This is a genomic window from Streptomyces sp. WAC07094, assembly GCF_036320405.1.
GTDB lineage: Bacteria > Actinomycetota > Actinomycetes > Streptomycetales > Streptomycetaceae > Streptomyces > Streptomyces lannensis.
In genome coordinates this window covers 2460193-2575535 of the sequence record NZ_JAVMJZ010000001.1, presented here as the reverse complement: position 1 = coordinate 2575535, position 115343 = coordinate 2460193, and the positions used below count along the sequence as shown (strand labels likewise).

The following is a 115343-nucleotide window of genomic DNA, read 5'->3' as shown; positions in this document are numbered from 1 at the left end:
TCGGAGGCGTCTCGTACGGCACCGGCACCGGCCGCAGCAAGAAGGAGGCGGAGCAGCAGGCCGCGGAGTCGGCCTGGCGCTCCATCCGCACGGCCGCGGACGAGCGGGCCAAGGCGGAGGCCGAGGCGAAGGAGTCCCCCGACGGGGGCCCCGGCACTGCTTCGGCCCCGGCGGGCGATCCGGCCACAGCCTGAATCCTTCATCTTCACGGACCCCGCCCGGCGCATCCGCCGGGCGGGGTCCGCGTCGTAGGGCGGCTGGTTCACCGCTGTCGGTACGGCCGGCCGGAGCCCGCCGGAGGCCCGTGATCACGAGGTACCCTGCGGACGTCGTCCCTGTCCACCCTTCCGGAGGAACCGTGCCCGAGCTGCCCGAGGTCGAGGTCGTGCGGCGAGGCCTGGAGCGCTGGGTCGCCCACCGGACCGTCGCCGACGTGGACGTGCTGCACCCGCGCGCCGTGCGCCGGCACATCGCGGGCGGCGAGGACTTCGCGCACCGGCTGAAGGGACAGCTCCTCGGCACACCGAGCCGGCGCGGCAAGTACCTCTGGATCCCGGTGGAGACCACCGGCACCGCGATCCTGGCCCATCTCGGAATGAGCGGTCAGCTCCTTGTCCAGCCGCAGGAGGCCGCGCAGGAGAAGCACCTGCGCGTCCGCCTCCGCTTCGACGACGTCGTCGGCACCGAGCTGCGTTTTGTCGACCAGCGGACGTTCGGCGGTCTCTCACTGCACGACACCGGCGCCGACGGGCTGCCCGACGTCATCGCGCACATCGCCCGCGACCCCCTCGACCCGCTCTTCGACGACGAGGCCTTCCACGGGGCGCTGCGCCGCAAGCGCACGACCATCAAGCGGGCCCTGCTCGACCAGTCGCTGATCAGCGGCGTCGGCAATATCTACGCGGACGAGGCGCTGTGGCGCGCCCGCGTCCACTACGAGCGCCCCACCGCGAACTTCACCCGGCCGCGCACCGCCGAACTCCTCGGCCATGTACGGGACGTGATGAACGCCGCGCTCGCCGTGGGCGGCACGAGCTTCGACAGTCTCTATGTCAACGTCAACGGGGAGTCGGGCTACTTCGACCGGTCGCTGGACGCCTACGGCCGGGAGGGCGAGCCCTGCCGGCGCTGCACCACACCGATGCGCCGCCGCCCCTGGATGAACCGCTCCAGCTATTTCTGCCCCACCTGCCAGCGGACGCCGAGGGCCGTGCTGTAGCCGCGACGCCGTGGGATGAGCGTGCCGTGCACCGCGCCGCCGACCTGATCCGAACGACGGACCCTTAGCCGTCCCGCTTCTCGTCGTACCGGTGACGGGCGGCGAGCACCTCGTCCATGTGCCCCTCCAGGGAGCGGATGAGGGCCAGCAGACGCTCGGCGACCTCGTGGCCGAGCGGCGTGAGTTCGTAGTCGACGCGTGGCGGGTTCGTGGGCCGGGCCTCGCGGTGCACGAGGCCGTCGCGCTCCAGCGCGTGCAGGGTCTGGGACAGCATCTTCTCGCTGACCCCGTCGACCCGCCGCCTCAGCTCGTTGAACCGGAGCGAGCCCTCGTGCAGGGCTCCGAGCGTCAGTGCCCCCCAGCGGCCCGTGACGTGTTCCAGCGTGCCCCGTGACGGGCACGTCTTGGAGAAGACGTCGTACGGGAGGTCCCGCTCCTGCGCCGTGGTCATGCCCGCAGCGTACGCCACCACGACACTAACCGACAGAGTGCGCTAACCAAGGGACAGTGCACAGGGTGGGGTCACACCGGATGCCGTCGAGCGGCACCCTGCCCCGGACCGCAGTGGATCGCGACCTCTCGGAGGGAGAACCCACGACTGACGGCCCGGTCACGTCCCAGGACGGAACTCAGCCGACTGATCTGCGGGGTTCTCAGTAACCGAAGTCCTGCGTCCACCAAGGGCCGCCGTCCCCGAAGTGCACTCCCACGCCCAGCGTCTGGAAGTCGCAGTTCAGTATGTTCGCCCGGTGGCCGGGGCTGTTCATCCAGGCGACCATCACGTCCTGCGCGGTCGCCTGGCCGCGGGCTATGTTCTCGCCGCCCAGGTCGGTTATGCCGAGCGCCGCGGCGCGGTCCCAGGGGTCCTGGCCGCTGGGGTCGGTGTGGTCGAAGAAGCCCTGCGCCGCCATGGCCTCGCTGAACCCCTCCGCCAGCTTCTTCAGCGGGCCGTTCGGGGTCACCGGGCTGCAGCCCACCTTGGCGCGCTCGTCGTTGACCAGCTTGAGGACCGCGACCGCGGCCGCTCCCTCGGCGGTCACCTTCGCCGGAGGCGTGGTCTGCGGCTCGGTCGTCTCCTGCTGCACCGGAGGCGCGGCCGTCGCCGTCTTCGTCGCGGTCGGAGCCGGTGCCTTCGAGGGCTCCTCGGCCGGCGCCGAGGGGGCGGCCGAGGTGGACGGAGGCGGCGTGGTCGGCGCGGCCGCGCGGTCGTCGTCGCGGCTCGTGGAGGTGGACCCGCGGTCGTCGGCGCTGCCGCTCGTGCCGCCCTGCTCGGTCGCGAAGCCGGACGGAGCGGCGCCCCCCGCCTGCGGGCCACCGGCGTCCCCGCTCACGGTGAACTGCTTGGCGCCCGGCAGCACCCCGGCGGCGACCGCCACGGTACCGAGCGCGACGGCCGCGGAGACTCCCAGCAGACCCGTGCGCACCGGGGTCGCGGCCTTCTTCCTGCGGTGCGAGCGGGTCGCGAGCCGATCCGCTTCCAGCACCGCGGCGAAGCCGTACAGGTTCTCCGGCCCGTAATCCTCCGTGGAGATCTGGTGCTTCTGCGTGACTTCGGTGGCGCGGCCCCCCGTGGCGGCGCGTCCGGCGGCGGAGCGTCGGTGGCGTCCCATCTGCTGGCCTTCCTGGTCTTGCGGTCAGCGCAACTCACTCGATCGAGTGAGTTTCACATGAGCTTCATATGGATGGGGACGCTACCGCATGGCGCAAGGGGAGGAAGTGCCCACAGTGACATTGGCCGGTTAGCGTGCACCCATGAACGACGAAGCGCGGCTTGTGGCATGGGTGCGCGGACGTGTCCAGGGCGTGGGTTTCCGCTGGTACACGCGGGCCAAGGCGCTGGAGATCGGTGGCCTGCGCGGCTTCGCCTCCAATCTCGACGACGGTCGGGTCCAGGTGGTGGCGGAGGGGTCGCGGCACGGATGCGAGGTCCTGCTGGGCTGGCTCCGGGGCGACGACACACCCGGGCGTGTAGACGGAGTGACTGAGATTTGGGACACCCCGCGCGGCGGATACGAGGGCTTCGCGATTCGCTGAGCCATGACCGGGTGACCGTCCCGCACAAGCGGACGGACATGCCACTGGTACCTGCCCGAAGCAGAAAGAGCCTGGTGGTTGCCAAGAAACGCCGGGCGTGGCAGGCTCCGCAGATAAGGATGATCTCCACACCCGCAGGGGCCCTTGGGAGCCGCAGCGTCACCCACCCGGGGGAGCGCGCGCACGGGTCGCCCCCGACGCAGGGTGTGATCGTGTTGACCGTCAAACTTTTTGGTGAGACGCTGAAAGCCCCGCGCACCTTAGCTGTTTGGCATGTAAGAACGGCGCAGAACTCAACAGTGCCAAGCATCGCGGGTGCGAATCCCTCACGACCCACACCGCATCGGTCGGTCACTCAGTGTGGAGGACCATCCATCATGGCAAAGGCGCTTCTCGGTTACGTCGGCGGCTCCGACCCGCGACTCCTCGCCGAGATGCGACGGCTCCAGCAGCGCGTCCAGGAGCTCGAGTCCGAGCTCGGACGGATCCAGGCGGAGAACGACGCGCTGACGGCTGCCGCTTCTCACGACAGGATCATGGAGAGCGTCGACGCACACCAGGCGGAGCCTGCGCTCACCTGATCACTGCATCGCTCCACGAAGGCACCCGCAGTGGTTGGGCAGCCCCTATCAACCGCTCAGTTGTCAGAGTTGCAAGGGACGCCTCGGCGTCCCTTCTTTCTTGCCCCCGTACACCCCTTCAGTCTTCTTAACGGATGGTGTGCCCTGCGCGTTCACGGGTGAAACCGCGGGTTCATGGAGTGAGATACCGGGCGGAAGGTAGAGTCCAGCGGCGTGCACCTCAAGGCCCTGACCCTTCGCGGCTTCAAGTCGTTCGCTTCGGCCACCACGCTCCGGTTCGAGCCGGGGATCACCTGTGTGGTGGGCCCGAACGGCTCGGGCAAGTCCAATGTCGTGGACGCGCTCAGCTGGGTCATGGGCGAGCAGGGGGCCAAGTCGCTGCGCGGCGGCAAGATGGAGGACGTCATCTTCGCCGGCACCACCGGGCGCCCCCCGCTCGGCCGCGCCGAGGTCTCACTGACCATCGACAACAGCGACGGGGCCCTCCCGATCGAGTACGCCGAGGTCACCATCACGCGGATCATGTTCCGCAACGGCGGCAGCGAGTACCAGATCAACGGTGACACGTGCCGTCTGCTCGACATCCAGGAGCTCCTCTCCGACTCCGGCATCGGCCGCGAGATGCACGTGATCGTCGGCCAGGGCCAGCTCGACTCCGTGCTGCACGCCGATCCCATGGGCCGCCGCGCCTTCATCGAAGAGGCCGCGGGCGTGCTCAAGCACCGCAAGCGCAAGGAGAAGGCCCTCCGGAAGCTGGACGCCATGCAGGTGAACCTCGCCCGCGTCCAGGACCTCACCGACGAACTGCGCCGCCAGCTCAAACCGCTGGGACGGCAGGCGGCGGTCGCCCGCCGGGCGGCGGTGATCCAGGCCGATCTCCGGGACGCCCGGCTGCGGCTGCTCGCCGACGATCTCGTACGGCTGAGGGAGGGGCTCAAGGCCGAGATCGCGGACGAGGCGGCGCTCAAGGAGCGCAAGGAGGCCGCCGAGGCCGAACTGAAGAAGGCACTGCAGCGCGAGGCGCTCCTGGAGGACGAGGTCCGGCAGCTGACGCCGCGTCTGCAGCGCGCCCAGCAGACCTGGTACGAGCTGTCGCAGCTCGCGGAGCGGGTGCGCGGCACGATCTCGCTCGCCGACGCCCGGGTGAAGAGCGCCACCTCGGCGCCCCCGGAGGAACGGCGTGGACGCGACCCCGAGGACATGGAGCGCGAGGCGGAGCGCATTCGTGAGCAGGAGGCCGAACTGGAGGCCGCCCTCGAGGCGGCCGAGCGCGCGCTGGACGACACCGTCGCGCACCGGTCCGAACTGGAGCGCGAACTCGCGATCGAGGAGCGGCGGCTGAAGGACGCGGCCCGCGCCATCGCCGACCGCCGTGAGGGCCTCGCCCGGCTGAACGGCCAGGTCAACGCGGCCCGTTCGCGGGCCGCCTCCGCGCAGGCCGAGATCGACCGCCTCGCCGCCGCCCGGGACGAGGCACAGGAACGCGCCGCCGTCGCCCAGGAGGAGTACGAGACGCTGAAGGCCGAGGTCGACGGCCTCGACGCGGATGACGCCGACCTGGCCGAGCAGCACGAGGCAGCGAAGCAGGCCCTCGCCGGTGCGGAAGCCGCCCTGTCGGCCGCTCGCGAGGCGGCCACCACCGCCGAACGCCGGCGCGCCGCGGTCGCGGCCCGCCACGAGGCGCTCGCCCTGGGCCTGCGCCGCAAGGACGGCACGGGCGCCCTGCTCGACGCGAAGGACCGTCTCACCGGTCTGCTCGGTCCCGCGGCCGAGCTGCTCTCCGTGACCCCGGGGCATGAGGTGCCGCTCGCGGCCGCCTTCGGTGCGGCCGCGGACGCCGTCGCGGTCACCACACCGGGTGCCGCGGCCGAGGCGATCCGGCTGCTGCGCAAGCAGGACGCGGGGCGGGCGGCCCTGCTGCTGAGCGGCGCCCCCGACGACGTACCGGAGCAGGAACCCGCCCCCGGGGGCGTGCACGCGGCCGATCTGGTCCGTGGTCCCGCCGAGCTGATGTCCGCCGTGCGGCGGCTGCTGCGCGGCGTCGTCGTGGTGGGCAGCCTCGAGGACGCCGAGGAGCTCGTCCACAGGCGGCCCGATCTGACCGCCGTCACCGCCGAGGGCGATCTCCTCGGGGCGCATTTCGCGCACGGCGGCTCCGCCGGTGCGCCCAGTCTGCTCGAGGTGCAGGCCTCCGTCGACGAGGCCGCCGCCGAGCTGGAGGAACTCGCTGTCAGATGCGAAGAGCTGACCGAGGAGCAGCGGCAGGCGGGCGAGCGGCGCAGGGAGTGCGCCGCGCTCGTCGACGAGGTGGGGGAGCACCGGCGCGCTGCCGAGCGCGAGAGGTCCTCCGTCGCCCAGCAGCTCGGGCGGCTGGCCGGCCAGGCACGCGGTGCCGCGGGAGAGGCCGAGCGCTCCACCGCGGCCGCCGCCCGGGCGCAGGAGGCCCTGGAGAAGGCTCTGGGAGAGGTCGAGGAACTCGCCGAGCGGCTCGCCGTCGCCGAGGAGATGCCGGTGGAGGAGGAGCCCGACACCTCCGTGCGGGACCGGCTCGCCGCCGACGGGGCGAACGCGCGTCAGACCGAGATGGAGGCCAGGCTCCAGGTCCGTACGCACGAGGAGCGGGTCAAGGGGCTGGCCGGACGCGCCGACTCCCTCGACCGGGCCGCCCGCGCCGAACGGGAGGCCCGCGCCCGCGCCGAACAGCGCCGGGCCCGGCTGCGGCACGAGGCCGCCGTCGCGGAGGCCGTCGCCTCCGGCGCCCGGCAGCTCCTCGCACATGTCGAGATCTCCCTGGGCCGGGCGGAGGCCGAGCGCACCGCCGCGGACGCCGCCAAGACCCGTCGCGAGCAGGAGCTCGCCACCGCCCGCACCGAGGGCCGCGACCTGAAGTCCGAGCTCGACAAGCTCACGGACTCCGTCCATCGCGGTGAGGTGCTCGGCGCCGAGAAGCGGCTGCGCATAGAGCAACTCGAGACCAAGGCGCTGGAGGAACTCGGTGTCGAGGCGGCCGGGCTGATCGCCGACTACGGTCCTGACCAGCCGGTACCGCCGTCGCTGCCCGCCGAGGGCGAGGAGCTGCCCGAGGACCCCGAGCACCCGCGCAACCAGCCGCGCCGCTTCGTCCGCGGCGAGCAGGAGAAGCGGCTTAAGGCCGCGGAGCGCGCCTATCAGCAGCTCGGCAAGGTCAACCCGCTCGCGCTGGAGGAGTTCGCGGCGCTGGAGGAGCGTCACAAGTTCCTCAGCGAACAGCTCGAGGACCTCAAGAAGACCCGTGCCGACCTGCTTCAGGTCGTGAAGGAGGTCGACGAGCGCGTCGAGCAGGTCTTCACCGAGGCCTACCGGGACACCGCACGAGAGTTCGAGGGCGTCTTCAGTCGGCTCTTCCCCGGCGGCGACGGGCGGCTCGTGCTGACCGACCCGGACAACATGCTCACCACGGGTGTCGACGTCGAGGCGCGGCCGCCGGGCAAGAAGGTCAAGCGGCTCTCGCTGCTCTCCGGCGGCGAGCGGTCGCTGACCGCCGTCGCGCTGCTCGTGTCCATCTTCAAGGCGCGTCCCAGCCCCTTCTACGTCATGGACGAGGTCGAGGCCGCCCTCGACGACACCAACCTGCAGCGGCTGATCCGCATCATGCAGGAGCTGCAGGAGGCCTCGCAGCTGATCGTGATCACGCACCAGAAGCGCACGATGGAGGTGGCCGACGCGCTGTACGGCGTCTCCATGCAGGGCGACGGTGTGTCGAAGGTCATCTCCCAGCGGCTGCGCTAGCCGGGTGCGACCTGCAACGGTCCTCCGCGTATGACGCGTTGAGTTCAACTACTGAACGCTATGGGCACACTCCCGGGGTAAAAATTCACAGCTACCCGACTATTGACTTCGAAACTTGAAGGCATAGTCTCTGCAACGTTGCTTTTACCTTCAGGTCTCGCTACCTGACAGGGCTCACCCCCCACCCCCGGCGACGTTGCCGGTGGCCCGAGGAGTTACACACGTGACCAGCACAGCGCAGGCGCCTAAGCCAGGAGCCGGGATGGCTCACCCCGATCATCTCGGGCACGTCATCTTCATCGCGGCGGCGGCCGCGATGGGCGGCTTCCTCTTCGGCTACGACAGTTCCGTGATCAACGGCGCCGTCGAGGCCATCCGGACCCGGTACGACATCGGGTCCGCCGCGCTGGCCCAGGTCATCGCCGTCGCCCTGATCGGCTGCGCCATCGGTGCCGCCACCGCCGGCCGCATAGCCGACCGCATCGGCCGCATCCGGTGCATGCAGATCTCCGCCGTCCTCTTCACCGTCAGCGCCGTCGGTTCCGCGCTGCCCTTCGCGCTGTGGGACCTCGCCCTGTGGCGCATCGTCGGCGGCTTCGCGATCGGCATGGCCTCCGTGATCGGCCCCGCCTACATCGCCGAGGTCGCTCCCCCGGCCTACCGCGGCCGGCTCGGCTCCTTCCAGCAGGCGGCGATCGTCGTCGGCATCGCCATTTCGCAGCTGGTCAACTGGGGTCTGCTGAACGCCGCGGGCGGCGACCAGCGCGGCAAGCTGATGGGCCTGGAGGCCTGGCAGGTCATGCTGGGCGTCATGGTCGTCCCGGCCGTCCTGTACGGTCTGCTCTCCTTCGCCATCCCCGAGTCCCCGCGCTTCCTGCTCTCCGTCGGCAGGCGTGAGCGCGCCCGGGAGATCCTCGCCGAGGTCGAGGGCAAGAACGCCGACCTGGACGCCCGCGTCGCCGAGATCGAGCACGCCATGAAGAGCGAGCACAAGTCGGCCTTCAAGGACCTGCTGGGCGGAGGCTTCTTCTTCAAGCCGATCGTCTGGATCGGCATCGGTCTGTCCGTCTTCCAGCAGTTCGTCGGCATCAACGTCGCGTTCTACTACTCCTCGACGTTGTGGCAGTCGGTCGGCGTCGACCCGGCGGACTCCTTCTTCTACTCGTTCACGACGTCGATCATCAACATCGTCGGCACCGTGATCGCGATGATCTTCGTGGACCGCATCGGCCGCAAGCCGCTCGCGATCATCGGTTCGGTCGGCATGGTGGTCGGCCTCGCCCTGGAGGCCTGGGCGTTCTCCTCCCACCTCGTCGACGGCAGGCTCCCGAGCACCCAGGGCTGGGTGGCCCTGGTCGCCGCGCATGTGTTCGTCCTCTTCTTCGCCCTGTCCTGGGGCGTGGTCGTCTGGGTCATGCTCGGCGAGATGTTCCCGAACAGGATCCGCGCCGCCGCCCTGGGTGTGGCCGCCGCCGCCCAGTGGATCGCCAACTGGGCCATCACCGCGAGCTTCCCGTCGCTGGCCGACTGGAACCTCTCCGTTACCTACGTGATCTACGCGGTCTTCGCCGCGCTCTCCATCCCGTTCGTCCTGAAGTTCGTGAAGGAGACGAAGGGCAAGGCGCTGGAGGAGATGGGCTGACCCATCGCTTCGAGCTCGAGGAGAAGGGCCAAGTCCCCGCTGCCCCTCTCCTCGAACCCCGTCGCCGCCCGGCTCGGCCCTTGCCCGAGCCGGGCGGCGCGTTGTACGGACGGGTCCGCCCGGCCGCACCGGGGCCCGGCGACCACAGACGGTCAGTCCTCCAGCCTCGGCAGCACGCTCTCGCAGAACAGACGCAGGCTGCGCCAGCCCTCGTCCACCGGCATCCCGCCGGACAGCGGGTGCAGAACGTGGTTGTCCAGACCGAGGGCCACGCACGCGTCGGGGGTGAGGATGCGGTAGACGCCCTCCGCCCGCAGCTCCTCCACGGTGGTGGCCGCCGACTTCACGGCCGAGCGGACGCCGCCGGACTGCCAGGAGGCGTATGTGCGCGCCTCGTGCAGGAAGTGCCGGCCGTAGAGGGCCCACGCCCGGTCCGGGTCCTCCGCGATGTGCAGCAGCGGGGTCTCGGCCGCGGGCATCATCGTCCAGCCCTCGGTGCCGTACTCGACAAGCCGCTCCTTGTAGTACGACTCCAGCTCCGGCAGGTGGGCGCTCGGGAAGAACGGGAGGCCGAGGCGGGCGGCGCGGCGGGCCGCGGCCTTCGAGGAGCCGCCGACGAGCAGCAGGGGGTGGGGCTCGGTGCACGGGCGCGGGGTGACGCGCACGGTACGGCCGCGGAACGGGAACTCCTCGCCGGTCCACGCCTTCAGCAGGGTCTCGAGGAGCTCGTCCTGAAGCCTGCCGCGTGCCTTCCAGTCGACGTCGAAGATGGCGTACTCCTCGGGCCGGTAGCCGATCCCGGCGACGGTGACCAGCCTGCCGCCGCTGAGCAGGTCCAGTACGGCGATCTCCTCGGCCAGGCGCAGCGGATCGTGCAGCGGGCCGATCGCCGCGGAGACGGTCACCGCGAGCCTGCGGGTCGCGCCGAAGACCGCTCCGGCGAAGACGAACGGCGAGGGCAGCCAGTTGTTCGCCACCCCGTGGTGTTCCTCCGTCTGGACGGTGGTGACCCCCCGCTCGTCGGCGTACGCGGCCATCTCCAGGGCGGCCCGATAGCGGGTGCTCAGCGACGCGGGTGCGGCGTCGGGCTCGACGAGGTTGAAACGTACGACCGTGACGGGCATGGTGGGTCCCCTTCGCCTTGGCCGGGCAGGGTGTGCGGGGGGACGTTATCTGACGGTGCGTCAGACATCCAGGGATGCGTGACCCGAAACCGCTGCCGCGTGCGGCGGCACGGACGGTCGACGGTAGTTGTGATCGCGCGCCCGAGGGGCACCCGGCGGTCCGGGGCCGGACCGCGGACCGGACCGGCCCGGCGGGGCCGGTGAGACCCCGCGCGTAGAACGAACGGCCGAGCGGTAGGTCACGCCATACTGGACGGGTTATGGAAATCGTCATCCTTGCTGTAGTCATCGCCGTGGTCGTGATCGGCGCGCTCGGCGGGCTCCTCATCGGCAGTCGGCGCCGGAAGTCGCTGCCTCCGGCGCCCCCGAAGACGCCCGACATCACCGCCCCTCCGGCCGAGCCGCACGTAGGCGAAGAGGCCGAGACACCGCGCGACGAGGAGCGCCGGACGATCGAGGAGGTGGACCTCCCAGGAGGTTCCGCCCCCGTAGTCGTCGAGGAGCCGCCCACCGTCGAGGCGCCCCCGATCGAGATCCCCGAGCCCACCGCCGGCCGCCTGGTCCGGTTGCGGGCCCGGCTGTCCCGCTCGCAGAACGCGCTCGGCAAGGGGCTGCTCACGCTGCTGTCCCGCGAGCACCTCGACGACGAGACCTGGGAGGAGATCGAGGACACGCTGCTCACCGCCGATGTCGGCGTGCAGCCCACCCAGGAACTGGTCGAGCGGCTGCGCGAGCGTGTGAAGGTGCTCGGCACCCGCACGCCCGCGGAGTTGCGCGGGCTGCTGCGTGAGGAACTGCTCACGCTCGTCGGCACCGACATGGACCGCGTCGTCCGGACCGAGCCCGAGAGCACCAAGCCCGGCATCGTGATGGTCGTCGGGGTGAACGGCACCGGCAAGACCACCACCACCGGCAAGCTCGCCCGCGTCCTCGTGGCCGACGGACGCACCGTCGTCCTCGGTGCCGCCGACACCTTCCGCGCCGCCGCCGCCGATCAGCTGCAGACCTGGGGCGAGCGGGTGGGTGCCTATACCGTGCGCGGCCCTGAGGGCGGCGACCCCGCCTCCGTCGCCTTCGACGCGGTCAAGGAGTGCAAGGAGATGGGCTACGACGTCGTGCTCATCGACACCGCGGGCCGGCTGCACACCAAGACCGGCCTCATGGACGAGCTCGGCAAGGTCAAGCGCGTCGTGGAGAAGCACGCCCCGCTCGACGAGGTGCTGCTGGTGCTCGACGCCACGACCGGGCAGAACGGTCTTGTCCAGGCGCGCGTCTTCGCCGAGGTCGTCGACATCACCGGCATCGTGCTCACCAAGCTCGACGGCACGGCGAAGGGCGGCATCGTGGTCGCGGTCCAGCGCGAGCTGGGCGTGCCGGTCAAGTTGGTGGGTCTCGGCGAGGGCGCCGACGACCTGGCCCCGTTCGAGCCGGAGGCGTTCGTGGATGCGCTTATCGGCGACTGACGGCTCCCACGAGGCGCACGGTCGCCTCACCGCAGTAGGCGATCAGGGCCCCACTCCATGGTGCGAACGGAGTGGGGCCCTTCTGTTTCCGCTGTGCCGGAGACGCGGCCGGCTCAGGCGCGTGAGCGGTGTGCCAGATAGGCGAGGGTGCCGATCAGCAGGCGCGCGGCCGGTGGATGGGTCGCCGAGTCGAGGGCGGGGGAGCGCAGCCAGCGAACGGGGCCGAGGCCGGCGCGGTCCGAGGGCGGGGCGGTGATGTGCGCGCCGGGGCCGAGCGCGTGCAGGTCGAGGTCGGTGTCGTCCCACGCCATCCGGTACAGCAAATCGGGCAGTTCGGCCGCGGAGCCCGGGGCGACGAAGAAGTGGGCGCGGCCCTCCGGGGTCGCCGTCACAGGGCCGAGGGGGAGGCCCATGCGCTCCAGCCGGACGAGGGCGCGCCGTCCGGCCGCCTCCGCGACCTCGATCACGTCGAACGCCCGGCCGACCGGCAGCATCACCGCGGCGCCCGGGACCTCCGCCCAGGCCCGGGTCGCCTCGTCGAGCGTGGAGCCCGCGCCGACGACCGGCGCGAAGTCCAGTGGATGCGCACCCGGCCTGGTGCAGTCGCTCCTGCCGCACGAGCAAGTTCCCGCGACCGCCCGGGCCCCGGGCACCACGTCCCAGCCCCACAGGCCGGTGTACTCGGCCACGACCGTGCACTCCGAGGAGCGGCCCCGGCGCCGAGCGCCGGGCCTGATTTCGCGGATCGCCCGCGTGCCGCCGATCGTGAAGCCCATGCCCCCTCCAACGGGTCCGACGCGCTGGTGGTTACGCGGCGAAACGGGAACGTGACTCCGAGTGCCCGATCCGCTTGTGGCCGCCGTGTGGTCCGAACGGCGTCCGGGTGCATGCCGGGTGGTGCGTACGGTCGCGTGCGCCGGTGAGTGCACCGCTCCATCCGCCGCCGGCTGTCATGTGTCAAGTGAATCGTGCCGAGGCCACAGTGAGTTCATTCGAAGGGGTGGCGAATGGTGGCGTTTCTGGAATCACCATGGCTGGGTGCGTGATCGTAGGATTACTTTGAGTGCACAAACCCTGGGGATGCACGCACTCGTGGGTATGCCGGGGGCAAGCAGGTTCCCGTCCGGCGAGTGAGAACCGGCGGACGCGGGACCGTATTCAACGGCATTCTGGTAGGGCTTTGCGCACACAGCGCACAAGTGGTTTGAAGGATGGGGGCGTTCCGGTGGGCGACAACGGCGGAGGCGGTACGAACGCTGACAAGCGCCCCAATGAGCTGCTCGGCTCATGGTTCGCGCGCAGCGGCTGGTCGAAGGGCGAGCTGGCGCGTCAAGTGAACCGGCGTGCCCGTCAGTTGGGTGCCAACCACATCTCCACCGACACCTCGCGGGTGCGCCGCTGGCTGGACGGGGAGAACCCGCGCGAGCCGATCCCGAGGATCCTCTCGGAGCTGTTCTCCGAGCGCTTCGGCTGTGTGGTCGCCGTCGAGGACATCGGGCTGCGCACCGCCCACCAGTCACCCTCCGTGTCCGGCATCGACCTGCCGTGGACGGGACCGCAGACGGTCGCGCTGATCAGCGAGTTCTCGCGCAGCGACCTGATGCTGGCGCGGCGCGGCTTCCTCGGCAGCTCGCTGGCCCTGTCCGCGGGCCCGGCCCTCATCGAACCCATGCAGCGCTGGCTCGTGCCGGGCCCCGCCGCCCCGCGCGAGGACCCCGAGTCCGCCCCCGGGCGCGGCCGCGGCCGGCTGTCCAAGCCCGAGCTCGACCTCCTCGAGACCACCACCGTGATGTTCCGCAAATGGGACGCCCAGTGCGGGGGCGGTCTGCGCCGCAAGGCCGTCGTCGGCCAGCTCCACGAGGTGACCGACCTGCTGCAGGAGCCGCAGACCGAGGCCACCGCAAGGCGGCTGTTCAAGGTCGCCGCGGAGCTCGCCGAGCTGGCCGGCTGGATGAGCTACGACGTCGGACTTCAGCCCACCGCGCAGAAGTACTTCGTCCTCGCGCTGCACGCCGCCAAGGAGGCGGGCGAGAAGCCGCTCGGCTCGTACATCCTCTCCAGCATGAGCCGCCAGATGATCCATCTCGGCCGGCCCGACGACGCCCTGGAACTCATCCATCTGGCGCAGTACGGCAGCCGGGACTGCGCGAGCCCGCGGACCCAGTCGATGCTGTATGCGATGGAGGCGCGCGCCTACGCGAACATGGGTCAGCCCGGCAAGTGCAAGCGCGCCGTCCGGATGGCCGAGGACACCTTCGCCGACGTGCTCGAGTGCGACGAGCCCGAGCCCGACTGGATCCGCTTCTTCTCCGAGGCCGAGCTCTACGCCGAGAACTCCCACTCGTTCCGTGATCTGGCCTATGTCGCGGGCCGCAGTCCCACGTACGCCTCCCTCGCCGAGCCCTTGATGCGGCAGGCCGTCGAGCGCTTCGCCGACGACAGCGAGCACCAGCGGTCGTACGCCCTCAATCTCATCGGCATGGCGACCGTGCATCTCCTTCAGCGTGAGCCCGAGGAGAGCGCGGTGCTGGCCAGGCGGTCCATGGAGATCGCGAAGAAGGTGCGGTCCGAACGCGTCAATACGCGTATCCGAAAGACCGTCGACACGGCTGTACGCGATTTCGGTGATCTTTCGGACGTCGTCGAACTGACCGACCATCTCGCCACCCATCTGCCGGAGACCGCCGACGCGGTCTGACCCCCCGGGCCCACTCGGTCCAAGGGCCCCCTGGGACCCCGGCCGCGGCCGCCATCCCGAACCGCCCGACTCGGCTCCCCCATGCCAGGTCATCGGATGGCCGTCGCGGTCGGCCTGCTTTTCCGCCACCGCTGCACCGCGCACCCGACGGCACCCGGTCGGCCCGGGACGCGCGCACGCCGAGGGGCGTGAAGCCGCGTCCTCGTCGAGGATTGCGTCACGAAAACGATCGATATGGTCAGCAGCCGGTAGTTCATCAAGGCGTAACACGCCCGGCGCCTTCGTCACTGCGGTGAAACATCGAGGGGCTTTCACGGAAACGGCGCTGCGCCAGTCTCATGGCGCATAACCGGCCCACCCCTCACTGATCCGGACCGCTCAGGCTTCGCCCGCACGGGGCCGTACCAACCGACGAGGAGACGCCGATGGCACCAGCCGCCATCATGCTTGCGGCGGACGCACCCAAGCTGTCGTCCGCCAACACAGGATTCATGCTGATCTGCTCCGCCCTGGTGATGCTCATGACCCCGGGCCTGGCCTTCTTCTACGGAGGCATGGTCCGCGTCAAAAGCACCCTGAACATGCTGATGATGAGCTTCATCAGCCTGGGGATCGTCACCATCCTGTGGGTGCTCTACGGCTTCTCCCTGGCCTTCGGCACCGACAAGGGATCGATCGTCGGCTGGACCTCCGACTGGGTCGGTTTCAGCGGCATCGGCACGATGGACCTCTGGCCCGGATACACCATCCCGGTCTTCGTCTTCGCCGTCTTCCAGCTGATGTTCGCCATCATCACGCCCGCCCTGATAAGCGGCGCCCTGGCGGACCGCGTGAAGTTCTCCGCCTGGGCGCTGTTCCTGGTGCTGTGGGTCACGATCGTGTACTTCCCGGTCGCCCACTGGGTCTGGGGAACCGGCGGCTGGGCCTATGAGCTCGGTGTGATCGACTTCGCCGGCGGTACGGCCGTCCACATCAACGCGGGCGCCGCGGCGCTCGGCGTCATCCTGGTCATCGGCAAGCGCGTCGGATTCAAGAAGGACCCGATGCGTCCGCACAGCCTCCCACTGGTCATGCTCGGCGCCGGCCTCCTGTGGTTCGGCTGGTTCGGCTTCAATGCCGGCTCCTGGCTCGGCAACGACGACGGCGTCGGTCCGCTGATGTTCGTCAACACCCAGATCGCCACCGCGGCCGCCATGCTGGCCTGGCTCGCCTACGAGAAGATCCGCCACGGTGCTTTCACCACGCTGGGCGCCGCCTCCGGCGCCGTGGCCGGCCTGGTCGCGATCACCCCGTCCGGCGGTGCGGTCTCCCCGCTCGGTGCGATCGCGGTCGGCGCCATCGCCGGTGTCGCGTGTGCCGCGGCGGTGGGCCTGAAGTTCCGGTTCGGTTTCGACGACTCGCTCGACGTCGTCGGTGTCCACATGGTCGGTGGTGTCATCGGCTCCCTGCTCATCGGCTTCTTCGCCAGCGGCAAGGGCCAGTCCGACGTCAAGGGCATCTTCTACGGCGGCGGCCCCGATCAGCTCTGGAAGCAGTGCGCCGGTGTCTTCGCGGTGCTGGCCTACTCCCTGGTGGTCTCCGCGGTTCTCGCCTTCCTCCTCGACAAGACCATCGGCATGCGTGTCACCGAGGACGAGGAGGTGTCCGGCATCGACCAGGCCGAGCACGCCGAGACCGCCTACGACTTCAGCGGTGCCGGCGGTGGGATCGTCGGCTCCGCCACCTCGGTCCTGGCCGCCGCGCAGAGCAAGAAGGTGGACGCATGAAGCTCATCACCGCCGTCGTGAAGCCCCACCGGCTCGACGAGATCAAGGAGGCCCTGCAGGCCTTCGGGGTGCACGGCCTGACAGTCACCGAGGCGAGCGGTTACGGTCGTCAGCGGGGACACACCGAGGTCTACCGGGGCGCCGAGTACACGGTCGATCTGGTCCCCAAGATCCGCATCGAGGTGCTGGCCGAGGACGACGACGCCGAACAGCTGATCGACGTCATCGTCAAGGCGGCCCGTACCGGCAAGATCGGGGACGGCAAGGTCTGGTCCCTCCCGGTGGAGACGGCGGTCCGGGTCCGGACCGGCGAGCGCGGGCCGGACGCGCTGTAAGGCACCAAGGAACAGGAGTCGCCGGGTGACGAGTACGGACGTACGTACGGAAGCAGAGGGCTCGGAACCCGGCGGCTACGCGGCGGCCCGGCTGCGTCTCCTCCAGGAGGGGGCGGAGTCCGGGCCGCCGCGCCGTTCGGCCCTGGCGAAGCTGACGGACGACTGGCTCGCCCAGCTGTTCACCGCCGCGGCCGCAGGGCTGAGCGGTGTCGCCCTGGTCGCGGTCGGCGGCTACGGGCGCGGCGAGCTGTCCCCGCGCAGCGACCTCGATCTGCTTCTGCTGCACGACGGCGGCGACACCAAGGAGGTCGCCGCGCTCGCCGACCGCCTGTGGTACCCCGTCTGGGATCTCGGCATCGCCCTGGACCACTCCGTGCGCACTCCGGCGGAGGCCCGCAGGACCGCGGGGGAGGACCTCAAGGTGCAGCTCGGCCTGCTGGACGCGCGGCATCTGGCGGGCGACCTCGGGCTGACCGCGGGCCTGCGCACCGCCGTCCTCGCCGACTGGCGCAACCAGGCGCCGAAACGCCTTCCCCAGCTGAGGGAGCTGTGCGCCGAGCGGGCCGAGCGGCAGGGCGAACTGCAGTACCTCCTGGAACCCGACCTCAAGGAGGCGCGAGGCGGGCTGCGTGACGCCACGGCGCTGCGCGCGGTGGCCGCCTCCTGGCTAGCGGACGCCCCGCGCGAGGGACTGGCCGACGCCCGGCGCAGACTGCTCGACGTGCGGGACGCGCTGCATCTGGCCACCGGGCGCGCCACGGACCGGCTGTCCCTGCAGGAGCAGGACCAGGTCGCCGCCGAGCTCGGCCTGCTGGACGCCGACACGCTGCTGCGCCAGGTCTACGAGGCGGCGCGTGTCATCTCGTATGCGAGCGATGTGACCTGGCGCGAGGTGGGGCGCGTCCTGAAGTCGCGGGCCGTGCGGCCTCGGCTGCGGGCCATCCTCGGCGGTGGCAAGCCGGTCGTCGAGCGGTCCCCGCTGGCCGAAGGCGTGGTGGAACAGGACGGCGAGGTCGTGCTCGCCCGCACCGCCCGTCCGGAGCGCGACCCCGTGCTGCCCCTGCGCGCCGCGGCGGCCGCCGCCCAGGCCGGTCTTCCGCTCTCCCTGCACGCCGTACGGCGCATGGCCGGCACCGCGCGCCCCCTGCCCATGCCCTGGCCCGCCGAGGCCCGCGAACAACTCGTGACCCTGCTGGGCTCCGGGCGCCCGACCGTCGAGGTCTGGGAGGCTCTCGAGGCCGAGGGACTGATCACCCGTCTGCTGCCCGACTGGGAGCGGGTGCGCTGCCGTCCGCAGCGCAACGCCGTGCATCTGTGGACCGTCGACCGGCATCTGATCGAGACCGCCGTGCAGGCCTCCGAGCTGACCCGTCGGGTGGGCCGCCCTGATCTCCTCCTGGTCGCCGCGCTGTTGCACGACATCGGCAAGGGCTGGCCAGGCGACCACTCCGTGGCGGGCGAGATCATCGCACGGGACGTGGCGGGCCGCATCGGCTTCGACCGCGACGACGTCACCGTCCTCGCCACGCTTGTGCGCCACCATCTGCTGCTGGTCGAGACGGCCACCCGGCGCGATCTGGAGGACCCGTCGACGGTGCGCTCGGTCGCCGAGGCCGTCGGTTCCCAGAGCACCCTGGAGCTGCTGCACGCCCTGACCGAGGCGGACGCGCTCGCCACCGGTCCCGCCGCCTGGTCGTCCTGGCGCGGGGCGCTGGTGACGGACCTGGTCAAGCGGGTCTCGGCGGTACTGGCCGGCGACGAGCCCGCCGACCCGGTGGCCGTCACACCCACCGTCGAGCAGGAGCGGCTCGCCATCGAGGCGTTCCGTACGGGGGGGCCCGTTCTCGGCCTGCGCGCGCAGACCGAGCCGCCCTCCGAGGAACCGTCAGTGACGCCCGAGCCCCTCGGCGTGGAACTGCTCATCGCCGTGCCGGACCAGCCCGGAGTGCTGCCCGCGGTGTCGGGCGTACTGGCCGTGCACCGCCTCACCGTCCGCACGGCGGAGCTGCGGGCGCTGGACCTGCCGGAGCCGGTCCGCGAGGGCACGATCCTGCTGCTCGACTGGCGGGTCGCGGCGGAGTACGGCTCGCTTCCGCAGGCCGCTCGGCTGCGTGCGGATCTCGTGCGGGCCCTGGACGGCTCCCTGGACGTAGCCTCGCGTCTGGCGGAGCGGGACGCGGCCTATCCCCGCCGTCGGGGAGTGGTGGCGCCTCCGCCGCGGGTGACGGTCGCCCCGGCGGCCTCGCGGCACGCCACCGTGATCGAGGTCCGCGCCCAGGACGCCCCGGGGCTGCTGTTCCGGATCGGCCGCGCCCTGGAGAAGTGCGGTGTGCGGGTGCGCAGCGCGCACGTGAGCACCCTGGGCGCGAACGCGGTGGACGCCTTCTATGTGACCACCGCCACGGGCGCGCCCCTGCCGGGCGAGGAGGCCGCCTCGGTGGCGCGGGCGCTGGAGGAGACGTTGCGGGCGTGACGCCCCGGCCGCCCGGAGCCCGGTGTGCGCTGCCGGACGGGCGGCCGGGGACGATTTGCTCGCCGGGCCGGATACCCTGGAGGGCAGCCCAAAACGACCCCGACCCCGAGGACCGACGCCGCCGTGTTCGATACCCTCTCTGACCGCCTCAGCGCGACTTTCAAAAACCTCCGCGGGAAAGGCCGGCTCTCCGAGGCGGACATCGACGCCACGGCCCGCGAGATCCGTATTGCGCTTCTCGAAGCCGACGTGGCCCTGCCGGTCGTCCGCTCCTTCATCAAGAACATCAAGGAAAGGGCCCTCGGGAGCGACGTCTCCAAGGCCCTGAACCCCGCCCAGCAGGTCCTCAAGATCGTCAACGACGAGCTGGTGACGATCCTCGGCGGTGAGACCCGCCGGCTCCGGTTCGCCAAGCAGCCGCCGACGGTGATCATGCTCGCGGGTCTGCAGGGTGCCGGTAAGACCACCCTCGCGGGCAAGCTCGGCAGGTGGCTCAAGGAGCAGGGCCACTCCCCGCTGCTGGTCGCCGCCGACCTCCAGCGCCCGAACGCGGTCAACCAGCTCAGCGTCGTCGCCGAGCGTGCGGGCGTCGCCGTCTACGCGCCCGAGCCGGGCAACGGCGTCGGCGACCCGGTCAAGGTCGCCAAGGACTCCATCGACTTCGCCAGGACCAAGGTCCACGACATCGTCATCGTGGACACCGCCGGCCGTCTCGGTATCGACCAGGAGATGATGCAGCAGGCCGCGGACATCAGGGACGCGGTCTCGCCCGACGAGATCCTCTTCGTCGTCGACGCGATGATCGGTCAGGACGCGGTCAACACGGCCGAGTCCTTCCGCGACGGCGTCGGCTTCGACGGCGTGGTCCTGTCCAAGCTCGACGGTGACGCCCGTGGTGGTGCGGCGCTGTCGATCCGGCAGATCACCGGCAAGCCGATCATGTTCGCGTCGAACGGCGAGAAGCTCGAGGACTTCGACGCCTTCCACCCGGACCGGATGGCCTCCCGCATCCTCGACATGGGTGACCTGCTCACCCTGATCGAGCAGGCGGAGAAGACGTTCAGCCAGGAAGAGGCCCAGAAGATGGCCTCCAAGCTGGCGTCCAAGAAGGGCCAGGACTTCACCCTGGACGACTTCCTGGCCCAGATGGAGCAGGTCAGGAAGATGGGCTCCATCTCCAAGCTGCTCGGCATGCTCCCGGGCATGGGCCAGATCAAGGACCAGATCAACAATCTGGACGAGCGGGACGTCGACCGCACGGCCGCGATCATCAAGTCGATGACCCCGGGAGAGCGCCAGGACCCGACGATCATCAACGGCTCGCGCAGGGCCCGTATCGCCAAGGGTTCGGGCGTCGAGGTCAGCGCGGTCAAGAGCCTCGTCGAGCGGTTCTTCGAGGCCCGCAAGATGATGTCCCGCATGGCCCAGGGCGGCGGCATGCCGGGCATGCCCGGGATCCCGGGCATGGGCGGGGGCCCCGGCCGGACCAAGAAGCAGCCCAAGAAGGCCAAGGGCAAGCAGCGCTCCGGCAACCCGATGAAGCGCAAGCAGCAGGAGCAGGAGGACGCCGCCCGGCGCGCCGCGGCCCAGGAGGCGGGCGCCTTCGGCCTGCCGCAGCAGAGCGATCAGGAGTTCGAGCTGCCGGACGAGTTCAAGAAGTTCATGGGCTGACCCGTACGGCGGTTCACGACGTACGACGCCGAGGGCGTCCCTCACCGGAGGGGCGCCCTCAGCGCATGCCGGGCTCTTTCCGGTGCCGTACCGTCCGATATATGACCAATGCGCCGCCACCACGGAAAACCCCGGACAAACCGTGGCGCACGGAGGGCACCTCGGACGAGTCGCCCCGGCGGATCGGCGGCCGGCGGGCGCCGGGCGGGTGGTGGGGTCTCGCCGCCGCCGCGGTCATCGTCTTCCTCATCGTCTACGCCGCGGTGACCTACTTCACCGCGGCCAACGAAGCGACCATCTCGTACACGGAGTTCAGCAAGCAGGTCGCCGGCGGCAACGTCACCAAGGTCTACTCCAAGGGCGACGCGATCCAGGGGCAGCTGAAGCGGCCGCAACCGAGGCCGGGCGGCGGGGAGTACACCACCTTCAAGACGCAGCGCCCGGCGTTCGCGGACGACAAGCTCTGGCAGAACCTGACGCAGCACCACGTCACCGTGACAGCCCAGCCGGTGGTGCAGGAACGCAGCTTCCTGTCCAATCTGCTGATCTCGCTGCTGCCGCTGCTGATCCTGGCGGCGGTGTGGATCTTCATCGCCCGCCGGGTGCGCACGGGCCTCGGCGGCCCGGGAGGCATGCTGGGCCGCAGGGCGCCCCCCAGGCCGGTGGAGCTGCATCCGGGCATCCGACGCACCACGTTCGCCGATGTCGCCGGGATCGACGAGGTCAAGGGCGAGCTGAACGACGTCGTCGACTTCCTGCGGAACCCGGACGCGTACCGCAGCATGGGCGCGAAGATGCCGCGCGGCGTCCTGCTGACGGGCCCGCCGGGCACGGGCAAGACGTTGCTGGCCCGGGCGGTGGCCGGCGAGGCCGGCGTGCCGTTCTTCTCCGCCTCCGCCTCCGAGTTCATCGAGATGATCGTGGGCGTCGGCGCGTCCCGCGTCCGCGAACTGTTCAACGAGGCCCGCAAGGCCGCTCCCTCGATCATCTTCATCGACGAGATCGACACGATCGGGCGGATCCGGGGCGGCGGAGCCTCGCTGGGCGGCCACGACGAGCGCGAGCAGACCCTGAACCAGATCCTCACGGAGATGGACGGCTTCTCGGGGTCCGAGGGCGTGATCGTCATCGCGGCGACGAACCGCGCCGACGTCCTGGATCCGGCGCTGACGCGTCCGGGCCGCTTCGACCGGGTGGTCACCGTCTCGCCGCCGGACCGCGACGGCCGTCAGGCCATCCTGCGGATCCACACCCGCGACATGCCCCTCGCCCCGGACGTGGACCTGCCGCAGGTGGCCCGGATGACCCCGGGCATGACCGGCGCGGAACTGGCCAACCTCGCCAACGAGGCGGCGCTCCTCGCGGTCAAGCGGCAACAGCAGCAGGTGGCGCAGCACGACTTCCTGGAGGCCCTGGAGAAGGTCCAGCTGGGTGCCGCACGCTCGCTCCTGATGCCGGAGGAGGAGCGGCGCCGCACGGCCTACCACGAGAGCGGACACGCACTCCTGGGGATGCTGCAGCCCGGTGCCGACCCGGTCCGCAAGGTCACCATCGTGCCGCGCGGCCGGGCGCTGGGGGTGACGCTGTCGACCCCGGAGGCCGACAGATACGCGTACACGGAGGAGTATCTGCGCGGCCGCATCATCGGCGCCCTCGGCGGCATGGCCGCGGAACACGTGGTCTTCGGGGTCGTCACCACCGGCTCCGAGAACGACCTCGAACAGGTCACCGGCATCGCCCGCGGCATGGTCGCCCGCTGGGGCATGAGCGAGCGGGTGGGCCGCTTCTCGGCCCTCCCCAGCGACGCACAGCAGGCCTACGGCCTCACCGCCGCCCCGCACACACTGGACGTGATCGAGAGCGAGATGCGCCGCATCGTGGACGAGTGCTACGAGGAGGCGTGCCGCAAACTCACCGACCACCGGGGGCAACTGGACGCGCTGGCGGAGGCGCTCCTGGTCGACGAGACCCTGGACGAGGCGGAGGCGTACCGCATCGCCGGCGTCCTGCGCCTGAGGAAGGACGACTGAGCGAGCCGCTGGTAGGGCCCCGATCGCCGGTCTAGGGGATGCGCGCGACCAGATACCGGAACACGTTCGGCATCCACACCGTCCCGTCCGGCCGCCGGTAGGGGTGCAGTGCCTCCGCCAGCTCCTTGTCGACCTGTGCCGGTTCCGTGGCGCCGATCGCCGCGTCGAAGAGCCCCGTCGACAGCATCCCGCGCACCGCGCTGCCCGGATCGGCGTATCCGAAGGGACAGGCCACCCGCCCCGACCCGTCCGGCCGCAGTCCGCAGTGCTGCGCCGTCTCCTCCAGGTCGTCGCGCCGGGACGGGCGCCAACGGCCACCGTCTCCCTGGGGGTCGGCCAGTTTCGCGGCGACCCGGAGCACGGACGAGGCACTGCACCGCTCGGGCGGGCCCCAGCCGGCGAGCACCACGAACGCGCCGTGCTCGGCGAGCGGTACGGCCGCCGTGAGCTGCTCCTCGAGATCCACCTCGGTCCCGGCCGCGCCTGCGACCGGTTCGAAGGCGGTCACCAGGTTGTACGCCGGCGCTCCCGGTGCGGTCGCCGCCGTTCGGACAGACCCGTCGACGATCCGCGCGTCACCCCGCGTCCGCGTGCCCCACGGCCCCGGCTCCAGCCGCTCGCGGGCGAGGGCCAGCCGCTCGTCCGCCCCGTGGTCGACACCGGTGACCGACGCGCCCCGGGCGGCGGCCATCAGCAGGGCGAGCCCCGCCCCGCACCCGAGCCCGAGCAGACGGGTCTCCGAATTCACCTCGAGCCGCTCGTAGACGGCCTCGTAGAGCGGCACGAGCATCCGCTCCTGGATCTCGGCCCAGTCACGCGCGCGTTCACGCCGGTCCACGCGGGCAGTCGCCCCCGCGTGGGGGAGGTGATGTCGCGCGAGCGTCGGTGTCATCGAAAGCGCCCCAATCAGACGAGAGTTGTCGCTGTGTTCGATTCCCTGGCCCCCGTGACGTGCGTTCCACCCGGAATCCCCCCGCATGCCAGGTAACTCCGCGCCCGTCGTGGCGTCCAGGGGTTGCGACGCACTCCATGTGAGCCGTCCGCGCGCCCCCGCCCACCCCGGGCGACAAAATGATTCACGGTGCAAGAAGCTGTCCCCGTACCATCGCGCCATGGCTAAGGCACCCGTTCTCACGCCCCGGGCGGACGACTTTCCGCGCTGGTACCAGGACCTGATCAGCAAGGCCGAACTGGCCGACAACGGGCCGGTGCGCGGCACCATGGTCATCCGACCGTACGGGTACGGGCTGTGGGAGCGGATGCAGGCCGAGATGGACGCCCGCATCAAGGGGACCGGCACCAAGAACGCGTACTTCCCGCTGCTGATCCCGCAGTCGTACCTCACCCGGGAGGCCGACCACGTCGAGGGCTTCGCGCCCGAACTCGCGGTCGTCACGCACGCCGGGGGCAAGGAGCTCGAGGAGCCCGCCGTGGTCCGGCCCACCTCCGAGACCATCGTCAACGAGTACTTCTCCAAGTGGATCCAGAGCTACCGCGATCTGCCCCTGCTGATCAACCAGTGGGCGAACGTGGTGCGTTGGGAGCTCCGGCCCCGCCTCTTCCTGCGCACCTCCGAGTTCCTGTGGCAGGAGGGCCACACCGCGCACGCCACCTATGAGGAGGCACGCGACTTCGCCGCGCACATCCAGCGGCACGTCTACGGCGACTTCCTGGAGAACGTCCTCGCGATGGACTTCGTGTCCGGGCGCAAGACGGTCAAGGAACGCTTCGCCGGTGCCGTCAACACCCTGACGCTCGAGAGCATGATGGGCGACGGCAAGGCCCTCCAGATGGTCACCAGCCACGAACTGGGCCAGAACTTCGCCAAGGCGTTCAACACCCGCTACCTCTCGAAGGACGCCTCGCAGGAATACGTGTCGCAGACCTCCTGGGGCTCCACCACCCGCATGATCGGCGCCCTGGTGATGACGCACGGCGACGACGACGGTCTCCGGGTCCCGCCGCGTCTGGCGCAGATCCAGGCCGTCGTTCTCGCGATCAAGGACGACGGGGCGGTTCTGGCCAAGGTCCACGAGATCGGCGACCGGCTCGCGGCGGCCGGTGTCCGCGTCCACGTGGACGACCGCACCGACACCCCCTTCGGCCGCCGAGCCGTCGACTGGGAGCTCAAGGGTGTGCCCGTACGCATCGAGGTGGGCCCCCGCGACCTGGAGAACGGCACCGCGATGCTGGCCCGCCGCATCGCCGGGGGCAAGGAGCCGGTGGCGCTCGAGGCGCTCCCGGGTCTGGTTCCCGGGATCCTCGAGGAGGACCAGGCGCTGCTCCTGAAGCAGTCGCGCGAGCGCCGCCTGTCCCGTACGGCGGAGGTGTCGACGATCGACGAGGCCGTCGAGGCGGCGGTCGCCGGCGGCTGGGCCCGCATCCCGTGGTCCGTGCTCGGCGAGGACGGCGAGGCCGAGCTGGCCGAACACGCCGTGACCGTACGCTGTCTGGTCACCGAGGACGGGGCGGTTCCCGACGCGGACGACGCACCGGGTAACGTCGCGGTCGTCGCGCGCGCTTACTGAGGTAAGGGGAGAAGAGGCCGAAACGCCTCTTGCACATCGGCAGACCACAGGTGCCCCGATGTGCGCGGTTCACCTACGCGCCGGTGCGTAGAGGTCACTACGCACCGGCTTGGTACGAGCTGTGAAACTTCTCCGCAGATCATCGCACCCGCCCTCCTCCGGACGCATCAGCGGCAAACTGACGGGTACGTGCAAATTATTTGGGATGCCCCGTAATAGGAACACAGGGGCACTCAGGCTCGTTGTCATTACGTGAGCACGACACCACCTGTTCTCGCCGCAGAGCTGGCGCAGGCGTGGGCCGACATTCAGCGGTACCACCCCGAGCTGCCCGATCTTGCCGCGCCTGAGTCCCTGATCGGAGAGTCGTCGTCCGCCTGTGGGCACGAACTCTCCTTCGAGCGACTGCTTCATGAGGCAGTCCACGGCATCGCCGCCGCCCGCGGCGTACGCGACACCTCCCGTGCCGGCCGCTACCACAACCGCAGATTCCTCGCGATCGCCGAGGAACTGGGCCTGGACCATCCCGAGGAGCCGCACCCGAGCAGCGGTTTCTCCCTCGTCACGCTCAACCCCGAGGCCAAGCGGCGCTACCGGCCGACGATGGAGCGGCTGCAGCGGGCGCTGAAGGCGCACTCGGCGGCGACGGCCGCGGACACGTCCCGCACGTTCCGGGGCCCCGCCGCCCGCCACGGCTCCTCCGGGGGCGGCGTCCGCGTCAAGGCGGTCTGCGACTGCGGCCGCAACGTCCGTGTGGTTCCGTCGGTGCTGGCCCAGGCCCCGATCATGTGCGGCGGATGCGGAAAGCCGTTCCGTATCCCGGAGCCGGTGGGTGCGGCGGCGGGCTGAGAAGACGGCTGCTCGTGGCAGCCGTACTCGGTGAGTCGTTCCACACGCACTGCGCACACGTACGCCGGGACCGGCACGGTGGACGGGCATCCGTGAGCGCCGGGGCCGTCGCCCCGGGCCCGGCGCCGGATGCCCCGTCGTCATGTCCGGGCACACCCCTGGCGGGCCGAGGCTGCGTCAAGGTGTGGCAGAATGGCTAGCTGTACTCGACAGCCGCACAGGACCCCTCTCTCCTCCGGCTGACGCGTCCGTCGGGCACTCGGGTACCGCAACCCCACGCGGCCGACCCGCCGTGCCCAACCACGTCAAACCAGGAGAATCCACTCCCGTGGCAGTCAAGATCAAGCTGAAGCGTCTGGGCAAGATCCGTGCGCCTCACTACCGCATCGTCGTCGCCGACTCCCGCACCCGCCGTGACGGCCGTGCGATCGAGGAGATCGGCAAGTACCACCCGACCTACAACCCGTCGGTCATCGAGGTGGACGCCGACCGCGTGGCGTACTGGCTCGGCGTCGGCGCGCAGCCGACCGAGCCCGTGCTCGCCATTCTGAAGAAGACCGGCGACTGGCAGAAGTTCAAGGGCGAGCCCGCCCCGGCGCCGCTGCTGGTGGCCGCGCCCAAGGCCGCGCGTCCGTCCTTCGAGGCGCTCGCCGGTGACGACGAGGGCAAGGGTGAGGCGATCACCCAGAAGAAGAAGGCTGAGAAGAAGGACGAGGCCGCGGCCGAGTCGTCTTCGTCTGAGTCGACCGGGGCCTGAGCATGCTCGAGGAGGCTCTCGAGCACCTCGTGAAGGGCATCGTCGACAACCCTGACGATGTGCAGGTGGCCTCGCGCGACCTGCGTCGCGGGCGTGTGCTCGAGGTCCGGGTGCACCCCGACGACCTCGGCAAGGTGATCGGCCGCAACGGCCGTACCGCACGCGCTCTGCGTACCGTCGTGGGCGCCATCGGCGGCCGTGGTGTCCGTGTCGACCTCGTCGACGTGGATCACGTCCGCTGACGCTTATCGCAACCGGCTCGGGCCGGGGAGGGCCACTGGGCCGTCCCCGGCCCGCGGTCGTTACGACAGGAGATCTTCACAAGTGCAGCTGGTAGTCGCACGGATCGGCCGCGCCCACGGCATCAAGGGCGAGGTCACCGTGGAGGTACGTACCGACGAGCCCGAACTCAGGCTCGCCCCCGGCGCCGTGCTGGCGACCGAACCCGCGGCCGTCGGCCCGCTCACCATCGCGACGGGCCGGGTGCACAGCGGACGGCTGCTCCTGCGCTTCGACGGCGTCCAGGACCGCACCGGCGCCGAGGCACTGCGCAACACCCTCCTGATCGCCGAGATCGACCCGGACGAGCTTCCCGAGGGCGAGGACGAGTACTACGACCACCAGCTCATGGACCTGGACGTGGTGACCGTCGACGGCACGGAGGTGGGCCGGATCACCGAGATCTCGCATCTGCCCCACCAGGACCTGTTCGTGGTGGAGCGCCCGGACGGTACCGAGGTGCTGATCCCGTTCGTCGAGGAGATCGTCACCGAGATCGACCTCGAGGAGCAGCGGGCGGTCATCGACCCCCCGCCGGGCCTGATCGACGATCGTGCGGAGATCGCGTCGTCCCGCGAGCCGGAGGAAGAGGAGTGATGAGGCTCGACGTCGTCACGATCTTCCCCGAGTACCTGGAACCGCTGAACGTCTCGCTCGTCGGCAAGGCACGCGCGCGTGGGCAGCTGGACGTCCATGTGCACGATCTGCGCTCCTGGACCTACGACCGCCACAACACGGTCGACGACACCCCCTACGGCGGCGGCCCCGGCATGGTCATGAAGACCGATCCCTGGGGCGCGGCGCTGGACGAGATCCTGGCCGACGGGTACGAGACCGGCGCCGCGGCGCCCGCCCTGCTGGTGCCCACGCCCAGCGGCCGTCCCTTCACCCAGGAACTCGCCGTCGAACTCTCCGAGCGCCCCTGGCTGATCTTCACGCCCGCCCGCTACGAGGGGATCGACCGCCGCGTCGTCGACGAGTACGCGACCCGGATACCGGTGTACGAGGTGTCCATCGGCGACTACGTCCTCGCCGGCGGCGAGGCGGCCGTCCTCGTCATCACGGAAGCGGTGGCCCGGTTGCTGCCCGGGGTCCTGGGCAATGCCGAATCGCACCGGGACGACTCCTTCGCGCCCGGCGCGATGGCGAACCTCCTGGAGGGGCCCGTCTACACCAAGCCGCCGCTCTGGCGCGGCCGGGACATCCCCGAGATCCTGCTCAGCGGCCACCACGGCAGGATCGCCCGCTGGCGCCGGGACGAGGCGCTGAAGCGCACGACGGCCAACCGGCCCGACCTGATCGAGCGCTGCGACCCCGCGGCCTTCGACAAGAAGGACCGCGAGATGCTCTCCGTCCTCGGCTGGGCACCGGACCCCGACGGCGCGGCGCACGGCCGATTTTGGCGCAGGCCGGAGGGCATGGAAGAATAGGCGGCTGTTGTCCGCTTCCGGCGCGCGCCCCTGCCACGGGGGGACACGACGCCCGCCCCGACGCGGTCGGCGCTTCTTATCGAAAACGATCTCCCGCCGATGACCTGTGGCATCGGTGAAGAAAGCAGACGAAATGTCTCACCTGCTCGACTCCGTCGACGTCGCGTCGCTGCGCAGCGACATCCCGGCCTTCCGCCCGGGTGACACCGTCAACGTCCACGTCCGCGTCATCGAGGGCAACCGCTCCCGTGTGCAGCAGTTCAAGGGCGTTGTGATCCGTCGCCAGGGCGCCGGCGTGCGCGAGACCTTCACGGTCCGCAAGGTCTCCTTCTCCGTCGGCGTCGAGCGCACCTTCCCGGTGCACACCCCGATCGTGGAGAAGATCGAGCTGGTCACCAAGGGTGACGTGCGCCGCGCCAAGCTGGTACTACCTGCGCGACCTGCGCGGCAAGGCGGCGAAGATCAAGGAGAAGCGCGAGAACTGAGCGCCTCCGGGGGTCCACAGGGGGGCCGGATAGCATCTGGCCCCGATGGACACCGAAGCACAGCACATGGAGCGCGACCGCTCCCGCGATCCCGTGGAGTCCGAGGAGATCTCGGCCACACCGGGTCCTGCGGGGCGGTCGCGCTTCGCGTTGCTGTCCGGCGTGGTCGACCGGGTGCCCGGCGGACGGATCACCCTGACCGTGTTGATCTGCCTGCTGTTTCTCCTCGCACTCAGCACGTTCGTGATGCAGCCCTTCGAAATCCCCAGCGGTTCCATGGAGCGTGGATTGAGGGTTGGGGACCGCGTGCTCGTAAATAAGTTGGCGTACCGTTTCGGATCGAAGCCGCAACGGGGAGACGTCGTCGTGTTCGACGGCTCCGGGTACTTCGGGAACGCCGACTACGTCAAGCGGGTAGTAGGTGTGGGGGGAGACCGCGTGGTCTGCTGCGACAGGGAGGGGAGACTCGAGGTGAACGGCCGGTCGGTCGACGAGTCGTCGTTTCTGTACCCCGGTAACAGCCCGTCCGACGTCGCCTTCGACGTCGTCGTGCCCGACGGCACGCTGTTCGTGCTCGGCGACCACCGCAGCGACTCCAGCGACTCCCGCGACCACCTGGGTTCGCCGGGCGGCGGGATGATCCCGCTCGGCGCGGTGATCGGCAGGGCCGACTGGGTGCTCTGGCCCTCCGCGGACCAGAGGCACATCACACGTCCCGGCGCCTACGCGCGTGTTCCCGTCGCGGACGGTGCCCATGGGTAACCGGGGCAAACCGCGTGGGGTGCCGATCGACACCGTCACCCAGAACCTCCTGCCCACCGGCGCGCGGCGCGCCGGAGGGTCCGCCGGCCCCACCGGGCGCAGCCGCGCCGAGCGGCGCAGGCTCCAGCGCAAGGTCAAGCGCAAGCGGAGGCGCTCCGCCGTCAAGGAGATACCCCTCCTGGCCGGCGTCGCCGTGCTCATAGCACTCGTCCTCAAGACGTTCCTCGTGCAGGCCTTCGTGATCCCGTCGGGCTCCATGGAGAACACGATCCAGGTCGGCGACCGAGTCCTGGTCGACAAGCTGACCCCGTGGTTCGGCTCCAAGCCGCAGCGCGGAGACGTCGTCGTCTTCAGGGACCCGGGCGACTGGCTGGCCGGGGAGAAGACGACCAAGACGAACGATCCCGTCGGCATCAAGCAGGCCAAGGAAGGGCTCACCTGGATCGGCCTGCTGCCCTCCGACAACGACAAGGACCTCATCAAGCGGGTGGTCGCCGTCGGTGGGGACACCGTCAAGTGCTGCGACACCCAAGGACGTGTCACCGTCAACGGCACTCCACTGAATGAGCCATACATTCACCCGGAGAACAAACCTTCGGACTTCGCGTTCTCGGTGACCGTTCCTCCCGGCCGTCTGTGGGTCATGGGCGACCACCGCGCCAACTCGGCGGACTCGCGTTACCACCGCACCGAGGCGTTCAGCGGTACCGTCTCCGAGAAATCCGTCGTCGGCCGCGCCGTGGTCATCGCCTGGCCCATCGGGCACTGGACACGTCTGAGGGACCCTGACACTTACGCGTCGGTGCCGGGCGGATCGGCCAACGCACTCGGTCCGTCGCATAGGGTGGCCTCTGCGGATCGATATGGATTGATCCCGCTCCCGAGCCCTGCGGAACTCCCGCTCGTTATGGGAGTGGTGGGCCTGCGTCGACTGGGGCGCCGGCGGCGATACGGAGTGAGGAGTGGACGTGGGGGATTTGGCGGTCGGCGCACGATCCGGACACGAAGGTCCCGAAGAGCGACCCGACGAGACGGCTGCCCCGGCCGTGGACCACGACGGCGGCTCGGGGGGTAGCTCCCCCGGCGGCGGCGCACAGGGCGACGGTCAGAACCCCCAGCCGCAGAAGCAGCGTTCTTTCTGGAAGGAACTTCCGCTCCTCATCGGTATCGCGCTGGTCCTCGCGCTGCTGATCAAGACGTTCCTGGTGCAGGCGTTCTCGATCCCCTCGGACTCGATGCAGAACACCCTCCAGCAGGGCGACCGTGTGCTGGTGGACAAGCTGACGCCGTGGTTCGGCTCCGAGCCCTCGCGTGGCGAGGTCGTCGTCTTCCACGATCCGGACAACTGGCTGGCGGGCGAGCCCACCGTCACGCCCAACGCCCTTCAGACGGCCCTCAGCTGGATCGGCCTCATGCCCTCCGCGGAGGAGAAGGACCTCATCAAGCGGGTGGTGGGCGTCGCGGGCGACACCATCGAGTGCCGGGGCACCGGCCCGCTGATGGTCAACGGCAAGGCGCTGAACGAGCCCTACGTCTACCCCGGGAACACCCCGTGCAGCGTCGACGACCAGGGCGGTCAGTTCAAGGTCACGGTTCCGGCGGGCAAAATCTGGGTCATGGGTGACCACCGGCAGAACTCGCTGGACTCCCGCTACCACCAACAGGACCGGTACCAGGGCTTCGTGCCCGTCGGGAACGTCGTGGGCCGCGCCATCGTGATCGCCTGGCCGCCCACCCGCTGGAACACGCTGCCGGTCCCGGACACCTTTGACCAGGGTCTGAGCGTGACGGCTCCGGCGGCGCTCGGCCTGACGGGCGCGGCGCCGCTGGTGCTGTGGCGCAGGCGGCGTGTCGCCGCAGGCATTACCGCCGGAAACCCGAGGGTTACCGGCGGAGGTACCGACCGGTAGTGTGCCGTCCCAGATCGCCGATCTTCCGTGGGCCGTTCGCGGGCCACGGAAGCGAGTCTCCGACCTGGGGAGCACTGGGATGAGCAGGACTGGTCGTACGGAAGAGGGCCGCGGGCGCCTCGGCAGGACCCTGTCGGGACTGGCCGTGGCCCTCGGCTGTGTGCTCTTCCTCGGCGGGTTCGTATGGGGAGCGTTCGTCTACCGTCCCTACACCGTGCCGACCGACTCGATGACTCCCACGATCAAGGCCGGTGACCGGGTCCTGGCCCAGCGTGTCGACACCGCCGACATCACGCGGGGCGACGTCGTCGTCTTCAAGCAGAAGAGCTGGGGCAACATGCCCATCGTCAAGCGGGTCGTGGCGGTCGGCGGCGACACCATCGCCTGCTGCACCGAGGGCAGACTGACCGTGAACGGCAAGCGGATCCAGGAGTCCTACCTCGGCAAGGACCAGCCCGCCGAGCTGAAGACGATCCCGACCATCACCGTCCCCAAGGGGCGGCTGTTCCTCCTCGGCGACGAGCGCAGCGGTTCCCTGGACTCCACGGCACACCTCACGGAGGCCTTCAGCGGCACGGTGCCCCGCAGTGCGGTGGACGCCCGCGTGGACTCGGTGGTGTGGCCGATGAACGGCATGCTGGAGCGCCCGACGGGCTTCGAGGCGCTCGGCCCGATCTCCTCGCCCGGACCCCTGCGGCCGATCTTCGGCGTGATCGTGGCCGGGGCGGTGCTGGTCATGGCGGGCGCGGCGCTCGGGGCGATCGCCGACCGCGCGGGCCGCAGGCGCAGCGCCCCGCGGACGGAGCTGGCCGGTGTCCGCTGAGCCGACACCGCTCTTCGACCCTCGGGCGGCCGAGCCGGGCCCGCACGACGGGTACACGGGTGGGCTGCGCAAGGTGGCCAGAGTGGTGCTGCTCGACCCGCAGGACCGCATTCTGCTGCTCCATGGGCACGAGCCGGACGATCCCTCGGACGACTGGTGGTTCACCCCCGGCGGCGGCGTGGAGGGCGACGAGACGCGTGAGCAGGCCGCTCTGCGCGAGCTGGCGGAGGAGACCGGCATCACCGATGTCGAGCTCGGATCGGTGCTGTGGAAGCGAAGGTGCTCGTTCCCGTTCGCCGGTCGCCGCTGGGACCAGGACGAGTGGTACTACCTCGCCCGCACGACCGGGACGGGCCGGGCCACGGCCGCGCTGGGCCTGACGGAGCTGGAAAAACGCAGTGTCGCCGGTGCACGGTGGTGGTCGTGCGGAGAACTGGCCGAGGCGCATGAGACGGTGTATCCGAAGAGACTCGCCGAGCTGCTCCGCATGCTGCTCGACGAAGGTCCCCCGGCCGGCCCCGCAATCCTGGACACAGAAATCGTCTAGAGGCGCACGGGACTGGCGCACAATGGTGGGATCGCACGGCTGAAGGGGAACATGCCATGAGCGCCGAGGACCTCGAGAAGTACGAGACCGAGATGGAGCTGAAGCTCTACCGGGAGTACCGCGATGTCGTCGGTCTGTTCAAATTCGTGATCGAGACCGAACGGCGCTTCTACCTCACCAACGACTACGAGATGCAGGTGCACTCGGTGCAGGGCGAGGTGTTCTTCGAGGTGTCCATGGCGGATGCCTGGGTCTGGGACATGTACCGGCCTGCCCGCTTCGTGAAGCAGGTGCGCGTGCTCACGTTCAAGGACGTGAATATCGAGGAGCTGAACAAGAGCGACCTGGAGCTCCCGAGCGGCTGATGGCCGTCGCCGTCCCCGGGAGGGTGACGAAGTTGTCCACAGCCTCCGAGTTGTCCACCAAGATCCACTCTGCGGAGGCGGATGCGTGACGGTTGGCACCGGAGGTGGTGCCGACATGAACGCACGAGAGGCACTCGGCAGGTACGGCGAGGATGTGGCGGCCCGGCGGCTGACGGCCGCCGGGATGACGGTCCTGGAGCGCAACTGGCGCTGCGGCCGAAGCGGCGAGATCGACATCGTGGCCAGGGACGGCGACGCCCTGGTCGTGTGCGAGGTCAAGACACGCCGGGGTGGCCGCTTCGAGCATCCGATGGCCGCCGTCACCCCCGCCAAGGCCCACCGGCTGCGCGGTCTCGCCGAGCGCTGGGTCCAGGCACATGGAGGGGCGCCCCCGGGAGGGGTGCGCATCGACCTGGTCGGCGTCGTCCTGCCCGGGCGCGGTGCCCCCGTGGTGGAGCATGCCCGGGGGGTGGCGTGATGGGGTTCGCGCGCACCTGCTCCGTGGCACTGGTCGGTGTCGAGGGCGTGGTGGTCGAGGTCCAGGCCGACCTCGAACCGGGCGTGGCGGCGTTCACCCTGGTGGGTCTGCCGGACAAGAGCCTGACCGAGAGCCGGGACCGCGTGCGGGCGGCCGTGGTGAACTCGGGGGCCGACTGGCCGCAGAAGAAGCTCACCGTCGGTCTCAGCCCCGCGTCCGTGCCGAAGGCGGGCAGCGGGTTCGACCTCGCCGTGGCCTGCGCGGTGCTGGGAGCGGCCGAACGGATCGATCCCCGGGTGCTCGCCGACATCGTGATGATCGGCGAACTGGGCCTGGACGGGCGGGTGCGGCCCGTGCGAGGCATTCTCCCGGCGGTACTGGCCGCGGTGGACGCAGGGTACGAACAGGTGGTCGTGCCGGAGTGTGCCGCCGCCGAGGCCTCGCTCGTTCCCGGCGTGTCCGTGCTGGGTGTCCGCAGTCTGCGCCAGCTGATCGCCGTACTCGCCGACGAGCCCGTGCCCGAGGAGGAGCCGGACGAACGCGGTCGCCCCGATCCGCTCCTCGCGGGGCTGCGGATGCCGGGCAGCGGGTCCGCCACGGGGATGCACAGCCTCGGCGCCGCGCAGCAGGACCAGGGCCACGATCTCTCCGACGTCGTAGGCCAGACCTCGGCCCGCACGGCGCTGGAGGTGGCCGCGGCCGGCGGGCACCACCTGTTCCTGCAAGGACCACCGGGCGCCGGGAAGACGATGCTCGCCGAACGGCTTCCCGCCCTGCTGCCGGGACTCAGCAGGCAGGAGTCCCTGGAGGTCACCGCCGTGCACTCGGTGGCCGGCCTGCTTCCCGCCGGCAAACCCCTGATCGACACGGCCCCCTACTGCGCCCCGCACCACTCGGCCACCATGCAGGCACTGGTGGGCGGAGGCCCCGGCACGGCCCGCCCCGGCGCGGTGTCGCTCTCCCACCGCGGGGTGCTCTTCCTGGACGAAGCGCCCGAATTCACCGGCCAGGCCCTGGATGCGCTGCGTCAGCCCCTGGAGTCCGGGCACGTCGTGATCGCCCGCAGCGCGGGGGTCGTGCGCTTCCCGGCGAGATTCCTCATGGTGCTCGCGGCCAACCCCTGTCCGTGTGGCCGCTTCTCCCAGCGCGACACCCTGTGCGAGTGCCCGCCCTCGGCCGTCCGCCGCTATCAGGCCCGGCTCTCCGGCCCACTGCTGGACCGGGTGGACCTGCGCGTCGAGGTCGACCCGGTCACCCGTGCCGAGCTCACCGAACGCGACGCGCGGGGCGAGTCCACCGCGACGGTCGCCCACCGGGTCCGGGAGGCCAGACACAGGGCGGCGCTGCGGCTGGCGGGCACCCCCTGGGGGACGAACAGCGAAGTGCCGGGACGGGATCTGCGCAGCCGCTGGCATGCGGCGAGCGGCGCCATGGACGAGGCGGAGCGGAGTCTGGAGCGCGGGGTGCTCACGGCCCGGGGGCTCGACCGTGTGCTGCGGGTCGCCTGGACCGTCGCGGACCTCGCGGGACACGACCGCCCCGACGCGACGGACGTGGCGCTCGCCCTGCAACTGCGCACCGGAGTGCCCCGGGGTGTGCCGATGGCCATCGGGGCTCCGGCATGAGCGGGGAAGACGCCGCGGACGGGAGCCACCTCCCGGACGGTGAGCGACTCGCCCGGGCCCTTCTGACCCGGGTCGTCGAACCCGGCGACGAGGTGGCGGGCCGCTGGCTGCGGGAGTGGGGTGCGCAGGAGCTGGTCCGGCGGCTGCTCGAGGGAGGGAGGCCGCTCCCGGGAGCGACGGGGAAGCGGTGGGCCGGTATGCGGACGCGGGCCTGCCGGGCCGAGCCGCGGCGCGACTGGGACTCGGCCCGGCAGGCGGGAGTGCGGTTCGTGTGCCCGGGAACGTCCGAGTGGCCCGCCCAGCTCGACGATCTGGGGGACGCCCGGCCCGTCGGCCTCTGGGTGCGCGGTTCACCCAATCTGCGGATGTGGGCCCTCAAGTCCGTCGCGCTCGTGGGTGCCCGCGCCTGTACCGAGTACGGGGCGCATGCGGCGGCCACCCTCGGCGCGGGACTCGCGGAGCGCGGCTGGGTGGTCGTATCCGGCGGGGCGTACGGCGTGGACGGGGCCGCCCACCGGGGGAGCCTTGCGGCGGGCGGGGCCACCGTGGCCGTGCTGGCCTGCGGAGTGGACCGGCCCTACCCCCGCGGGCACACCGAGCTGATCACCAGGATCGCGCAGCAGGGTCTGGTCGTGGGCGAGCTGCCGCCCGGCGATCACCCGACGCCCAGCAGGTTTCTGCTCCGGAACCGGGTGATCGCGGCGCTCACCCGGGGCACCGTGGTCGTCGAGGCGGCGTACCGCAGTGGCGCACTGGTCACCGCCCGGGCGGCGCAGCGGCTCGGCAGATTCACCATGGGCGTGCCCGGCCCGGTCACCAGCGGGCTCTCGGCCGGCGTCCATGAACTGCTGCGGGGAGAGGCGGTGCTCGTCTCGGACGCCGCGGACGTCGTGGAGCTGGTGGGTGGCATCGGCGAACTCGCCCCGGACCGGCGCGGCCCCGTACTGCCCCGTGACCTGCTCGAACCGGCCGCCCGGCGGGTTCTGGCCGCGCTGCCTGGCGGCACTGCGGCGACGGTGCCCGATATCGCGAGCGGCGCACAGACGACCGAGGAGGACGCCGTCGCGAGGCTGTACGAACTCCGATCACTTGGTTTTGTCGAACGACACGACGACGGCTGGAAGTTGACACGCCAGGCCGTGACCGCGGCCCGGCAAGATCGCCACCAGTGTTGACCGACTGTGTTCGGCCGTCCGGGCGATCCCCCGACAGCCTTGGTTATTACCGTAGTTGACCCTTTGCGGCGATCACGCAGGGCGACGGCCGGGTGTCCGGGACGGGGCCCGCCGAGGCTGTTCGCGCACGGGTGATCCCTTCCCCTTCGCACACTGCGACACCGCAGTCACGCTACGCTCACGAGGATTCCCACTCAGACAGGCAACTCGACATCAGACCGACAGCTCGCCCAGGCAGCACCGGTTCACAGCAGATCGGCACAAGGCGACGAATGCCCCAGCACACCTCCGGGTCCGACCGGGCGGCGATTCCCCCAGCCGCCCGTGACGGCGGCAGCGTGCGCCCGCCCGCTCCCTCGACACTCGACGAATTGTGGCGGTCGTACAAGGAGACGGGGGACGAGCGGTTACGGGAGCAGCTGATCCTGCACTATTCGCCGCTGGTGAAGTACGTCGCCGGGCGGGTGAGCGTGGGGCTTCCGGCCAATGTGGAGCAGGCGGACTTCGTGTCGTCGGGGGTCTTCGGGCTGATCGACGCGATCGAGAAGTTCGACATCGACCGGGAGATCAAGTTCGAGACGTACGCGATCACGCGGATCCGGGGCGCGATGATCGACGAGCTGCGGGCGCTGGACTGGATCCCGCGGTCGGTCCGGCAGAAGGCGCGCAGCGTGGAGCGGGCGTACGCGACCTTGGAGGCCCGGCTGCGTCGGACGCCGTCCGAGGCCGAGGTGGCCGAGGAGATGGGGATCGGGGTCGAGGATCTCCATGCCGTCTTCAGCCAGTTGTCGCTGGCGAACGTGGTGGCACTGGAGGAACTCCTCCACGTGGGAGGTGAGGGGGGCGATCGGCTGAGCCTGATGGACACCCTAGAGGACACCGCCGCGGACAACCCGGTGGAGGTCGCTGAGGACCGTGAGCTGCGGCGTTTCCTGGCCCGGGCGATCAATACGCTGCCCGACCGGGAGAAGACCGTCGTCACCCTGTACTACTACGAAGGACTCACCCTCGCCGAGATCGGCAATGTGCTGGGAGTGACCGAGAGCCGGGTGAGCCAGATCCACACGAAGTCCGTGCTGCAGCTGAGGGCGAAGCTGGCCGGATTCGGGCGCTGAGCCGGGCGGCGCGAAGTGCGCGCCCCTGCGGAGACGTCGGTGCGCGCGCCCGGTGTGGCCACCATCCGCGCAGGTCACTGCGGCGGACGGAGCATGCGTCCGCGGCATGTGGTGGGAGGGCCTCCCGTGCGGGGCGGACGGTCCGTACAGTGGTTGACGTGCCAAGGATTCGAGCGGCCTCCGTGGCCGAGCACCGGTCGATGCAGCGAGCCGCCCTGCTGGACGCGGCACGGTCCCTTCTGTCCGAGGGCGGTACGGAGGCGCTGACCTTCCCGGCTCTCGCCGAGCGGACGGGGCTGGCGCGGTCTTCCGTGTACGAGTACTTCCGCTCCCGCGCGGCCGTCGTCGAGGAGCTGTGCGCGGTCGACTTCCCCGTATGGGCGGCGGAGGTCGAGGCGGCCATGGCGATGGCGGACGGACCCGAGGCCAAGATCGAGGCGTACGTACGGCGGCAACTGGCGCTGGTGGGGGACCGGCGGCACCGGGCCGTGGTGGCCATCTCCGCGAGTGAGCTCGACGCAGGGGCGCGCGAGAAGATCCGGGCGGCGCACGGCGGGCTCGTGGCGATGATCGTCGATGCTCTGGCCGGAACGCGGCACCGCGAGCCCCGCCTGGCGGCGATGCTGCTGCAGGGCGTGGTCGACGCGGCCGTCCGGCGCATCGAGCTGGGTGCCGCGGAGGACCCGGAGGCCATCACCGAAGCGGCGGTCACGATGGTCCTGCGGGGCGTCAGGGGCTGAGCACACCGCGTCGGCTGCGGCACCACGGACACGGCCGCAGGGGCCGTCTTCAGGGCAACGGCACGTTGTGCAGTGGCAACAAACGGGAGGGACCGGCCCTCAGCAGCCACGGCGGCAGCAGGGCCAGCGGATCCAGATACACCTCCCCTCTCCGCAACCCCCAGTGCAGACAGGCGCGGGGGCAGTGTGCGGTCGGCGTTTCCAGCACGCCCAGCTCCCCGCCGGGCTCCACCTCGTCGCCCTCGCCGACCGACGCGCTGACGGGCTCGTACGTGGTGCGCAGCGGAGGGTCGCCCGTGTCCGCCAGGTCGACCGAGACGACGCCCCGTCCCGCCACCCGCCCCGCGAACACGACCCGGCCCGCGGCCACCGCCCGCACGGGATCGCCGGGCGCCGCCGCCAGGTCCACGCCCCGGTGGCCCGGACCGTACGGACCCGCCGGCGGGTCCCAGCCCCGGAGGATCTCGGGACGCCGTCCCACCGGCCACCCCCGGGCGACGGCGGGTACGTGATCGTCGGCGGCCGGCGGTGGCGCCGTGGCCGGACGCCGCCAGGCCGACGTACCCGCCCAGGCCACGGGGGTCAGCACGCTCGATGTCATCACCAGCAGCACCGCGGACCACGTCCGGGCGCATCGTTCAGCTCGCATGGGGAAACGGTCCCGGACCACGGGTGATCTTGGCTGGATCTGTGGACAACTGCCGGGTTGTGGACAGCGGCGTCATCCGCCGCTCCGCGTGTCCCGTACACTTCTTGTGGCGACCCGGGCCACCGGGTCGACTTCGCACGCCCCGACACCGGGCCCTTACGCAGCCGGTGTCAGCGCCCCTCGGTCCCCAGTGGCACGGCGCATCGCGGGCGTCAGGCGCGGGTGTCATCCGGCACCCGCGGCACAACCGAGAAAACTCAAGGAGAACGGCCATGGCCGTCGTCACGATGCGGGAGCTGCTGGAGAGCGGCGTCCACTTCGGTCACCAGACCCGTCGCTGGAACCCGAAGATGAAGCGCTTCATCTTCACCGAGCGCAACGGCATCTACATCATCGACCTGCTCCAGTCGCTGTCGTACATCGACCGCGCCTACGAGTTCGTCAAGGAGACCGTCGCCCACGGCGGTACGGTCATGTTCGTCGGTACGAAGAAGCAGGCGCAGGAGGCCATCGCCGAGCAGGCCACCCGCGTCGGCATGCCCTACGTCAACCAGCGCTGGCTGGGCGGCATGCTCACCAACTTCTCGACCGTCTACAAGCGTCTGCAGCGCCTCAAGGAGCTCGAGCAGATCGACTTCGAGGACGTCGCGGCCTCCGGTCTGACCAAGAAGGAGCTCCTGGTCCTCTCCCGCGAGAAGGCCAAGCTGGAGAAGACCCTCGGCGGTATCCGCGAGATGCAGAAGGTGCCGAGCGCCGTCTGGATCGTGGACACCAAGAAGGAGCACATCGCGGTCGGCGAGGCCCGCAAGCTCAACATCCCGGTCGTCGCCATCCTCGACACCAACTGCGACCCCGACGAGGTCGACTACAAGATCCCGGGCAACGACGACGCCATCCGCTCCGTCACCCTGCTCACCCGTGTGATCGCCGACGCCGTCGCCGAGGGCCTCATCGCCCGTTCCGGTGTCGCCACCGAGGGCAAGGGCGAGAAGGCCGCGGGCGAGCCGCTCGCCGAGTGGGAGCGCGACCTGCTCGAGGGTGAGAAGAAGGCCGAGGAGGCCCCCGCCGCCGAGGCTGCCGCCGAGGCGCCGGCCGCCGAGGCTGCGGCTCCCGAGGCTGCCGCCGAGGCGCCGGCCGCCGAGGCTGCGGCTCCCGAGGCTGCCGCCGAGACCCCGGCCGCCGAGGGCGAGCAGGCCTGACCTCAGGCCGTTCGGCTGAAGTGAGGGCGGGTGGCGCCGACCGCGCCACCCGCCGTTCACCCGCAGCCCGTAGATCTTCGTAGCCCGTAGATCCTTGGCGGACGCCCGCCCAAGCCGCGGCGGCCGCCGACTTCGAGACTTCGAACTCCGAGAAGAGATTCACAGATCATGGCGAACTACACCGCCGCCGACGTCAAGAAGCTCCGTGAGCTCACCGGCGCCGGCATGATGGACTGCAAGAAGGCGCTGGACGAGGCCGAGGGCAACGTCGAGAAGGCCGTCGAGGCGCTCCGCATCAAGGGCCAGAAGGGCGTCGCCAAGCGCGAGGGCCGCTCCGCCGAGAACGGCGCCGTGGTCTCCATCATCGCCGACGACAACTCCTCCGGTGTCCTCGTCGAGCTGAAGTGCGAGACCGACTTCGTCGCCAAGGGTGACAAGTTCCAGGCCGTCGCCACGGCGATCGCCGAGCACGTCGCCAAGAGCTCCCCGGCCGACCTCGAGGCGCTGCTCGCCTCCGAGATCGAGGCCGGCAAGACCGTCCAGGCGTTCGTCGACGAGGCCAACGCCAACCTCGGCGAGAAGATCGTCCTGGACCGCTTCGCGCAGTTCGCCGACGGCTTCGTGACGGCGTACATGCACCGCACCATGCCCGACCTGCCCCCGCAGATCGGTGTCCTCGTCGAGCTCGACAAGCCGAACGCCGATGTCGCCAAGGGCGTCGCCCAGCACATCGCCGCCTTCGCGCCGAAGTACCTCTCCAAGGAGGAGATCCCGGCCGAGGTCGTCGAGTCCGAGCGCCGTATCGCCGAGGAGACCACCCGCGCCGAGGGCAAGCCCGAGGCCGCGATCGCCAAGATCGTCGAGGGTCGTCTGAACGGCTTCTTCAAGGACGCCACCCTGCTCGGCCAGCCGTACGCGCTGGACAACAAGAAGTCCGTCCAGAAGGTTCTGGACGAGGCGGGTGTCACCCTGAAGCGCTTCACGCGCATCAAGGTCGGCATCTGAGTCCGTACCGCGATCGACGGGCGACCCCGATAGGGTCGTAAGCAGTCGTCCGTGCAGTTCGCGTATGCCGTCCCGCACGCACGCGTGACGGACGACAGCAGATCTGACGAGGAGGCCATTGCCGCGCATGGGTTGCGAACGACACCCCACCGGCAATGGCCTTCTTCGTATGTGCACCACGAGGAGATCTCCATGACCACCAAGGCCGAGAAGAGCGACGACGGCAAAGTACGCGGCCGCTTTCTGCTGAAGCTGTCCGGAGAGGCTTTCTCCGGCGGGACCGGACTCGGCGTCGACCCCGACGTGGTGCACGCCATCGCCCGTGAGATCGCGGCCGTGGTGCGCGACGGTTCGCAGATCGCCGTCGTCATCGGCGGCGGCAACTTCTTCCGCGGGGCCGAGCTTCAGCAGCGCGGCATGGACCGTGCCCGTTCCGACTACATGGGCATGCTCGGCACGGTCATGAACTGCCTCGCCCTCCAGGACTTTCTGGAGAAGGAGGGCATCGACTCGCGGGTGCAGACCGCCATCACCATGGGCCAGGTCGCCGAGCCGTACATTCCGCTGCGTGCCGTGCGCCACCTGGAGAAGGGCCGCGTGGTCATCTTCGGCGCCGGTATGGGCATGCCGTACTTCTCGACCGACACGACCGCCGCGCAGCGTGCCCTGGAGATCGACGCCGAGGCGTTGCTCATGGGCAAGAACGGGGTGGACGGGGTCTACGACTCCGACCCGAAGACCAACCCCGAGGCCGTCAAGTTCGACTCGCTCAGCTACGGCGAGGTCATCACCCGGGACCTCAAGGTCGCCGACATGACCGCGATCACGCTGTGCCGGGACAACAAGCTGCCCATCCTGGTCTTCGAGCTCCTGGCGGAGGGCAATATCGCACGGGCCGTCAAGGGTGAGAAGATCGGCACACTCGTGGGTGACCAAGACAGCCGGAACTGACCGGCGGGCAGACCTGTTCGGGGTGAACCCCGTCCGGACGACGGACCCTGACCGGGGGATGGACAATGGTCTACCGGTCCGGAACCGTGCAGGAAGAAGACGCGACGCAGCCGGCCGCCGCCCACGGATGCCGGGCCTACTCAAGACACGCAGGAGCAAGTGGTGATCGAAGAGACCCTCCTCGAGGCCGAGGAGAAGATGGAGAAGGCCGTCGTGGTCGCCAAGGAGGACTTCGCCGCGATCCGCACCGGTCGTGCGCACCCGGCGATGTTCAACAAGATCGTGGCCGACTACTACGGCGCACCGACGCCGATCAACCAGCTGGCCTCGTTCTCCGTGCCGGAGCCGCGCATGGCCGTCGTGACGCCCTTCGACAAGAGCGCACTGCGCAACATCGAGCAGGCGATCCGTGACTCCGACCTGGGCGTCAACCCGAGCAATGACGGCAACATCATCCGTGTGGTGTTCCCCGAGCTCACCGAGGAGCGCCGCCGCGAGTACATCAAGGTCGCCAAGGGCAAGGGCGAGGACGCCAAGGTCGCGATCCGCTCCGTGCGTCGCAAGGCCAAGGACGCCATCGACAAGCTCGTCAAGGACGGCGAGGTCGGCGAGGACGAGGGCCGCCGTGCGGAGAAGGAGCTCGACGACACCACCGCGAAGTACGTCGCGCAGGTGGACGAGCTGCTCAAGCACAAGGAAGCGGAGCTTCTCGAGGTCTGATGAACGACTCTTCCTGGGGGGCGCCGCCACAGACCGGGTACTGGGGACCCGCCGACCAGGGGCCGGCTCACGGCCCCGGCCCGGCGGGTTCCGCGTACGATGCGCATGACGCCCAGCAGACTCGCCCCATGCCCATCGTGCCCGAGGTACCCGCACCCGGCGGAGACCAGGATGACGGCCGGGGGGCCGCTCGGGTGAGCGGCCCCTTGTTCCGAGACGAGACGCTGCAGGCGCCGTCCCACTGGGCGGTACCTGAGAATCCGGAGCCCATGCCCGACGCCCCACAGCCGGCGCCCGCGCCGCAGAAGAAGAGCGCGGGCCGTGACCTGGGTGCGGCCATAGGGGTCGGCGTCGGGCTCGGCATCGTGATCGTGGCGTCACTGTTCATCGTCAAGGCTGTTTTCGTCGGCGTCGTGGCGGTCGCCGTGGTGGTGGGCCTGTGGGAGCTGACGAAGCGGCTCGAGGAGCGCAAGGGCATCAAGGCGCCCCTCGTACCGCTGGCGGTCGGCGGTGCGGCGATGGTCGTCGCCGGCTATGTGCGTGGCGCCGAGGGCGCCTGGGTGGCGATGGCGCTGACGGCGCTCGCGATCCTCGTCTGGCGCATGACGGAGCCACCGGACGGCTATCTCAAGGATGTGACGGCGGGCCTCTTCGCCGCCTTCTACGTGCCCTTCCTGGCCACGTTCGTGTCCTTGATGCTGACGGCGGACGACGGCCCGCGGCGCGTTCTGACCTTCCTCGTTCTGACGGTCGTCAGCGACACGGGCGCCTACGCGATCGGCTGGCGCTTCGGCAAGCACAAGCTCGCGCCACGCATCAGCCCCGGCAAGACCCGCGAGGGACTCATCGGTGCGGTCACCTTCGCGATAGTCGCGGGCGCGCTGTGCATGCAGTTCCTGATCGACGGCGGCTCCTGGTGGCAGGGACTGCTGCTCGGTCTCGCGGTCGCGGCCAGCGCCACACTCGGCGACCTGGGCGAGTCCATGATCAAGCGCGACCTCGGCATCAAGGACATGGGCACCCTGCTGCCGGGACACGGCGGCATCATGGACCGCCTCGACTCGCTCCTGCCGACGGCGCCCGTGGTGTGGCTGCTGCTCGTCCTCTTCGTCGGCAACGGCTGACGGATCGTTCCGCACGCCACCGACCCGCGCTTCACGGTCTCGAGGCCCGCCGTCCACCGGACGGCGGGCCTCTCGCGTTCACCGGCTGCCGGTTCGGTCATTCCGGCCATACGTCCGGTCCACCCCCGCGCCACTCGATCAGGTCCGACGTCCGTGCGTCGACGTCCTCGAGTCCGGCCCGCCTCAGGAACTCCTCGACGTCCCGGGGCTCCTGGGCCAGACCGAGGTTCACCGCCTCCACCGTCACCCGGCGTCCGCCGCCCGGCGACGGCTGATGCACCACCACAGGTCGCTTTGGGGACATGCCCACAGGATCATCCGTCCCTTCCCTGACATGTATCCGGGCACGGTGTCACGGCAGCCGTGTGACCGTGACCCCTTTGATGGATCCGAGCGTGGACACGAACGCTGTCTCCGCCCGTGGCGCGCGCTCGCCGACGCTCGCCGCGGGGGTGCGTCGAGCGCCTGCGCAGACGGGACGCCGGACCGGCCGGCCGCGTTCGGTCACGGTCCGGCAGCCGGCCACGGGGCCCGCTCGATCGGCTGTTCCCAGCGGTCCGGCCGGGCCGGCGACGCTATCGCCTGCGGGATCGCCGCACACGGTGCGAAGTGTCGTGGGGCCGGGGCGGGGCGGCGAGTATTCGCTCATGTATTCGATTCTAGGTCTCTTCGCCTCATCGGTACCACGGGCCCCCTGAGCGGTTCCGTTCGCTGGCCCGTCTGCCGCAGGGCGGCCGCTTCGACCTGCCCCGATGTTGGGGGCGGCCCTGTGGGGCGGAGTGCGGCGCAGGCATCGCCGGCTCGAGTCGGTGGCGCAGGACCGTCACGCTCGGGGTCCTGCGGGACGCTCGCATGGGAAGCCCGGGATGACGGCGCGGCCCGACGGTCGAGGCGGCCGAGGAGTACGCCGACGGTCGGGATGCCGGCGGTCGGATTGCCGACCGGCGGCGGGCCAGGAGCGCCCCCCGGCCCTGACGCCGGGGACGCCGACCGGTGTCGGTGTCAGGCATGTCGACCGCCCCGGTTGCTCGATGGCCGGGGTACCTGCCCGCCCCGATCCCGGGTGTGCCGGACTTGCGGGCGGCCGGTCGGCCGGTAGCGTCGACAGCAGGCGGGGGCCACCGCACGAAGGAGCAGGCGGATGGGCGTGAAGCGCTGGATCGAGGCCTGGCCCGTCTACCGGCAGCTCACCGGGACGGACCCGCTGGGCCGGGGCAAGGCCGCGCAGTCGGCCCGTTCGGCCGGGCTCACCTCCCGTACGGAGAGCGCCGACCGGGTGGCCGGATCGGTGTGCCCGTACTGCGCCGTGGGCTGTGCGCAGCGCGTCTTCGTCAAGGACGGGAAGGTCGTCCAGATCGAGGGCAACCCGGACAGCCCCATCTCCCGCGGCCGGCTGTGCCCGAAGGGCTCGGCGAGCAAGCAGTTGGTCACCGGTCCGCAGCGGGAGCAGCGTGTGCTCTACCGCCCGCCGTACGGCACCGCCTGGCAGGAACTGGACCTGGACACGGCCATGGACATGGTGGTCGACCGGGTGCTCGACGCACGGCGCAAGGGCTGGCAGGACACCGACGCGGACGGCAGGCCGCTGCGCCGCACCATGGGTCTGGCCAGTCTCGGCGGGGCGACGCTGGACAACGAGGAGAACTACCTCATCAAGAAGTTGTTCACCGCCCTGGGTGCCCTGCAGATCGAGAACCAGGCCCGTATTTGACACTCCGCCACGGTTCCCGGTCTGGGAGCCTCGTTCGGACGTGGTGGTGCCACCGACTACCAGCAGGACCTGATCAACTCCGACTGCATCATCATCATGGGCTCCAACATGGCGGAGGCCCACCCCGTCGGGTTCCAGTGGGTCATCGAGGCCAAGGCACGAGGCGCCAAGGTCATCCACATCGACCCGCGGTTCACCCGGACGAGCGCGCACGCCGACCAGCACGTCACGCTGCGGGCGGGCACCGACATCGCCTTCCTCGGCGGCGTGATCAATTACATCCTCACGCACGACCTGGACTTCCGGGAGTACGTGCGGGCGTACACGAACGCGCCCTTCCTGCTGAGCGAGCGGTACCGGGACACCGAGGACCTGGACGGGCTGTTCAGCGGCTACGACCCGCAGACCGCGTCCTACGACGCGTCGAGCTGGTCCTATGCGAGCACGCCCATGGACGAGCAGCCGGGCCACCACCTCAAGGAGGTGTCCGCCCCCTACCAGCACGGCGCGGGCGGCCCGTTCATAGAGGGGGCCGCGGGCGGCATCGAGTCCGACCCCGCGCTGGAGCACCCGCGCTGTGTGTTCCAGGTGCTCAAGCGGCACTTCTCCCGCTACACCCCCGAGATGGTGGAGCGGATCTGCGGTGTGCCGCAGGAGCTGTTCCTCGATGTGTGCCGGGCCTGGACGGAGAACTCCGGCCGGGAGCGCACCACCGCGCTGGTGTACAGCGTGGGCTGGACCCAGCACTCGGTGGGCGCCCAGTTCATCCGGGCCGGATCGATCGTCCAGCTGCTGCTGGGCAACATCGGGCGCCCGGGCGGCGGGATCTTCGCGCTGCGCGGCCACGCCAGCATCCAGGGCTCCACGGACGTGCCCACGCTGTTCAATCTGCTGCCGGGATACCTGCCGATGCCGGACACCACCCACGAGGACCTGGCCACCTATCTGGGCGGGGTCCGCGGCCGGGGCCAGAAGGGGTTCTGGGGCGCCGCCGACGCCTATATGGTCTCCCTGCTCAAGGAGTACTGGGGCGACGCGGCGACGGCCGAGAACGACTACTGCTTCGACTACCTGCCCCGGATCAACGGCGATCACGGCACCTACCGCACCGTGATGGACATGGTCGACGGCGGAAAGGTCTTCGGCTACTTCCTCCTTGGACAGAATCCCGCGGTCGGCTCGGCGCACGGCCGGCTGCAACGCCTGGGCATGGCGAACCTCGACTGGCTGGTCGTGCGCGATCTCGCCATGATCGAGAGCGCCACGTTCTGGAAGGACGCACCGGAGATCGAGACCGGGGAGATCGTCACCGAGAAGTGCCGTACGGAGGTCTTCTTCTTCCCCGCGGCCTCGCACGTGGAGAAGGCCGGCACCTTCACACAGACGCAACGCATGCTCCAGTGGCGCGACCAGGCCGTCGAACCGTCCGGTGACCAGCGGTCGGAGCTGTGGTTCTTCCACCAGCTCGGGGTGCGGCTGAAGGAGAAGCTGGCCGGCTCGGCCGACGAGCGCGACCGCCCCTTGCTGGACCTGGCCTGGGACTACGAGACGGAGGGCGACGAGCCGTCCCCGTCGGACGTGCTGCGCCACATCAACGGCATCGACCTGAACACCGGCCGGACGGTCGACGGTTATCTCGACCTCAAGGCCGACGGCACCACCGCCTGCGGCTGCTGGATCTACAGCGGCGTGTACGCGGGGGAGACCAACCAGTCCCGCCGGCGCACCTCCCGTTTCGAGACGGGCCCGTACGACGCGGAGTGGGGCTGGACATGGCCCCTCAACCGGCGGGTGCTGTACAACCGCGCCTCCGCCGACCCGCAGGGGCGGCCCTGGAGCGAGCGGAAGAAGCTGGTCTGGTGGGACGCGGAGGCCGGTGAGTGGACCGGCCACGACACTCCCGACTTCGAGAAGAACAAGCCGCCGGACTACAAGGCCCCGGAGGGGGCGTCGGGCGTTCAGGCGCTCGACGGGGACGACGCGTTCATCATGATGCGCGACGGGAAGGGCTGGCTGTTCGCCCCGGCCGGACTCGCCGACGGTCCGATGCCCACGCACTACGAGCCGCACGAGTCGCCGATGCGCAACCTGCTCTACGGACAGCAGGGCAACCCCGTGCGCAAGGTCTACGGGCGCCCCGACAACCCCTCCAACCCCGCCCCGCCCGAGGCTCACTCCGAGGTGTTCCCGTTCGTGTTCACCGCGGCGCGGCTGACCGAGCACCACACGGCGGGTGCGATGAGCCGGCAGCTGCCCTACCTGGCCGAGCTCCAGCCGGAGTTGTTCGTGGAGGTCTCGCCCGAGCTGGCGGTCGAGCGCGGGCTGCACCATCTGGACTGGGCCCATGTGATCACCAGCAGGACCGCTGTCGACGCCCGCGTCGTGGTGACCGACCGGATGGCGCCCCTGCGCGTCGACGGCCGGGTGGTGCACCAGGTGTGGATGCCCTACCACTGGGGCCAGACCGGGCTCACCAAGGGCGACGTGGTCAACGACCTGATCGGCGTGGTGGCCGACCCGAACGTCTTCATCCAGGAGAGCAAGGTGCTGACCTGCGACGTGCGTCCGGGGCGGCGCCCGAGGGGACCGGCCCTGCTCGAGTACGTCGCGGACTACCGCCGCCGGGCGGGCATCACGACCGAGACCGGCACTCGCATAGCGACGGCCGACGGCCACGTCGAGCGGGCGCACATCGAATCGGACCGGCCCGAGGAGCCGTCATGACAGCCGAGAACAGCTTCTACGGGCCGCTCGAGGATCCCGCAGGTGATGCCGGCCACCGTGAGCATCCGCCCCGGATGGGCTTCTTCACCGACACCTCCGTGTGCATCGGCTGCAAGGCGTGCGAGGTGGCCTGCAAGGAGTGGAACGGCATCCCCGAGGACGGCATCGACCTGCTGGGCATGTCCTTCGACAACACCGGCATGCTGGGCGCGAGTTCCTGGCGGCACGTCGCCTTCATCGAGCAGGAACGCCCGCTCGGCCGGCAGGACGCGGGCCTGGCCGACCTGCCCGTCGGGCCGTCCAGCACCGAGGAGGCCGAGGAGGTGGTGGCGGACGCCCTGGAGGTCGCCAGACGAGGCGGCGGCGACCTCGGCACGGCCCCGGTGGACCTCGGCTTCCCCTCCTTCGACCTCCCTGGTGCGGGCACGGGCACGGAGACCCGTACCCAGTTCCGCTGGCTGATGTCCTCCGACGTGTGCAAGCACTGCACGCACGCCGGATGTCTGGACGTGTGTCCCACCGGCGCCCTGTTCCGCACCGAGTTCGGCACGGTCGTGGTGCAGCCCGACATCTGCAACGGCTGCGGCTACTGCGTGTCGGGCTGCCCGTACGGCGTCATCGACCGGCGCCCCGACGACGGCCGGGCCTGGAAGTGCACCATGTGCTACGACCGGCTGCGCGACGGGCTGGAACCGGCCTGCGCCAAGGCCTGCCCGACTGACTCCATCCAGTTCGGCCCGCTGGACGAGCTGCGCCGGAATGCGGACCGGCGCCTGGCGGCCCTGCACGAGGCCGGAGTGACCGAGGCCCAGCTCTACGGCCGTGACCCCGAGGACGGCGTGGGCGGCGACGGCGCGTTCTTCCTGCTGCTCGACGACCCGGAGGTGTACGGGCTCCCGCCGGACCCCGTCGTGCCGACCCGCGACCTGATGTCGATGTGGAAGCACGCGGGTGTGGCGGCGTCGGCGCTGCTGGCCGTCTCGGCGGCGGTCTTCGTGCGCGGGGGACGACGGTGAGCCGCGACGGGGCCGTGCGCCAGGGCCGCGGCGGCCGGGACGACGACGGCGGCCGTGAGCGGTCCATGGTGCCGAGGGCGACGTTCCGCTCCTACTACGGGCGTCCGGTCCTCAAACCCCCGGTGTGGGAGTGGAAGATCCCCGCGTACCTCTTCACCGGCGGGCTGTCGGCCGGGGCCGCGCTGCTCGCGGCCGGGGCGGATCTGACGGACCGTCCCGAACTGCGCAGGACCGCACGGGTCGGCGGGTTCGCCGCCCTGCTCGCGAGCATGTACCTGCTGGTCGCGGACCTCGGCCGGCCCGAGCGCTTCCACCACATGCTGCGGGTCGCCAAGCCGAGTTCGCCGATGTCCGTCGGCACGTGGATCCTCGTGGCCTACGGGCCCGGCAGCGCCCTGGCGGCCACCGCCGAGGTGCTGCCCGCCGCCGTGCGCGGCACTTTGCCCGGGCGGCTGCTGCGGCTGGCCGCGCGCCCCGCGGGCCTGTCCGCGGCCGTCTTCGCCCCCGGGGTCGCCTCGTACACGGCGGTCCTGCTGTCGCAGACGGCGGTGCCGGCGTGGCACGACGCCCGTCGAGAGCTGCCGTTCGTCTTCACCGGCTCCGCGGCCGCCAGCGCGGCCGGTCTCGGCATGCTGACGGCACCGGTGGCCGAGGCCGGCCCGGCACGGCGGCTCGGTGCGGTCGGCGCGGCGGCCGAGATCGTCGCGTCGCGGCTCATCGACCGGCGGCCGGGCCTGGTGACGCAGGCGTACACCACCGGCCGGCCGCACCGTCTGCGCAAGGCCTCCGAGTACCTCACCCTGGGCGGCGCGATGACCGCGCTGACCCTCGCCCGCCGCAGCCGCGTCGCCGCCGCGGTGGGCGGACTGGCCCTGATGGCGGGCAGTGTCCTGCAGCGCTTCGGCACCTTCGAGGCGGGCGTGACCTCCACGAAGGACCCGGCGTACGTGGTGGAACCGCAACGCCGTCGCCTCCAGGCCCGCGAGGAGGGCCGCGACGAGGAGTGACACGGGTGGGGGTGCGCCGGTGCGGGTGCCCCGCGTGCCGCGCGCTCGACCGGCTGCCCTGCCGACACGGGTGCGGGCCGTCGTCCGCCGCGTCCCGGACGGACCGCGCGTCGGCGCCCCCGCGCCGAACGGCCGTCACCCCGGTGTGGCGCACGCCCCGTCGGTCGCCTCGGCCGTAACCTGACGGGGTTTCAGCAGGGCCAGAGCGAGGGTGCACGAGATGGACCGCGACCACGCCTCCGCCGGACGGGCCCCCGCCGCGCACACGGTCCCGGACGTGGACGAACGGCGGCGGCTGCCGCGCACCGATGTGCTGCTGGCCGATCCCCGGCTCGTCGCGGCGGCGGAGCGACTGGGGAGGGGGCTGGTCAAGGACGTGGTCACCGGGGTGCAGGCGCGGGCCCGGGCGGGTGAGGTGCCCGTCGGCGAGGTCGCCGATCACGCGGTCGCCGCCCTGCCCGCCACGGCGTGCGCGTTGCGTCCGGTGATCAACGCCACCGGGGTCCTGCTGCACACCAATCTGGGCCGGGCCGCCCTCTCCGCCGCAGCCAGGGAGGCGGTGCTCGCCGCCTCGGGGACCACCGACGTGGAACTCGATCTCGCCACCGGCGCCCGTTCCCGACGGGGCCGGTCCGCACTGGACGCACTGCTGCGCGCCGTGCCGGCCGCCGGGGCCGCCCACGTGGTCAACAACGGCGCGGCCGCCCTGGTACTGGCCGCCACCGCCCTCGCCCAAGGGCGGGAGATCATCGTCAGCCGGGGCGAGATGGTGGAGATCGGCGACGGCTTCCGCCTGCCCGATCTGCTGGTCTCCACCGGCGCCCGGCTGCGGGAGGTCGGCACGACCAACCGCACCACGCGCGCCGACTACGCCGCGGCCGTCGGTCCCGACACCGGCTTCGTCCTGAAGGTGCACCCCTCCAACTTCCGTGTCACCGGCTTCACCCGGGAGGCGTCGGTGGCCGAACTGGCCGCACTCGGTGTGCCCGTGGTGGCGGACATCGGCTCGGGACTGCTCGCCCCGGATCCGGTGCTGCCCGGGGAGCCCGACGCGGCGAGCCGGCTGCGCGCCGGGGCGTCCCTGGTGACCGCCAGCGGCGACAAACTGCTCGGCGGACCGCAGTGCGGACTCGTGCTGGGCGACACCGAATTGGTACGCAGGCTGGCCCGGCACCCGCTGGCCCGCGCGGTGCGCGTGGACAAACTGACGCTCGCGGCACTGGAGGCGACCGTGCGCGGCCCCGACACCCCGACCCGGACCGCCCTGCACGCCGATCCCGCCCGGCTGCGGCAGCGCGCCGAACGCCTCGCGGCCGAGTTGCGCGCGGACGGGATCGACAGCCGCGCCGTCGGCACCGACGCGGTGGTCGGCGGGGGCGGCGCACCCGGGGTGACGCTGCCGAGCGCGGCCGTCTCGCTGCCCGCCCGGTACGCGGCCCCGCTGCGGGGCGCGGACCCCGCCGTGCTGGCCCGCGTCGAGGAGGGCCGCTGCCTGCTGGACGTGCGGGCGGTGCCGGAGGATGCCGACGCGGCCCTCGCCGCGGCGGTGCGCCGGGCGGCGGTCGCGCGGGAGGCGCCGGATGTGCCGGGAAGGGGGGCCTGACGGTGCATGTCCTCGCCACCGCGGGCCACGTCGATCACGGCAAGTCGGCGCTGCTGCGCGCACTGACCGGCATGGAGCCCGACCGCTGGGAGGAGGAGCGGCGCCGGGGCATGACGCTCGACCTCGGCTTCGTGTGGACGCGGCTGCCCGGCGCCGGCGACCTCGCCTTCGTGGACGTACCGGGGCACGAGCGCCTGGTGGGCAACATGCTGGCGGGTGTGGGCCCGGTGCCCGCCGTCCTCTTCGTCGTCGCAGCCGACCAGGGCTGGCAGCCGCAGTCCGAGGAGCACCTGGCCGTCCTGGACGCCCTCGGGGTGCGGCACGGTGTGCTCGTCGTGTCCCGCAGCGACCTCGCCGATCCGGGCGCCGCTCGCGACCAGGCACTGGCCCGGATCGCCGAGTCCTCCCTCGGCAAGGTGCCCGCCGTGGCCGTCAGCGCGGTGACCGGCGCGGGCCTGGACGCACTTCGTACGGCCCTGGGCAGGCTGGCCGGCGAGCTGCCCGAGCCCGACCGCGACGCGGACGTCCGCCTCTGGGTGGACCGCGCGTTCACGGTGCGGGGCCGTGGCACCGTCGTCACCGGCACCCTCGGCGCGGGCACCGTGCGCGTCGGCGACCGGCTCCGGCTCGCCCGCGACGGCGCGGTGTTGCGGGTGCGCGGCCTGGAGTCCCTGAAGGAACCGCGGGAGGAGGCCGGCGCGGTCGCCCGGGTGGCGGTCAATGTGACCGGACCCGGCGCCGGTGGCCTGCGCCGCGGGGACGCACTGCTCACTTCGGACCGCTGGCTGACGACCGACACCGTCGACGTACGGCTGCGCGGCGACCCGGCCCGCGAGCTGCCGCGTGAACTGACGCTGCACGTGGGCACCGCCGCCGTACCGGTGACGGTCCGTCCGCTCGGCGAGGACACCGCACGGCTGCGGACGGCCGCACCGCTGCCGCTGCGGGTCGGCGACTCCGCACTGCTGCGCGACCCCGGACGGCATCGCGTTCCGGCGGGGATCACCGTGCTGGACGTTCGTCCACCGCGCCTGACCAGGCGGGGCGCGGCGGCCGCGCGTGAGCGGGAGCTGCGGGCGGCGCGCGGTGCCGCCGACGAGGCGGGGGAGCTGCGCCGCCGCGGTCTGGTCCGCCGCTCCGAGCTCCTCGCCATGGGGGTGCCGCCGACCGCCGATCCCGTCGCCGGGGAATGGCTCGCGGACCCCGCGCACTGGGAGGAACTGCGCGAGCGGCTCGGCCGCGTCGTCGAGGACCACGCCGCTCGCAACCCGCTCGAGCCCGGCATGCCCTTGGAGGCGGCACGGCAGGCGCTCGGCCTGCCCGAACGCGCGCTCGTCGAGGCACTGCTGGAACGGTCGCCGGGGTTGGGCCACAGCGACGGCCGCCTCTACGGCAGCCGTGCCCGTCCCGCGCTGCCGGCCCGGGCCGAGGCCGCCGTCGAGGCGGTACGCGCCGATCTCGCCCGTGCGCCGTTCCGCGCACCGGAGGCCGAACGGCTGCGGGAACTGGGTCTGACGCCCAAGCTGCTGGCGGCCGCCGAGGCGGCGGGCGAACTGCTGCGGATCGGCGAGGGCATCGTGCTGCTGCCGGGGGCGGACACACGGGCCGCGGCCGTGCTGGCGCGGCTGGCACAGCCGTTCACCGCGAGTCAGGCGCGCCGGGCGCTGGACACCACGCGCCGGGTCGTGATCCCGCTGCTTGAGTACCTGGACGAGCGCGGTCGCACCGTCCGTGTGGACGGCACGCTGCGCCGCTGCCGCGCGGTGGGCCCGGGCGATGGCTGACACGGACGGGACGGCGGAGACGGACGGGAATCGAACCCGCCTGCCCGAGTTGCTCGGACACCTCGGTTTTGAAGACCGGGAGGGCCACCAGGCGCCTTTACGTCTCCCCTCAGGCCGTCGTCGAGGGCTCGCCCCGGCCACGCCCATCGAACCCGCGCCCCCAGGACGTGTCAACGCGCCACACGGCGCGACCTCCCAGGTGAAAGGACCAGGACGGCCATGACGGGTATGGAGACCGGCGTCCGGCAGGAGACCGTGCGCCTCACGCAGTACGCGCACGGCGGCGGCTGCGCCTGCAAGATCCCTCCGGGGGAGCTTGAGGAGATCGTGGCCGGGCTGACGCCCGCCGGAGGGGGCGGCGAACGGGCGGGCGATCTGCTCGTGGGCATCGACACCGGCGACGACGCGGCCGTCGTCCGGATGCCGGGCGGCCCGGATGCACCCGCCGTCGTCACCACCGCGGACTTCTTCACCCCGGTGGTGGACGATCCGTACGACTGGGGCCGCATCGCCGCCGCCAACGCGCTCTCGGACGTCTACGCGATGGGCGGCACACCGCTCGTGGCGGTCAACCTGCTGTGCTGGCCGCGCGACCTGCTGCCGTTCGATCTGGCGCGCGAGGTGCTGCGGGGCGGGCTGGATGTCGCCACGGCGGCCGGGTGCGCGGTGGCGGGCGGTCACAGCGTCGACGACCCGGAACCCAAGTACGGGATGGCCGTGACCGGCACCGCCGACCCGGCGCGACTGCTGCGCAACGACGCCGGGCGGCCGGGAACGCCGTTGTCGCTGACCAAGCCGCTGGGACTGGGGGTGCTCAACAACCGTCACAAGACGACCGGCGAGGTCTTCCCGCAGGCGGTGGAGACGATGGCGGCGCTCAACCGCGACGCGTCGCGGGCCGCACTCGCGGCGGGCGCGGTCTGCGCCACCGACGTCACCGGATTCGGCCTGCTGGGACATCTGTACAAACTGGCGCGCGCCTCGGGGGTGACCGCAGTCGTCGACCCCGCCGCGGTCCCCTTCCTCGACGGCGCGTGGGACGCCGCCCGGGCCGGGCACATCAGCGGCGGCACCCGCCGCAACCTCGAATGGGTCGCCCCGCACACGGACTTCGGCCGCACCGACGAACTGACCCGGCTCCTGCTCGCCGACGCCCAGACCTCCGGCGGCCTTCTGGTCGCCGGTGAGGTGCCGGGCGCCCCGGTGATCGGCGAACTCGTACCGGCAGGACCGCACCGGCTGGTCGTCGGCGGACGGGGGTGATGCTCGGGGCCGGTGCCATCCGTCCGGGGCTCCTGCCCCTCTGCCTCCTCACCGACCCGCGACCGGTTCGGCCACGGGCCGAGGCACGTCGGCCGGACCTGTCGGCCGTCGGTGTCCGGGCGAAGGGAAAAGCCTTTCGGTGTTGTCGGTAGCCCCTGTTAGCTTCATGGCGCTCGTGTGATCCACGAGTCTCAAAAGCTCACAGGGGAGGGGCACTTGAACATCCTTCGAAGGCCGGGCAGACGAAGACGGCTGATGGTGGGGAGCTGCGTGGCGGCACTGCTGGCCACAGCCACCGGTACGGCGCACGCGCTGGACAACCTGCCGCCCGAGCAGCCGCTGGTGCGGGACCTCCAGTCGCAGAACAAGGCCTGCGCCACCGGCGACGACACACCGTACGTCTCGGCGCCGCCCAGGCTCAGCGCCGTGCTGTACGACCCGGAGGAGGACAACGGGCCGAGCGAATCCAGCCCGGTCAAGGGCGAGTTCGAAGCCTGGTGGACGGACGCGGCAGGAGCGGAGCAGCGCCGCACCTACACCACCGTCACCTTGTCGTCGGGGTCGCGCCAGTACTGGACGATGCCGGGCGACATCCCGCCGAACACGGTCGTCTCCTGGCACGTCCGGGCGAACGACGGCAAGGCGACTTCCCCATGGAGCGATGAGGGCGACGGCTCGGTCTGCTCGTTCGTGTACGACGACGTGAACCCCGAGCAGCCGACGATCACTTCCCCCGAATACCCCCGCATGGAGGACGTGTTCCGGGTGGACGGGGTGGGCGTCTACGGCCACTTCACCATGGACTCGCCCTCCGACGACGTGGTGTCCTATGTATACGACTTCCTGGGCGGTCCCTCTGGGACCGCATCCGCCGAGCGGCCGGGCGCGGCTGTGACCATTCCGTATCTACCGCTCACCGCAGGGCTCAAGTCCCTGACGGTCCGCGCGATCGACCGGTCGGGCCGAAGCGGCGCGCAGTCGCGTTACGACTTCAACGTGAAGCCCGGGCGCGCCCCTGTCGCCCGCTGGAAGCTCGACGACCCGGCAGGATCCCGCGCGGCCGCCGCCGAGACGGGAACCGCCGCCCGTGCCGGTACCGGCGTGACCTTCGGCGGCCCGGCGCCCGCAGGCACCGGAGCCACCGCCACGGTCGGCCTTGACGGCAGCGGCCACGGCTTCCTCACCACGGACGCCCCGGTCGCCGACATGCGCACGCCCTTTGCCGTCAGCGCCTGGGTGCGGCCCGCCGAGACCGACCGGAACATGACCGTCGCCAGCCAGGACGCGGACGGGAAGCCCGCCTTCAGCCTTGGCCTGCGCAGTCAGAACCCCGGCCCGGGCTGGTCGTTCGCGATCGGGGGCGCGCGGGTGTCCGGAGGCGCGCCCGAGATCGGTGAGTGGGCGCACCTGCTGGGGCTGTACGACGCGGAGACAGGTCGCGCTCACCTGTATGTCAACGGCCATGAGGTCGGCACCGCGGCCGAGGCGGCCCCCGCCGGGACGGCCGGCGCGTTCCAGATCGGTCGTGCCCGTGGGACCAACGGCTACCGGGACCGCTGGCACGGCGACATCGGGGACGTACAGGTCCACGACCGGGTCGTGGTACCGAGCGAGGTGGCCGAACTCGCACGGCACAAGCCGGAGCTGCTCGGCCACTGGTCGCTGGAGAACGCGGTGGACGGGACGAGCCCCGAGCAGTCGGACCGCGCGCCGTTGCGGCTCGGCACAGGGGCCTCGATCTACCGGGGCTCCGACAGCTCCTGCCTCCCGGAACTCGACCCCGACTGCCCCTACATGCCCCCGCCACTCGTCGGTGAGGGGCATCTGAGCCTCGACGGGGAGACCGGGTACGCCGCTGCCGACGGGCCCGTCGTGGACACCGGGGACAGCTTCACCATCGGCGTCGTCGTCCGCCTCGCGGACTCCGAGCCGGCCCACCCGATGACGGTGCTCTCGCAGGCCGGCGAGCACACCGATGTGTTCAAGGTGCGCTATGAGCCGTCCACGTACGCATGGCAACTGGTGATGCCGGAGAAGGACGAGGTCGGCGCCCCGGAGAAGGTGGTGTCCCAGATCACGGGCGCGGACGGCGGCGAGGGCCAGGGCCATCGTCTCGCCGTGGTCTACGACGACGGGACCGACACGATCAAGCTCTACGCCGATGGCTACACCAGCGCCGAGGCGACGGCGAGCCTTCCCGACGGGCGGCACAGCTCCGGTGCCCTCCAGATCGGCCGGGCCAAAGCCGGTGACGGCTGGGGCGAATACCTCCACGGCGATGTGGACGAGGTGCAGGCCTACTCCGGTGCGCTGCGGGACGAGGACGTGACCGGCCTGGGCTTCGGTACGGATCCCTGCCTGTGCTGATGCCTACGTGCTGAGTCCAGAGGTCCGACTTCCGGCGGCCCCCAGAAACCCTGGTTTCTGGGGGCCGCCTGCTGCATGGGCCCCGCCGCATCACCCTGCCTCCGGGCCCCGTCGCTGAACGCGCCCGGCGCTCGTCGCCGGACCGGGCTTGACGTGGGGTCCCGTCGCAATGCATCATTCCACTAGTTCATTAGTGGAATGGGGGTGCGTCGGTGGCGTTCTCCTTCCGGATCGATCGGCGGAGCGGGGTTCCCAGCTACGTGCAGATCGTCCAACAGGTGCAGCAGGCCCTGCGGCTGGGTCTGCTGCAGCCCGGTGACCGGCTGCCCACGGCACGTGCGGTGGTCGAGGCCACCGCGCTCAATCCCAACACCGTGCTCAAGGCGTATCGCGAGCTGGAGTCCCAGGGCCTGGTCGAGTCCCGGCGCAGGCATGGGACGTTCGTGACCGGCACGCTCGGTGCGTCCTCCGCCGACTCGCCCTGGCGTGCCGAACTCGCCGACGTGGCCGCCCGGGCCCGTGCGGCGGGGCTGGAACGTGACGACCTCGCCGCTCTCTTCACCGACGTGCTCGAAGATCTCTATCCATCGAAGGAACCCGATGTCGTATCCCCCCAGGCCTGACGCGGCGCTCGTCGCCGACGGCGTCAGCAAGAGATACCGGCGCAGGGGTCCGGACGTACTCGACGGCTGCACCTTCCACATACCCGCCGGGGTGGTCTGCGCTCTCGTCGGCCCCAACGGCGCGGGCAAGTCCACCTTGCTTGAGCTGGCGGCCGGCGTGCAGCGGACCGACAGGGGATCCCTGGAGGCGTTCGGCGGCCAGGTGTGGGCCGGGCACCCCCGTGTCGCCCATCTCGCCCAGCACCGCCCGCTGTTCCACCGGTTCACCGTCGCCGAGACACTGCGGCTCGGCGCGCGCCTGAACGTCGGAAACTGGGACGCGGAGCTGGCGACGCGCGTCGTGGATCCGGGACGGTTCCACAAGGACGACCGGATCGGCGATCTGTCCGGCGGTGAGCGCACCCGCATCGCGCTGGCCCTCGCCCTGGGCAAGCGCGCCGACCTGCTGCTGCTCGACGAGCCGATGGCGGATCTGGACGTGCTGGCCCGTCAGGAGCTGATGGGTCTGCTCATGGCCCATGTCGCCGACACCGGCACCACGGTGGTGATGTCCTCGCACATCATCTCCGAGCTGGCCGACGCCTGCGATCACCTGCTGCTGCTCGACGAGGGCACCACTCGGCTGTGCGGCGGCATCGACGAGCTCGTCGCCGCCCACGCCGTGGTCACCCTGCCGGGCGGCGCCGACCGGCTGGCCGGCCACACGGTCGTCGAAGCCCGCCCGGCCGGCCGCGGCACCAGCGCGCTGATCCGCCCCGCGGGAGCGCCGGGAGACGACTGGGAGGTCAGGCCGCCCTCGCTGGAGGAGCTGGTCCTGGCCCACCTCGCCGCGCCCGGGGTCCCCGGACTGGCCTTCCCCCCGACCCCGCCGTCCCGCCTGCATGTCAAGGAAACCGCCGCATGAGCGCCACCGCCCCCATCGCCTCCGGAACTTCCGGGATGAAGACGCCCCGGCCCGGGGGCCGTCTGCCGCTGGTGCGGATCGCCGTGCGGCAGTACTGGATTCCCCTGCTGATCCTGCTGGTGCTGGCCGGGCGCACCGCGGCCGTGCTCATCCACCACTACGACGGCTGGGCGGACGCCGTGGCGCTGCGCGACCACGTCGGGAGCCGCGCCTACCACTTCGGGCGTTACGTCGACGACGCCCACAACCAGACGGCGAAACTGCTGAGCGACGGCACCGGCGTCGCCTTCCGGCCGGCGTTGCTCGCAGCGCTGCTGACCGGTGTGCTCACCGCGCGCGAGTGGGAGAGCCGGCGTGTCGTCCTCGTCCTGACCCAGTCCATCGCTCCCCGGCGCTGGTTCACCGCCCGCTGGTCGACGTTGGCGGTGATCATCGCGGCGATGACCGTGCCCTTGGTGGTGGCGTACCGGATCAGCGCCGTGCACGCCCTCCGTCTGGACCTGCTCACCTACGGCTCCGACCGGCAGAACGCGTACTACACCATCGGCCCCGTCACCGTCGCCTACGTCGTGCTCGGCGTCGCGGCCGGCGCCCTGGCCGGCACCCTGCTGCGCCGCGCCTGGCTCGCCCTGGTCGCGGGGCCCGCGCTCGCCTGGCTGGCGGCCGCGGTCCTGGTCCGCTCCCGGGCCGTGCTGCTGCTCGACTTCCCGCTGTTCTCCAAGGTCCACGGCCTGCACCCCGGCGGTGTGCTCGGCCTGCAGTTCTACGACGCTCTGCCGGAGGACTCCTACCTGATCAACTCCCTCGAACCGGGCGACTACTGGGGCTACCAGATCGCGTCCAGCGTGCTCGTCCTCGCGCTCGCCGCCCTGTTCGGCCACGCGGCTCTGCGGGTCGTACGCCACAGAACGGCACAGCGCTGACGCGTACCGCCGGCCCGGTCGGCGCAGTGAGCGACCGGGCCGACGCGATCGCCCGCACCCGCCGGGTCGGGGTCCGGCCCGATGACCGGCGGCCGGCCGAGGAGTGATCGCCGCCGGTCCCTCTCCGGGCCGTCCGGGGCCGCTCAACGGTGACCGAAGCCGACTACTAACGACAGTCGTAGCGAACGACGGCCGCAGGTCACCCGATTGGATCTGCGACACTGATAAAGCCATGCCTAAGCCCGGAGAACTCATTTTCGCCGCGCCGCGCGGAGCCAAGACGCCGCCGCGGCACCTTGCCGACCTCACGCCCACCGAGCGCAAGGAGGCGGTCGCCGCGATCGGTGAGAAGCCGTTCCGCGCCAAACAGCTCTCGCAGCACTACTTCGGCCGGTACGCGCACGACCCCGATCAGTGGACGGACATCCCCGCCTCCGCCCGGGCGGGGTTGCAGGAGGCGCTGCTTCCCGAGCTGATGACCGTCGTACGGCATCTGTCGACCGACGAGGACACGACCCGCAAGACGCTGTGGCGGCTGTTCGACGGCACCCTCGTCGAGTCCGTGCTCATGCGCTATCCCGACCGGGTCACCATGTGCATCAGCTCCCAGGCGGGCTGCGGCATGAACTGCCCCTTCTGTGCGACGGGCCAGGCCGGGCTGGACCGCAACCTGTCCACGGCGGAGATCGTGCACCAGATCGTGGACGGCATGCGGGCGCTGCGCGACGGAGAGATCCCCGGCGGCCCGACGAGGCTGTCCAACATCGTCTTCATGGGCATGGGCGAGCCCCTCGCCAACTACAAGCGCGTCGTCGGCGCCATCCGCGCGCTCACCGACCCCGCCCCTGACGGGCTCGGGCTCTCGCAGCGCGGTATCACCGTGTCGACCGTCGGACTGGTGCCGGCGATCCACCGCTTCGCCGACGAGGGCTTCAAGTGCCGGCTCGCCATCTCCCTGCACGCGCCGGACGACGAACTGCGCGACACCCTGGTACCCGTCAACACCCGGTGGAAGGTGCGCGAGGTCCTCGACGCCGGCTTCGACTACGTCGAGAGGTCCGGCCGCCGGCTGTCCATCGAGTACGCCCTGATCCGGGACATCAACGACCAGGCATGGCGGGGCGACCGTCTCGGCCGGCTGCTCAAGGGCAGGCCCGTCCATGTGAACCTGATCCCGCTGAACCCGACCCCCGGCTCCAAGTGGACCGCATCACGTCCCGAGGACGAGAAGGCCTTCGTCGAGGCGATTGCCGCGCACGGAGTGCCGGTGACCGTCCGGGACACCCGTGGCCAGGAGATCGACGGAGCGTGCGGGCAGCTGGCGGCCGGCGAGCGTTAGGGCGGTAGTCTGGCCCCGGTCAGTACATCTTCATATTCCGACAGGGGAGCGCCACAGCGCTGAGAGTGCGGGAGAGCCCGCAGACCCTCTGAACCTCGCCCAGGTCATTCTGGGTAGGAAGTTCGGTCTTCACTCGAGCTGTTGCGCCCTGCCCGGATCCGAAAGGTCCCGGGCAGGGCCGCGTCTCTTCCTGGACACCCCCAGGAGGAAAATTCAGTGAGCATCACCGGTAAGCGGTTCGCGGCCGCGGTCGTCGGGCTGGGCATGGTCACGTTGTCCGCGTGCGGCTCGTCCGGCTCCGCGAGCGGGAGCGGCGGCGACTCCAGGACCGTGACCCTCGTCAGCCACGACTCGTGGGCCGCCTCCAAGAGCGTCGTCTCGGCCTTCGAGCGGGAGTCCGGTTACAAGGTCAAGGTCCTCAAGGACGGCGACGCCGGGCAGGCCGTCAACAAGGCGATCCTCACCAAGGACAATCCGCAGGGCGACGTCTTCTTCGGCGTCGACAACACCCTGCTGTCGCGGGCACTCGACAACGGGCTGTTCCAGCCGTACGAGGCCAAGGGGCTCGACCAGGTGGAAGCCGGGTTCCAGCTCGACAAGGACAAGCACCGGGTGACCCCGATCGACTACGGCGACATCTGCGTCAACTACGACAAGAAGTACTTCGCCGACCACAAGCTGACCCCGCCGGCCTCCTTCGACGACCTGACGAAGCCCGCGTACAAGAACCTCCTCGTCACCGAGAACGCCTCCACGTCCTCGCCCGGCCTGGGCTTCCTGCTGGGCACGGCCGCCGAGTACGGCGCCACCGGCTGGCCGGACTACTGGAAGAAGCTCGAGGCCAACGGCGTCAAGGTGGTCGACGGCTGGGAGCAGGCGTACGACCAGGAGTTCTCCGGTTCGGCAGGGGGCAGGAAGGCGGGTGGCGACCGGCCGCTCGTCGTGTCGTACGCGTCCTCGCCGCCCGCCGAGGTCGTCTACGCCCAGCCGCGGCCCAAGACGGCGCCGACCGGCGTCGCGACCGGCACCTGCTTCCGTCAGATCGAGTTCGCGGGCGTGCTGAGCAACGCCCGCAACACCAAGGGCGCCAAGGCGTTCGTCGACTTCCTGATCGGCAGGACGTTCCAGGAGGACATGCCGCTCAACATGTTCGTGTACCCGGTGGTCCAGGGCGCGAAGGTGCCGGCCGAGTTCACCGAGTACGGTCCCGCGGCCACGGACCCCGAGACCATGGCCCCGGACCTGATCGCCGCCAACCGTGACCAGTGGGTCAAGTCGTGGACGTCGCTCGTACTGAAGTGAGCGAGGCCGCCGAGACGGCCCCGGGAGCCCGCGGGAGCGCGGCGCGGCTCGGGCTGATGGCCCTGCCCGTCGCGTTCTTCGCGGTCTTCTTCGCCTACCCCGTCGCCGCGATCGTCGCGCGCGGCCTGCACGTCGACGGGACCTGGCGGTTCGGGCGTCTCGCCGACGTGCTCGCCCAGCCCGACATCCGGCATGTGCTGTGGTTCACGACCTGGCAGGCGCTCGCCTCCACCGCCCTCACGCTGCTGGTCGCGCTCCCCGGCGCCTATGTCTTCGCGCGCCTGGACTTCCCCGGCAAGGACGTGCTGCGGGCCGTCGTCACGGTCCCGTTCGTGCTGCCGACCGTCGTCGTCGGCACCGCCTTCCTGGCGCTCGTCGGGCGCGGCGGACTCCTCGACGATCTGTGGGGTCTGCGGCTCGACACGACGGTATGGGCCATTCTGCTGGCCCATGTCTTCTTCAACTACGCGGTCGTGGTGCGCACGGTGGGCGGTCTGTGGGCACAGCTCGATCCGCGCCAGGAGGAGGCGGCCCGGATGCTCGGCGCCTCCCGGCTCGCGGCCTGGCGGAGGGTGACGCTGCCCGCGCTGGGCCCGGCCGTTGCGGCCGCCGCCCTGATGGTGTTCCTGTTCACCTTCACCTCGTTCGGCGTGGTGCAGATCCTCGGCGGCCCCACCTTCTCCACGCTGGAGGTGGAGATCTACCGGCAGACCTCGGAGATCTTCGACCTGTCCACGGCCGCCGTGCTCACGCTGCTCCAGTTCGCGGCGGTGGGAGCGATCCTCGTGCTGCACGCCTGGACCGTGCGCCGCCGGGAGAGCGCACTGCGGCTGGTCGACGCCTCCCTCACGGCGCGCAGGCCGCGCGGCGCGGCGCAGTGGGCGCTGCTCGGCGCGGTTCTCGTCACGGTGGCCGTCCTGCTCGTGCTGCCGCTCGCCGTCCTGGTGCAACGGTCCCTCGACGCGCCCCGGTTCGCGTACTACAGGGCGCTGGCACACGACGACGGCGGCACCTTCCTGGTCGCTCCGATCGACGCCATCGGCAACTCGCTGCGATACGCCGCCGTGGCCACGGTGATCGCCGTGCTGATCGGCTCGCTCGCCGCCGCGGCCCTGGCCCGTCGGGACGCGGGCCGCCTCGTGCGGGCGTTCGACGCCCTGCTCATGCTGCCGCTGGGCGTGTCCGCCGTGACCGTGGGCTTCGGATTCCTGATCACCCTCGACAGGCCGCCACTGGATCTGCGCGGTTCCTGGATCCTGGTGCCGCTCGCACAGGCGCTGGTGGGCGCCCCCTTCGTCGTACGCACGATGCTGCCCGTCCTGCGGGCGGTGGACGAACGGCTGCGGGAGGCCGCGGCCGTGCTCGGGGCGTCGCCGTGGCGGGTGTGGCGGGAGGTCGACCTGCCGATCGTGCGGCGGGCGCTGCTGGTCGCGGCCGGGTTCGCGTTCGCCGTGTCGCTGGGCGAGTTCGGGGCGACGGTGTTCATCGCGCGGCCCGACAATCCGACGCTCCCCGTCGCCGTGGCCCGCCTGCTCGGACGGCCCGGTGATCTCAACTACGGCCAGGCCATGGCCCTCTCGACGATTCTGATGGTGGTGTGCGCGGTGGCGCTGCTGGTCCTGGAGAGGCTGCGGACGGATCGGACGGGGGAGTTCTGACGATGCTCAGGCTTGAGGAGGCGACCGTACGTTTCGCGGGGCGCGCGGCACTCGACCGGGTCGGCCTCGAGGTCGCCGAGCGCGAGATCGTCTGCGTGCTCGGACCGAGCGGAGGCGGCAAGTCGACACTGCTGCGGACCGTGGCGGGGCTTCAACCCCTGGACGGCGGGCGGGTGTTCCTCGAGGGTCGTGATCTGGACGGGACACCCGCGCACCGGCGCGGAGTGGGCCTGATGTTCCAGGACCATCAGCTCTTCCCCCAGCGGGACGTGGGCGGGAACGTCGCCTTCGGACTTCGTATGCAGGGTGCCGCGCGCGGCGAGCAGGAGGCCAGGGTCGCGGAGTTGCTCGGCCTCGTCGGGCTGCACGGTGCCGCGCGCAGGGCCGTCGCCTCGCTCTCCGGAGGGGAGCAGCAGAGGGTCGCGCTCGCCCGTGCCCTCGCGCCCCGGCCCCGGCTGCTGATGCTGGACGAACCGCTGGGACAGCTCGACCGGTCGCTGCGTGAACGCCTGGTGGTGGAACTGCGCGAGCTCTTCGGGCGCTTGGGCACGACCGTGCTCGCCGTCACCCACGACCAGGGCGAGGCGTTCGCACTCGCCGACCGGGTCGTCGTGATGCGCGACGGGCGGATCGCCCAGTCCGGCAGCCCTCTTGAGGTGTGGCAACGGCCCGCGGACGAATTCGTCGCACGCTTCCTCGGGTTCGACAACGTGGTGGCGGCGACCGTCACCGGCCGGGCGGCGGACACACCGTGGGGCAAGCTCCCCGTTCCGGAGGGCTCACCGCAGGGGCCGGGCACACTGCTCGTCCGGCCCGCCGGGGTACGGCTCGTCGACGCCTCCGACGGACTGCGCTGCACCGTGGCCGCGCGCACCTTCCGCGGAACCCATGTCGCGGTGCACCTCCGGCCCGAGCGGGCCCCCGGGTTGGAGGCGGCATGCCCACTGCGCACCGCACCGGAGCCCGGGGACGAGGTCGGTGTCGTCTTCGACGCGGCTGAAGTCGTCGTCCTCGGGGGCTCTTCCGGCGCCTAGGGCGACCGCACGTTCGGGCATGTACAAAGGCCCGCCCCCGGCAGGGGACGGGCCTTTGTGCGTACGTGCCTTGTGGAGGCGTCAGCCGACCTTCGACGCGCTGCGACGGCGCATGCCGAAGAACACCGCGCCACCGCCGATGACGACCAGACCACCGGCGATGCCGGCGATCATGGGCGTGCTGGAGCTGGCACCGGTCTCAGCCAGGTTCGAGGTACCGGCCGCGGGCGAGGGAGAGTTGTCCCCGGCCGGAACCGGAGCCGCGCTGTCCGACGCCGACGCCGAAGGGGCGGCGGAGTCGGACGGAGAGGCGGGCGCCGACGGGGTCGGGGTGTCGGACGCCGGCGGCGTCGTCTCGGCCGTCTGGCACGCCTTGCCCGGCGTGGTGACCGAGATGTCGTCGTCGACGACAGGGCTGTCGACCTTCACGTGCACACGGTACGTGGTGTTGGGCGCCCAGTCCTCGGAGAAGGAGATGGTCTCGCCCCTGCCCGTGGTGGTCTGCTCGCCAACCTTCTTGACGTCTGCGCCCTTCGACTCCAGGTAGACCGTGACGGTCGCGGTCTTGCCAGAGCCGTCGATGTCCTTGACGGTGATGAGGCCCTTCCCGTTGTCGTCGCACGATGCGACGGCCGAGAAGTCACTGATGTTGCAGGCGAGCGCGTTGCCGGCGGCGCCGAGAGCGAGCGCGGCGGTGGCGGATGCGACGCCGAGGATGCGCACCGTTCGAGCGGTGCGGGAGGATATGGACACGATTGCCCTTCGCGGGATGCGCAACTGCGGGGGGTTCCAGGGGCTGTTGCTGCAACAACAGCAATCCCAAGAGACTCACAGGTCTATAAGGGGCGGGTAAGTGCTGTCAACGCCGATGTCCGGCATGACCGTCGCCTTTACACTCTCGTTAACCATTCCGGCGTTTGAACCCCGCCGACACGCCCTCAAGCCCCCCGCAGTCGCACCCCGTTCGGCGATGCCCGCTCAGCCCTGCACGGCCGCCGGGTCCATCCACATGACCTCCCAGGTGTGCCCGTCCAGGTCGTCGAACGCGCGGCCGTACATATAGCCGTGGTCGACCGCCTCACGGGTGCCGGAGCCGCCCGCCGCGAGCGCCCGGTCGACCAGTTCGTCGACCTTCGCCCGGCTTTCGGCGCTCAGGCAGAGCAGCACCTCACTGGTCTTCGTGGCGTCCGCGATCTCCTTCTGTGTGAAGTCGGCGTAGCGCTGCTTGCTCAGCAGCATCGCGATGACGGTGTCGCTGATGACTACGCAGGCGCAGTCGTCCGTCGTGAACTGCGGATTGATCGTGTAGCCCAGCTCCGTGAAGAACTTCTTCGACGCGTCGACGTCGGCGACGGGCAGGTTCACGAAGATCATTTGCTGGTACATGAGCGCTCTCTCCCAGTGGTGTGCGGGTCCTACACAGTCATGGACCGCGCACCGTCCTGAAACTCATCGCCGCCGGCCCGGGTGATTCCCAGCCGGCTCCCGAAGGACCTGCGCGCCGGCCCTATCCACGGGCCAGCGGCATCGCCGCCAGCTCCGCGGCCACCCATGTCACCGGCACGAACACCACCACCAGCGCCCCCGCGCGCAGCAGTGCCGCGGTGCGCAGCACGGTGGCCGGCGCGCCCAGCCGTACGAGTGCGGCGATCGTGTCTGCGCGGTCCTGCCGCGCCTCGACCGCCGCCGTCGCCAGTGTCGCGAGCGTGCAGCCCGCCACGAGCACGGCACCGAGCACGGTGAGCGGCCCCAGGGACGGGCCCGCACGGACGTACAGGGCCGCCGTCGCGTAGGCCGCCGACGCCACCGCGCAGACCACGCCGAGCGGACGGCCGATCCGCCGCGCCTCCTCCTGCAGACCGCGGCCGGCGAGCAGGCGCACGGCCCCCGGACTCATCGACTGCAGCAGCGAACCGCACAGATAGGCGAGCGCGGGCCCGGCCAGCGCCAGCCCCAGCGCGGTCAGCGCCCAGCCCGCCAGCACCCCGGCGGGTCCGCCCGCGAGACCGCCGGGCAGATGCAGACCCTGTTGCGGACCGCCCCCGCTCGCATGCGTCTCCACGGCGAGCCCCGCGGCGAGCGTGGCCACACCCCAGGGGAGGCCGCCAGGGGCGGGCCGGGGAGCGAGCGGCAGATCCGGCACGGACATCTCGTCGGGGGAGTCCGGGGCCCGGTCGTCCGGCATGTCCCCGGACTCGGCGGCGGTCTGCGCGCCGGTGCCGGTCCGCCGCCCGAGCCGCCGTGCCCGGCCGTCCTTCGGGCGCAGGGCCAGGGCGCTGCCCAGGGACGCGGCGAGCGGCACCAGGACGAGGAGGGTCAGCACGGCGGGCAGCGGCAGGGACTGGTCCACGGCGAGAAACCCGGCGGCCGTCCCGTCCGACCGCGGTACGGGCAGATCACCGCGCAGGTGCAGGAAGGCCAGCAGCGCGAGCAGCGAGCCGAGTACGGTCGACAGGGCCGTGGTCACCGCCGAGAGGGCCATCAGCCGCGCCGGGCCGAGACCGATCGTCGCCAGACCCGACCGGGGGCGGGTCCCCGGGTCCGTACGGGCGACGGTGATCGCGAGGTACACCGTGGCGGCCGTCGGCACGGCGCACCAGGCCAGCCGCAGTACCGAACCGGCCGACGCCTCCGGATGCGCCAGCGCGTATCCCAGGGTGCACAGCAGCAGGAAGCCCGTGCCCGCCGAGGCCGCCGCGACCAGGAGCCGACGGAACTGGACCAGGGGGTGGGCCCCGCGCGCTAGACGGAGAGCGAGCACGGCGCTCGGCCTTCCTCGGGGACGGGTGGCAGATGGACGGTCCTGACCTGCCGTCCGTCCAGCAGGGACATCGTGCGGTCGGCGACCGCGACGGCGTCCGCCGGATGCGTGGCCAGTACGACGGTGATGCCGTGCGAGCGGGCCGCCGCGGTGAGCGTGCGCAGCACCTGGCCGGCATCGGCTCGATGCAGCGAGGCGGTCGGCTCGTCCGCGAAGAGCACGGTCGGGCACGAGGCGAGCGCCCGGGCGACGGCGATCCGCTGCCGGTCGGCCTGAGGGAGCTCGTAGGGGCGCTTGCGGGCGCGGTCGCCCACGTCGAGGCGTTCCAGCCACTCGAGGGCGCTGGCCTTGGCCCGGCGCCGGCTCGTGCCGCGCAGCATCAGCGGCAGGGCGGCGTTCTCCCAGGCGTTCAGTTCGGGCAGGAGCAGGGGCACAGGATCGATCCAGCCGAACCGGTCCCGGCGCAGTCGCTCCCGGGTGATCGCGCCCATGGTGTGCACCGGTGTGCTGTTGAACCAGACCTCACCGCGCTGGACGGGCAGTAACCCGGCCAGACACTGCAGGAGGGTCGTCTTGCCGCTGCCGCGGGGGCCCGTGACGGCGAAGATCTCGCCCTCGCGTACGCCCAGCGAGACACCGCAGAGTGCGGGCGAGCCGTTGTGCTGGAAGTGCAGAGCGCGTGCCCAGAGCACGTCGTTGTCCGGCGGGGTCACCATCGCGTACACCTCGGTTCAGATCCGTAGTCCCGTGCCGATCCCCGTCCGGGGGACCCGTTCGGGGGAACGAAGGCAGAAGCGATCGGTCACATGGCACGCTAGGCAGACTGCGCCGGAAGCCGCGGACAGCGACGGCCCCGTACCGCCGTTTCTCACTCCAACGGGCGGTACGGGGCCGGTTTTTGATCATCCAGAAGGATGATCTGTGCCTCGGGTGGCTCAGAGCTTGGTCCAGGCCTCCGTCAGCGTCGCGCGCAGGATCTGCTCGATCTCGTCGAACGTCCGCTGGTCGGAGATCAGCGGTGGGGCGAGCTGCACGACCGGGTCGCCGCGGTCGTCGGCCCGGCAGTACAGGCCGTTCTCGAACAGCGCCTTGGACAGGAAGCCGTACAGGACGCGCTCGGTCTCCTCCTCGTTGAAGGACTCCTTGGTCGCCTTGTCCTTGACGAGTTCGATGCCGTAGAAGAAGCCGTTGCCGCGGACGTCTCCGACGATCGGCAGGTCGTGCAGCTTCTGCAGGGTCGTCAGGAAGGCGGCCTCGTTGTCGAGCACGTGCTGGTTGAGCTTCTCGCGCTCGAACAGGTCGAGGTTGGCCAGGCCCACGGCCGCGGAGACCGGGTGGCCGCCGAAGGTGTAGCCGTGCAGGAAGGTGTTGTCGCCCTTGTAGAACGGCTCGGCCAGGCGGTCGGAGATGATGCACGCGCCGATCGGGGAGTAGCCCGAGGTCATGCCCTTGGCGCAGGTGATCATGTCCGGGACGTAGCCGAACTTGTCGCAGGCGAACGTCGTGCCCAGGCGGCCGAAGGCGCAGATGACCTCGTCCGACACGAGCAGCACGTCGTACTGGTCGCAGATCTCGCGGACGCGCTGGAAGTACCCGGGCGGCGGCGGGAAGCAGCCGCCGGCGTTCTGCACGGGCTCCAGGAAGACCGCGGCGACCGTGTCCGGGCCCTCGAAGAGGATCTGCTGCTCGATCTGGTCGGCGGCCCAGCGGCCGAAGGCCTCGGGGTCGTCACCGAAGATCGGGGCGCGGTAGATGTTGGTGTTCGGCACCTTGTGCGCGCCGGGGACCAGCGGCTCGAAGGGGGCCTTCAGGCCCGGCAGTCCGGTGATGGACAGGGCGCCCTGCGGGGTGCCGTGGTAGGCGACCGCACGCGAGATGACCTTGTACTTGGTGGGCTTGCCGACCAGCTTGAAGTACTGCTTGGCGAGCTTCCAGGCGGTCTCGACCGCCTCGCCGCCGCCGGTGGTGAAGAAGACCTTGTTCAGGTCTCCGGGCGCCTGGTCGGCGAGACGTTCCGCCAGCTCCACGGCCTTCGGGTGGGCGTACGACCACACGGGGAAGAACGCCAGTTCCTGAGCCTGCTTGAACGCCGTCTCCGCCAACTCGGTGCGGCCGTGGCCCGCCTGGACCACGAACAGACCGGCGAGACCGTCGAGGTAACGCTTGCCCTTGTCGTCGTAGATGTAGGTGCCCTCGCCCCGGACGATGGTGGGGACGGGCGCGTTCTCGTACGAGGACATGCGGGTGAAGTGCATCCACAGGTGGTCGTACGCGGTCTTGCTGAGGTCCTTTGTGCTCACGGCTATCGGGTTCCCCACATGTAGGTCTGCTTCTTGAGCTTGAGGTAGACGAAGCTCTCGGTGGAGCGCACTCCGGGCAGGGCCCGGATGCGTTTGTTGATGACATCCAGCAGGTGGTCGTCGTCCTCGCAGACGACCTCCACCATCAGGTCGAACGAGCCTGCGGTCATCACCACGTACTCGCATTCCGACATGGCGGTCAGCACATCCGCGACGGACTCCACGTCGCCCTCGACGTTGATCCCGACCATCGCCTGCCGGCGGAAGCCCACGGTGAGCGGGTCCGTGACGGCGACGATCTGCATCACGCCTTGGTCGAGCAGCTTCTGGACGCGCTGGCGCACGGCCGCCTCGGAGAGGCCGACCGCCTTGCCGATCGCTGCGTACGGCCGGCGGCCGTCCTCCTGGAGCTGCTCGATGATCGCGAGGGACACGGCGTCCGGCTGGGCGTTGCCGTTCCTGAACTCGCGGGAGTCCCTCTGGTCTGCGCTTCGACTGGCCACGACCTCACTGTGCACGACGTCTCGACAGTTTCGCAAGGCTGGATCGATGAAATTCGTTGTCTATGTGAGGGAAGCCTGCGGATTTCGCAGCGATGGCGGGATCGGGGCTGTTGAAAACGTGGGGCCACGGATTAGGGTGGGTGTCTCAGCGATTGGACACCGAACTTGGAGGGCCGGCAGTGAGCACCGAGCTGCGTCGTCTGCGCAATTACATCGACGGCGAATTCCGTGACGCCGCCGACGGTCGGACCACAGAGGTGGTCAACCCCGCGACCGGTGAGGCGTACGCGACCGCCCCGCTGTCCGGGCAGACCGACGTCGACGCCGCGATGGCCGCAGCCGCCGCGGCCTTCCCGGCATGGCGGGACGCCACGCCCGCCGAGCGCCAGAAGGCCCTCCTGAAGATCGCCGACGCGTTCGAGGAACGCGCCGAGGACTTGATCGCCGCCGAGGTCGAGAACACGGGCAAGCCGATCGGGCTGACCCGCTCGGAGGAGATCCCGCCGATGGTCGACCAGATCCGCTTCTTCGCGGGCGCGGCACGGATGCTCGAGGGCCGCTCGGCCGGCGAGTACATGGACGGACTGACCTCGTTCGTCCGCCGCGAACCGGTCGGCGTCTGCGCCCAGGTCGCGCCGTGGAACTACCCGATGATGATGGCGGTGTGGAAGTTCGCCCCGGCGATCGCGGCGGGCAACACGGTCGTCCTCAAGCCGTCCGACACCACCCCGGCGTCCACGGTCCTGATCGCCGACATCATCGGTTCGGTCCTGCCCAAGGGTGTCTTCAACGTCATCTGCGGCGACCGCGACACCGGCCGGATGATGGTGGAGCACCCCACCCCGGCGATGGCGTCGATCACCGGTTCCGTTCGCGCGGGCATGTCGGTCGCCGAGTCCGCGTCCAAGGACCTCAAGCGCGTCCACCTGGAGCTGGGCGGCAAGGCACCGGTCGTCGTCTTCGAGGACACCGACATCGCCAAGGCCGTCGAGGACATCTCGGTGGCGGGCTTCTTCAACGCCGGCCAGGACTGCACGGCCGCCACCCGCGTCCTCGTCCAGGAGTCCATCCACGACGAGTTCGTGGCCGCACTCGCCAAGGCCGCGTCGGAGACCAGGACCGGTCAGCCGGACGACGAGGACGTGCTCTACGGACCGCTCAACAACCCGAACCAGCTCAAGCAGGTCGCGGGCTTCATCGAGCGCCTGCCGGCACACGCCAAGGTGGTGGCCGGCGGCCACCAGGTCGGTGAGAAGGGCTACTTCTACGCGCCGACCGTCGTCGCGGGCCTCCTCCAGGACGACGAGATCATCCAGAACGAGGTCTTCGGCCCGGTCATCACCGTCCAGTCCTTCACGGACGAGCAGCAGGCCCTCGAGTACGCGAACGGTGTCGAGTACGCCCTCGCCTCCTCGGTGTGGACGAAGGACCACGCGCGTGCGATGCGTCTGTCCAAGGCCCTCGACTTCGGCTGCGTGTGGATCAACACGCACATCCCGCTGGTCGCGGAGATGCCGCACGGCGGCTTCAAGAAGTCCGGCTACGGCAAGGACCTCTCGGCGTACGGCTTCGACGACTACACCCGGGTCAAGCACGTGATGACGTCGCTGGACGTGTGAGCGGCCCACCGCAAGCGCGCGGCCCCGGGCGGGACAACTCCCGCCCGGGGCCGCGCGCTTGCGGTGCGAGGCACGCCCGAAACGCCGTTCCGCCCCGATCGACAAGGTGTCGGATTCACGGGGAGCGGCTCGACGGGGCGTCGATTGTCGGCCCGAGGGCGGCGGCATGCTGCCCGGATGCACCGGACACCGAGGAAGCCCACCCCGACCCGCCGCCGTCTGCTGCGCACCCTCGGTGGGCGCGCGCTCCTCGGCGCACTCGCCGGCTGCGGCGTACCCGGCGCGTACGTGGCGCCCGGAGACCGTTCCGGCGCCGATCTGTCCACCCGGGACAAGCGGCTGCTCTGGGCGAACTGGCCCCTCTACATCGACAAGGACGACAAGCACCCCAACAGGCGGCCCACGCTGGAGGAGTTCGAGCGGAGCACGGGCATCGCGGTCGACTACGTGGAGGAGATCAACGACAACGACGAGTTCTTCGGCAAGGTCGGCCCTGCCCTGATGAACCACCGGCAACCGGGCCGCGATCTGATCGTCCTCAGCGACTGGATGTGCGCCCGGTTCGTACGCCTCGGCTGGGTGCAGGAGATGGACCGGGCCCGTCAGCCGCACATCGCGCGGAACCTCGACCCGCTGCTGCGCGCCCCCGCCTTCGATCCCGGGCGCAGGTTCACCGTGCCGTGGCAGTCCGGCATCACCGGTATCGCATACAACCGTCGCGAGCTCGGCCGGGAGATCCGACAGGTCTCCGAGCTGTGGGCGAGCGACCTCAAGGGCCGGGTGACCCTGCTGCCCGGTCTGGACGAGGCGTTCGCGTTGCTCATGCAGGGCAGCGGCGTGGACGTCACCCGGTGGACGGCCGACGACTTCCACCGGGTCTGCGACCTGGTCGAGCGCCATGTCCGCAGCGGCCGGATCCGCCGTTTCACCGGCAACGACTACACCAAGGACCTGCTCAGCGGTGATGTGCCGGCCTGCCAGGCGTACTCGGGGGACGTGGTCCAGCTCCAGGCCGACAACCCGGACATCCGATTCGTCGTCCCTGAGGAGGGCGCCGAGCTCTGGGCCGACTCGCTCATGAGCCCCGACCTGGCCCGCCACAAGGCGAACGCCCAGCGACTGGTCGACCACTACTACGAGCCGGCGGTCGCCGCGACGCTCGCCGCCTGGGTGAACCACGTCTGCCCGGTGCCGGCCGCGCGGGACGTCCTGGCCGCGTCCGGCGACGAGGACACCGCCGCCCTCGCCGAGAACCCGCTGGTCTTCCCGGACGCCACGATGCGCAGGCGCCTGGCGATCGCACGGGACATCACGTCCTCGGAGCGGGTGGAGTTCGCCAAGCGGTGGAACACGATCGTGGGGCTGTAGGGCGTCACATCCGTCGGGTGTCCGCCGAGCCGCGCCGCCTACTCGCGGTTGGGCCGGCCCTCGGCGGGCAGCTCCAGATGCAGTCGGTAGCCCCCGTCGGCCGTCGGCCCGGCCTCGACCGTGCCGCCGAGGAGTTCGGCGCGTTGGCGCAGTCCGACGAGACCGTGGTGGGCGCTGGGCAGGGCGAGCGCCGGCCGGGTGGGTGCGGTGTTCGTGACGACGGTGTGGAGGGCGTCGTCGCCGTGGTGGATCCGCACGGTCGCCCTGGCGCCGGGGGCGTGTTTGCGGACGTTGGTCAGGGCCTCCTGGACCGTGCGGTACACGGCGCGCTGGACGGTGGGCGGCAGGTCGCCGGGCAGATCCGTCTCCAGTTCCGCCTCGATGCCGCTGCCGGCGACCAGCCGGCGCAGGTCGGCCAGGGAGGGCTGGGGCGTGAGCTCGGTACGGCGGCCGCCGGAGGCGCGCAGCACGCTGACCATGTGCCGCAGTTCGTCCAGGGTCTGCACGCTGAGCTGCCGGATCGTGGCCGCCGCCGCCCTGGTCTCGTTGTCCCGGCTGCCCACCTGCAGCGCCCCGGCCTGCACGGCGATAAGGCTGACCTGGTGCGAGACCACGTCGTGCATCTCCCGGGCCAGCTGGGCCCGTTCCTCCGACAGGATGCTCTGGTCGGTCAGGAGCCGTTCGTGCTCACGGGCGTCGGAGATCTCCGCGAGCCGCAGGGACAGTTCCCGGTGGGCCTGTACGAGCTGGCCCAGGAAGACGGGCGCGGCCGCGGTGGCCAGGGTGTAGACGAGCTGGATCAGGCTGGGGGTCCGGGCGAGCTCCGCCGGCCGCACCGCCGACCACGGCCAGGGCAGGAAGTCGGCCGCCGCGAAGGCCAGGGCGCAGACCGCCGGCAGCCAGAGGCGCCGGCTGAGCGAGGAGAGCGTGTACAGCGCGGCGATGGTGGCGAACACCGCGTCGGTGATCAGGGCGGTGGGGAGGGCGAGCACGAAGGTCGTCAGCGGCAGGCGGCGGCGCAGCGCGAGGGCGAAGGCGGCGAGCAGCGCGCAGACCGTCTCCGCCGGGTCCGTGAGGTCGACGTTGACCCATGTGTCCACCAGGGCGGCCCCGACCAGGAGGCCGTCCACGACGGGCGCGGGCAGGCGCCCGGGGCTCATGGGGTGTCCTCGTCCTGCGGCGGCGTGAGCAGCCCCGCGCGCTCGGCGATCAGCACCGCCTGGACCCGGCTGCCGACCTGCAGCTTGCTCAGTACCGCGCTGACGTGCCCTTTGACCGTGCCGGTGCTCAGGTGCATCCGCTCGCCGATGTCGGTGTTGGCCAGGCCCTCGGCCATGAGTACGAGAACGGCTCGCTCGCGCTCGGACAACCGCTCGACGAGGCGGACGGCGGAGGGCTCGTGCGCACCCCTGTCGAGATAGGCGTCGACCATGGCGCGGGTGACCTTGGACGACAGCACGGTCCCGCCCCGGGCCAGCGTGCGCACGAGATGGGGAAGCTGTTCGGGGTCGGTGTCCTTGAGCAGGAATCCGGCGGCCCCCGAGCGGAGTGCGGCCGCCACGTATTCGTCGGTGTCGAACGTCGTGAGCATGGCCACCACGGGCGGGTCCTGCATACGGCGGACCTCGGCCAGAATCGTGAGCCCGTCCACGTCCGGCATCCGGATGTCCAGCAGCACGAGGTCCGGGCGCAGCTCCTGGACGGTCCGCACGGCCTGGCCGCCGGGGACCGCCGCGACGACCTGGATGTCGTCCGCCGCGTCGAGAATGTGCGTGAAGCCCGTGCGGATGAGGGCCTCGTCGTCGACCACCAGTACCCGGATCACGTGCGCTCCGCTCCTCGCATCCCCTCTCCTGGATGCGTACCCCGTCAGGACCGTCCGTGGCGCGCGAAGCGGGTGCCGACGGCCGCGCGGCCGGATTCCAGCCGGTTGGCGGGGGGAGCTTCGGCCGGTCGGCGGGGTGCCTTCGGAAAGCCGCCGGGATGGCTGGGGCGAGGCCGCGGCGAATGCTGAGGGGATGACGCAGAACGTATTGGCGCCCGCGCCCCCGGCGGTGCCGCGCCCGCTCGAGGCGGACCGTACCCGCGCGTCCGCCGCCACGCCGTCGACCGGGCGGCTGATCGGTATCGACCTGGCCCGTGGGCTCGCGGTCTTCGGCATGTACGCGGCCCACGTCGGCCCCGACGTGTCGGTGGGCGGCCCGGTGGGGTTCCTCCTGGAGCTGGCGCGCGGGCGGTCCTCCGCCCTCTTCGCGGTGCTCGCGGGTTTCTCGCTGATCATCGTCATGGGCCGTCCACAGCCCCGCACCGGCCGCTCCGGCCGCCAGGCGATGACCAGGATCGTGATCCGCACCGTCGTCATCGGCGTGATCGGCTATGCGCTGACGGCCCTGGGCACCTCGATCGACGTGATACTCAGCTTCTACGCGCTGCTGTTCCTCGTCGTCCTCCCGCTGTACCGGCTGCGCGCGGGGGCGCTCGCGCTCATCGCCGCCACGGGTGCGGTGGTCATGCCCCTGGTGCTGCACGCGATAAACGCCTCGATCGACAACGGGAACTGGGCACAGTCCGTCATCGACCATGACCCGCTGGCCCGGGTCACCGGCACGGACGGCATCGTCGAGCTGCTGTTCACCGGGACGTATCCGGTGCTCACCTGGGTGCCGTTCCTGGTCGCGGGCATGGCGCTGGCCCGGCTCGACCTCACTCGCCCCGGTATCCGGTCCCGGATGGCCCTGACCGGCGGGGGGCTCGCCGTGCTCGGCTACGGGGGGTCCTGGCTGGCTCTGCACCTGGTCCCGCACGCCATGACGTCCGTCGCGGCCGCCACGGACGGCGGTTCGGCGTCGGCCGCGTGGTGGTCCGACACGGTCGGTGATCCCGAGGGCCGAACTCCGCTCGCGTGGTTGCTGGTGGGCGCACCGCACAGCGAGACGACGTTCTCCATCGTCGGCAACATCGGCGTCGTCGTCATGGTGGTCGCCGCGTGTCTGACCGTCGCCGCCAGGCTGCCGCGACTCACCCGTATGGCCACGCCCGTCGCGTCGGTCGGCAAGATGGCGCTGACGGTCTACGTAGCGCACATCGTCGCCCTGTGGCTCCTCACCCATGTCTGGTACGTGTCCCTGGTGGAGGACGAGACCATGGCCGCCCTGCCGGTGCTGCTCGGTTTCATCGCGTCCGCCGCGCTGGTGGCGACCGTATGGGCCCGCCACTTCCGCCGCGGCCCCATGGAGCAGTTGCTGCATCTGGCCACCCGGCCCGCGCTCCTGGTCAAGTAGGAGGACGACGGCCGGTCCGGGACTCACGCCGCTCCGCCGCCCCGACGGGTCTGTGGAGCGGGCCGGGCGGGCCGCTGTTCCATTCGGACGGAGCCGCCGTACCCGCGCTGTACGCCGGGCCGCCGCACGGCGGCCCGGCGGCTTTGCCGTCTCTTTACAACCCGCTCCCTCGCCGACTCGTCTCTTCGCTCGATCCGTAACTCAGCCCGCCGCGTTTGGGGCGGGCCGACGAAAGAGAGCGATTCGATGCGCCGAACTGTCCTCAGCGCCCTGGCACTCGGGAGCACCATCGTGCTGGCCGGCACCGTGCCCGCGTTCGCCGACGGGCCGAGCCCGGTCCCCAGCACCCGCCCGGGCGCGGCCGCCCCGGCCGGTCCGAGCCCCGTCCCGGCCACCCGGTCCTCGGCCCCGAGCGCGGTCCCGAGCGCGGCGCCGACGCGGGCCAACGGGCGCGGCCAGGTCTCCGTCGTGCCGAAGGGCGCGCCCGACACCGGAGTGACGGCGGTGTCCTCGTCGTCCGGGTCCGAGGGCGGGCTGATCGGCGGGGGTGCCGCCGCGGCGCTCGTCGCGGGCGGGGCGGCGGTCTTCGTCGTACGTCGCCGCCGGGCAACCGGGGCATGACACCGCTCTCCAGGCGCACCTTCGCCACGGCCGCTCTGGCCTGCGTGCTCATGGGGTGCGCCGGCCATCCGAACCATCGGGCCACGACCGCACCGGCCGTGAGCACGCCGCCGCCCTCGCAGGCCGCCGCACGGGCCGTACACCCCCTCGGTCGCTCGGTCCCGGTCGGGCTGCGAATCCCGGCCATCGGCGTCGACACCCCGGTCATGCAGCTGGGGCTGGCGCCGGACGGAAGCGTGCAGGTGCCCCCGATCCAGGCGGACGACCGGGCGGGCTGGTACCGGCAGTCGCCGACGCCGGGCCAGGTGGGCCCGTCGGTCCTCCTCGGGCACGTCACCGTCGGCGCCTACGGGGACGGGGTGTTCCGGCACCTCGCGAGGCTGCACCGGGGCGACCGGATCGTGGTGCGTCTGGAGAACGGTGCGTCCGCGGTGTTCACCGTCGGCGACGTGCGGACGGTCGCCAAGACCGACTTCCCCGCACGGGACGTCTACGGGGATGTGAACCGTCCGGAGCTGCGGCTGATCACGTGCGGCGGACCCCGCAGCGGTGACGGCTACCTCGACAACGTCATCGTGTTCGCGACACTGAGCTCCGCTGTCCCCTGACCCGGTCCTGCTCGGATGCCGGGCCCACGGAACGTACGCCGTCGGCCCGGCATCCTTCCCCACGAGTGCCCCCACGACCATGGAGAGCGTTGAAACGGTCCCGTGACAAGGCGGCGTCCGAGCTGTTCGCCGTCCTCTACCCGCGCCTCGCCGGCTGGTGCCGCCGTCTCGTCGACGACGACGAGACGGCCCACGAGATCGCCTCGGAGGCATTTACCCGGCTCTGGGCCCGCTGGACGACCGTGGAGGAGCCCCGCGGCTTCCTCTACGTCACCGCGGCCAACATCGTCCGGGACCACTGGCGCAAACTGGAGCGCGAGCGCAGGGCCGTGCGCCGTGCCACCTCCGAGGCCGCCGTCCGCCCGCAGACCGAGCAGACCGACCCGTCGGTGCGGCTGCTCGTACAGTCGCTTCCCGAACGACTCCGGGTGCCGATCCTGCTGCACTACTACGCCGACATGCCGATCCGGGAGGTGTCCGCGCTGACCGGGCGCAAGGAAGGAACCGTCAAGGCCGATCTCCACGCGGCCCGAGAACTGCTCCGCGTCCACCTGAGGAGAAGCCTTGACCACACGCCTTGACGACGGCCCGGAGTTCGGGTCCGACGACCCTCTCGCGGTGATCCTGCGGCCGCCCGCCGAGCACCTCGGGGCGCCCCCCGGCCGGTACGAGGCGATCCGCCGCGCCGCGGGCCGCCGCAGGCTGCTGCGTGCCGCGGCGGGGATCGGCGCGTCCTGCGCGGTCGCCGTTCTTGTCGCGCTGCCCCTTCACCTGGCGAGCCCCGGTGCGCCGGCCTCCCCGGCGGTGCCGCTCGCGCCGCCGCCCGCGAGCGGGCACGCGGGGTCGCCCACCCCCTCGGTGGTGCCCGACCCGTCGGCGTCGCCCGTGCCCTCGGTGCCGCCCGAGCGTGTCGACCCCCGTCCGACCGCACGGTCCTCGTCCGTGGGAAGCGACGCGCCGGGCGGTCCGGTATCGCCGACCCGGGAGCGGCGGGTGGCGTCGAGCGCGATGCGGGGCGAGCCGTCGCCCTCCGCCCGCTGACGCTCCCGTCGGCACAGGAGCCGGCGGGGCCGCGCCCGCCCTCCTCCTTGCTCTCGTGCCCGCCTTGCGGGGACCGCCGCCGCGCAGCAGGCTGCTTGACGGGGGAGGCGAGGAAGGGAGCCCCGTGATGACCCAGCATCCGCCCACGGCGCCGCTCGACCGGCCGGTGGTCGGCTCGTATCCGACCTACGAGGGCGCACAGCGTGCGGTCGACTTCCTCTCCGACAGCAAGTTCCCCGTGGAGCGCACCGCGATCATCGGCTCGGACCTGCGGATGGTGGAGACGGTGCTCGGCCGGCTCACTCGCGGGCGGGCCGCCTTGGCCGGCGCGGGCTCGGGCGCCTGGTTCGGGTTGCTCATCGGCCTGCTGCTGTCACTGTTCGCCGCGGGCAACCATCACGTGCTGGTGCTGATGATCAGCGGTCTGTTCTACGGCGCGATCTTCGGTGCGCTCTTCGGCTTCGCCGGCCACGCGTTCACCGGGGGCCGCCGCGACTTCGCGTCCCGCAGCCAGATCGTCGCCGCCCGCTACGACGTGGTCGCCGAGGCCGACGTCGCGGAGGAGGCGAAGAACATGCTCATCAAGCTCGGCTGGCGCGAGAGCTGAGCGGTACGGGCGCCCGCAGCCACCGGGCACGCCCGCGGGCCGGTGCACGGACGGTGCCGGGTGCCGCGCGTCTTGGCGCCTCGATTGGTCCGGGAAAGGGATGATTCCTAGCTGAATGTCCGGTGTGCCGACAACAGCAAGGAGCGGAAGAGCCATGTCCGTGATGCGAGTCGCCCAGGTGGCCGAGCCCCGGGGGAGTTTCGAGGTCGTCGAACGGGAGCTGCCCGAGCCGGGGCCGGGACATGTACGGATCGCCGTGGAGGCGTCCGGTGTCTGCCACACCGACTCGGTCTTCGTGCAGACACCCTCCCCGGCCGTGCGGTTCCCTCTCGTGACCGGGCACGAGGTGGCCGGCCGGATCGACTCGGTGGGCGAGGGGGTCGTCGGCTGGGCGGTGGGCACCCGGGTCGAGGTGGGGTGGTTCGGTGGGCAGTGCGGTCACTGCCGCCCCTGCCGCCAGGGCGACTTCATCAGCTGCGAGAACCTCAAGGTGCCGGGGCTGGCGTACGACGGCGGATACGCCACCCACATGGTCGCGCCCGTCGAGGCCCTGGCCCAGATTCCGGAGGGGCTGTCCGCGGTCGACGCCGCACCGCTCGGATGCGCGGGTGTGACCTCCTTCATGGGGCTGCGCACAAGTGTGGCCCGCGCCGGTGACCTGGTCGCGGTCCTCGGCATCGGCGGCCTCGGGCACCTCGGCGTCCAGTACGCCGCCAGGATGGGTTTCGAGACCGTGGCGATCGCCCGCGGCCGGGACAAGGAAGCGCTGGCCAGACAACTGGGCGCGGACCACTACATCGACAGCTCGGCCTCGGACCCGGCCCGGATGCTCAAGGAACTGGGCGGCGCGAAGGTGGTCCTCGGCACGGCGGCGAGCGCGGACGCCATGTCGGCGACGATCGACGGACTCGCCCCGCGCGGTCAGCTGGTGACCATCGGGGTGACGGACCAGTCGCTCAAGGTGGCACCGGTACAGCTGATCGGCACCAGCCGGGTGGTGAGCGGGCATCCGTCGGGAACGGCGCGGGAGGTCGAGGAGACCATGGCCTTCAGCGCCCGCAGCGGAGTCCGGCCCATGGTCGAGACGATGCCGCTGGAGGAGGTCAACGACGCCTACGCGCGCATGCTGTCCGGCGCAGCACGGTTCCGCATGGTGCTGACCATGGACGGGTGACGGCGGGGCCCGGCCGGGCACCGCGAGGGTCCCGGCCGGTCCGGCGCCCGGTACGGCCCGCGCACGGACGTACTTCCTCCGCACGGAATGGGACGTCGGGCTTCGGGCGTTTGTGAGTGACAGCAGACCTCGTCAGGGCGGATTGCCCTGGTTGTTCCGGTCTGCCGGAACGGGAGGCGGCGGATGCGTTCGAACCACCTGGCGATCGCCGAGTGAGCGCATGAGCATGTCCAGCGAAGCCGACGACTACACGGGTCAGACCGCCTGCGGCAAGAACTCGCACTCGCCGCTGCGCGACTTCCTGCAGACCGAGACCGGCAGCGCGGCCGTCCTGGTGGCGGCGGCCGTCCTCGCGCTCGTGTGGGCCAACTCCGCACCGTCGGGCTACGAGGCGTTCTGGCACACCCACCTGTCCGTACGGATCGGTTCGTACGGTGTGTCGCTCGCACTGCGCGAGTGGGTGAACAGCGGGCTCATGGCGCTGTTCTTCTTCGTCGTCGGTCTGGAGGCGCGCCGCGAGTTCGACATGGGCGAACTGCGCGACCGCTCACGTCTGGTCCTGTCGCTCGCCGCGGGCGTCGGCGGCATGCTCGTGCCGATCGGCATCTATCTGGCGATCAACGCGGGCCATGGGACGACGCAGGGCTGGGGCGCGGCGATGTCCACCGACACCGCCTTCGTGCTGGGTGTGCTGGCCGTCGTCGGCCGCCGAATGCCACCGGGACTGCGGGTCTTCGTCCTCACGATCACCGTGGTCGACGACCTGCTGGCCCTCGTCGTCATCGCCGTCGCCTACAGCGACCGCATCAACGTGCCTGCGCTGTTCGTGGCCGTCGGCGTCTTCGCCGTCGTCCTGCTGGTGCGATGGCTCGGGGTCCGCCGCGGAGTCGTGTACGCGCTGCTCGCGCTGGTGGCGTGGGTCGCCCTGCTCGAATCGGGGGTGGACCCGGTTGTCATCGGGCTCGCCATGGGCCTGATCACCTACGCCTATCCGGCGGCGCGCGCCGATCTGGAGCGTGTCAGCGACCTGTTCCGGTTGTTCCGCGAGCAGCCGACGCCCGAACTCGAGCGCACCGTACGTGTCGGCATCGCCACGGCCCTCTCGCCGAACGAGCGCCTGCAGCGCATGTACCACCCCTGGGCCGGCTATGTGATCGTTCCCCTCTTCGCGCTGGCCAACGTCGGCATCCCGATCGGCGGCGAGCAGTTGGGGCGGGCGTTCACCTCACCGGTGACCCTGGGCATCCTGCTGGCGTACGTCCTCGGCAAACCGATCGGCATCGTCGGGGCGTCGGCCCTGGCCCAGGCGCTCAGCCGCGGACGGCTCCGGATCCCGGTCGGCTGGGGGACCGTCGCCGCGGGCGGGACCATGGCCGGAGTCGGTTTCACGGTCTCCCTGCTCATCGCCACGCTCGCCTTCAGCGGCGCCCGGCTGGAGGAGGCCAAGATCGGCATCCTGGCGGCGGTGGTCGGCTCCTTCGTGACCGGCCGGCTCGCCACCGGTGTGATCGGGATGCTGTCGCGTCCCCGGCAGTTGCGGGCACTGTTCGGAAAGGCCGAGACGATCGTCGATCTGGGGGTGCCCGTCGGCCCCGGCCGCGACCATGTGCGCGGACCGCACGAGGCACCCGTGACGGTCGTGGAGTACGGCGACTACGAGTGCCCCTTCTGCGGCCAGGCGGAGCCGGTCGTGCGGGAACTCCTCGCGGACTTCGGGGACGTGCGGTACGTATGGCGGCATCTGCCGCTGACCGACGTCCATCCGCACGCCCAACTCGCCGCCGAGGCGGCGGAGGTGGCCGCGCTGCAGGGCCGCTTCTGGGACATGCACGATCTGCTGATCAGTCACCAGGGCGCCCTGACGCTCGACGACCTGCTGGGCCATGCCGCGGACCTGGGACTCGATCTGCGGCGCTTCGAGCGGGACATGCGCGCCCACGCGGGCGCCGCGCGCGTGGCCGAGGACGTCGATTCGGCCGATCTCGGCGGCGTGGCGGGAACGCCCACGTTCTTCGTCAACGGGCGCAGGCACTACGGCGCGTACGACATCACCGGACTGTCCGAGGCCGTGCGTGCCGCGCGTGAACGAGCCGCCGTGGCCGCTTAGCGCGTCCTCGTGTCCCGATCCCCGTACGCCGGCGGCGGGTCACCACCCAACCACTTTTGAACATGTTCAATTCGAGGGGTACGCTCATGCCATGAGCGACAGAGCGGCCCTGTCGAGGGGCATCCGCGCGTGGCTGGTCTTTTTCGTCGTCTGCCTGGTACTCAGCGGTGCCACGGCCTTTCCCCTGGTCCACGAGCTGCGCTGGACCGAGGATCTGCTGAGGTCCCTGTCCGTGCCGGAGCACCTGCCCGCCCTCATGGACTGGATCGAGCGGGTGCGCCGCGGACTCGACGCCACCGATGCCGAACAGCCCTTCGTCCTCTACGGCACGGACTGGCTGGCGTTCGCACACCTGGTGATCGCGGTGGCCTTCTACGGGCCCTACCGCGACCCCGTCCGCAACATCTGGGTCGTCGAGTTCGGGATGATCGCCTGCGCGGGCATCATCCCGCTCGCCCTGATCTGCGGTCCGATCCGCGGGATCCCGTTCTGGTGGACGGTGATCGACATGTCGTTCGGGGTGTTCGGGATCGTCCCGCTGTATGTCGTCCGGAAGAAGATCAAGCGGCTGGAGGAGCTGACGGCTGGGGTCACCCGGCCGGCCCCCGCGGCAGCGTGACCCCGGCCACCGAACGGCCCCGGGACCGCCGCCCGGCTCAGCGCCCGCGCAGCGCGTGCAGCGCGTCGAGGCGGTTGGTGGTGATCGAGTCCACGCCCAGGTCGAGCAGGCGCCGCATGGAGCGGCGCGTGTCCGGGGTCCACACCGACAGCAGATGACCGCCCCGGTGCACACGTGCAGCGAGGTCCCGGTCGACCAGGCCGAACCGGTAGTTGAGCCAGCGCGGGCGCACCGCATCGAGCAGCGCGGGCCGGGGCGGGGCGAGGCTCGTCCAGGTCAGGGCGATCTCCGCCAAGGGGTCGGCGGCCCGGACGGCCAGCATGGCCTGCGCCCCGGCGCAGTAGTAGACGCGCTCCGACGCGCCGCACTGCCGCACGACGTCCACCACCCGGCGCACGGCGCGGACCGAGGGCTCGCCCGGCAGGTCGATCATGACCCGGCCGCCGTCGGACGCCCTCAGCGCGTCGGCCAGCGTCGGCACACCGCCGGCCGTCAGCCCCTGCACCTCGTCGGACGAGAGCGAGGCGAGCGGCCGGTCCTGCTCCCACAGCCGCTTCAGTGTCCCGTCGTGCAGGAGCACGGGGACACCGTCCCTGGTGAGCCGAACATCGACCTCGACGGCGTCCGCGCCCCGGCGGAGCGCGGAACGCAGCGAGGCGAGCGTGTTCTCGCGGTGGCGGTAGGGGTCGCCGCGATGGGCGACGGCAGTCACGGTGCGCATGGGCCCATTGTGCTGGTCAGGGAGCGAGCCACGCCGCAGTGTAGGCGTCGATCTCGGCGACCAGTTTCGCCTTGCCCGCGTCGTCGAGGAAGGACGCCTCGACCCCGTTCCCGGCGAGCGAGGCCAGACCCCGTTCGTCGAGGTCCAGCAGTCGTGCCGCGACGGCGTACTCGTTGTTGAGATCGGTGCCGAACATCGGCGGGTCGTCCGAGTTGACGGTGACGATCACGCCCGCGCGCGTGAACTCCTTGATGGGGTGCTCCTCGAGCGTGCGGACGGCGCGCGTCGCGATGTTGGAGGTCGGGCAGACCTCCAGCGGGATGCGGTGCTCGGCGAGGTGCGCCAGCAGCTTCGGGTCCCGGGCGGAACTCGTGCCGTGGCCGATGCGCTCGGCGCGCAGTTCGTTCAGGGCGTCCCAGACCGTCTCGGGGCCGGTCGTCTCTCCGGCGTGCGGCACGGAACGCAGGCCCGCCGCTATCGCCCGGTCGAAGTACGGCTTGAACTGCGGCCGGGGCACACCGATTTCGGGGCCGCCGAGCCCGAAGGAGACGAGCCCCTCGGGGCGCAGCCGGTCGTCGGTGGCGAGCCGGGCGGTCTCCTCGGCGGATTCGAGGCCGGCCTCGCCGGGGATGTCGAAGCACCAGCGCAGTACGGTCCCGAACTCGGCCTCCGCGGCCTTGCGGGCGTCCTCGATCGCGTCCATGAACGCCCGCTCGTCGATACCGCGGCGGGTGGACGAGAAGGGGGTGATCGTCAGCTCGGCGTAGCGCACCTGCTGCCGGGCCATGTCGCGTGCGACCTCGTAGGTCAGCAGGCGTACGTCCTCGGGGGTCCGGATGAGGTCGACCACGGACAGATAGACCTCGATGAAGTGGGCGAAGTCCGTGAACGTGAAGTAGTCGACGAGGGCCTCGGGGTCGGTGGGCACCTTGGAGTCGGGGTGACGTGCGGCCAGTTCCGAGACGATGCGCGGGGAGGCGGAGCCCACGTGGTGCACGTGCAGTTCGGCCTTGGGCAGTCCGGCGATGAAGGCGTGCAGATCGCGCACGGCGGGGGCGTCACGGTGGTCGGTCAAGGGGTCCTCCCCGGGAGCGGCGCCCCGGCACCCTGTTCGGGCGGGACGCGGGTGATCGGCTGATCGGTGGTTCAGGGATCATCGTAGGACGAGGGTCACGTGTGTCCGGCCCGGGCCGTAGCATGACGGCAGGTACGACGGAGGGGGGACTCACGCATGTCCGAGGACGCGCAGCCGCCGGGAACGCCTCAGCACGGCGCCATGGGGCCGGGGGCCATGCCGGGCGACGGCACGGAAGGGGCGCCGGGTGCGCCCGGGGCCGAGGGCCCCGGGATACCGGGCACCCCCGCGGGCCGGGTGCCCGGGGTCGCGCTCGACAAGCCGGTCGCAGGTCCGCTCCCCACGTTCGATCCCTGGGCGCCGCCCGCCGACGACGCGCCCCGCACGGGTCCGGGCTCGCCGGTCCCGGGAGCTCCCGTCGGCCCGCAGGACCGGATCCCCGGCGGCGCTCCGTTCCCGCACGACCAGGCCACGGTCACCGCCCTGCCCGGTCCCGGGATGCCCGGCGCTCCGGCCCAGGAGCCCTGGGGCCATCCCTTCGCCCCGCCGAGCCCCACCGCCGCGGCCCCGGCCGGCAACCCGTTCGCCCCGCCCTCCCCGGCCCCGGCCGGCAACCCCTTCGCGCCGCCCTCACCGTTCGCCGTCGGCAATCCGTACGCGCCGCCCGTTCCCGGTCAGCCCGTGCCGCCACCGCCCATCGGACCCGAAGGGCCCGGGCAGCCGACGGCCTATGCCTATCCGCAGTACCCCGCATACCCCGGCTACGGCGCACCGTACGGTCCACAGGGCTATGTCCCCGGCTACGGCTGGCCCGGAATGCCGCTCGCGCCGAGCAACGGAATGGGCACCGCCTCGCTCGTGCTCGGGATCATCTCAGCCGTCGGGTTCTGTCTCGGTCCGGTGGCCATGTTCGTGGGCGCGCTGGCCGTGATCTTCGGAATCGTCGGCCGCCGCAAGTCGAACCGGGGTGAGGCCACGAACGGGGGCATGGCCCTGGCCGGCATCATCTGCGGAGCGGTCGGTATTGCCGTCGGCCTCGTCGTGACCGTGGCCATCTTCCTGGCCCCGGGCAGTGACGACGACCCGTGGACGAGTACGGAGGACGGCTACTCGACGTCTCTCGTGGTGCCTCGGCTGCCGTAGCGCGTCGAGCGCATGCCGGTGTGTGACACGGCGGCACCTCATGTCCCTGTGCCTGTCCGCAGCGGCAGGGCACGGAAGTGCCTCCGGCGGGGAGGGGCGGCGGGGTGCCGTCGGGAACGCTAGGAGGCGGCCAGTCGCTCCCGCGCCGCCATCAGTGCGAACCCCAGCAGATTCGGTCCCCGCCAGCGCTCCGGGTCGGCCGCCCGCTCGTCGTCCGCCGCGATCCCTATGCCCCAGACCCGGTCCACCGGGCTCGCCTCGACCAGTACCCGGTCACCGGTGGCCAGCAGGAACGCCCGCAGTTCCTCGTGCGCGGAGAACTTGTGGACGCTGCCCTCGACCACGATCGAGAACCGCTCGCGCGCCCATGTGGCGTCGTCGAAACCGCGCACCAGCCGTCCCACCTTCTTGGCCAGCGCGGGGCTCGACGCCTGAAGCACCTCGCGCTCGGCCCCCGTGTCGCCGAACAGCCGCGCCTTCGACGCCATCATCCAGTGCTCCGCCGTCGCGTACGCGACGCCGTCCACGGTGAACGGAGACGGCCACCACTGGCTGAGACAGCTCGCTCCCATCTGTCCGTCCCGGCGCGGCCGATGCCCCCAGAAGTGCAGATACTTCACCCTCGCCCCGGCCCGGACCGCCCTGACCAGGGACTCCCGGGAATCGATGCTCCCCATGCACGCGAGTGTGGCACGCACCACTGACAATCCGTCCTTCCTTTTCCAGGACGAGTAGACAGCTGGTCGACAGATTCCGTCGCGTAACCAAAAGGCAACAACGGAATCACTTGTTGGAGTCCACTCCCTCTGTCAGGATCGGCACTCAAATCGAGCCGGAGCTACGCCGGTCCCCGCGGTGGACGCCGGCGGGGGCGAAGGAGAGCGACATGCACAACGTGGGCAACGCCGGCCACACCGACACCCCCTCCCGGGACGAGGTGGGGAAACGGTTCTCGAACGGTGCGCAGTACATCGCGGGCCGGCCGGCCACGGGCACCTCGGGACGCAGCAACGCGGTCGTCGACCCGTCGACGGGCGTCGAGGTCCACACGTACGAACTGGCCGGTGCCGAGGACGTGGACCGTGCGGTGGCCGCCGCCCGCGCGGCCTTTCCCGGCTGGTCCACGGCCACCCCCGGTGAGCGTTCCGACGCGCTGCACCGCTTCGCCGCCGTACTCGCCGAGCGCGCCGAGGAGTTCGCCCGCTACGAGTCCCTCCAGTGCGGCAAACCCCTTAAGCTGACACGGGAGTTCGACGTGCCGGGCACGATCGACAACGCCTCCTTCTTCGCGGGTGCCGCCCGGCATCTCCCGGGGCAGTCCGCGGGTGAGTACTCCGGCGACCACACCTCTTATGTGCGCCGCGAGCCCATCGGCGTCGTCGGTTCCATCGCCCCCTGGAACTACCCCCTCCAGATGGCCGCCTGGAAGATCCTCCCGGCGATCGCCGCGGGCAACACCATCGTGCTGAAGCCCGCCGAGCTCACCCCGCTCACCTCGCTGCTCTTCGCCGAGGCCGCCACCGACGCGGGGATCCCCGACGGTGTCGTCAACATCGTGACGGGGACCGGCAAGGAGGCCGGCGAGCACCTCGTCGGCCACCCCGACGTGGCGATGACGTCCTTCACCGGTTCCACGGCCGTCGGCAGGCGTGTCGCCGAGATCGCCACCTCCACGGTCAAACGCCTCCACCTGGAACTCGGCGGCAAGGCGCCGTTCGTGGTCTTCGACGACGCCGACCTGGAGGCCGCGGTCCACGGCGCGGTCGCGGGCGCGCTCATCAACACCGGCCAGGACTGCACGGCCGCAACGCGCGCGTATGTGCAGCGTCCTCTCTACGAGGAGTTCGTCCGGGGGGCCGCCGCCCTCATGGAGACCGTCAGGCTCGGCGACCCCTTCGCCCCCGGCACCGACCTCGGCCCCCTGATCTCGCACGCGCAGCGGGACCGTGTCGCAGGCTTCGTCGACCGGGCACGTGCGTACGCGCGCGTGGTGACCGGCGGTGCGGCCCCCGGCGGGGAGCTCGAGGGCGGTGCCTACTACCGCCCCACTCTCATCGCCGACGCTCGGCAGGACAGCGAGATCGTCCAGTGCGAGATCTTCGGACCCGTGCTCGTCGTCGTGCCCTTCGACGGCGACGACGAGGGCATCCGGCTCGCCAACGACACTCCGTACGGCCTGGCCGCCTCCGCCTGGAGCCGTGACGTCTACCGGGCGAACCGGGCGACCCGCGAGATCAAGGCGGGCTGTGTGTGGGTCAACGACCACATCCCGATCATCAGCGAGATGCCGCACGGCGGCTACAAGGCCTCCGGCTTCGGCAAAGACATGTCCTCGTACTCGTTCGAGGAGTACACCCAGATCAAGCATGTCATGTTCGACAACACCGCGGTCGCCAGGAAGGACTGGCACCGCACGATCTTCGGGGACCGATAGCAGAAACGGCCGCCCGACCCCCCGGCCGTACACCTCCCGAAAGGGCACCACGCGCATGGAGCAGAACGAGCCCGACCGCCTGACCCCGGCCCAAGTGGCCGCCATGCGGCGCAGCTTCCGCAACGGCAGGGCCTCCCTCACCCGCCGTTCGCTGCTGCGCGCCTCCGCGGGCGGCGCGCTCGCGGTGGGCGGCCTCGGGGCGCTGAGCGCCTGCGGGATTCCCGCGGCCGGCAAGACACAGGGCGGCACCTCCGCCGAGGACCACTCCTCCAAGGAGAAGGTGGTCAACTTCTCCAACTGGCCCGAGTACATCGACGTCGACGACAGCGGGAAGCACCACCCGACGCTCGAGGCGTTCGGCAGGAGGACCGGCATCGCGGTCAAGTACACCGAGGACATCAACGACAACAACGAGTTCTTCGGCAAGATCAAGCCGCAACTCGCCGCGGGCCAGGACACCGGCCGGGATCTGATCGTCCTCACCGACTGGCTGGCCGCGCGGGTGATCCGGCTGGGCTGGGTGCAGAAGCTGGACCCGGCGAACCTCCCGCACGCCTTCGCCAACCTGTCGGGCCAGTTCCGCAGCCCCGACTGGGACCCCGGGCGCGCCTACTCCTACCCGTGGCAGGGCATATCGACCGTCATCGCGTACAACAAGAAGGCGCTCGACGGCGTCGAGGTGAAGTCGGTCTCCGACCTTCTCGACAACCCCAAGCTCAAGGGCCGTGTGGGTTTTCTGTCGGAGATGCGCGACAGCATCGGCATGACCCTGCTCGACATGGGCAAGGACCCGGCGAAGTTCACCGACGACGACTTCGACGCGGTGATCGCCCGTCTGCAGAAGGCCGTCGACAAGGGGCAGATCCGCCGCTTCACCGGCAACGACTACACGTCCGACCTCACCAAGGGCGATCTGGCCGCCTGTGTGGCCTGGGGCGGTGACATCGTCCAGCTCCAGGCGGACAGCCCGGACGTCGCCTACATCATCCCGGACAGCGGCTACATGACCTCGACGGACAACATGCTGGTCCCCAACAAGGCCCGTCACAAGGCGAACGCGGAACGGCTCATCGACTTCTACTACGAGCCCGACCAGGCCGCCGCGCTCGCCGGCTACGTCAACTACGTCAGCCCCGTCGACGGTGTGAAGCCCTACCTCGAGAAGATCGACAAGGACGCGGCGAACAATCCGCTGATCCTTCCCGACAAGGCCATGGCCGCGAAGTCCCACGCCTTCCGCTCGCTGACGCAGAAGGAAGAGACGGCCTACGAAGAGAAGTTCGCGAAGCTGACAGGGGCGTGACGAAGATGACGACGGACAACAGCGGCGATGTCCGCCTCTCCGGGATCGGCAAGACCTACGGCTCCTTCACCGCCGTGCACCCGCTCGACCTGACCGTGCCGCAGGGCTCCTTCTTCGCCCTGCTCGGCGCGTCCGGCTGCGGCAAGACCACCACCCTGCGCATGATCGCCGGTCTGGAGGAGCCTTCCTCCGGGACGGTCCACCTCGGCGACCAGGACGTCACCCGTCTGCCCCCGTACAAGCGGCCGGTGAACACCGTCTTCCAGTCCTACGCCCTCTTCCCGCACCTCGACATCTTCGAGAACGTCGCCTTCGGTCTGCGCCGTCGCGGCATCAAGTCGGTGAAGAAGCAGGTCGAGGACATGCTGGACCTGGTGCAGCTGGGCGAGCAGGCGCGCAAGAAGCCGCACCAGCTCTCCGGCGGCCAGCAGCAGCGCGTCGCGGTGGCCCGCGCACTGATCAACCACCCGAAGGTGCTGCTCCTCGACGAGCCGCTCGGTGCCCTCGACCTCAAGCTGAGGCGCCAGATGCAGCTGGAGCTCAAGCGCATCCAGACCGAGGTGGGCATCACCTTCATCCATGTCACGCACGACCAGGAGGAGGCCATGACGATGGCCGACACCGTCGCCGTGATGAACGCGGGCCGCGTCGAACAGCTCGGCTCGCCCAGCGATCTGTACGAGAACCCCCAGACCACCTTTGTCGCCAACTTCCTCGGCACCTCCAACCTGATCGAGGCCGAGGTGGACTCCAAGAGCGGCGACCGGATCATCCTGAAGGCGGGCGGAGGCAAGCTCACCCTGCCGGAGGCGCGATGTTCCGCGCCGGCGACGGCGGGCGGAAAGGTACTGGTCGGCGTACGACCGGAGAAGATATCCCTCACCCATGCCGACGACGCGGGCGACATCCCCGAGGGCCGCAACCGCATCTCGGGACGCATCGCCGACTCCAGCTTCATCGGGGTGTCCACCCAGTACGTCGTCGACAGCCCGGTCTGCCCGGAGTTCGAGGTCTACGCCCAGAACATCGACCGCGACCCGCGACTGGTGCCCGGCGCCGAGGTCGTCCTGCACTGGAATCCCGCGCACACCTTCGGACTGGACGCCGCCCAGGACATCGACGCGGGTGTGGAGACGGTAGAGCCCGAGGAAGGGGTGGCCGCCTGATGGCCGCCGTCACCGAGGCGCCCGCGCCACCGGCGCCCGCCACGCCCGCGACGAAGCCCCCGCGCAGGCGGGGCCGCTTCACGCCGTACTGGCTGCTGCTGCCCGGCATCCTGTGGCTGCTGGTCTTCTTCGCGCTGCCGATGATCTACCAGGGCTCCACGTCCGTGCAGACCGGTTCCCTGGAGCAGGGCTACAAGGTCACCTGGCACTTCGCGACCTACTGGGACGCGCTGTCGACGTACTGGCCGCAGTTCCTGCGCTCGGTCCTGTACGCGGCCGCAGCGACGCTGCTGTGCCTCGTCCTCGGCTACCCGCTCGCGTACCTCATCGCGTTCCGCGCCGGCCGCTGGCGGAATCTGGTGATGATCCTGGTCATCGCGCCGTTCTTCACGAGCTTCCTGATCCGTACGCTCGCCTGGAAGACGATCCTCGCGGACAACGGACCGGTCGTCGGCGCCCTCAACACGCTGCACGTGCTGGACGTCACCAACTGGCTCGGCTGGACCGCGGGGGACCGGGTGCTCGCCACCCCGCTCGCGGTGGTCTGCGGTCTGACGTACAACTTCCTGCCGTTCATGATCCTGCCGCTCTACACCTCGCTCGAGCGCATCGACGGCCGCCTCCACGAGGCGGCCGGGGACCTGTACGCCACCCCGTTCACGACATTCCGGAAGGTCACCTTCCCGCTGTCGATGCCGGGCGTGGTCTCCGGCACGCTGCTGACCTTCATCCCGGCCGCGGGCGACTACGTCAACGCCGACCTGCTGGGCTCCACCGACACCCGGATGGTCGGCAACGTCATCCAGACACAGTTCCTGCGGATCCTCGACTATCCGACGGCGGCGGCGCTCTCGTTCATCCTCATGGCCGCGATCCTCGCCATGGTCACCTTCTACATCCGCAGGTCCGGCACGGAGGATCTGGTCTAAATGGGATTCGTCAACTGGTTCAAGCGCCATCTCGTCGTCCTCGCCGGACTGGTGACCCTCGGATACCTCCTGCTGCCGAACATCGTCGTGACGGTGTTCTCCTTCAACAAACCAAAGGGGCGCTTCAATTACGAATGGCAGCAGTTCTCGCTGGACGCGTGGAAGGACCCGTGCGGTGTCGCCGACATGTGCGGCTCGCTGTCGGTCAGCCTTCAGATCGCCGTCTGGGCCACGATCGGGGCCACGGTCCTCGGCACGATGATCGCCTTCGCGCTGGTCCGCTACCGCTTCCGGGCGCGCGGCGCGGTGAACTCGCTGATCTTCCTGCCGATGGCCATGCCCGAGGTGGTCATGGCCGCCTCGCTGCTGACCCTGTTCCTCAACATGGGTGCTCAGCTGGGTTTCTGGACGATCCTCATCGCCCACATCATGTTCTGCCTCAGCTTTGTCGTCACCGCGGTCAAGGCACGTGTCATGTCGATGGACCCGAGGCTGGAACAGGCCGCGCAGGACCTGTACGCGGGCCCGCTGCAGACCTTCCTGCGGGTCACCCTGCCGATCGCGGCACCCGGAATCGCCGCGGGCGCGCTGCTCGCCTTCGCGCTCTCCTTCGACGATTTCATCATCACGAACTTCAACGCGGGCTCGACCGTCACCTTCCCCATGTTCGTCTGGGGCTCGGCGCAGCGCGGTACGCCCGTCCAGATCAATGTCATCGGCACGACCATGTTCGTCCTCGCCGTTCTGTTCGTCCTTCTCTCCATGGCCGTGGGCAACCGCCGGAACCGCCGGAAGGCGTAATGCATCTGTAGGGAGTTGACATCATGGCCCCGAGCGCCATGACCCGTTGGACCACATCTCTTTCCGAAGCCCGGCCCGTCCCGTTCTGGCTGGACGACCCGGGCAGGCCCCACCCCGAACCCGCTCTCACCGGCGCCGAGACCTGCGATCTGCTGGTCGTCGGCGGCGGCTACAGCGGACTGTGGACCGCGCTCATCGCCAAGGAGCGCGATCCGCAGCGGGACGTCGTACTGCTCGAGGGCCGCGAGGCGGGCTGGGCCGCCTCGGGCCGCAACGGCGGGTTCTGCGCCGCCTCCCTCACACACGGCCTGGCCAACGGGGTCGCCCGCTGGCCGGACGAGATCCACAAGTTGCAGGAGCTGGGCGCCCGCAATCTCGACGAGATCGAGAAGGCGGTCGCCCGCCACTCCCTGGACTGCGACTTCGAGCGCACCGGTGAGATCGACGTGGCGACCGAGACGTACCAGGCCTTCGAACTCCGTGACTGGTACGAGGAGACGGTGCGCCGGGGCCTTGCCGAGGACACCGAGTTCCTGGACGCGGAGGCGGTGCGGGAGCAGGTCGACTCGCCGACCTTCGTCGCCGGTCTGTACGACCGCCGGGGCGTCGCGTTGGTCCACCCGGCCAAGCTGGCCTGGGGGCTCAAACGAGCCTGCCTCCGGCTGGGCGTCAGGTTCTACGAGCACACACCCGCGCTCACACTGAAGCCGTACGGGGCCGGCATGGCCGTGCGCACCCCCTACGGCCGGGTGCGCGCCCGCCGCGTCGCACTCGGCACGAACATCTTCCCGAACCTGGTCAAGCGGGTCCGCTCCTACACCGTGCCGGTCTACGACTACGCGCTGATGACCGAGCCGCTGAGCCCCGACCGTCTTGCGTCCATCGGCTGGAACGAGCGGCAGGGCCTCGGGGACTCGGCCAACCAGTTCCACTACTTCCGGCTCTCCGCCGACAACCGCATCCTGTGGGGCGGCTACGACGCGATCTACTCGTACGGCGGCCGGGTGCGAGCCGAGTACGACGACCGCCCGGAGACCTACGCGAAGCTCGCCGAGCACTTCTTCGGCTGCTTCCCGCAGTTGGAGGGAGTCCGCTTCACGCACGCGTGGGGCGGCGCGATCGACACCTGCTCGCGTTTTTCGGCGTTCTTCGGGACGGCGTACCGGGAGAGGGTGGCGTACGCGGCCGGTTACACGGGCCTCGGTGTCGGGGCCACCCGCTTCGGGGCCGAGGTGATGCTCGATCTGCTGGCGGGGGAGCGCACGGAGCGGACCGAGCTGGAGATGGTCCGCAAGAAGCCCCTGCCGTTCCCGCCGGAGCCCTTCGCCTGGACGGGCATCGCACTGACCAAGTGGTCCCTGGCCCGTGCCGACGCGCACGACGGCCGGCGCAACCTCTGGCTGAAGACGATGGACCGGCTGGGTCTGGGCTTCGACAGCTGACCCGGAACGCGGGCGGGGGTCTGCCGGGAACTCCCGGAAGGCCCCCGCCCGCGTTCCGTCACCGGCGGAGGTCTTGACAACCGAATTGGTCTGGACCAAGTTGGGCGCGCTCCACCCTCCAATTCCCCCATGCCCGGAGGCACTTGTGGATCGCACCAGACCCTTCGTCCGGCGACGGCTGCTGGCCGTGTGCACGGCAACGGCCCTGGCCCTGCCCGGCCTGGCCGCGCTCGCTCCGGCCGCCCGCGCGGCCGATGTGGACCTCGCGCGCAACGGCGGTTTCGAGTCCGGCCTCGACGGCTGGAGCTGCACCGCCGGCACCACCGTCGGTTCCCCGGTGCACAGTGGAACCTCGGCGCTGCAGGCGACCCCGGCCGGCAGCGACAACGCCCAGTGCAGCCAGACGGTGACGGTACAACCGAACGCGCAGTACACACTCGGCGGACAGGTCCGCGGCAGCTACGTCTACCTGGGCGCGAGCGGCACCGGCACCACCGACGTGTCCACCTGGACCCAGTCGGCGACCGACTGGCAGCAGCTCACGACGACCTTCCGCACCGGCCCCTCCACCACCAAGGTCACGATCTACACGCACGGCTGGTACGGCACGGGCGCCTACTACGCCGACGACATCTCGCTGGTCGGACCGGGCGCGATCGCCGGCCAGCCGCCCGCCGCGCCGTCCGGACTGAGGACCGGCGCCGTCACCTCCTCCAGCGTCGCCCTGTCCTGGTCGGCGGTCACGGGCGCCGCGAGCTATGCCGTCTACCGGGACGGCGCGAGGGTCCAGACGGTCGCCGGCACATCGGCCACCGTGACCGGCCTGGCGCCCGCCACGGCATACGGCTTCCAGGTGGCGGCCGTCAACGACGCGGGGGAGTCCGCGAAGTCGGCGACGGTGACCGCGACGACCGCCGCGGGATCGGGGGGCTCCGTCGGCCTTCCGGCACACGCCCTGGTCGGCTACCTCCACGCGAGCTTCGCCAACGGCTCCGGGTACACGCGTCTTGCGGACGTCCCCGACAGCTGGGACGTCATCGACCTCGCCTTCGGTGAACCGACCTCCGTCACCTCGGGCGACATCCGGTTCACCCGGTGCCCGGTCACCGAGTGCTCCGGTGTGGAGAGCGACGCCGACTTCAAGGCGGCCGTCAAGGCCAAGCAGGCGGCCGGCAAGAAGGTGCTGATATCGATCGGCGGCCAGAACGGCCAGGTGCAGCTGACGACCACGGCGGCCCGGGACGCCTTCGTCTCCTCGGTCTCGAAGATCATCGACACATACGGCCTCGACGGCCTGGACATCGACTTCGAGGGTCACTCGCTGTCCCTGAACGCGAACGACACCGACTTCAGGAACCCGACGACCCCGGTGATCGTCAACCTGATCTCGGCCCTGAAGACCCTGAAGGCCAGATACGGCTCCGGGTTCGTGCTGACGATGGCCCCGGAGACGTTCTTCGTCCAGATGGGCTACCAGTACTACGGCACGGGCAAGTGGGGCGGTCAGGATCCCCGGTGCGGGGCGTACCTCCCGGTGATCCACGCCCTGCGCGACGATCTCACGCTGCTCCACGTCCAGGACTACAACTCCGGCCCGATCATGGGCCTGGACAACCAGTACCACTCCATGGGCGGGGCGGACTTCCACATCGCGATGACCGACATGCTCCTCACCGGCTTCCCGGTGGCGGGTGACGCGAACAACGTCTTCCCGCCGCTGCGGCCCGACCAGGTGGCGATCGGCATGCCGGCGTCGACCAACGCGGGCAACGGCTACGTGGCCCCGTCGGAGGTCACGAAGACCCTCGACTGCCTGACCAGAAAGGCGAACTGCGGTTCGTACACCACCCACGGAACCTGGCCCGGCCTGCGCGGCCTGATGACCTGGTCGATCAACTGGGACCGGTTCGGGAGCTGGGAGTTCCAGCGGACGTTCGACGGCTACTTCGGCTGAGGCACAGCCACAGCGAGTACAGCAGCATCGCGCACAGGCACCAACTGCCCAGCACGTCCAGGGGCCAGTGGTAACCGCTGCGGACCAGCCCGAAGGCGACACCCGCGTTCAGGGTGAGCCAGACGGCGAGGAGCTGGAGGCGGGCCTGGGGCGTGTGCAGCCAGGGCGACAGGACCAGGGCCGCCGCGCCGTAGGCGATCATCGCGGTGGCCGTGTGCCCCGAAGGGTAGAAGCCCGTGACCGGGCCCATGAGCGGTGGGCCCGGCCGGGCGAACAGCGTCTTCAAGGCGAGGATGAGCACGGGATAGGCGGCCGTCAGCCCGGCCGCGGCGGCGGGCGGCAGCCACCATCGGTGCGCACCGGCGTCCCGCCCCCGCTGGGCGACCCAGGTCAGCACGATGACCAGCAGCGGAACGGCGATGGTGGCACTGCCCAGGTCGGCGAGGAGTTCCGAGATCCGGCTCGGACGGACCAGGGCCGTGCCCAGCCGTTCGTCCACCCGCACCAGCGGCCCGCGGACGGCGACCTGCCAGGAGAGCAGGAGAAAGAGAAGTCCCAGCGGGCCCAGAACGCGAGCAGGCCGCCCCGGGAGCGGTGGCATTCCACCGTGCACCGCAGGCGGGTCCTCCAGCTCTGGCTCCGGGATGCGCGACACGCTGTACAGCTTCGCAGGCAGTGCGGCCGGCAGTACCCGCGGGTGCCCGCGCGTGGCGGACGTGGCATCCCTGAGCGGTACGTCGACACCCGCCGCGCGGTCCAACGCGTGCCGACCTGCCGGCCGGTGACAGGAGAGCGGAACCGGCCGGATTCGAACCGGCGTCCTCGCGATTTTGGAGACCGCGCGCGACGACCTCTGCGCTACGGCTCCGCCCGGCCGACAGGGTGGCCGTGGGCCTGACGGCACGGCGTCCGATTTTCGCCGGGGCGGTGCGCGCGGACCGTCACCCCGACCCGGACCCGGTCCTCACGTCGACGGCACGGCAGTGGGGGCACACGCGTTGCGGCCGTATCCCCGGGTCAGTCCCTGGCAGCGGGTGCACGGGCCGATCTGTTCCGGGGAGCAGCCCAGCACGAGCGCGGCGGACACCCGGTCCGTCGTGGGGTCGATGCGTCTGGGCGCCTCGTCCATATGTCCGAATGTAGCGACTGTGCCCGCTTCGGTGGATCCGACCCGCCGTGCACCGAACGCCGTACGGCACCCGGCCTGTCGGACGGCCGGGTGGAGTGGGGTTCCCGGCGTGCGATCCGTGCGAGGAGGTGCGCCGGGCGCCGGCATGTCCGCGTGGCCCCGGCCGGAGCCGCGAGTGGGTCCGGACACACTGAAGGGCCGGCACAAGGGGGGGTGTGTGCCGACCCTTCAGGTGGACAGCTCTCCCGTCTACGTCCCGTGACCTGCTTGCGCGGGTGCGACGGGGGTGGTTCCGAGACGGCCGTCCGGATCGGGGTGCCGCCCGCCCCGGGGGGTTTGGGGCGTGCGGCCGTCCGATCGGTGAGGAGATCCAGAGCCGGAAGCTCCGGGTGTGTGCGCGAGGGCACGACCAGGTCGAAGCTGGGGAGGCCTCGGCCCGATGTCACCCACAGTCCCCTGTGGGTGGGGTGTTTCTCTCATCTGGGTAGAACCTACGGCAGGGAAAACGGCTCCGACAGCCGGAAAGGCGTCTTGCCATCCACCTCGCACACGTTCTTCACACCCTCTGACCTCCGCGGCCCCAGCGGCGGCGACGCGGGCGGGGGCGGGCTCAGATGCGCGCGAAGGCCTGCTCGATGATGTCGAGACCCTCGTTCAGCAGGTCCTGGCCGATGACGAGCGGCGGCAGGAAGCGCAGCACGTTGCCGTAGGTGCCGCAGGTCAGGACGAGCAGGCCCTCCTGGTGGCAGGCCTTGGCCAGTGCGCCGGTGGCCTCCGGGTTCGGCTCCTTGGTGGTGCGGTCCTTGACCAGCTCGATCGCGATCATCGCGCCGCGGCCGCGGATGTCGCCGATGATGTCGAACTTCTCGGCCATCGCCGTGAGGCGGGCCTTCATGGTCTCCTCGATCTCCTTCGCCCGAGTGTTGAGGTCGAACTCCTTCATGGTCTCGATCGCGCCGAGCGCACCCGCGCAGGCGACCGGGTTGCCGCCGTAGGTGCCGCCGAGGCCGCCCGAGTGCGCGGCGTCCATGATCTCGGCGCGGCCGGTCACGGCGGCGAGCGGCAGACCGCCCGCGATGCCCTTGGCGGTGGTGATCAGGTCCGGGACGATTCCCTCGTCCTCGCACGCGAACCACTGGCCGGTGCGGCAGAAGCCGGACTGGATCTCGTCGGCGACGAAGACGATGCCGTTGTCCGTGGCGAACTTGCGCAGCGCGGGCAGGAAGCCCTTCGCGGGCTCGATGAAGCCGCCCTCACCGAGCACCGGCTCGATGATGATCGCGGCCACGTTGTCCGCGCCGACCTGCTTGGTGATCTGGTCGATGGCCTGTGCGGCGGCCTCGGGGCCGCAGTTGTCCGGACCGGTGGGCCAGCGGTACGCGTACGCCAACGGCATGCGGTAGACCTCGGGCGCGAACGGGCCGAAGCCGTGCTTGTACGGCATGTTCTTGGACGTCAGCGCCATCGTCAGGTTGGTCCGGCCGTGGTAGCCGTGGTCGAAGACGACGACCGCCTGGCGCTTGGTGTAGGCGCGGGCGATCTTGACCGCGTTCTCGACGGCCTCGGCGCCCGAGTTGAACAGGGCGGACTTCTTGGCGTGATCACCCGGCGTGAGCTCGGCCAGCGCCTCGGCGACGGCGACGTAGCCCTCGTACGGCGTGACCATGAAACAGGTGTGGGTGAAGTCCTGGAGCTGCGCGGAGGCGCGGCGTACGACGGCCTCGGCGGAGGCGCCCACGGACGTCACCGCGATGCCGGAGCCGAAGTCGATCAGACGGTTGCCGTCGACGTCCTCGATGATCCCGCCGCCCGCGCGCGTGGTGAAGACCGGCAGCACGGAGCCCACGCCCTGCGCGACCGCGGCGGTACGGCGGGCCTGCAGCTCCTGCGACTTCGGGCCGGGGATGGCGGTGACGACGCGACGCTCCTGCGGAAGTGCGGTCATGGGGGCTCCCTGATGATCGTGCGAACCGGCCCGGGGACTCGGTGCACCCGCGCTGCGGCGGGCCGGGTGCTCCGGGCGGGGGTGCTTTTCGGACGCTTACCTTCTTTTCTCGCAGGCTAAGGCGGGCAATGGAAGGTGGGCATGCTCCATGTGGGCGCCTTGGCCGCCTCCGCTTGTCCGTGGTGGACATAGTGTGCGGGGGCGCGCCCTCGCGGTCCCGGCCGCATATGCGGCGAACTCCCTTGGCGGGGGCGCTAGATTGACTCGCGGACGGTGCACGGAGCGGCTGGTCAGGGGGCAAGGCGATGGACAGCGACGGGACGCAGGACGCACGGGTCGCACGGGCCGGTTCCGTGCCGCGTCCGGCGGGACCGCCCCAGGTGCCGCCCCGGCCGGCGCACGCCCCCGGGACGCCACCGCCCCCGGACGGTCCCGCGTTCCTGGCCTGGGTGCGAACGCCACGGCCGCAGGCGGCGCCCGGCGTGTGGCGCTTCGGCCACCGGCCGCGGCCCGAACAGGAGCCCGAGCGGACGCCGACCCGGCAGCTGCTCAGCGGAGCGCTCATCGCCTTCCTGGTGGGCTGGCTGATCTGGTCGCTGCTGTGGAACGGCTACCTCGGCGGCTGGTGGGTCGTCCCCCTCGAGCTGTTCACCCCCGACTCCTGGCGCCACAGTGGCGACCGCGTCGGGAACGCCTTCCTCTGGTACGGCTACTACACGCTCATCGCCCTCGCGATCATGATCACCGTCGGCAAGCTGGGCCGCTGGGGTGAGGTCTGGCGGCGGTTCGGGCCGCCCGCGTGGCGCGCCGCCGCGCCGCCCGTGCACGAGCGGCCCCCGGCACCCGAGGAGGACCCCGCGCAGTGGAACCAGCTGCGCGCCGCGGGGGCGCAGGACGCCGCCGACCGGCTCGCCGCCGACGCCCGTGCGGGACGTATGCGCGACGTCGACCACGCCCGTATCGCGCGCGCCTGGCAGGGCGTGCACAGCGGCCGGCACGGTCTCGCCGCCTTCACCGGCGCGGTCCTCAAGGACGGCGCGGCCGCCTGTCTGCACCCCTCCGGGGAGCGCGACCTGCCGGCCCGGATCGCGCTGCACGATCTGATCACCGGACAGGTACGGCTCGGGTCCACCGTCGACGACCCCCGCAACCCCTACGCCTACCGCGGGTCCGGGCTCGCCCTCGGCCCCGATCTGCTGGGCACCTCCCTGGTCGCGGTGGGGCCCGCAGGTTCCGGCAAGACCGGCTCGGTGGTCCGGCCCCTCGCCGAGTCGCTGTGTCTGCAGGCGCTGGCCGGACGCGCCGCCGTGGTCGTCGTCGGCGCGGCGGGTGCGGGCCTGGGACCCGCGGACGCCTATGACGTCGTCGTCCGCGTCGGCCAACCCGAATCCGTCTACGACCTCGATCTGTACGGCGGGACCACCGACCCGGACGAAGCGGCGGCGGTGCTGGCCGAGGCGCTCGTGGGTGACCTCGCCGACCCCCGTCCCGGCGGGGACAGCCGCCGCTCCACGACCGTGCTGGCCCAGCTCCTCGGCCCGTTCCGGGCCGTGCACGGCCGGTTCCCGTCCGTGCCGGAACTGCGGCAGCTCCTGGACGGCGCGTCCGGTCCGCTCGCCGCGCTGCGCAAGGCCCTGCAGGACACCGGGCGGGACTCGCTGCTGCGGGAACTGGACGCGCGCGAGCGGCAGGCGGCACAGCCGGGCGATGTGGGAAGCGTCCTCGCGGACCGGGTCGCACTGCTCGACCGGCCCGCCTTCGCCCCGTTCTTCGACACCTCCGGGCAGTCCCGGCCGTTCTCGCTGCGGGCCCTGGACCACCCGGTGCGCGTCCGGATCGATCTTCCGGAGCGCGGCCACGCGGATGCCTCCCGCATCCTCGCGCGGCTGGTGCTCGCCCAGTTCACGGCCAGTGTCGCGACGCGCGAGGACCGGTCCCTCTTCGCGTGCCTGGTGCTCGACGACGCGACGGGCGTGGTGACCCCCGAGTCCGTCCGGGGCATCCAGCGGCTGCGCTCCGCGAACGCCGGGACCGTGCTCACCCTGCGCACCCTCGACGACGTGCCCCGGCCCCTGCGCGGCCCGCTGCTCGGCGCGACCGGCTGCCGGATGGCCCTGTCCGGGCTCACCCCCTGGGACGGGCAGGACTTCGCCGAGGTGTGGGGCAAGGAGTGGATCGAGGCGCGGGACGTCACCGACCGGCAGATCATCGCCGAGACCCCGGCGGGCAAGGCGTTGCACGCGCTGCGCCGCGTGATCACCGGGCGTGCGCCGACCGCCCGCGCGGTGACCGTCCGCCAGGTCGAACGCGAACGGTGGTCCGCCTCCGAACTGGCGCATGCGGTCCCACCCGGGCACGCGGTGCTCTCGCTGACGAATGTGAAGGGTGAGCACGCGCCCCCGCTGCTGGTGGACCTGCGGGGCTGAGTACGGCGGACGGATGTCCGGGCTTCGGGGCACATGGCGACCGTACGGTGAGGCAGAATCGGCATAGGCCGTTCATACGTGGCGGCCAAAGGATCACAAAGATCACGGAATCCGTGGCGGATCACGGTTTCCGTGAAGAGACCCCGTCCGTGCCGACCTGAAGGCCTCATGCCCCCGACGCTCGCCTCGCTCGTCCACCACTCCGCGCTGAAGCTGACCGTGCGCGCGGGCGAGGACCATCTGGACGTCCCCGTCCGCTGGGCGCACGTCAGCGAACTCGCCGACCCCGTGCCCTACATGGAGGGCGGCGAACTGCTGCTGATCACGGCGCTGAAACTGGACGCCGACGATCCCGAGGCCATGAGCCGGTATGTGAAGCGGCTGGTGGGCGCGGGAGTGGTCGGGCTCGGATTCGCCGTCGGGGTGAACTACGACGACGTCCCGAAGGCCTTGGTGGACGCGGCGCGGGAGGAGGGGCTCCCGCTGCTGGAGGTGCCTCGGCGCACCCCCTTCCTCGCCATCAGCAAAGCCGTCTCCGCCGCCATAGCGGCCGACCAGTACCGGGCCGTGACCGCGGGCTTCGCCGCCCAGCGGGAGCTGACCAAGCAGGCCCTGACCGACGGTCCCGAGGGCCTGCTCGCAGCGCTCGCCGGGCAGGTCGACGGCTGGGCCGCGCTCTACGACGCCTCGGGTGCCGTCGTCGCGGCCGCACCAGAGTGGGCGGGGCGGCGGGCCGCACGGCTCACCGCCGACGTGGAGCGGCTGCGGGAGCGGCCCGCGCCGGCCAGTTCCGTGGTGGGAGGGCCGAGCGGTGAGGACCGGGTCGAGCTGCACTCCCTGGGCACCGGGCGGCGTCCGCGCGCCGCGCTCGCCGTGGGCACGGCCGCCGCACTGGGCACCGCCGAGCGGTACGCCGTCCACTCCGCGATCGCCCTGCTGACCCTCACCACCGAGCGCTCCCGCTCCCTGCACGCCGCCGAGCAGCGGATCGGGGCCGCCGTGCTGCGCATGCTGCTGGCCGGGGAGCCGGACCACGCGCGCGCGGTGGCCGGTGACCTGTACGGCGACCTCCTCGACGCGCCCTTCCGGCTGATCCTCGCCGAGTCGGCGTCCGCGTCGGCGGCCCGCGCGCACGCCGACGGTCACGCGCGCTCGGCGCCCACGGCGCCGGCCGCCGCGGTGCTCGCCGCCGCCGGCATGAACGGTGATCCGCTGAGCGGTCTTGCCGAGATCGTCGAGTCCGCCGCGGCGCGCTCCGGCGAGGCGGTGCTCGTCGTTCCCGAGGGGGAGCGGCTGGTGGTGCTCGCCGCCGACGGAGGCGCGGCCGTCGCCGCCTGCCAGGAGTACGCGCTCGCGGTGCAGGCCGCACGCGCGGCGACGCTGGAACAGGCCGCCGCCGACGAGGACGAGCTGGTGGTGGGGCTGTCCGCCCCAGCGGGACCGATCGCCGCGGCTGCCGCGTACAAGCAGGCCGAACAGGCGCTGTCGGTGGCCCGGCGCCGGGGCCGGTCGCTGGTCGAGCACGAGGAGCTGGCGGCCGGCTCGGTACTGCCGCTGCTCGCGGACGACGCGGTGCGCGCCTTCGCGGACGGACTGCTGCGCGCCCTGCGCGAACACGACGCCACGGGACGGGGCGACCTGGTCGCCTCACTGCGGGCCTGGCTCTCCCGCCACGGCCAGTGGGACGCGGCTGCGGCCGACCTCGGCGTCCACCGCCACACGCTGCGCTACCGGATGCGGCGGGTCGAGGAGATCCTCGGGCGTTCGCTCGACGATCCGGACGTCCGCATGGAGCTGTGGCTGGCACTGAAGGCGACGGCCGCGGCGGGGGAGTGATCCCCCCTCCGTGCCTGTACAAGGCGTAGAACACCCGCCCTGTACTGCTACTCCCCGGACAAACGACCCAGCGCCGCCCCGGGCCTACCGTGGACCACGAACTCCACGCACACCAACCTCGGAAGGGCCGGGACCCGATCATGACCTCCACCCACGCCTTCTGGCTCGCCGGCCGCCGGGCCACCGGTGAGACCACCTTCGACGTCACCTCGCCGTGGGACGGCCGGCTCGTCGGCAAGGTCAGCGTTCCGACCGAGGCCCAGGTCGAGGAGGCGGTGGCCGCCGCGTACGCCGTACGGGACGAGTTCGCCGCCACGCCGGCCCACGTCCGCGCCGCCGCCCTCGATCATGTCTCCAAGCGCCTCGCCGAGCGCACCGAGGAGATCGCGCAGCTGATCTCCGCCGAGAACGGCAAGCCCGTCAAGTGGGCCCGCGGTGAGGTGGGCCGTGCCGTCTCGGTGTTCCGGTTCGCGGCCGAGGAGGCCCGTCGCTTCAACGGCGGCGAGGCCCAGCGGCTGGACACCGACGCCGGCGGCCAGGGCCGGCTGGCGCTGACCCGGCGCTTCCCGAAGGGTGTCGTCCTCGGGATAGCACCGTTCAACTTCCCGCTGAACCTGTGCGCCCACAAGATCGCCCCCGCCATCGCCGCGGGCGCCCCGATCATCCTCAAGCCGGCGCCCGCCACTCCGCTGTCCGGCCTGATCATCGGTGACCTGCTCGCCGAGACCGACCTGCCGGCCGGGTCCTGGTCGATCCTGCCGGTCGGCAACGACCGCATGCCCGCCCTGGTCCAGGACGAGCGTCTGCCCGTCATCTCCTTCACGGGCTCCGACCGGGTCGGCTACGCGATCATGGACTCGGTGCCCCGCAAGCACCTCACCCTGGAACTCGGCGGCAACGGCGCGGCCGTCGTCCTCGGTGACTACGCGAGCGACGCGGACCTGGACTGGGCCGCGAGCCGCATCGCCACGTTCTCCAACTACCAGGGTGGCCAGTCCTGCATCTCCGTGCAGCGTGTGATCGCCGACGCGGCGATCTACGAGCGACTGCTGCCGCGCATCGTCGCCGCGGTCGAGGCGCAGGTCACCGGCGACCCCTCGGACGATGCGACGGACGTCGGCCCGCTGGTGAGCGAGGACGCGGCGAAGCGTGTGGAGACCTGGGTCGACGAGGCCGTCGCCGCCGGCGCCACCCTGCTGGCCGGCGGCAAGCGTGACGGTGCCTCCTACGCGCCGACGGTCCTGACCGATGTGCCGGCCGATGTGACCATCTCCTGCGAGGAGGTGTTCGGGCCGGTTCTCACCGTACGGAGGGTGGACGGCGAGGCCGAGGCCTTCGCTGCGGTCAACGACTCCAAGTACGGCCTTCAGGCGGGCGTGTTCACCCACGACCTCCAGACCGCCTTCCGGGCGCACCGTGCACTGGAGGTGGGCGGTGTCGTCATCGGCGACGTGCCTTCCTACCGTGCGGACCAGATGCCGTACGGCGGCGTCAAGCAGTCCGGTGTGGGACGCGAGGGCGTGAAGTTCGCGATGGACGACTACACCTACGAGCGCGTCCTGGTCCTCACAGGCCTCGCCCTCTGAGACCTCGGTCCCACCGACGGCCGAAGCCCGCTGTGCGGGGGCTTCGGCCGTCGGTGCCTTGGCCGGGAACGCAAGAGGCGCCACGGTCCGCCGCGCCTTCGGCCGTCCGCCGAGTGCGGCCGCTGTGTCAGTCCAGGATGTGCCGCAGATAGGACCGGGGGTCGGCGAGGTAGCGGCGCCAGTGGTCGACCAGGGCGAGCTCGCCCCAGGCCACCCGGCGCATGCCGTGGTCGCCGACCTCGATGATGTCCGCACCCGGCAGCGCGGTCAGCAGCGGTGAGTGCGTGGCGCAGACGACTTGGCCGCCGCTTCGCACCAACTGGTCGACGTGGCCGAGCAGTTCCAGGCAGGAGGAGAACGAAAGCGCGGCCTCCGGCTCGTCCATCACATACAGACCGGGATGCAGGAACTTCCCCCGGAACGCCGCGAGGAAGCCCTCCCCATGGCTGACCGACTCCGGTGCGAACCCTTCCCGGTCCAGCGCGTTCAACGCCGTCTCGGCGCGCAGGAAGAAGCCCTTGCGGGCGGACCAACTGCCCAGCATTCGCCGTCCGCGCGGTGCCGCGTCGAAGCGGATCCGCTCACCGAGCACCGACCTGGGACGGTGACTGGCATGGCGCCAGTCGTGCGAACCACCCCAGGAGTCCAGGCCGAAGCCCTCGGCGAGAGCCTCGACCAGCGTCGACTTGCCCGACCCGTTCTCGCCGACCAGATAGGTCACGGGCGCGGTGAAGCGCAAGCCGTCCGCCACGAGCCCGCGCACGCAAGGCAGGAACCAGGGCCACTCCCCCTCGCCGGGCGAGACGCCGCTAACGTACGCGCGTTCGATAATCATGGTTGAGTCTCCCACGCGGTGCGGTCGGGGACGCGTCGATCAGAGCCGTCGAGTCCGTGCGCGCCTGGTGATCGGGCGGCCTCGGGTGCCGGACGCCCAGGACGATCCTCCAACGCGGCCGCTCGGTTCGGCAGTAGCAACGCCACCAGCGTGCGTTCGCCGTCCCGGAGGACGGTTCAGCCGACGCTACAGACATGGAACACGTGTGAGGATGCGTCGGTGAAGCTGCTGCAACTCGCGGCCGGGATCGATACCCAGTTCCCGAGCGAGATGCCTGCGTACCTGCTCGTAGGCACTGAGGGCATCCGCCTGCCGACCGGAGCGGTAGAGGGCGAGCATCTGCAGCTCACGAAGGCGTTCACGCAAAGGGTTTGCCGCGATCAGCAAGGTCAGGTCGGCCGACTCGATCGCGAGCTACGGCGATGAGGCGCTGAACGGCTCGCGCATCGCACCGTCTCCAGTGACCGTTTCGGGTTCGTACGGAGGACTTCGCGGTCCTGCTCCACGGCGCGGCCGATGTTCTCGTCGTGGGCTCCTGCCGGGGGTGGGCGCGCTGACCCGGCCCGCAGGTCTGCGGCATAGCGTTCACCTCCATTCATTGCAACGGACGCAGTGGAGCGCGTTGCATTAGATTTCCTTCCAGTGCAACGATTCTTACCAATCTACCTGCAGTGATGGGGATTTCGCGCAACAAGCTTGTTGCCGGACTTTCGAATGCAACGTAGCGTTTCCATCGTCAGAAAGGGCGCTCGAAGGGGCGCGCGACGCAGAAGAAGGAGCGCACGATGCAGAGGTTCGACACCCCCGCCCCGGTCTCGGCCGTCCTCGACATCCCTGCGGGACGCATCCGGCTCATCGCCGCCGACCGGGCCGACACCGTGGTCGAGGTCCTGCCCGTGGATGCCTCGAAGGGCCGCGATGTGAAGGCGGCGGAGCAGACCACGGTCGAATTCGCCGACGGCGTTCTGCGGATCGAGGCCTCGACGGCGAAGAACCGCATGCTCGGCAACACCGGATCCATCGAGGTGACCGTCCAACTGCCCGCCGGTTCCCATGTCGAGGCGAAGACGGCCGGCGCCGGGTTCCGGGGCGTCGGACGGCTCGGCGACGTCGTCTTCGAGGGCGCGCAAGGCGCGGTCGAGGTCGACGAGGCCGCCAGTGTCCGTCTCACCGTCCTCGCCGGAGACGTCACGGTCGGCCGTCTGGGCGGCGCCGCGGAGATCAGCACGCAAAAGGGCGACATCCACATCACCGAGGCCGTGCGCGGCACGGTCGCACTGCGCACCGAGCACGGCGAGGTGTCGATCGGTGCCGCTCAAGGAGTCTCCGCCTCCCTGGACGCCGGCACCGGCCACGGCCGGATCCACAACGCACTCAAGAACACCGAGGGCACCGCCGAGCTGACCGTCCACGCGACCACCGCCTACGGCGACATCACCGCCCGCAGCCTCTGAAGGAGCACCCACCATGACCGAACTGGCCATCGCTGCCGACGGGCTGCGCAAGTCCTACGGCGACAAGACCGTCCTCGACGGCATCGACCTGGCAGTCCCGGAAGGAACGATCTTCTGCTTGCTCGGCCCGAACGGCGCGGGCAAGACCACCGCCGTCAAGATCCTGTCCACCCTCATCTCCCCCGACCCCGCCAGTGGCCCGATCCGCGTCGGCGGCCACGACCTGGCCACCGAAGCGCAGGCCCTGCGCGCCGCGATCGGTGTCACCGGACAGTTCTCCGCCGTCGACAGCCTGATCACCGGTGAGGAGAACATGCTCCTCATGGCGGACCTGCACCATCTGTCCAAGCGCGAGGGGCGGCAGGTCACCGCACGGCTGCTGGAGCGCTTCGACCTCATCGAGGCCGCCGGGAAACCCGCTTCCACCTACTCCGGCGGCATGAAGCGCCGCCTCGACATCGCCATGACCCTGGTCGGCAACCCGCGGATCATCTTCCTCGACGAGCCGACCACCGGCCTCGACCCGCGCTCGCGCCACAACATGTGGCGGATCGTCCGCGAGCTCGTCTCCGACGGCGTCACCGTCTTCCTCACCACCCAGTACCTGGAGGAGGCCGACGAGTTGGCCGACCGCATCGCCGTGCTCAACGACGGCAGGATCGCCGCCGAGGGCACCGCCGAGGAGCTGAAGCGGCTCGTCCCCGGCGGACACGTCCGGCTCCGCTTCACCGACCCGGCCTCCTACCGGAGCGCCGCCACCGCACTGAGCGGGGCCTCCCGGGACGACGAGGCACTCACGCTGCAACTCCCGAGCGACGGCAGCCAGCGTGAACTGCGTTCCATCCTCGACCGGCTGGACTCGGCCGGCATCGAGGCCGACGAACTGACCGTGCACACCCCCGACCTCGACGACGTCTTCTTCGCCCTGACCGGCGGCGCCGGCGTCCCCGACCAGCCCAAGGAGTCCGTCCGATGAGTTCCCTCTCCCTCGCCGTACGCGACTGCTCCACGATGCTGCGGCGCAACCTGCTGCATGCCCGTCGCTACCCCTCGCTCACCCTGAACCTGCTGCTCACGCCGGTCATGCTGCTGCTGCTCTTCGTCTACATCTTCGGCGACACCATGAGTGCCGGGATCGGCGGCGGCGGTCCCGACCGCACCGAGTACATCGCCTACATCGTCCCGGGCCTGCTGCTGATGACCGTCGGCAGCACCGTGGTCGGGACCGCGGTCTCCGTCTCCAACGACATGACCGAGGGCATCATCGCCCGCTTCCGTACGATGGCGATCCACCGCGGTTCCGTGATCGTCGGACACATGATCGGCAGCGTGCTCCAGTCGATCATCAGCGTGGTTCTCGTCGGTGCACTCGCCGTGGCGATCGGCTTCCGCTCCACCGACGCCACCGTTCTGGAGTGGCTCGCGGCGTTCGGACTCCTTGTGCTCTTCGCCATGGCGCTCACCTGGATCGCGGTCGGCATGGGCCTGGTCAGCCCGAACGCCGAGGCCGCGGGCAACAACGCGATGCCGCTGATCCTGCTGCCGTTGCTGTCCAGCGCGTTCGTCCCCATCGACGCGATGCCGGGCTGGTTCCAGCCGATCGCCGAGTACCAGCCGTTCACGCCCGCCATCGAGACCCTGCGTGGCCTGCTGCTCGGCAGCGGCATCGGCAACAACGGATGGCTCGCCGTCGCCTGGTGCCTGGGTCTCGCGGTGCTCGGCTACTTCTGGTCGACCTCGAAGTTCAACGACGACCCGAAGTAACCGCCGTGCCGACGCGGGTCACCTCCGCGCCCGTCCCACCCGAGGGCGGCGTACCCCGACAGTCCGTCGGTGTGCGCCGCCCCGTTCGTGTACGTCCAGCGGCGTCGATCTCTAGGCGGAGGCAGGCTTCGTACGCAGAGTTCGTAGAACGAGCGACGGTGAAAGCAGGCGCGTGGGGGGCTCGAGCAGGTTGATCACACCGAGCAGAGTCCGGCCGAGTCCGGCATCGACGGTGGCGGCTCGTCGATAGCGGTCGAGGTACCGGTTCATGAGTTTGTCAATGGGCGTCCGCTTGCCTTCCACTTCGGGAAAGCGCAGGTCGCCACCCGCCGAAAGCGCCCAAGGCGTGTCGAGGAGCTTCGCGGCCGACCGGTGGAAACGCCGAGGCAGGTTCTCGACCCCTTCACGCAGCAAACTGCTGAGCAGGACGGCCTCCATAGCGGCCACGCTCATCCCCTGACCGTAGACGGGATTGAAACTGCACAGTGCGTCACCGAGGATGACCAGCCCCTCCGGGTGCCGGTCCACCTTCTCGTAGTGCCGGCGGACGCTCTGGGGATAGCGCATCTTCGCCGGCTCGCTCAACGGCTCGGCGGTCTTCATGATCTCGACGATCTGGGGAGCGCCGAGGGACTCGGCGAAAGCGAGCATCCCGTCGGGGTCCGTCGGCGGTTCCTCGCCCAACATGCCTGTCAGCGCGAGGGAGAAGCGCCCGCCTTCCTGTCGCAGGACGTTCGCCGACCGGGGCTGACCGGGGGAGGCGGTGAAACTCACCGCCAGCTTTCCGTCCAACAGGCCCGGTTCACTGCGGTAGTGCCGGTGCACATAGACCATGTCCACGCGGATCGTGGATTGCGGCACCGTGGGGAAGCCGAGCTGCGACAGCCATACACCGGCCCGCGATCCACGCCCGGACGCGTCGACGACGAGATCGGCGGGCATCTCGTACTCCTGTGCGTTCACGCCGGGTTGATGGAGGCGGACACCGGACACCCGATCGCCCCGCCGGTCCGTGACAAGACCTGTCACCTCACAGGCGTCCATGACGGTGACGCCGGGAAGAGACGTCGCGACGCGTCGGCGGACAACGTGCTCGAGCAACGGACGGGTCGGCGCTATACCGATGATTCCGGACTCGGCCTGACGCATGAGATGCCCGTCGAGATACCAGAGAGCGTCCTTCTGCAGATCGCCACGCGGCGCGCCCCCGTCGGCCAGTTCCTGCGTGATGCCCGGAAGGAGCTCCTCCAACGCCGCCGTGCCGCTCGCCAGAAGGCCGTGCAGTTGCCGGCTCTGCGGCACACCCCGTCGCGGCGCCGCCGTGTCGGGCAGGGTGTCGCGGTCGACGACCGTGACCTTGTCGAACCTGTCGTGGAGGGCACGTGCGGCAAGGAGTCCTGCGATGCTCCCGCCAATGACGACCGCGTGCCGAGAATTCCCGCGGACGGTGACGGATGGGCTACTCATTGTGTCTGTCTTTCGCTGTACGTGGCTGATGCCGGACCGGACACCATCCGTACGGTGCCTGGCGGCCCGTACGGCACGACCGTAAGGAGGGCAAGTGCTCAAGAAGTGCCGGTCCCGTCGTGCGCGATACCGGGCCCCGGCCGGACCTCTTCCATGGGGTCGGTCCGCGCCCGCCGGCTCGAGCGCGTCCGAGAGGGTCCGGTGGGCGGGGATCGTCTCGGACAGCCGGGTGATCCGCAGCAGATCCCTGGTCAACCCGTACGGGCACACCAGATGCAGCCGGCCGTGGCACCGGCGGGCGGCGTGGTGGGCGCGGACCAGCACCCGCAGACCACTGGCGTCACAGAAGGTGAGTCCGGACAGGTCCAGGACGATCCTGGCGGGGCCGTGACGCGTGATGACGTCATGGAGGTGGCCGTCCAGCAGGTCTGCGGTCGCGATGTCCAGTTCACCCGTGACCTCGACGACCGGGCAGTCGTCCGTGCGACGGGTGGAAACCGTCAAACGCTCCATCGTGTTCACCTTTCGTGCCCGGCCACGCCGTGTGCCGGGCCGCTGTCCGGGGGCAGGGGCCGGTGGGGGAATTCGTTCGCCCGGGGCGGACCGATCCACGGCGACGGGGAGGGGAGAGGCCATGGCGTCGGTCCGTTTCCGGAGGCGATGAATGAACTCTCGGCCGGGCGGTCCGCTCGTGTGGACCTGAGTCCGTATTTCCGAACCACTCGCGCGAGATCACCGGGCGGATCCGGATATGCGGAATCCGGGCCCAGGAGCGCCGTCCTGCGGCATTCAGACTGCTCGACGGGTGCGTGAGATGCTCGGAGGAAGAAAGCTGCGCACCGTTTCGCCGACCGGCGATGCGGCGCGGCGGCCGGCCATCGCTGCCTGACATGAAGGAGTGCGGTGATGTCGACGCTCACGAAAGCCGGTCAATTGCTGGATCTCTTCACCGTCGCCGCGCCGGTGTGGGGTGTGAGCGAAGTGGCTGTGTCACTGGGTATTCCGCGGTCCACCGCTCACTCACTTCTGACCGGACTCACGGAGATCGGGCTTTTGCAGGCACGGCGTCGCGGCCGGTACGAATTGGGGTGGCGCGCATTCGAGCTCGGAGAGGTGCACCGCTCGTCCTCGGCCCTGATTCCCGCGGCGCACCCCGTCATGGAGGATTTCGTCCGCCGACTCGGGGAGACCGTCTGTCTGGGCGTCTTCCTGCGTGGTTGTGTGCTGTTCATCGACAAGGTCGTGGGTGACGATCCCCTGTCGGTGCTGGGGCCGCGCGTGGGGGCCCGCTACGAGGCGCACGGCTTCGCGTCCGGCAGGCTGCTGCTCGCCGACCGGCCGTCCGTGGCGACGGAACGGCAGTTGCGTGCGCGGCCCCTGCGCGGACCGATCACGCGCCTGCCGGTCGACATCGACGCTCTGGTACGGAGGTTGGGGGACATCCGACGCACCGGACTGTCCTTCGACCACGGCGAGACGGTCCAGGACGTCGGGTGCGTCGCGACGGGCGTACGAGGTCCCCATGGGGAGGTCGTCGCCTCGCTCAGCATCAGCGCCCCCCTGCGCCGCTTCACCCGGCGCGAATCCCAGCTCGTGGTCGCGGTGAGGGGCGCCGCCGCACAGGTCACCGAGCGCTTGCGGGCGTTGGAGCGCCCCGCGGGGTGGCGTGCACCGGCGGTGGCGTGTGTCCCGTCCGGGTGACCGGTGGCGCCGACGGCGCACCGCCGTACGGTTCGGCGTCGGGGCGACAGCGGTTGGAATGTTCGGGTACGCGACCTACGGTGGGTTTGGAATGCAAACTCACCCTGTGAGGGGGACAGCACGCCTGGTGGAGTCCCGGACACGGCGAACACCATGAACCCCGGCCCCGGAACGGCCCGCATCGCCCCCTCCTGGCGGTCCTGGGACGGCGCCCAAGGCGGGTACGTGGCCGCCCTCGCCCTCGGCGCCATGCGCGAGGACCTGGTCCGACGGGCCGGCGAGGCGGCTCCCGTCCGCACCCTGGGTGCGCACTTCCTGGCCCCTGTGGACGAACGCCCGCTCCGCTTCACGGCCCGAACCCTGCGCGAGGGCCGTCGTACATCGATGTGCACCCTCACCGCGAGACAGGGCGGCGCCCCGGTGCCGGCAGGCTCGGCGGTGTTCGAGTGGGGAGGCGCAGGTCCGGCCCTCGCCGATCCGCCGGCGCCGCCCGCGCCGGCCCCCGAGGCGTGCCCACCGCTCACCGTCCCGTGCGACCTGGCGGCCTTCGCGGCCCATCTGGAGATCCGACCGGCGAGCGGGGCCCGGCCGCTCGGCGGGGGCCCGCTCGCCGAACTCCTCGCCTGGCTGCGCTTCACCGACCGCAGGCCGCTGGACGCGGGCACACTGGTCGTCCTCGCGGATGCGCTGCCGCCCGGTCTGTTCGCCGTGTGGACCGTCCCCCGTCCCGTGCCGACGCGGAACTGACCGTTCACTTCACCGACGCCCTGGACGCCGCACCGGTCGAGGACCGGGTCCTGGTCCGGATCCGCACCGAGTACGCCGGCGGCGGCTGGACTGTCGAGGACAGCGCCCTGTGGTCCACCACCGGTCGACTCCTCGCCCTGGCAGGCCAGGCACGCGTCCTGCGCAACGGCTCCCGGGCCGCACACGGCGACGGCTGACCGGCCCCGGCGGTCGCTGCTCCGTGCGGATGCGGCCCCGGAGGAGAGCCGTCAGGGTGCGGCCGGCGCGGGGCCCGTGCTCGCCCTGACCGTCAACTCGGGGGCGAGCAGCACCACTTCCTCCGTCCCGCGGCCGTCCAGCTTCGCCACGAGCAGTTCGACGGCTCGTCTGCCCATCTCCTGGGCGGGGATGGCGACCGACGTCAGCCGGACCGACGCCTGCACGGCGACCTGGTCCGGGCAGACGGCGAGCACGGAGACGTCCTCTGGCACGGCCCGGCCCTGCTGACGCAGCAGTGCGAGCAGGGGCTCGACCGCGGACTCGTTCTGCACCACGAACCCCGTGGTGGCGGGCCGTTCGTCGAAGATCCGGGCGAGTGTCAGGGCCATCGCGTCGTACCCGCCCTCGCAGGGGCGATGCAGCATCCGCAGCCCCAGCTCGCGGGAGCGGGACCTCAGCCCGTCGAGCGTGCGCTCCGCGAAGCCCGTGTGCCGCTCGTAGACGGCCGGTGCCTCGCCGATGACGGCGATGTCGCGGTGTCCCAGCATCGCCAGGTGCTCGGCGCACAGCGCGCCCGTGGCCGCGAAGTCCAGGTCGACACAGGTCAACCCCGAGGTGCTGGTGGGCAGCCCGATGAGCACCGACGGCTGGTCCGTCCCCCGCAGGAGCGGCAGCCGCTCGTCGTCGAGCTCCACGTCCATCAGGATCATCGCCTCGGCCAGGCCGCTGCCGGTGACCCTGCGCACCGCGTCGGGTCCCTCCTCGCCGGTGAGCAGCAGGACGTCGTAGCCGTGCGTGCGCGCGGTGGTCGCCACGGCGATGGCGATCTCCATCATCACCGGCACGTACATGTCCGTACGCAGCGGGACCATCAGCGCGATGATGTTCGATCTGCTGCTCGCGAGGGCGCGGGCCCCGGCGTTCGGGTGGTAACCGAGATCCCGGATGCTCTGCTCGACCCGCTCCCGGGTGGCCGCGGAGATGGACCGCTTGCCGCTGAGGACGTAGCTCACCGTGCTCGCCGACACTCCGGCGTGCTGGGCGACCTCGGCGAGAGTGACCATCCAGCTCTCCAAGGGGACTGAAGCGCTTCGACGCGG

At 71.0% G+C, this 115343-nt stretch carries 100 protein-coding genes, 2 tRNA genes, 4 pseudogenes and 1 riboswitch (1 of these 107 running past the window's edge); of the genes and pseudogenes, 78 read left to right on the top strand and 28 right to left on the bottom strand.

The features are described from left to right. Window positions 1–194, top strand: partial view of a ribonuclease III gene (gene rnc, locus RCR19_RS11205; protein ID WP_331265010.1) — the 3' portion only. It extends 634 nt beyond the left edge of the window; the window shows 194 of its 828 coding nt (coding positions 635–828); its start codon lies off the left edge, out of view; its stop codon occupies window positions 192–194. 164 nt (window positions 195–358) lie between these two features. Further along, a complete protein-coding gene (gene mutM / locus RCR19_RS11200) occupies window positions 359–1219 on the top strand; it encodes a bifunctional DNA-formamidopyrimidine glycosylase/DNA-(apurinic or apyrimidinic site) lyase (RefSeq protein WP_331265009.1) in 861 nt (286 codons plus the stop codon). 64 nt (window positions 1220–1283) lie between these two features. On the opposite strand, the gene RCR19_RS11195 is transcribed toward mutM, so the two are convergent. Both RCR19_RS11195 and RCR19_RS11190 read right to left on the bottom strand, forming a co-directional pair. After that, window positions 1284–1670: a helix-turn-helix domain-containing protein gene (locus RCR19_RS11195; protein WP_331265008.1), complete on the bottom strand. Its 387-nt coding sequence runs from the start codon at window positions 1668–1670 to the stop codon at window positions 1284–1286. Between the two features lie 202 nt (window positions 1671–1872). Next, window positions 1873–2829: a CAP domain-containing protein gene (locus RCR19_RS11190; protein WP_331265007.1), complete on the bottom strand. Its 957-nt coding sequence runs from the start codon at window positions 2827–2829 to the stop codon at window positions 1873–1875. Between the two features lie 142 nt (window positions 2830–2971). Here RCR19_RS11190 and RCR19_RS11185 point away from each other — a divergent pair, with 142 nt between their 5' ends. The 4 genes from RCR19_RS11185 to RCR19_RS11170 all read left to right on the top strand — a co-directional run bounded on the left by RCR19_RS11185 (window position 2972) and on the right by RCR19_RS11170 (window position 9244). Beyond that, the gene (locus RCR19_RS11185; protein WP_331265006.1) at window positions 2972–3253 is read left to right on the top strand and encodes an acylphosphatase; all 282 of its coding nucleotides are present in this window, start codon (window positions 2972–2974) and stop codon (window positions 3251–3253) included. 377 nt (window positions 3254–3630) lie between these two features. Continuing rightward, window positions 3631–3834, top strand: a complete 204-nt coding sequence (locus RCR19_RS11180; protein WP_059131751.1) for a hypothetical protein — start codon at window positions 3631–3633, stop codon at window positions 3832–3834. A gap of 213 nt (window positions 3835–4047) precedes the next feature. Next, complete coding sequence (smc, locus tag RCR19_RS11175; RefSeq protein WP_331265005.1) at window positions 4048–7602, top strand: chromosome segregation protein SMC; 3555 nt, start codon at window positions 4048–4050, stop codon at window positions 7600–7602. A gap of 223 nt (window positions 7603–7825) precedes the next feature. After that, on the top strand, window positions 7826–9244 hold the full coding sequence (locus tag RCR19_RS11170) for a sugar porter family MFS transporter (RefSeq protein WP_331265004.1): 1419 nt from the start codon (window positions 7826–7828) through the stop codon (window positions 9242–9244). Between the two features lie 152 nt (window positions 9245–9396). On the opposite strand, the gene RCR19_RS11165 is transcribed toward RCR19_RS11170, so the two are convergent. Then, window positions 9397–10368, bottom strand: coding sequence for an LLM class flavin-dependent oxidoreductase (locus tag RCR19_RS11165; protein ID WP_331265003.1), 972 nt, complete (start codon window positions 10366–10368; stop codon window positions 9397–9399). 260 nt (window positions 10369–10628) lie between these two features. Here RCR19_RS11165 and ftsY point away from each other — a divergent pair, with 260 nt between their 5' ends. Further along, window positions 10629–11831 carry a signal recognition particle-docking protein FtsY gene (ftsY, locus tag RCR19_RS11160; protein ID WP_331265002.1) on the top strand — a complete coding sequence of 401 codons (1203 nt, stop codon included), beginning with the start codon at window positions 10629–10631 and terminating at the stop codon, window positions 11829–11831. Window positions 11832–11944: 113 nt separating this feature from the next. Here the strand turns inward: ftsY and RCR19_RS11155 are convergent, their stop codons facing one another. Continuing rightward, window positions 11945–12607, bottom strand: coding sequence for a bifunctional DNA primase/polymerase (locus RCR19_RS11155; RefSeq protein WP_331265001.1), 663 nt, complete (start codon window positions 12605–12607; stop codon window positions 11945–11947). A 449-nt stretch (window positions 12608–13056) separates the two neighbouring features. Here RCR19_RS11155 and RCR19_RS11150 point away from each other — a divergent pair, with 449 nt between their 5' ends. The 6 genes from RCR19_RS11150 (at window position 13057) to ftsH (ending at window position 22804) form a co-directional block, all read left to right on the top strand. Then, on the top strand, window positions 13057–14529 hold the full coding sequence (locus RCR19_RS11150; protein ID WP_331265000.1) for a hypothetical protein: 1473 nt from the start codon (window positions 13057–13059) through the stop codon (window positions 14527–14529). Between the two features lie 425 nt (window positions 14530–14954). After that, window positions 14955–16295 carry an ammonium transporter gene (locus RCR19_RS11145; RefSeq protein ID WP_331264999.1) on the top strand — a complete coding sequence of 447 codons (1341 nt, stop codon included), beginning with the start codon at window positions 14955–14957 and terminating at the stop codon, window positions 16293–16295. Then, the gene (locus RCR19_RS11140) at window positions 16292–16630 is read left to right on the top strand and encodes a P-II family nitrogen regulator (protein ID WP_003997576.1); all 339 of its coding nucleotides are present in this window, start codon (window positions 16292–16294) and stop codon (window positions 16628–16630) included. The genes RCR19_RS11145 and RCR19_RS11140 overlap by 4 nt, the downstream gene beginning before the upstream one ends. A 25-nt stretch (window positions 16631–16655) precedes the next feature. Further along, window positions 16656–19103, top strand: a complete 2448-nt coding sequence (locus tag RCR19_RS11135; RefSeq protein WP_331264998.1) for a [protein-PII] uridylyltransferase — start codon at window positions 16656–16658, stop codon at window positions 19101–19103. 123 nt (window positions 19104–19226) lie between these two features. Next, the gene (ffh, locus tag RCR19_RS11130; RefSeq protein WP_331264997.1) at window positions 19227–20774 is read left to right on the top strand and encodes a signal recognition particle protein; all 1548 of its coding nucleotides are present in this window, start codon (window positions 19227–19229) and stop codon (window positions 20772–20774) included. Between the two features lie 101 nt (window positions 20775–20875). Next, the gene (gene ftsH, locus RCR19_RS11125; protein WP_331264996.1) at window positions 20876–22804 is read left to right on the top strand and encodes an ATP-dependent zinc metalloprotease FtsH; all 1929 of its coding nucleotides are present in this window, start codon (window positions 20876–20878) and stop codon (window positions 22802–22804) included. 31 nt (window positions 22805–22835) lie between these two features. On the opposite strand, the gene RCR19_RS11120 is transcribed toward ftsH, so the two are convergent. Continuing rightward, window positions 22836–23696, bottom strand: coding sequence for an SAM-dependent methyltransferase (locus RCR19_RS11120; protein ID WP_331264995.1), 861 nt, complete (start codon window positions 23694–23696; stop codon window positions 22836–22838). 220 nt (window positions 23697–23916) lie between these two features. Between RCR19_RS11120 and proS the strand changes: the two genes are divergently transcribed. The 18 genes and pseudogenes from proS (at window position 23917) to RCR19_RS11030 (ending at window position 38672) form a co-directional block, all read left to right on the top strand. Then, the gene (gene proS, locus RCR19_RS11115) at window positions 23917–25332 is read left to right on the top strand and encodes a proline--tRNA ligase (RefSeq protein WP_331264994.1); all 1416 of its coding nucleotides are present in this window, start codon (window positions 23917–23919) and stop codon (window positions 25330–25332) included. A gap of 252 nt (window positions 25333–25584) precedes the next feature. Then, window positions 25585–26181 carry a hypothetical protein gene (locus RCR19_RS11110; RefSeq protein ID WP_059129081.1) on the top strand — a complete coding sequence of 199 codons (597 nt, stop codon included), beginning with the start codon at window positions 25585–25587 and terminating at the stop codon, window positions 26179–26181. A gap of 328 nt (window positions 26182–26509) precedes the next feature. Then, window positions 26510–26938: a 30S ribosomal protein S16 gene (rpsP, locus tag RCR19_RS11105; protein WP_331264993.1), complete on the top strand. Its 429-nt coding sequence runs from the start codon at window positions 26510–26512 to the stop codon at window positions 26936–26938. A 2-nt stretch (window positions 26939–26940) separates the two neighbouring features. Continuing rightward, a complete protein-coding gene (locus tag RCR19_RS11100) occupies window positions 26941–27180 on the top strand; it encodes an RNA-binding protein (RefSeq protein ID WP_005479813.1) in 240 nt (79 codons plus the stop codon). Window positions 27181–27262: 82 nt separating this feature from the next. Further along, window positions 27263–27814, top strand: a complete 552-nt coding sequence (gene rimM / locus RCR19_RS11095; RefSeq protein ID WP_331264992.1) for a ribosome maturation factor RimM — start codon at window positions 27263–27265, stop codon at window positions 27812–27814. Beyond that, window positions 27814–28647 carry a tRNA (guanosine(37)-N1)-methyltransferase TrmD gene (trmD, locus tag RCR19_RS11090; protein ID WP_331264991.1) on the top strand — a complete coding sequence of 278 codons (834 nt, stop codon included), beginning with the start codon at window positions 27814–27816 and terminating at the stop codon, window positions 28645–28647. The genes rimM and trmD overlap by 1 nt, the downstream gene beginning before the upstream one ends. Before the next feature lie 133 nt (window positions 28648–28780). Beyond that, window positions 28781–29132: pseudogene (rplS, locus tag RCR19_RS11085) on the top strand (50S ribosomal protein L19). A gap of 45 nt (window positions 29133–29177) precedes the next feature. Next, a complete protein-coding gene (gene lepB, locus RCR19_RS11080; RefSeq protein ID WP_331264990.1) occupies window positions 29178–29894 on the top strand; it encodes a signal peptidase I in 717 nt (238 codons plus the stop codon). Continuing rightward, on the top strand, window positions 29887–30969 hold the full coding sequence (gene lepB / locus RCR19_RS11075; protein WP_331264989.1) for a signal peptidase I: 1083 nt from the start codon (window positions 29887–29889) through the stop codon (window positions 30967–30969). The genes lepB (RCR19_RS11080) and lepB (RCR19_RS11075) overlap by 8 nt, the downstream gene beginning before the upstream one ends. Further along, window positions 30863–31804, top strand: a complete 942-nt coding sequence (gene lepB, locus RCR19_RS11070; protein ID WP_331264988.1) for a signal peptidase I — start codon at window positions 30863–30865, stop codon at window positions 31802–31804. Before lepB (RCR19_RS11075) ends, lepB (RCR19_RS11070) begins: the two co-directional genes overlap by 107 nt. 79 nt (window positions 31805–31883) lie before the next feature. Then, window positions 31884–32627 (top strand): signal peptidase I, encoded by a 744-nt coding sequence (lepB, locus tag RCR19_RS11065; RefSeq protein WP_331264987.1) that lies wholly within the window; start codon window positions 31884–31886, stop codon window positions 32625–32627. A gap of 64 nt (window positions 32628–32691) precedes the next feature. Beyond that, window positions 32692–33174: an NUDIX hydrolase gene (locus RCR19_RS11060; protein ID WP_220296407.1), complete on the top strand. Its 483-nt coding sequence runs from the start codon at window positions 32692–32694 to the stop codon at window positions 33172–33174. 56 nt (window positions 33175–33230) lie between these two features. Beyond that, on the top strand, window positions 33231–33539 hold the full coding sequence (locus RCR19_RS11055; RefSeq protein WP_018102380.1) for a DUF2469 domain-containing protein: 309 nt from the start codon (window positions 33231–33233) through the stop codon (window positions 33537–33539). Between the two features lie 115 nt (window positions 33540–33654). Continuing rightward, window positions 33655–34017 carry a YraN family protein gene (locus tag RCR19_RS11050; RefSeq protein ID WP_181923164.1) on the top strand — a complete coding sequence of 121 codons (363 nt, stop codon included), beginning with the start codon at window positions 33655–33657 and terminating at the stop codon, window positions 34015–34017. Continuing rightward, on the top strand, window positions 34017–35642 hold the full coding sequence (locus tag RCR19_RS11045) for a YifB family Mg chelatase-like AAA ATPase (protein WP_331264986.1): 1626 nt from the start codon (window positions 34017–34019) through the stop codon (window positions 35640–35642). The genes RCR19_RS11050 and RCR19_RS11045 overlap by 1 nt, the downstream gene beginning before the upstream one ends. Then, window positions 35639–36817 carry a DNA-processing protein DprA gene (dprA, locus tag RCR19_RS11040; protein ID WP_331264985.1) on the top strand — a complete coding sequence of 393 codons (1179 nt, stop codon included), beginning with the start codon at window positions 35639–35641 and terminating at the stop codon, window positions 36815–36817. Before RCR19_RS11045 ends, dprA begins: the two co-directional genes overlap by 4 nt. Before the next feature lie 272 nt (window positions 36818–37089). Then, the gene (whiG, locus tag RCR19_RS11035; RefSeq protein WP_331264984.1) at window positions 37090–37932 is read left to right on the top strand and encodes an RNA polymerase sigma factor WhiG; all 843 of its coding nucleotides are present in this window, start codon (window positions 37090–37092) and stop codon (window positions 37930–37932) included. Window positions 37933–38114: 182 nt separating this feature from the next. Continuing rightward, the gene (locus tag RCR19_RS11030; RefSeq protein WP_331269409.1) at window positions 38115–38672 is read left to right on the top strand and encodes a helix-turn-helix domain-containing protein; all 558 of its coding nucleotides are present in this window, start codon (window positions 38115–38117) and stop codon (window positions 38670–38672) included. 49 nt (window positions 38673–38721) lie between these two features. Here the strand turns inward: RCR19_RS11030 and RCR19_RS11025 are convergent, their stop codons facing one another. Continuing rightward, window positions 38722–39321 (bottom strand): M23 family metallopeptidase, encoded by a 600-nt coding sequence (locus RCR19_RS11025; protein ID WP_331264983.1) that lies wholly within the window; start codon window positions 39319–39321, stop codon window positions 38722–38724. A gap of 272 nt (window positions 39322–39593) precedes the next feature. Here RCR19_RS11025 and rpsB point away from each other — a divergent pair, with 272 nt between their 5' ends. The 5 genes from rpsB to RCR19_RS11000 all read left to right on the top strand — a co-directional run bounded on the left by rpsB (window position 39594) and on the right by RCR19_RS11000 (window position 44320). Continuing rightward, complete coding sequence (gene rpsB / locus RCR19_RS11020; protein ID WP_331264982.1) at window positions 39594–40520, top strand: 30S ribosomal protein S2; 927 nt, start codon at window positions 39594–39596, stop codon at window positions 40518–40520. A gap of 168 nt (window positions 40521–40688) precedes the next feature. Then, the gene (tsf, locus tag RCR19_RS11015; RefSeq protein WP_331264981.1) at window positions 40689–41525 is read left to right on the top strand and encodes a translation elongation factor Ts; all 837 of its coding nucleotides are present in this window, start codon (window positions 40689–40691) and stop codon (window positions 41523–41525) included. 192 nt (window positions 41526–41717) lie between these two features. After that, window positions 41718–42476, top strand: a complete 759-nt coding sequence (gene pyrH, locus RCR19_RS11010; protein ID WP_331264980.1) for a UMP kinase — start codon at window positions 41718–41720, stop codon at window positions 42474–42476. Window positions 42477–42638: 162 nt separating this feature from the next. Further along, window positions 42639–43196 (top strand): ribosome recycling factor, encoded by a 558-nt coding sequence (gene frr / locus RCR19_RS11005; RefSeq protein WP_059129097.1) that lies wholly within the window; start codon window positions 42639–42641, stop codon window positions 43194–43196. Further along, complete coding sequence (locus RCR19_RS11000) at window positions 43196–44320, top strand: phosphatidate cytidylyltransferase (protein WP_331264979.1); 1125 nt, start codon at window positions 43196–43198, stop codon at window positions 44318–44320. Before frr ends, RCR19_RS11000 begins: the two co-directional genes overlap by 1 nt. A 97-nt stretch (window positions 44321–44417) precedes the next feature. On the opposite strand, the gene RCR19_RS10995 is transcribed toward RCR19_RS11000, so the two are convergent. Beyond that, window positions 44418–44624, bottom strand: a complete 207-nt coding sequence (locus RCR19_RS10995; protein WP_331264978.1) for a hypothetical protein — start codon at window positions 44622–44624, stop codon at window positions 44418–44420. A gap of 837 nt (window positions 44625–45461) precedes the next feature. Here RCR19_RS10995 and fdh point away from each other — a divergent pair. The 5 genes from fdh (at window position 45462) to selB (ending at window position 54165) form a co-directional block, all read left to right on the top strand. Further along, complete coding sequence (gene fdh, locus RCR19_RS10990; RefSeq protein ID WP_331264977.1) at window positions 45462–48755, top strand: formate dehydrogenase; 3294 nt, start codon at window positions 45462–45464, stop codon at window positions 48753–48755. Continuing rightward, complete coding sequence (locus RCR19_RS10985; protein ID WP_331264976.1) at window positions 48752–49771, top strand: 4Fe-4S dicluster domain-containing protein; 1020 nt, start codon at window positions 48752–48754, stop codon at window positions 49769–49771. Before fdh ends, RCR19_RS10985 begins: the two co-directional genes overlap by 4 nt. Then, complete coding sequence (gene nrfD, locus RCR19_RS10980; protein WP_331264975.1) at window positions 49768–50778, top strand: NrfD/PsrC family molybdoenzyme membrane anchor subunit; 1011 nt, start codon at window positions 49768–49770, stop codon at window positions 50776–50778. Before RCR19_RS10985 ends, nrfD begins: the two co-directional genes overlap by 4 nt. Window positions 50779–50998: 220 nt before the next feature. Next, window positions 50999–52381: an L-seryl-tRNA(Sec) selenium transferase gene (selA, locus tag RCR19_RS10975; protein WP_331264974.1), complete on the top strand. Its 1383-nt coding sequence runs from the start codon at window positions 50999–51001 to the stop codon at window positions 52379–52381. 2 nt (window positions 52382–52383) lie between these two features. Further along, a complete protein-coding gene (gene selB / locus RCR19_RS10970; protein WP_331264973.1) occupies window positions 52384–54165 on the top strand; it encodes a selenocysteine-specific translation elongation factor in 1782 nt (593 codons plus the stop codon). 14 nt (window positions 54166–54179) lie between these two features. Here selB and RCR19_RS10965 read toward each other — a convergent pair. Next, window positions 54180–54272, bottom strand: a tRNA-Sec gene (locus RCR19_RS10965). Between the two features lie 112 nt (window positions 54273–54384). Between RCR19_RS10965 and selD the strand changes: the two genes are divergently transcribed. From selD to RCR19_RS10920, 9 genes are all read left to right on the top strand, one after another. Then, window positions 54385–55428 carry a selenide, water dikinase SelD gene (gene selD, locus RCR19_RS10960; RefSeq protein WP_331264972.1) on the top strand — a complete coding sequence of 348 codons (1044 nt, stop codon included), beginning with the start codon at window positions 54385–54387 and terminating at the stop codon, window positions 55426–55428. Between the two features lie 255 nt (window positions 55429–55683). Then, window positions 55684–57795 (top strand): LamG domain-containing protein, encoded by a 2112-nt coding sequence (locus RCR19_RS10955; RefSeq protein WP_331269408.1) that lies wholly within the window; start codon window positions 55684–55686, stop codon window positions 57793–57795. Window positions 57796–58007: 212 nt separating this feature from the next. Continuing rightward, window positions 58008–58418 (top strand): GntR family transcriptional regulator, encoded by a 411-nt coding sequence (locus RCR19_RS10950; protein WP_331264971.1) that lies wholly within the window; start codon window positions 58008–58010, stop codon window positions 58416–58418. Beyond that, a complete protein-coding gene (locus RCR19_RS10945) occupies window positions 58396–59322 on the top strand; it encodes an ABC transporter ATP-binding protein (protein WP_331264970.1) in 927 nt (308 codons plus the stop codon). The genes RCR19_RS10950 and RCR19_RS10945 overlap by 23 nt, the downstream gene beginning before the upstream one ends. Next, complete coding sequence (locus RCR19_RS10940; protein ID WP_331264969.1) at window positions 59319–60245, top strand: hypothetical protein; 927 nt, start codon at window positions 59319–59321, stop codon at window positions 60243–60245. The genes RCR19_RS10945 and RCR19_RS10940 overlap by 4 nt, the downstream gene beginning before the upstream one ends. A 232-nt stretch (window positions 60246–60477) precedes the next feature. Then, window positions 60478–61584, top strand: a complete 1107-nt coding sequence (gene rlmN / locus RCR19_RS10935; RefSeq protein ID WP_331264968.1) for a 23S rRNA (adenine(2503)-C(2))-methyltransferase RlmN — start codon at window positions 60478–60480, stop codon at window positions 61582–61584. Window positions 61585–61616: 32 nt separating this feature from the next. Continuing rightward, window positions 61617–61722: riboswitch (TPP riboswitch) on the top strand. An 84-nt stretch (window positions 61723–61806) separates the two neighbouring features. Further along, on the top strand, window positions 61807–62886 hold the full coding sequence (locus RCR19_RS10930; RefSeq protein ID WP_331269407.1) for a thiamine ABC transporter substrate-binding protein: 1080 nt from the start codon (window positions 61807–61809) through the stop codon (window positions 62884–62886). Between the two features lie 56 nt (window positions 62887–62942). After that, window positions 62943–64544 carry an iron ABC transporter permease gene (locus RCR19_RS10925; protein WP_331269406.1) on the top strand — a complete coding sequence of 534 codons (1602 nt, stop codon included), beginning with the start codon at window positions 62943–62945 and terminating at the stop codon, window positions 64542–64544. 2 nt (window positions 64545–64546) lie between these two features. Next, window positions 64547–65578, top strand: coding sequence for an ABC transporter ATP-binding protein (locus tag RCR19_RS10920; protein ID WP_331264967.1), 1032 nt, complete (start codon window positions 64547–64549; stop codon window positions 65576–65578). A gap of 81 nt (window positions 65579–65659) precedes the next feature. Here the strand turns inward: RCR19_RS10920 and RCR19_RS10915 are convergent, their stop codons facing one another. The 6 genes from RCR19_RS10915 to RCR19_RS10890 form a co-directional block, all read right to left on the bottom strand. After that, a complete protein-coding gene (locus RCR19_RS10915; RefSeq protein ID WP_331264966.1) occupies window positions 65660–66331 on the bottom strand; it encodes an LAETG motif-containing sortase-dependent surface protein in 672 nt (223 codons plus the stop codon). 225 nt (window positions 66332–66556) lie between these two features. Continuing rightward, a complete protein-coding gene (locus tag RCR19_RS10910) occupies window positions 66557–66964 on the bottom strand; it encodes a VOC family protein (protein WP_331264965.1) in 408 nt (135 codons plus the stop codon). 121 nt (window positions 66965–67085) lie between these two features. Continuing rightward, window positions 67086–68339 (bottom strand): hypothetical protein, encoded by a 1254-nt coding sequence (locus RCR19_RS10905; protein WP_331264964.1) that lies wholly within the window; start codon window positions 68337–68339, stop codon window positions 67086–67088. Continuing rightward, window positions 68321–69055 (bottom strand): ATP-binding cassette domain-containing protein, encoded by a 735-nt coding sequence (locus RCR19_RS10900; protein ID WP_331264963.1) that lies wholly within the window; start codon window positions 69053–69055, stop codon window positions 68321–68323. Before RCR19_RS10900 ends, RCR19_RS10905 begins: the two co-directional genes overlap by 19 nt. Window positions 69056–69274: 219 nt before the next feature. Continuing rightward, entirely contained in the window at window positions 69275–70639 is a 1365-nt protein-coding gene (locus RCR19_RS10895; protein ID WP_331264962.1) for an aspartate aminotransferase family protein, read from the bottom strand. A 2-nt stretch (window positions 70640–70641) separates the two neighbouring features. Next, window positions 70642–71157, bottom strand: coding sequence for an Lrp/AsnC family transcriptional regulator (locus tag RCR19_RS10890; protein ID WP_331264961.1), 516 nt, complete (start codon window positions 71155–71157; stop codon window positions 70642–70644). Window positions 71158–71321: 164 nt separating this feature from the next. Here RCR19_RS10890 and RCR19_RS10885 point away from each other — a divergent pair, with 164 nt between their 5' ends. Both RCR19_RS10885 and RCR19_RS10880 read left to right on the top strand, forming a co-directional pair. Then, entirely contained in the window at window positions 71322–72761 is a 1440-nt protein-coding gene (locus RCR19_RS10885; protein ID WP_331264960.1) for a gamma-aminobutyraldehyde dehydrogenase, read from the top strand. Window positions 72762–72938: 177 nt separating this feature from the next. Further along, on the top strand, window positions 72939–74129 hold the full coding sequence (locus tag RCR19_RS10880) for a spermidine/putrescine ABC transporter substrate-binding protein (RefSeq protein ID WP_331264959.1): 1191 nt from the start codon (window positions 72939–72941) through the stop codon (window positions 74127–74129). 38 nt (window positions 74130–74167) lie between these two features. Here the strand turns inward: RCR19_RS10880 and RCR19_RS10875 are convergent, their stop codons facing one another. Both RCR19_RS10875 and RCR19_RS10870 read right to left on the bottom strand, forming a co-directional pair. Further along, window positions 74168–75289, bottom strand: coding sequence for a histidine kinase (locus tag RCR19_RS10875; RefSeq protein WP_331264958.1), 1122 nt, complete (start codon window positions 75287–75289; stop codon window positions 74168–74170). Then, window positions 75286–75954: a response regulator transcription factor gene (locus RCR19_RS10870; RefSeq protein WP_331264957.1), complete on the bottom strand. Its 669-nt coding sequence runs from the start codon at window positions 75952–75954 to the stop codon at window positions 75286–75288. The genes RCR19_RS10875 and RCR19_RS10870 overlap by 4 nt, the downstream gene beginning before the upstream one ends. Before the next feature lie 334 nt (window positions 75955–76288). Between RCR19_RS10870 and RCR19_RS10865 the strand changes: the two genes are divergently transcribed. The 9 genes from RCR19_RS10865 to RCR19_RS10825 all read left to right on the top strand — a co-directional run bounded on the left by RCR19_RS10865 (window position 76289) and on the right by RCR19_RS10825 (window position 84187). Continuing rightward, on the top strand, window positions 76289–77410 hold the full coding sequence (locus RCR19_RS10865) for a DUF418 domain-containing protein (protein ID WP_331269405.1): 1122 nt from the start codon (window positions 76289–76291) through the stop codon (window positions 77408–77410). Between the two features lie 246 nt (window positions 77411–77656). After that, window positions 77657–78031 carry a hypothetical protein gene (locus RCR19_RS10860; RefSeq protein ID WP_059129039.1) on the top strand — a complete coding sequence of 125 codons (375 nt, stop codon included), beginning with the start codon at window positions 77657–77659 and terminating at the stop codon, window positions 78029–78031. Next, entirely contained in the window at window positions 78028–78639 is a 612-nt protein-coding gene (locus RCR19_RS10855; RefSeq protein ID WP_331264956.1) for a class F sortase, read from the top strand. Before RCR19_RS10860 ends, RCR19_RS10855 begins: the two co-directional genes overlap by 4 nt. An 89-nt stretch (window positions 78640–78728) precedes the next feature. Then, window positions 78729–79220, top strand: a complete 492-nt coding sequence (locus RCR19_RS10850) for an RNA polymerase sigma factor (protein ID WP_331264955.1) — start codon at window positions 78729–78731, stop codon at window positions 79218–79220. Then, window positions 79204–79680, top strand: a complete 477-nt coding sequence (locus RCR19_RS10845; protein WP_331264954.1) for a hypothetical protein — start codon at window positions 79204–79206, stop codon at window positions 79678–79680. Before RCR19_RS10850 ends, RCR19_RS10845 begins: the two co-directional genes overlap by 17 nt. 127 nt (window positions 79681–79807) lie before the next feature. Beyond that, window positions 79808–80287 (top strand): general stress protein, encoded by a 480-nt coding sequence (locus RCR19_RS10840; RefSeq protein ID WP_331264953.1) that lies wholly within the window; start codon window positions 79808–79810, stop codon window positions 80285–80287. Window positions 80288–80441: 154 nt separating this feature from the next. Then, window positions 80442–81461 (top strand): alcohol dehydrogenase, encoded by a 1020-nt coding sequence (locus tag RCR19_RS10835; protein WP_331264952.1) that lies wholly within the window; start codon window positions 80442–80444, stop codon window positions 81459–81461. A 226-nt stretch (window positions 81462–81687) separates the two neighbouring features. Further along, window positions 81688–83568, top strand: coding sequence for a Na+/H+ antiporter NhaA (gene nhaA / locus RCR19_RS10830; RefSeq protein ID WP_331264951.1), 1881 nt, complete (start codon window positions 81688–81690; stop codon window positions 83566–83568). Window positions 83569–83659: 91 nt separating this feature from the next. Continuing rightward, complete coding sequence (locus tag RCR19_RS10825) at window positions 83660–84187, top strand: hypothetical protein (protein WP_331264950.1); 528 nt, start codon at window positions 83660–83662, stop codon at window positions 84185–84187. Between the two features lie 37 nt (window positions 84188–84224). On the opposite strand, the gene RCR19_RS10820 is transcribed toward RCR19_RS10825, so the two are convergent. Together RCR19_RS10820 and RCR19_RS10815 are read right to left on the bottom strand one after the other, a co-directional pair. Beyond that, window positions 84225–84908 carry a glycerophosphodiester phosphodiesterase gene (locus tag RCR19_RS10820; protein ID WP_331264949.1) on the bottom strand — a complete coding sequence of 228 codons (684 nt, stop codon included), beginning with the start codon at window positions 84906–84908 and terminating at the stop codon, window positions 84225–84227. A gap of 16 nt (window positions 84909–84924) precedes the next feature. Next, window positions 84925–86039 (bottom strand): annotated as a pseudogene (locus RCR19_RS10815) (adenosine deaminase). A 100-nt stretch (window positions 86040–86139) separates the two neighbouring features. Here RCR19_RS10815 and RCR19_RS10810 point away from each other — a divergent pair. Continuing rightward, the gene (locus tag RCR19_RS10810; protein WP_331264948.1) at window positions 86140–87126 is read left to right on the top strand and encodes a DUF4190 domain-containing protein; all 987 of its coding nucleotides are present in this window, start codon (window positions 86140–86142) and stop codon (window positions 87124–87126) included. A 119-nt stretch (window positions 87127–87245) separates the two neighbouring features. On the opposite strand, the gene RCR19_RS10805 is transcribed toward RCR19_RS10810, so the two are convergent. Then, window positions 87246–87803: an NADAR family protein gene (locus RCR19_RS10805; RefSeq protein WP_331264947.1), complete on the bottom strand. Its 558-nt coding sequence runs from the start codon at window positions 87801–87803 to the stop codon at window positions 87246–87248. Window positions 87804–88012: 209 nt separating this feature from the next. Here RCR19_RS10805 and RCR19_RS10800 point away from each other — a divergent pair, with 209 nt between their 5' ends. From RCR19_RS10800 to RCR19_RS10770, 7 genes are all read left to right on the top strand, one after another. Further along, window positions 88013–89560 carry a gamma-aminobutyraldehyde dehydrogenase gene (locus tag RCR19_RS10800; protein ID WP_331264946.1) on the top strand — a complete coding sequence of 516 codons (1548 nt, stop codon included), beginning with the start codon at window positions 88013–88015 and terminating at the stop codon, window positions 89558–89560. 55 nt (window positions 89561–89615) lie between these two features. Beyond that, window positions 89616–90863 (top strand): spermidine/putrescine ABC transporter substrate-binding protein, encoded by a 1248-nt coding sequence (locus tag RCR19_RS10795; RefSeq protein ID WP_331264945.1) that lies wholly within the window; start codon window positions 89616–89618, stop codon window positions 90861–90863. Window positions 90864–90868: 5 nt separating this feature from the next. Continuing rightward, window positions 90869–92029 (top strand): ABC transporter ATP-binding protein, encoded by a 1161-nt coding sequence (locus tag RCR19_RS10790; protein ID WP_331269404.1) that lies wholly within the window; start codon window positions 90869–90871, stop codon window positions 92027–92029. Continuing rightward, window positions 92029–92958, top strand: coding sequence for an ABC transporter permease (locus RCR19_RS10785; RefSeq protein WP_331264944.1), 930 nt, complete (start codon window positions 92029–92031; stop codon window positions 92956–92958). Before RCR19_RS10790 ends, RCR19_RS10785 begins: the two co-directional genes overlap by 1 nt. Further along, on the top strand, window positions 92959–93759 hold the full coding sequence (locus tag RCR19_RS10780) for an ABC transporter permease (RefSeq protein ID WP_059129026.1): 801 nt from the start codon (window positions 92959–92961) through the stop codon (window positions 93757–93759). 23 nt (window positions 93760–93782) lie between these two features. Beyond that, a complete protein-coding gene (locus RCR19_RS10775; protein ID WP_331264943.1) occupies window positions 93783–95201 on the top strand; it encodes an FAD-dependent oxidoreductase in 1419 nt (472 codons plus the stop codon). 145 nt (window positions 95202–95346) lie between these two features. Continuing rightward, window positions 95347–97155, top strand: coding sequence for a glycoside hydrolase family 18 protein (locus RCR19_RS10770; RefSeq protein ID WP_331264942.1), 1809 nt, complete (start codon window positions 95347–95349; stop codon window positions 97153–97155). Here RCR19_RS10770 and RCR19_RS10765 read toward each other — a convergent pair. The 5 genes and pseudogenes from RCR19_RS10765 to gabT form a co-directional block, all read right to left on the bottom strand. After that, window positions 97094–97810, bottom strand: coding sequence for a phosphatase PAP2 family protein (locus RCR19_RS10765; protein ID WP_331264941.1), 717 nt, complete (start codon window positions 97808–97810; stop codon window positions 97094–97096). The genes RCR19_RS10770 and RCR19_RS10765 overlap by 62 nt on opposite strands. Before the next feature lie 138 nt (window positions 97811–97948). Next, window positions 97949–98023 (bottom strand) — tRNA-Trp (locus RCR19_RS10760). Between the two features lie 96 nt (window positions 98024–98119). After that, a complete protein-coding gene (locus tag RCR19_RS10755) occupies window positions 98120–98284 on the bottom strand; it encodes a hypothetical protein (RefSeq protein WP_331264940.1) in 165 nt (54 codons plus the stop codon). A 282-nt stretch (window positions 98285–98566) separates the two neighbouring features. Next, window positions 98567–98764, bottom strand: a pseudogene (locus tag RCR19_RS10750) (phosphoesterase); the annotation flags it as partial. A gap of 130 nt (window positions 98765–98894) precedes the next feature. Next, window positions 98895–100229, bottom strand: coding sequence for a 4-aminobutyrate--2-oxoglutarate transaminase (gabT, locus tag RCR19_RS10745; protein ID WP_331264939.1), 1335 nt, complete (start codon window positions 100227–100229; stop codon window positions 98895–98897). Between the two features lie 305 nt (window positions 100230–100534). Between gabT and RCR19_RS10740 the strand changes: the two genes are divergently transcribed. The 3 genes from RCR19_RS10740 to RCR19_RS10730 all read left to right on the top strand — a co-directional run bounded on the left by RCR19_RS10740 (window position 100535) and on the right by RCR19_RS10730 (window position 106077). Then, complete coding sequence (locus RCR19_RS10740; protein ID WP_331264938.1) at window positions 100535–102655, top strand: ATP-binding protein; 2121 nt, start codon at window positions 100535–100537, stop codon at window positions 102653–102655. A 168-nt stretch (window positions 102656–102823) separates the two neighbouring features. Beyond that, window positions 102824–104491, top strand: a complete 1668-nt coding sequence (locus tag RCR19_RS10735; RefSeq protein ID WP_331264937.1) for a PucR family transcriptional regulator — start codon at window positions 102824–102826, stop codon at window positions 104489–104491. A gap of 140 nt (window positions 104492–104631) precedes the next feature. Continuing rightward, the gene (locus RCR19_RS10730; protein WP_331264936.1) at window positions 104632–106077 is read left to right on the top strand and encodes an aldehyde dehydrogenase family protein; all 1446 of its coding nucleotides are present in this window, start codon (window positions 104632–104634) and stop codon (window positions 106075–106077) included. A gap of 127 nt (window positions 106078–106204) precedes the next feature. Here RCR19_RS10730 and RCR19_RS10725 read toward each other — a convergent pair whose 3' ends face one another. After that, window positions 106205–106912, bottom strand: coding sequence for an ABC transporter (locus RCR19_RS10725; protein ID WP_331264935.1), 708 nt, complete (start codon window positions 106910–106912; stop codon window positions 106205–106207). A 207-nt stretch (window positions 106913–107119) separates the two neighbouring features. Continuing rightward, window positions 107120–107311 (bottom strand): annotated as a pseudogene (locus RCR19_RS10720) (BTAD domain-containing putative transcriptional regulator); the annotation flags it as partial. A gap of 386 nt (window positions 107312–107697) precedes the next feature. Between RCR19_RS10720 and RCR19_RS10715 the strand changes: the two are divergent. From RCR19_RS10715 to RCR19_RS10705, 3 genes are read left to right on the top strand one after another with little or no spacing between them, the layout of a single operon-like run. Beyond that, a complete protein-coding gene (locus RCR19_RS10715) occupies window positions 107698–108366 on the top strand; it encodes a DUF4097 family beta strand repeat-containing protein (protein WP_331264934.1) in 669 nt (222 codons plus the stop codon). A 13-nt stretch (window positions 108367–108379) separates the two neighbouring features. After that, window positions 108380–109342, top strand: coding sequence for an ATP-binding cassette domain-containing protein (locus tag RCR19_RS10710; RefSeq protein WP_331264933.1), 963 nt, complete (start codon window positions 108380–108382; stop codon window positions 109340–109342). Further along, window positions 109339–110130, top strand: a complete 792-nt coding sequence (locus tag RCR19_RS10705; protein WP_331264932.1) for an ABC transporter permease — start codon at window positions 109339–109341, stop codon at window positions 110128–110130. The genes RCR19_RS10710 and RCR19_RS10705 overlap by 4 nt, the downstream gene beginning before the upstream one ends. Before the next feature lie 111 nt (window positions 110131–110241). On the opposite strand, the gene RCR19_RS10700 is transcribed toward RCR19_RS10705, so the two are convergent. Beyond that, the gene (locus RCR19_RS10700) at window positions 110242–112110 is read right to left on the bottom strand and encodes an anti-sigma factor antagonist (protein ID WP_331264931.1); all 1869 of its coding nucleotides are present in this window, start codon (window positions 112108–112110) and stop codon (window positions 110242–110244) included. 393 nt (window positions 112111–112503) lie between these two features. On the opposite strand from RCR19_RS10700, the gene RCR19_RS10695 reads away from it, so the two are divergent. The 3 genes from RCR19_RS10695 to RCR19_RS10685 all read left to right on the top strand — a co-directional run bounded on the left by RCR19_RS10695 (window position 112504) and on the right by RCR19_RS10685 (window position 114242). Further along, window positions 112504–113298, top strand: a complete 795-nt coding sequence (locus RCR19_RS10695; RefSeq protein ID WP_331264930.1) for an IclR family transcriptional regulator — start codon at window positions 112504–112506, stop codon at window positions 113296–113298. Between the two features lie 153 nt (window positions 113299–113451). Continuing rightward, window positions 113452–114045: an acyl-CoA thioesterase domain-containing protein gene (locus tag RCR19_RS10690; RefSeq protein ID WP_331264929.1), complete on the top strand. Its 594-nt coding sequence runs from the start codon at window positions 113452–113454 to the stop codon at window positions 114043–114045. Next, on the top strand, window positions 114009–114242 hold the full coding sequence (locus tag RCR19_RS10685) for a hypothetical protein (RefSeq protein WP_331264928.1): 234 nt from the start codon (window positions 114009–114011) through the stop codon (window positions 114240–114242). Before RCR19_RS10690 ends, RCR19_RS10685 begins: the two co-directional genes overlap by 37 nt. Window positions 114243–114293: 51 nt before the next feature. On the opposite strand, the gene RCR19_RS10680 is transcribed toward RCR19_RS10685, so the two are convergent. Next, window positions 114294–115307: a LacI family DNA-binding transcriptional regulator gene (locus RCR19_RS10680; RefSeq protein WP_331264927.1), complete on the bottom strand. Its 1014-nt coding sequence runs from the start codon at window positions 115305–115307 to the stop codon at window positions 114294–114296. Between the last annotated feature and the right edge of the window lie 36 nt (window positions 115308–115343).

Bases quoted from the DNA above. Each gene is read 5' to 3' on its own strand.
- RCR19_RS11195 (WP_331265008.1), bottom strand. From the start codon at position 1,670: ATGACCACGGCGCAGGAGCGGGACCTCCCGTACGACGTCTTCTCCAAG.
- RCR19_RS11190 (WP_331265007.1), bottom strand. From the start codon at position 2,829: ATGGGACGCCACCGACGCTCCGCCGCCGGACGCGCCGCCACGGGGGGC.
- RCR19_RS11185 (WP_331265006.1), top strand. From the start codon at position 2,972: ATGAACGACGAAGCGCGGCTTGTGGCATGGGTGCGCGGACGTGTCCAG.
- RCR19_RS11180 (WP_059131751.1), top strand. From the start codon at position 3,631: ATGGCAAAGGCGCTTCTCGGTTACGTCGGCGGCTCCGACCCGCGACTC.
- RCR19_RS11165 (WP_331265003.1), bottom strand. From the start codon at position 10,368: ATGCCCGTCACGGTCGTACGTTTCAACCTCGTCGAGCCCGACGCCGCA.
- ftsY (WP_331265002.1), top strand. From the start codon at position 10,629: ATGGAAATCGTCATCCTTGCTGTAGTCATCGCCGTGGTCGTGATCGGC.
- RCR19_RS11155 (WP_331265001.1), bottom strand. From the start codon at position 12,607: ATGGGCTTCACGATCGGCGGCACGCGGGCGATCCGCGAAATCAGGCCC.
- RCR19_RS11145 (WP_331264999.1), top strand. From the start codon at position 14,955: ATGGCACCAGCCGCCATCATGCTTGCGGCGGACGCACCCAAGCTGTCG.
- RCR19_RS11140 (WP_003997576.1), top strand. From the start codon at position 16,292: ATGAAGCTCATCACCGCCGTCGTGAAGCCCCACCGGCTCGACGAGATC.
- ftsH (WP_331264996.1), top strand. From the start codon at position 20,876: ATGACCAATGCGCCGCCACCACGGAAAACCCCGGACAAACCGTGGCGC.
- RCR19_RS11120 (WP_331264995.1), bottom strand. From the start codon at position 23,696: ATGACACCGACGCTCGCGCGACATCACCTCCCCCACGCGGGGGCGACT.
- proS (WP_331264994.1), top strand. From the start codon at position 23,917: ATGGCTAAGGCACCCGTTCTCACGCCCCGGGCGGACGACTTTCCGCGC.
- RCR19_RS11100 (WP_005479813.1), top strand. From the start codon at position 26,941: ATGCTCGAGGAGGCTCTCGAGCACCTCGTGAAGGGCATCGTCGACAAC.
- trmD (WP_331264991.1), top strand. From the start codon at position 27,814: ATGAGGCTCGACGTCGTCACGATCTTCCCCGAGTACCTGGAACCGCTG.
- lepB (WP_331264990.1), top strand. From the start codon at position 29,178: ATGGACACCGAAGCACAGCACATGGAGCGCGACCGCTCCCGCGATCCC.
- lepB (WP_331264989.1), top strand. From the start codon at position 29,887: ATGGGTAACCGGGGCAAACCGCGTGGGGTGCCGATCGACACCGTCACC.
- lepB (WP_331264987.1), top strand. From the start codon at position 31,884: ATGAGCAGGACTGGTCGTACGGAAGAGGGCCGCGGGCGCCTCGGCAGG.
- RCR19_RS11055 (WP_018102380.1), top strand. From the start codon at position 33,231: ATGAGCGCCGAGGACCTCGAGAAGTACGAGACCGAGATGGAGCTGAAG.
- RCR19_RS11050 (WP_181923164.1), top strand. From the start codon at position 33,655: ATGAACGCACGAGAGGCACTCGGCAGGTACGGCGAGGATGTGGCGGCC.
- RCR19_RS11045 (WP_331264986.1), top strand. From the start codon at position 34,017: ATGGGGTTCGCGCGCACCTGCTCCGTGGCACTGGTCGGTGTCGAGGGC.
- dprA (WP_331264985.1), top strand. From the start codon at position 35,639: ATGAGCGGGGAAGACGCCGCGGACGGGAGCCACCTCCCGGACGGTGAG.
- whiG (WP_331264984.1), top strand. From the start codon at position 37,090: ATGCCCCAGCACACCTCCGGGTCCGACCGGGCGGCGATTCCCCCAGCC.
- RCR19_RS11025 (WP_331264983.1), bottom strand. From the start codon at position 39,321: ATGCGAGCTGAACGATGCGCCCGGACGTGGTCCGCGGTGCTGCTGGTG.
- rpsB (WP_331264982.1), top strand. From the start codon at position 39,594: ATGGCCGTCGTCACGATGCGGGAGCTGCTGGAGAGCGGCGTCCACTTC.
- tsf (WP_331264981.1), top strand. From the start codon at position 40,689: ATGGCGAACTACACCGCCGCCGACGTCAAGAAGCTCCGTGAGCTCACC.
- pyrH (WP_331264980.1), top strand. From the start codon at position 41,718: ATGACCACCAAGGCCGAGAAGAGCGACGACGGCAAAGTACGCGGCCGC.
- RCR19_RS11000 (WP_331264979.1), top strand. From the start codon at position 43,196: ATGAACGACTCTTCCTGGGGGGCGCCGCCACAGACCGGGTACTGGGGA.
- RCR19_RS10995 (WP_331264978.1), bottom strand. From the start codon at position 44,624: ATGTCCCCAAAGCGACCTGTGGTGGTGCATCAGCCGTCGCCGGGCGGC.
- RCR19_RS10985 (WP_331264976.1), top strand. From the start codon at position 48,752: ATGACAGCCGAGAACAGCTTCTACGGGCCGCTCGAGGATCCCGCAGGT.
- selA (WP_331264974.1), top strand. From the start codon at position 50,999: ATGGACCGCGACCACGCCTCCGCCGGACGGGCCCCCGCCGCGCACACG.
- selD (WP_331264972.1), top strand. From the start codon at position 54,385: ATGACGGGTATGGAGACCGGCGTCCGGCAGGAGACCGTGCGCCTCACG.
- RCR19_RS10955 (WP_331269408.1), top strand. From the start codon at position 55,684: ATGGTGGGGAGCTGCGTGGCGGCACTGCTGGCCACAGCCACCGGTACG.
- RCR19_RS10945 (WP_331264970.1), top strand. From the start codon at position 58,396: ATGTCGTATCCCCCCAGGCCTGACGCGGCGCTCGTCGCCGACGGCGTC.
- RCR19_RS10940 (WP_331264969.1), top strand. From the start codon at position 59,319: ATGAGCGCCACCGCCCCCATCGCCTCCGGAACTTCCGGGATGAAGACG.
- rlmN (WP_331264968.1), top strand. From the start codon at position 60,478: ATGCCTAAGCCCGGAGAACTCATTTTCGCCGCGCCGCGCGGAGCCAAG.
- RCR19_RS10925 (WP_331269406.1), top strand. From the start codon at position 62,943: ATGGCCCTGCCCGTCGCGTTCTTCGCGGTCTTCTTCGCCTACCCCGTC.
- RCR19_RS10920 (WP_331264967.1), top strand. From the start codon at position 64,547: ATGCTCAGGCTTGAGGAGGCGACCGTACGTTTCGCGGGGCGCGCGGCA.
- RCR19_RS10910 (WP_331264965.1), bottom strand. From the start codon at position 66,964: ATGTACCAGCAAATGATCTTCGTGAACCTGCCCGTCGCCGACGTCGAC.
- RCR19_RS10900 (WP_331264963.1), bottom strand. From the start codon at position 69,055: ATGGTGACCCCGCCGGACAACGACGTGCTCTGGGCACGCGCTCTGCAC.
- RCR19_RS10880 (WP_331264959.1), top strand. From the start codon at position 72,939: ATGCACCGGACACCGAGGAAGCCCACCCCGACCCGCCGCCGTCTGCTG.
- RCR19_RS10875 (WP_331264958.1), bottom strand. From the start codon at position 75,289: ATGAGCCCCGGGCGCCTGCCCGCGCCCGTCGTGGACGGCCTCCTGGTC.
- RCR19_RS10865 (WP_331269405.1), top strand. From the start codon at position 76,289: ATGTACGCGGCCCACGTCGGCCCCGACGTGTCGGTGGGCGGCCCGGTG.
- RCR19_RS10860 (WP_059129039.1), top strand. From the start codon at position 77,657: ATGCGCCGAACTGTCCTCAGCGCCCTGGCACTCGGGAGCACCATCGTG.
- RCR19_RS10855 (WP_331264956.1), top strand. From the start codon at position 78,028: ATGACACCGCTCTCCAGGCGCACCTTCGCCACGGCCGCTCTGGCCTGC.
- RCR19_RS10840 (WP_331264953.1), top strand. From the start codon at position 79,808: ATGACCCAGCATCCGCCCACGGCGCCGCTCGACCGGCCGGTGGTCGGC.
- RCR19_RS10835 (WP_331264952.1), top strand. From the start codon at position 80,442: ATGTCCGTGATGCGAGTCGCCCAGGTGGCCGAGCCCCGGGGGAGTTTC.
- nhaA (WP_331264951.1), top strand. From the start codon at position 81,688: ATGTCCAGCGAAGCCGACGACTACACGGGTCAGACCGCCTGCGGCAAG.
- RCR19_RS10825 (WP_331264950.1), top strand. From the start codon at position 83,660: ATGAGCGACAGAGCGGCCCTGTCGAGGGGCATCCGCGCGTGGCTGGTC.
- RCR19_RS10820 (WP_331264949.1), bottom strand. From the start codon at position 84,908: ATGCGCACCGTGACTGCCGTCGCCCATCGCGGCGACCCCTACCGCCAC.
- RCR19_RS10810 (WP_331264948.1), top strand. From the start codon at position 86,140: ATGTCCGAGGACGCGCAGCCGCCGGGAACGCCTCAGCACGGCGCCATG.
- RCR19_RS10805 (WP_331264947.1), bottom strand. From the start codon at position 87,803: ATGGGGAGCATCGATTCCCGGGAGTCCCTGGTCAGGGCGGTCCGGGCC.
- RCR19_RS10800 (WP_331264946.1), top strand. From the start codon at position 88,013: ATGCACAACGTGGGCAACGCCGGCCACACCGACACCCCCTCCCGGGAC.
- RCR19_RS10795 (WP_331264945.1), top strand. From the start codon at position 89,616: ATGGAGCAGAACGAGCCCGACCGCCTGACCCCGGCCCAAGTGGCCGCC.
- RCR19_RS10790 (WP_331269404.1), top strand. From the start codon at position 90,869: ATGACGACGGACAACAGCGGCGATGTCCGCCTCTCCGGGATCGGCAAG.
- RCR19_RS10785 (WP_331264944.1), top strand. From the start codon at position 92,029: ATGGCCGCCGTCACCGAGGCGCCCGCGCCACCGGCGCCCGCCACGCCC.
- RCR19_RS10780 (WP_059129026.1), top strand. From the start codon at position 92,959: ATGGGATTCGTCAACTGGTTCAAGCGCCATCTCGTCGTCCTCGCCGGA.
- RCR19_RS10775 (WP_331264943.1), top strand. From the start codon at position 93,783: ATGGCCCCGAGCGCCATGACCCGTTGGACCACATCTCTTTCCGAAGCC.
- RCR19_RS10755 (WP_331264940.1), bottom strand. From the start codon at position 98,284: ATGGACGAGGCGCCCAGACGCATCGACCCCACGACGGACCGGGTGTCC.
- gabT (WP_331264939.1), bottom strand. From the start codon at position 100,229: ATGACCGCACTTCCGCAGGAGCGTCGCGTCGTCACCGCCATCCCCGGC.
- RCR19_RS10740 (WP_331264938.1), top strand. From the start codon at position 100,535: ATGGACAGCGACGGGACGCAGGACGCACGGGTCGCACGGGCCGGTTCC.
- RCR19_RS10735 (WP_331264937.1), top strand. From the start codon at position 102,824: ATGCCCCCGACGCTCGCCTCGCTCGTCCACCACTCCGCGCTGAAGCTG.
- RCR19_RS10730 (WP_331264936.1), top strand. From the start codon at position 104,632: ATGACCTCCACCCACGCCTTCTGGCTCGCCGGCCGCCGGGCCACCGGT.
- RCR19_RS10725 (WP_331264935.1), bottom strand. From the start codon at position 106,912: ATGATTATCGAACGCGCGTACGTTAGCGGCGTCTCGCCCGGCGAGGGG.
- RCR19_RS10715 (WP_331264934.1), top strand. From the start codon at position 107,698: ATGCAGAGGTTCGACACCCCCGCCCCGGTCTCGGCCGTCCTCGACATC.
- RCR19_RS10710 (WP_331264933.1), top strand. From the start codon at position 108,380: ATGACCGAACTGGCCATCGCTGCCGACGGGCTGCGCAAGTCCTACGGC.
- RCR19_RS10705 (WP_331264932.1), top strand. From the start codon at position 109,339: ATGAGTTCCCTCTCCCTCGCCGTACGCGACTGCTCCACGATGCTGCGG.
- RCR19_RS10700 (WP_331264931.1), bottom strand. From the start codon at position 112,110: ATGGAGCGTTTGACGGTTTCCACCCGTCGCACGGACGACTGCCCGGTC.
- RCR19_RS10695 (WP_331264930.1), top strand. From the start codon at position 112,504: ATGTCGACGCTCACGAAAGCCGGTCAATTGCTGGATCTCTTCACCGTC.
- RCR19_RS10690 (WP_331264929.1), top strand. From the start codon at position 113,452: ATGAACCCCGGCCCCGGAACGGCCCGCATCGCCCCCTCCTGGCGGTCC.
- RCR19_RS10680 (WP_331264927.1), bottom strand. From the start codon at position 115,307: ATGGTCACTCTCGCCGAGGTCGCCCAGCACGCCGGAGTGTCGGCGAGC.